A 115,343-nucleotide genomic window follows, 5' to 3' on the forward strand; every position below is an offset into this window, starting at 1 on the left:
GATGATTTGTGGGGGACGCCGAAGTATGCGGTGCCGCCGGTGTTGGGTGATGAGGGGGCGTTGTATGTGTTTGATGATGATGAGGATGACGACCCGAGGAGGGGCCGCTGATGTCTGACATCCGTGCTAATGGCAGTGCAGTGAACCCGTTTGAGCGCCCAGGCCCTCAAGGGGTGTCTACGGAAGCCGAAAAAGCCATGAAAGCGTTGAGTTTGGGTAGGGTCGGGGAGTTCAATTTCAACCCGCAAGACTTCGAAGCAACATATAAAAGACTATATGCGGTACACAAGAAGCTCCGTGATGAAATTTCAAAAATTAATAGTGATGCAATAAAATATGAAAAGACGAAAAAGGATTGTATGATTGTGGAAATTGAGCAATTCCGAACTGCTCTATTTGAAAAAAGAACAGAACTCGCTGCTGCATTAAATGCGCTGGACCGGAAGGTGTGCTCTTTTCTGAATGCAATGAATTCAGCCTATCAAAATTACATCAATGAAGAATCTGTTCAAAACTCGCGGTTTTTGAAGATGGATCCAAAATGAGGAATGAAAAAGAGTCAACAATGGCTTTACGTAAAATATCCTGCATCATATTTGCGGGCTTGGTTATGCTTGCTGCGTCGACGCCGTCTTCCCGTGCGGATCAAATACGGGATAGGCAGTGGTGGGTCGCTGGTATGGGAATTCAGAAAGCTCGCGAAATATCTAATGGGGATGGCGTTAAAGTTTGTATAATAGATAGTGGAATTGATGCGAAGCACCCAGATTTAGCTGAAGCTAAATTTATAGATGGGAAAGATTTATCAGGTGGGGGGCGGCCTGATGGACTAAAACCTTACGGTGACCACCGAGGGGACCATGGGACCGGCATGGCCGTGAACGTTGCGGGGTCTGGGCATGGTCCTGGTTTAGCTGATGGACTAGTTGGTGCAGCACCAAAATCAAGTATCATTAGCGTGTCATGGGGGCAAGAAGATGGCGGAGATAGCCCTATTGTTCGTGGTATTAGGTACTGTGCAGATGCGGGTGCAAAAGTAATAAATCTGTCAGTGACTGCTGGGTCAGCTAAAATTGGCGCCGCGGTTGCATATGCACAATCAAAAGATGTCGTTTTGGTCGCTGCAGCCGGAAATGATGGTGAGGAAATTGCAGCAAACTGGAGTGGAATGTTTGGAGTCATTCAAGTAGGTGGGGTTGATTCAAATTTTCAGAGAGATAGCTCATCTTCATGGGGTGGACCCCGAAAGAAACTTGGTGGAAAAATAACTTCAATGGGAATAGGCGTTTGCGGGCCCTTTGCGGAGTCATCAAACCCGCGTGTAAAAATTCCCCAAGCAACCATTAATGGAGCTTATAAAGAATCGATGGGAACGTCAGTTGCGGCATCTGTTGTTGCAGGAGCTGTGGCGACTGTAAGAGGAAAGTTTCCTGAATTAGATGCCCCGAATGTTATTAATCGAATCATTGAAACCGCAAAAACAACTGGTACGAAGGGGACTCCCAACGCTGACTGTGGGTGGGGTGTCGTGGATGTGTATGCGGCGTTGACAGCTATTGTACCTAAAGTTAATAATAATCCATTGGGACAAATGAGTGAAGGGTGCTACTCTGCCGACAGGGGAATTTTTAATGTGAAATCGATGGGGTTGTGGGATCCGTCGTATAAGCCTGATGCGCAGAGTCCGGCGAGGCCCAGTGGGTCGCCTGCAATGTCGGCTGAGCCTGCTGGTGGTGCCCCGGTGGGTCTGATTGTGGGTGTGGTGGGTGTGGGTAGCGCGCTTGTGGGTGGGGTGTATTGGTGGTTGCGGAGGCGGCGCGCGTGAATGTTGTGTCTCGGGTATGTCAGGGAGTGGTGGTCACGGGTGTTGTTTGGTCGGTGTCGGTGAGTCCGGTGTGGGCTGACAGTATCCGGGATCGGCAGTGGTGGGTGTCTGCGATGGGTATTGATAAGTCGCTTCAGATGTCGCAGGGGGAGGGGGTGAAGGTGTGTGTGGTGGATAGTGGTGTTGATCCGACGCATCCTGATTTGCGGGATGTGACGTTTGCGGGTGGGAAGGATATGTCTGGTGGTGGGGCGCCTGATGGGTTGAAGCCGTATAAGGATTATCGGGGGGCGCATGGGACGGGGATGGCGGCGTATATTTCAGGGACGGGCCATGGCCCAGGTAAGTCTGCAGGGATTATTGGGGCAGCTCCTAAGGCGACGATTATGAGTGTGTCGTGGGGTGATGGTCGGCATGATCCGATACCTGAGGCGGTGCAGTATTGTGCTGAGGCTGGGGCGAAGGTGATTAATTTGTCGATTGGGGGGAGTGGGGAGCAGTTAGCTTCCGCAGTGGCGTTGGCTGAATCTAAAGATGTTGTTTTAGTTGCCGCTGTCGGGAATGATGGGAAAAAGTTATTTGGGGGCTGGAGTGATATGTTTGGCACGATGATAGTAGGAGGTGTTAATCAGAATCTGCAACGACATGAGCTGTCGACCTGGGGTGGACCTAACCGTAATGAGTTGAAAGGGGTGTATTCGCAGGGTGTGGGGGTGTGTGGGCCGTTTGCGACGTCGTCTCGGCCGGAGGTGAAGGTGCCGCAGGCTGTTCCTGGTGGGGGGTATGAGGATGAGATGGGGACGTCGGTGGCGACGGCGGTGGTGACGGGTGTGGTTGCTGCGGTGCGTGCGAAGTATCCGGAGATGGATGCGGCGAATGTGATTAACAGGGTTATTAAGACGGCGAAGAAGAGTGGTAGTGGTCCTGTGCCGACCCCGGATTGTGGGTGGGGTGTGGTGGATGCTGCCGCGGCGTTGACGGCTGATGTTCCCAAAGTCGATTCGAACCCCTTGGGCCAACTGGATGATAAAGCAGAAAATTTAGAGAGAAATATTTTTAGGGTGAAGTCGATGGGGTTGTGGGATCCGTCGTATAAACCTGATGCGCAGAGTCAGGCGAAGCCCAGCGGGTCGCCTGCAATGTCGGCTGAGCCTGCTGGTGGTCCCCCGGTGGGCCTGATTGTGGGTGTGGTGGGTGTGGGTAGCGCGCTCGTGGGTGGGGTGTATTGGTGGTTGCGGAGGCGGCGCGCGTGAAAAATGACAGCGGAACGACTCACAAAATTAAGATTGATCGTCCAAGGCTGAGTTTCCTCCCTGCAAACCTAAAGCAAAGTCACTGCCGCCTTGACTGAGTCGTACCTTGAATTAAACGACCATCACCGTGTTGAGGGTGATACTGACACCGATGAGAGCCGCATAGTCAGGGCGTTATTCACGAGGCGTTAGTGACCCACCCCTTACTTAATCAAGTAAAGAGTCGGCTGAAGGCGCGTGGAACTGAAGGCGTAGCGGTAGCATGGGTGCATGGCCAACACTATGGTACACATTGGGACTGTCGTAGAAAATAGTCTGGGCTGGAGCCGAAGCATCTGGGATATCCCAGGGAAAGAGATATGGGAATTCGGCGATAGGGTACGCGAATGGGCGGCTGCGTTCGATTACGCAGACGTAATTCGCTCCCAGGCCACGTACTATGGGGGATGGCCCTCGGCTAATTTGGCGACGGTGGGCTGGGAAGGTGGTGTTGTCAGCAGCGCATTGCTATTCGAAGACCATATTTTGGGCAAGGACTCCATCAGTGATTGGTTCTCCGACGAGCAGTACCAACGAGAGAAACTACTGGTGGCGCGCATGGGTTGGCGTCGAGATGACAATCGGCCGGCTCTGAGTGAAACGCGAGCATTCCTTGCCGTGCAACTACCTAGGCTGCGTCGTTTGTTGCCGCTTCTTGACGCGGGTGTTATCAAACTAGCTCCCTCGGAGAAACTCTTGTGGCAGAGTCGCGATGACGTCAAGCGAGTCGCCAAACTGGTCTCAGGGGCCGCTCTCACCAATGCGCAGGAAATCACCAAGAAATTCGGCGCGCAGGAACTCCCGATAGACGACGATGTGCGCGGGTTATTTCAGTTTGCTGGAGGCGGAAATGATTGGGATATGGCTCGCCTCTACCTCAACCGCGCAGCGACTCATTTTGCTCGTGAGTACGTTCTAGCGTCATCCCTGAACGGCGTCTATTCATCGGTTTTCGATTTTGAAGAATACCTGCTTCGGTACGGACTTGGTGCGTCCGTGGCGTCCCAGATTCCCGTTGTCGAGGCGCTGCTTTCAAGCAGGATGCCTATGTTCAGCAATGTGAACCCGAAGTTGCTGGCCAGAATCCACGGTTCTGACGACTTCGAGGAATTTAGGGCCGACCTTGCGAAAATCTATGTGGGAATCCCTACCCGGGCCTCGAAAGCGGAAGTCCAGGCATACATTGACGACCGAGAGAAGACTCTTCTCAGGCCAATCGTCAAGCGGGCGGTGCAGGACGTGGATAGGGGGTTTCTCGGCAAGCTCGGCGTGGGGCTTAAGCCCACTATGTGGGGGCTCATTGGCGGCATAACAGGAGCTTTGGTCTCTGGTTCCGTCACCACCCTCGGGGCCCTGGCCGGAGCAGCGGTGCCACTTCTAGGGACTGCTATTGATTCAGCAATTAAAGAGCGCCCCCAAGGTTCTCGTCGCGTCTGGATGCGCTTGGTTCAACATAGTCGAAGTGTTGAACAGGAGATTCTCTATACATCACAACCACCGAGCGACCCCCCCGATGACACAACGGGTCGCCCATGGGGGCTTCCTCTCGCCAGCCCCTTATCACTCCAGGTGACCCCTGGACTGCTGCTGATGTGGCGCGAGCAGCCCTCAACCGGGGCAAACGCGGGTGGCTACTCGGGTGGTGCCTACGCACCCTGCCCCTGTGGAAGCACCCTCAAGTACAAGTTTTGTTGTTCGCGTGTCCCTGGCGCGACCGCACCCTAAGGCCCCTGCGTCACTTGCGGATTGGGGGATCGAGGAGACGTCTCCTGGGCGAGTGTCGGCCCGGGGCACACCAACGGCCCCTTTGACTACGCAGAAGAGATGGAGGAGACGCCTTCAATAAGGCCGGGAATTTCGGACTATCTCCGCATACGCGGGATAGATCAATGCTGGCCCGTATTCGGACGTGTGTCCTAAGGGCTACCCCCGCGTACGCGGGGAAAATACAGCTAGGACCTTGATGCCGCGCGGAGATTTGGGCGTACCCTCGCATATACGGGGAATTTATAGGCGGGGGCCTGGTATCGGTTTTTGTGGCGGTCGTACCCCCGCATACGCGGGAAATTCACTGGTGTCGCCGGAGACAATCTGGCTGGCATCGGTGTACCCCCGCATACGCGGGGAATTTCGAGGGTAAAACCGCAGGCCGGGAGCGGCTTTCGGCGTACCCCCGCATACGCGGGGAATTTTGACGGCGTGCAAATCGCACGCGCAATGGACATGGCGTACCCCCGCATACGCGGGGAATTTACGCGCCTTGACAGTCACTCCAGCAACGAGCACGGCGTACCCCCGCATACGCGGGGAATTTCCTCACGCGCGTCTCCTACGCCGCATGACCCGAGGCGTACCCCCGCATACGCGGGGAATTCCTGAGTCCGGTTGGAGTACCACAGTCGGACGAGGGCGTACCCCCGCATACGCGGGGAATTTCAGACGGGGCAGCGCCTCATCCACGTCACGATGGGCGTACCCCCGCATACGCGGGGAATTTTGTCACCCCCCGGGGGTGACACACAGTCACCCCGGCGTACCCCCGCATACGCGGGGAATTTAAAAGAGATGAATTCTTCTTCCTCCTCTTCCTCGGCGTACCCCCGCATACGCGGGGAATTTCATGCTGGGGTAGTCTACTCCAGGCTGCTCCAGGGCGTACCCCCGCATACGCGGGGAATTTACCGAGGCGTGGTGGTCATGGTCGTGGTCGTGCGGCGTACCCCCGCATACGCGGGGAATTTTATGACAGCTCAAGTGGTTATCAGCCTAGAGGAGGCGTACCCCCGCATACGCGGGGAATTTTTCCCCAGGATGTGCTGGCCTGTCACTCGACTTGGCGTACCCCCGCATACGCGGGGAATTTCACAATCCAGCTCGATGTACGAAACCGTAAAAAGGCGTACCCCCGCATACGCGGGGAATTTTGGATAGCTGTGACTGGCTCAACTAAATAATGTGGCGTACCCCCGCATACGCGGGGAATTTGTCGTCGCGCCCTGCAGGCCGCAGCCCGCGCGAGGCGTACCCCCGCATACGCGGGGAATTTGTGTGCGTGAGTCGTGGACGCGGTAACGCGGAGGGCGTACCCCCGCATACGCGGGGAATTTTTGCGCTTGATGCGGTGTGATCGTAGCGATGACGGCGTACCCCCGCATACGCGGGGAATTTGCCCGTCTCGCTGCTCACATGCCTGCCGCTGGCGGCGTACCCCCGCATACGCGGGGAATTTAGCCAGGTTGCTGTATCGTGTGACATGTTCACCGGCGTACCCCCGCATACGCGGGGAATTTTGGACCACGGGTGAGCACCGCAAACCCCCGCGTGGCGTACCCCCGCATACGCGGGGAATTTGAATCCTTGTTTGAATGCCCACGCGCCGAAAGCGGCGTACCCCCGCATACGCGGGGAATTTCAATGACCAGGGTTCCTCCGTTGGTGGCGTTGCGGCGTACCCCCGCATACGCGGGGAATTTTGACTTCTCGATGTAGCCTGAGCCTTTCATGCCGGCGTACCCCCGCATACGCGGGGAATTTGTCGCTCTCGTCATCCTGCCCGTAATCGGCGGGGGCGTACCCCCGCATACGCGGGGAATTTATCAAGTACTTGCCATCGTCCGCGATCAGGGCCGGCGTACCCCCGCATACGCGGGGAATTTCACGCTACAAGAGTGTTGGGGGAACACCATTTAGGCGTACCCCCGCATACGCGGGGAATTTGGTACATTTTCGTTCCGAGGAGATAATGAATAGGGCGTACCCCCGCATACGCGGGGAATTTCCCAGCGACAGTAGGAGGGTATAGCTTAGCATCGGCGTACCCCCGCATACGCGGGGAATTTTACGCCGCGAAGTTCGCCGTAATAACGTAAGACGGCGTACCCCCGCATACGCGGGGAATTTTCCCGGTCTTGCCTCTTGATGTCGACGCTCAGAGGCGTACCCCCGCATACGCGGGGAATTTAATAGCCTCGCAACCGTCAATGTTGAAGCGGTCGGCGTACCCCCGCATACGCGGGGAATTTGTTCTATGGGCGCGCCCGCGCGTATAGCAGGGCGGCGTACCCCCGCATACGCGGGGAATTTATTTTCATAATCTTGCATTCGATGGTGTGTTTAGGCGTACCCCCGCATACGCGGGGAATTTAAAGACACACAATGCGTTACGCAACAGTGTCATGGCGTACCCCCGCATACGCGGGGAATTTCGCCACCAACGCCGCCGACTCGACAGGCCACAAGGCGTACCCCCGCATACGCGGGGAATTTCGCACGGATCTCCGGCAAGGCGTATTACACTCTGGCGTACCCCCGCATACGCGGGGAATTTCCACCCCCAGTGTATAGGCCCGCCGTAGGGGTAGGCGTACCCCCGCATACGCGGGGAATTTACGGGCTTGGTGGTCCATTTAAAGCCGTAGATTGGCGTACCCCCGCATACGCGGGGAATTTGTCGTCGTCCTCGGCGCCGAATATTGGGCAAAGGGCGTACCCCCGCATACGCGGGGAATTTGGCCTCGGAGCTAGACAGTATGTGACACATGGCGGCGTACCCCCGCATACGCGGGGAATTTCAATTCTCGCTAAATCACAATATATGCTCAGTCGGCGTACCCCCGCATACGCGGGGAATTTCGGCCCGACCTGAGGGTCGGGCCGTTCTCTACGGGCGTACCCCCGCATACGCGGGGAATTTACAGTCGATACAGGTCTGAGTTGGTACTCATGAGGCGTACCCCCGCATACGCGGGGAATTTAGATCGATCGCCCGCCGCAGCCCATCGGCGGGCGGCGTACCCCCGCATACGCGGGGAATTTCAGAACATCTGTAAACTGCATTATTTACAGATAGGCGTACCCCCGCATACGCGGGGAATTTTCGGCGTGCTTGTGGCAGTAGCCAGCCGCCTATGGCGTACCCCCGCATACGCGGGGAATTTTGTTTGTAATAAAAGAGAAATAGCTTTTAGTAGGGCGTACCCCCGCATACGCGGGGAATTTCTGCGCTATATGATGCAAAACGTGAGTCGCCACGGCGTACCCCCGCATACGCGGGGAATTTATCATATCGGACGACCGTCCAACACGTGGCGTGGGCGTACCCCCGCATACGCGGGGAATTTACTGTCATTTTTTCATCTCCGTCGTAATGGTGGGGCGTACCCCCGCATACGCGGGGAATTTGTGCTCAGGATCTGCTTCTTGCTCCGGGCTTGAGGCGTACCCCCGCATACGCGGGGAATTTTCCAGCACAGCATTCAGTCTGTGGTGCCAACTAGGCGTACCCCCGCATACGCGGGGAATTTTATTGAGGTTCTTTCGTGGAACGGCGTTCTTGGTGGCGTACCCCCGCATACGCGGGGAATTTACCATACGGTCGAGCATGAGGCGTGCGACGTCCGGCGTACCCCCGCATACGCGGGGAATTTACCCGTGACAGTGGGGCCATCATCGTCAACTATGGCGTACCCCCGCATACGCGGGGAATTTTGTAAACTGCATTATTTACAGATGTTCCAACGAGGCGTACCCCCGCATACGCGGGGAATTTGCAGACCGACGACCAGCTGGAGCCGGGGCCTCCGGCGTACCCCCGCATACGCGGGGAATTTTCGATGAATCCCTGTATGATCTCGCATGGGAAAGGCGTACCCCCGCATACGCGGGGAATTTAGGGCGGCGGTGAGCGTTTCAGCAGAAATTGAGGGCGTACCCCCGCATACGCGGGGAATTTGACCCCAGGTGGTGGCGGTGTTCCTGTTCCTGCGGCGTACCCCCGCATACGCGGGGAATTTATCGGCGCACTGCTCGGGATGATCGGAAAAGACGGCGTACCCCCGCATACGCGGGGAATTTATCGTGATGTTTGCGGCCCTATGATGAGGTTTAGGCGTACCCCCGCATACGCGGGGAATTTGAGGTTTATTTCGTCGTAGGTGAATCCATGCGAGGCGTACCCCCGCATACGCGGGGAATTTACTTGCTGACCTGCGACGATGCTGACCAACTCGTTGGTTTTTCTTCACTTTGGCGTGGGCATCACCGGTGTCCACACCGACTCCTTGTCGAGTCGGGTGCGTTTGTAGCATTGCCAGGTGACTCTTTGACCTTGGGTGCGATGCGGTCCTAGACGCAGTAGCGCACCCAATGTCAGTACATCGCTGGGTTCTGCGGGACAGGGGAGGGTACAGGATTCCGTAGATGTGGTGCCGACCCCTGTGAGTGGGCCAGCTCCGAAAGCGCCCATTCCGAGCAGTGCGAGGGGTGAAAGGACTTGCCGGACCTGGCGTGCTTGATAGGGTTCGACGCCGCGGATCCCACCGTCGAGTGGTGGGCGGTCCATACCTCCGTCGCACTGTTGTTGTCGCCATCCGTGGAGGGGGTCAGTCAGTGCGTCCACGATTTCCTGGACTGTGGCAGCAAGATCACGTCGTGCCTCGTCTATGATCTCGAAAGCTCGGGCAGGGTAAGAGCTGTTGTTGGCAAAAGCGGGCACGACCAGTGGCAGATTGTCACCGTCCAACGGTGACGCATCCTGGGTGATAGCGCACACTGTTGATGCTCCCGCCCGGGCGGACTCGCGCACAATGCGTCGTACCGCCGTTGCTGGTCCAATTTTTTGATACTGCTCGGCGTAGCTTTGAGCGCTGGTCAACCATGCGCCATAAAAGTCGAATTCATCCCAGCGTGGCGAGCGCAATGCTGCTTCCACGGCGTCAGCCAGCGATAGGTTAGCGAACCACCGGGGTGCGCACAGGTCAGCTGGGTCGTCGCGCCAACACACGGCAGCTGGTTCATCGACGACCGACAGCAACCCGGCGACGGCGTACCAGCCGGTCATTGGACTGCTGACCAGTCCTTTCAGGAGTACACCGTCGCTGTTGGCGAGATCCGGCCCCAACGGGCGACTGCCTCGCGCTGCTGATGCCGCCTGCATCGGCGGCGATGACAGCGGCCCTTCGTGGGGGTGCGCCGAGGCGTACCAGTCAGAGAGACGCACCACCGATTCCAGATAGGCCAAGCCCCACGGCCCCCATTCCCGATTTAACCGGTCAAATACGGCGGCCCGACTGCCCTGCTCGTCTTGGGTGGGGTCCGAAGTGTGCGGGGTGCACGTCGATGCTAAGAATGGTCGGAACCGCCCATGATGGGCGCCGATTAAATGTTCGACCAGCTCATCGACACCGTCGCTGCGGGCTGCCGCCGCGCTGGCCCCTTCATGGCGCCATCCTGCCGGGTGGCCTACTGCCGCGGCGAACCGTCGGTCTGCCTGCGACCCGACATGTCCACGCAACGACTTAGCGACGGGCGATTCCAGGTCTGAATTGCCCAGATATCGTTGGAACGACGGATGAGCTTTTCCGTCGTCGTGTCGCCAGGTCGCAGCGGTGACCAGGTCAGCCACGCCCTTCGGCAACGAAGCTGCTGTGGCAGCGTCAGCGGCCACCGTCGCAGCTTGCGCCGCGTGGTCGTGCAGACTCTGCCGGGACGCCTGGACCCGAACCTGCTTTTCAACTGGGTTTTCCCAGGTCACGGTCACGATCTGGGTATCTGTGGCGTTGATTCGCCACTGCGAGGGCAGCCCCTGAGCGGTTACTTCGTCACTGAGTGTTTCGACGGTGACTTCGCTGTCAGCTAGCCGACCTGGAATCTGGTCCAGCCACGCCAGCACCTTTTTCTGCTTGTCCTTGTCGAAGCCGCGGCTGATCAGGAATGGTGTGAGTGTTGCTTTGGTGAGCGGCACCGTCACCGCCTGCCGGTAGATCCCGACCCGATGGTGCAGATCAGCTGCTATCACTGCCTGATCGGTCACCGGCACTGTCGATTCGGGGGCCCACCCCACTCCATCGATGTATCCGCCGCCCTGGCAGGTCAGCACGATGCTGTCACCCGGCTTTACATCCCGGGTGTGTGTGACCTGCACCCAGCCGGTGTCTCGACGTACCAGAGCGTGCGGCGACTGGATCTGACCCGAGTTGCCTTCCTCTCCGGGAACATTGACATCGGCGACCACGCTGTTCCGGCCTTTACCGACCAGGAAGTCACAGACTGAGGGGAGCGGCACCGCCACCTGTTCAGCAGGCAAGGGATCTAGCCCGGCGTGGACTGCCCCGAGGTCGGCGCGCCACGCGACTGACACGTCCAGGCTGCGCTGCTCGTCCGGTCCAGTGATGAACGCTGCCAGTGGCATGTCCCCGACCGGCGTCGGATACGTCGTGGTCATCGTCGGGGCGTACCCGGCGTGGAAGGTCGCCAGCCGTGGCGTGTCCGGCCAGCATTCGTGCGGCACGTGGTCCCGGCGGGCGAGTTGAGTTGCCAGATCCATCGGTACGACGGCGCCGCCACCGGCGAGCTTGTCGAGGTAGCGCTGAGTGGCGGCGACGCTCTCCGCGCCGTACACCTTCGCGGAGCCTGGCCGGACGACGACGGCCCCAGTGGTGGCGTTGACCGCGCCGACCAGGTGAGCCACCGGCATGATCGCAGTCGCATCGCGGTCGAGTCGCCCTAAACGTTGCACCAACACCGGGTACGGGCAGGCCTCCGTGACGAGGGTGTCGAAGGAGATGTCGACTCCCACTTCCAGGCATTGCGTCGCGACCACGGCAGTGGCATCACCCAGATTGAGCTGTGCCCGATCTGTGCCTCTCATCCTGGACGTCACCAACTGCCACGCCGGATCCGATTTCACGAGCGCCGCATGAACGGCTCGCGCTGTCGCGACCGTATTGACCATCACCCCGACAGAACCACCACCACTAGCCCGGGACCGTTTGGCGAGAGCGACGATCTCCTTGTCCACCAGGCGCGCCTCCACGGTGGTCAACTGCACCGGCTTGGCCCGGTGCAGCCTGGCAGCCACCGATCCGTCAGACAGGTCAGCCTGAGACAGGGAAAACACCTCCGACGGCGCCACCGGTGCCAGGTCAGTGTCCGCGACCACCCGGTCAGGGACCGTCGCGCCTACCAGGATCAGTCGACTCGCCGGGACCCCCACGTCTCGTGGCGCCTTGCTCTGCCATGACAACGCCGCAGACAGCGTGGCAATCGCCTGAGCGCTCAGATGCGGCTCGTCTAGAAGAAACAGCGTGTCGACACCGAGCAGGCCAGCATGCAGGGACCTGGTCCGTGGCGACACCCCGAACCCCCGGAACAGCAACCGACTCACCACCTGATGCGGTGTCGCCCCGACCACACAGCACCCTGTCGGACGCAACCAGTCGTAGCTGTCACCGACCTCCCCGTGGATCCGCTGCACCGCCAGCGGGACACGTCGCCACGGCCCTGCTAGCTTCCGCAACGCTTCAGCCACCGGCCGCAACACCGGATCAATATCAGGTCCGGTGAGTTGGGTAGCCAACATCGCCGCTGGGGCATGCACTTCATCCACGACTCGCCGTCGATCCACGACGTGCACTATCCGTTGCGGCATCGTCCGCGGCTTGCCCTGATCGACCTGGCGGGCCAAAGCCCACACCGCTATCAACACGGTGCTGCTCTTGCCCAGACCAGTCGGGACGTCCACAATCTTGGGGAAGTCGCCTTCCGCACATTGTTCAGCCAGTCGGGATTGCCATGGGTACGCCGCCCGTCCCGTCACTGCCTCATGAAATTGCGAATAGCTGGGAAATGCGCTCATCGTTTGTTCTCCTCCGGGACGAATAAGCCGAAGCCGCTGTCCCGAGACGCCCCCACCAATAACGGTCCCGCCACTTCATGGCTCAACGTCATCGACAGCCACCACAGGTCATTTCCATCACCGGGTTGACGGCAGCGATGCTGCCACCGCTCCACCGGAGATGAGGACACTGACCACGACTCCACGTCCGCGCCGTACGCCCCGACCCACCTGGGCAGGTGATAGGACAGGACCCGAATGTCGGGGAATGACCGCACTGGTGTCGCACTGACCCATCGTCGAGACGACTGACGCCACCTCGCCGTTTTCACCGCTCGCGCGGACGTCGGAGCCCCGGGATCCGCGAACAACGCTGGACTCCCGGCCCGAGCGCTCACCGCAGCCTCCACGGCCGCGCTGCTACCCACCAGTGGCGTGTCGACAAAGAATGCCAAGCCATGCCCCGACCCGTCACTGTGCTGAGATCCCGCGTTGACACAGGGAAATACCGACACCTCAGGCCACGATGCGGCGATCATCCGCCGTACCGCTCCTGCCGTAGCCATCGCACGCTGACCGGAACACCGCCGTGGAAACGGCACCACGACCAGGTCGTCACCGCCAACGCCAGCCACCTGGGTCGGGCTGTTTCGTGCGACATACCGCCACGCTGGCGCATATGCCGGAATAGGAGAGGGCACCGGGACCGTGGCTCCGCTGACCGTCAACTCATGTTTCAGGTCCATCCACGCCACAGACTGCGACGACCAACCCCGCGACGCCGGGCCCTCCCCAGCCGAGCCCTTTACCTGCCAGGTCACCTCGGGATATATCGGCTCCGTCGTGACGACAGACATGTCACACATGTCCTGGGAACGACCCAGATACGGCACCCGACGCGCAGCCCGATCCAGCGCCACCACATCAACACTGGATTGCGGATCGTCCACACTAAACACGATCCGTGGATCCGACAGATACACCGCATCCTGCGCTTTAGCAGTGCGATTATTCGTCGTTAAACCAACCATGGACAGGTCAACCCATCCGTTCAGATTCGCACGGGACGCGTGCCTAGAGCCAGGGGGGGAGCCCGTTTTCGACGTGTACGTCGCCGGTACGCCGCCACATACATCCCGCCCAGTGTGAATGCGTGGCGCAGGCAACGACACCAACGCTGTCAACGCCGCCACCGCATCCTCGTCCCGACCAGCGCCATGACAACCAGCCATCAACGCCTGCGCCAACCGCAATGGCGACGGCGGCCAGTCCGGGCTCCCATCCGACCTCAGACCGTGGAATGCGGGCTGCAACAGATCCACGACCACATGAACAGCACTCACGATGCGCTAGCCACAGTCTCGGTGGCATTTTTGAGGACCCGGTCGATAATCAAACCCACCTGAGCTGCGGAGAAGCCCACCGTCACCGGCTCCTGGAAGGCCAACCCCACCTGCTCCGCCGCCGCCACTGCCTGCTGCAACGCCTCGGCAAGCTCAGTCAGTGAAGGCACCGTCATATCCACTACCGTGCGGCTGCCATGACGCCGCCACCCCCACCGTTCGTCCACCGTCACGAGGTCACACCCTGACCTCAAAAAACCATCCTCGCCGCCCAACAGATGCCCCGCCATAGCCAGCAACACATACACCCGTTTCGCCGCAAAAGCCTTCGTGCCGTCCACATCATCGGGGTAACGAAACAGATCCAGTGCTCGCAGACTGATCGAGGCCTTACGCAGGATCAATTCACAGACAAAAGCGCGGTCTGTGACTGATGCCGGCACCTGTCCGAAACCGAGCTCTGCTGGTTTTTTGCCGCCTTTGTCCGTCAGGCCAATGCCGTCATCGCTGGTGGAGATGCTGCGAGCATCAGAGATCGTCCCGCCGGTGGGATCAAGTTTGGTGGCGCCACGTTGGAGTGAGACCGCTCCGTATCCGGTGATCTCGCAGGTGTAGGCGCGAGGGATAGCGTGTCGGCGGGCGGTGCCGGACGAGAGCCAAGCGCCATACACCGCCACATTAGGGGCGTACCCGTAAACCAGGTCGCCGCGTTCATGGGAGATGTTCAGCAGCACCTGTTTGATGTCGCTGTCATCGTCGGCCCAAATCTGTCGGCCATTGCCGCCGTCGGCGTATTGAAGCCATGAGTCAGCGGTGCGATGCGCGAGCGTCCACGAATTGACCTGATGAGCGAGGGATGCCTCAACATCAGCAACCCGTTGCGCAGTCAATTTTTTCTTCTCTTTTGTGGCAGCGACCGCTGACTCCACGGTGCCGGTAGCGGTGCCGGTGACGACGAAGGCAGGCAGGGTCAGGCCCAAGCGGTGTTGCTGCATGTAAGTGCCAGTTTCGTTGATGCCAGCACAGGCACCCACGGAGTTGACGACCACTCGACAGGCTCGGCGAGGAGTCTCCCTGCCGTCTCGGATCAGAAGGTGGTGCCATCCGGTGTCATCTGGGGCTGGGATAAACCCTGCTGCGGTGACAGCGAAGCGAGGGGATTTCTCACCGAGGGATTTGTCTGGGGCGTATGTCGGCGGGCAGATCGGTGTCCCTGCCCCGCTGGTGGGTTCCAGCTCGGATTCCATCACACAGGCCACGGTCTGCTCATCCTGTAATGCTGCGGTGATCTCGTCGTACAGAGGCATGGGGGCTCCTTCGGTGAGGGTGATTCAGTGGATGGCTGAGGCGACCCGGACGAGGCCTAGGCCGAAGTTTTTGCCTTTGCCGACGCCCTCAGCGACGGCCTTAGTGAAGGCGTCGGCGTCGGTGACCGTCCCGTCGCAGCTGATATCGACGTAAGGGATGGCGCCACCTCGACGACCCAAGTCAGCGGAGAGCACCGAGGACATGGTGAGCGACGCGGCGTCGACCTCGAATCCCCTAGCGGCGAGTTTGCCGATCAGCCAAGAGGTGCGGCGCTCTTCCGGGACAGTCACCCGACGTGACCGATAGCAGCGGCCACCACTTTTCACTACCTGACGCAGCTCCGGGGGGACATCTGCCGGCGGGGTGAATTGGCAGTCCAGCGAAAGATCAAGGTGAAGTCGGTCTCCAGCGCTGTAGGTAGGGGAGGTGTCGATCGACTGCGCCGACCCGAGGATCGACCAGTCCAGCGGCAGCGTGGAGCGGACCGTCAGCTGCCGGGTGGCTTCGTCGAGATGCCACAAGGCATTCGCGGCGGCCCGTGGTGAGGGGCCGATGTCGTCCGGCAGTGCTTTGGTGATCACAGCGTGCCCCACCTGCCGGTCCCGCATCGCATGAGCCAGCACCTCAGGCAACTCGATACTTCTGGTGACGACGTTCATGGCAGGCAACGTAGTCCGATGCGGCGCGGAGGTCAGGTGCAATAGCCCTCACAGTTTTGTTGTTTTTTTCACACCACGACCAACTTCACCAATGCCATGACCAGTGATAATGTCGTTTCAGCCTTGCTTCTTGCGGGGGTATGACATTGGTTGTGGTGTGAAAGAAGGCGCCATAATTTCCCCGCGTATGCGGGGGTACAGCGGTGGGCTGAGCACCGTCGATGCGCGCCCAGCCCACCCCCTTTTTTCCTTCAGGGCGTGTCTCCTCCGACTGATGCACCTGCGGGTCGACGCGACCCACAACGAAGTCCGTCACGGCGTGTGGGCATCATCACCTCTGAGCGCAGGCTGGCTGCGGCAGCAGTTGCGTAAGGTCACCTGCAGGGCGGGCACGCCGGTCGGCGTACAGCCATGAAGTGACGGATGACCTCCGGGGACGCCCGAGGTCGGTGGGACGGCGTAGCTCTGCCGGGCGAGGAAAGTAGGCCAGAGATGAAGATCATCGTCTGTGTGAAATACGTGCCGGACGCTCAAGGCGATCGGCAGTTCACCGATGACGCGACGACCGATCGCAGCTCCGGTGAGGGGATCCTCTCCGAGCTGGACGAGTATGCGGTGGAAGAGGCGTTGAAGCTCAAGGAGTCGGCCAGCGCCGAGGTGACCGTCCTGACGGTCGGGCCGGAGCGCGCTGCGGACGCGTTGAAGAAATCGTTGCAGATGGGTGCGGATGCGGCGGTGCACGTCCTGGATGACGCGATCGTCGGCTCGGATGCGCCAGGGACGTCATTGGTTTTGGCAGCAGCGATCCAGAAGATCGGTGTCCCCGACCTGGTGATGACCGGCATGGCCTCCACGGACGGCACGATGTCGGTGGTCCCGGCGATGCTGGCGGAGCGGTTGGGGATGGCCCAGGTCACCTTTGCTTCTGAGCTGACCGTGACGGGGGAGTCGTTGACGGCCAGACGGGACGGGGATGTGGCCACGGAGATGATCGCGGCGGCATTGCCGGCGCTGGTGTCGGTCACCGATCAGATCAATGAGCCCCGATATCCGTCGTTCAAAGGGATTATGGCCGCGAAGAAGAAACCAGTGCAGACGTGGTCGCTGGCTGACCTGGGTGTCGAGGCCGACCAGGTGGGTCTGTCAGGGGCGTGGACGAAAGTCGTGGAGGTGCGGCAGCGCCCTTCGCGAGAGCAAGGTCTCATCGTCACTGACGACGGGCAGGGCGGCGCGGTGCTCGCGCAGTTCCTGTCAGTGCACAAGTTCATCTGAATGGTCTGGTCGGCAGCGCAACAACGTGAGGGAGTGAATGACGGTGGCTGAGGTTCTCGTGTTGGTCGACCAGGTGGATGGGGTGGTGCGGCGTACGACGGCGGAGATGCTCACCTTCGCTGGCAAGGTGGGCGAGCCGTCGGCGGTCTTCGTCGGGGACGGTGCGCAGGAGGCGGCAGCTTCATTGGGGAAGTACGGCGCCGCGAAGGTGTATGCGGTGTCCGCGGAAGCCACGGAGTATCTGGTGGCACCGACCGCGGAAGTGTTGGCGCATTTGGTGGAGCAGGTCGCCCCGGCAGCGGTGCTGATCTGTAGTAATGCGCACGGCAAGGAGATTGCTGGGCGGTTGTCGATCAAGACGTCATCGGGGGTGATCACTGACGCGGTGGATGTGCGGGCCGGTGAGCAGGGTGTGCAGACCTCCCAGTCGGTGTTTGCGGGGGCCTACACCGTCGACGCCATGGTCACCCAGGGGACGCCCATCATCACCGTGAAGCCGAATTCGTGTGCGCCGCAAGAGTCGCCGGTGGATGCCGTCGTGGAGGTGGTGACGGTGGAGTTTTCTGAGCTGGCGAAGTCGGCGCGGATCACTGGACGTCAGGAGAAGAAGAGCTCGGGGCGTCCAGAGCTGGCCGAAGCGGCGATCGTGGTCTCTGGCGGTCGTGGCACTGGCGGCGATTTTGTGCCGGTGGAAACGATGGCCGATGCGTTGGGGGCGGCGGTGGGGGCATCCCGTGCTGCGGTCGATGCGGGCTGGTATCCCCACGCCAGCCAGGTAGGGCAGACCGGAAAGCAGGTGTCTCCACAGTTGTACGTCGCCTGCGGTATCTCCGGGGCGATCCAGCATCGAGCGGGCATGCAGACGTCGAAGACGATCGTGGCGGTGAACAAAGACGAGGAAGCACCGATCTTCGAGCTGGTCGATTTCGGTGTGGTGGGTGACTTGTTTGAGGTGTTGCCGCAGGCGCAGGACCACATCACCGAGATGCGTGGATAAGCTGGTCGTGATCTTCGGGCGGTGATGACATCGAGCCCCGACGGCTTCGGGGGGCAGCGTCGGGGCTCGATGGTCTGTGGGTGGGCCGTCAACCCAGGTCGGGGGCGGCGCCACGTGTAAGCCCGAGGCTACTGGACGCGCAGAAACGTGCACGCACGTTTACCTGCGGGTTTTGCGCAACAAATGGGGATGACAGGGCTGTGCACCCGGCCAGGCCACCTGCGACGGACGGCTCGTCCGCGCAGCCACGTAGGATCTCAGCTGTGAGCGCCTACCTGGACCATGCGGCGACATCGCCGATCCGCCCCGAGGTCGCCGACCTCCTCCGTGCGGCGATGGACGAGGTGGGCAACCCCAGTTCGTTGCATGCTCAAGGGCGAGCAGCGCGCCGCCGCGTCGAAGAAGCCCGCGAAGACCTCGCCGATGCCCTGGGGGCCCGACCATCGGAAGTGGTTTTCACCTCCGGTGGGACCGAATCAGACAACATCGCCGTCAAAGGGTTGTACCGGCACGCTCATGATGCCGACCCAGCTCGGCGCCGGATCGTGTGCTCGGCAGCAGAACATTCTGCTGTCCTGGACAGCGTGGGCAGCCTCGTCGCTCGAGAAGGGGCCGAGGTGACCTGGGTCGAGCCCGGACACGACGGGGTGGTCACCGCGCAGTCGTTCCGCGACGCCGTAGAAGACCCCGCTGCGGGCGGACCTGACACTGTCGCGGCGCTCTTCGCGATGTGGGCCAACAACGAGACGGGTGTCGTTCAACCAGTCTCAGAGATTGCGCAGGTCGCGGCTGATCACGCTCTGCCGTTGGCCACAGACGCTGTCCAAGCCGTCGGGAAGGTGCCGGTGCACTTCGCTGATTCCGGGGCCCGACTCATGGCTGCGACCGGCCACAAGGTCGGCGGCCCCGTCGGCGCTGGAGCGCTGCTCGTTGATCGGGCCGTGCAGGTCACAGCGATCTCTCATGGTGGCGGTCAAGAACGTCAACTGCGCAGCGGCACGCTGGCGATGCCGTTGATCGTGGCGATGGCCCGCGCGATCCGCTTGGCTGTGGACGGGCAAGAAGCCGAAGCCGCCCGTCTAGTCGTCCTGCGGGATCGATTGATTCAAGGCATCCTGCATGCCGTTCCCGGCGCGCAGGTCACCGGGAGATGGGAGCCGGGAGACACCATTGGCCGTACGGCGTCCCATGCTCACGTCCTCATCCCCGACTGCGAAGGGGATGCCCTGCTCTTCCTGCTGGACGCGGCCGGGGTGCTGTGTTCCACTGGGTCGGCCTGCCATGCCGGGGTGCCGCAGCCCAGTCATGTCCTGTTAGCGATGGGGTATGACGCGGCTCAAGCACGAGGTGCGTTGCGGTTGACCTTAGGCTGGTCCAGCACTGATGCTGACGTTGACGCCGTCCTGGCGGCCTTGCCCGACGCCGTGGAACGAGCCCAACGAGCGCACGCCGCGACCTGCGCTCGGGCTGCAGCCCGAGCAGGCCACGGTCAATCAACGGGGGTGTCCTGATGCGTATCGTCACCGCGATGAGTGGCGGAGTTGACTCTGCTGTGGCCGCCTCCCGGATGGTCGAAGCCGGCCATGAGGTCATCGGAGTGCATCTGGCGTTGGCCACCTCGCCGGCGACCTTGCGCACCTCCGCTCGGGGCTGCTGCACCGCCGAGGACTCTGGTGATGCCCGTCGCGTTGCTGACCGACTCGGGATCCCGTTCTATGTGTGGGATGCCTCGGCAGATTTCCGCCGCGATGTCGTCGATGATTTCGTCGCGGAGTACGCCGCGGGACGCACCCCTAACCCGTGTTTGCGATGCAATGAACGCATCAAGTTTGCGACCTTGCTGGATAAAGCCCTCGCCTTGGGTTTTGACGGGGTTGCCACCGGCCATTACGCCCAGATTTCCGTGCCTGGGGACGCGATGAACACCACCGGTCGACGAGAGCTGCATCGAGCGGTTGACCCCGCGAAAGACCAGTCGTATGTGCTGGGAGTGCTGGACGAGGAGCAGCTCGCCCGATCGTTTTTCCCGCTGGGAGATTCCACCAAGGCCCGTATCCGCGTCGAAGCCGCCGCGCGAGGATTCGGAGTGGCAGCCAAACCGGACAGCCACGACATCTGCTTCATCGCTGACGGAGATACTCGGGGATTCTTGGCACGTCACTTGGGGGAGCGCCCCGGGAAAATCGTAGACGAGACCGGGGTCGAGGTGGGTGACCATGAAGGGGCTTACGGCTTCACCGTGGGTCAACGTCGTGGCTTGGCATTACGTCGCCCAGCAGAAGACGGCCGACCGCGCTATGTGACCGGGGTCGATATCGCCGCGAACCAGGTGATTGTCGGCCCAGAAGAAATGCTCGGTATTGACGTGATCACTGGCGAGTCAGCCAGATGGTGCGGGCCGCCCCCGGTCGGGGAGCTGCGCTGCGGGGTGCAATTACGCGCTCACGGGCAGGAAATCCCCGCCACGGCGTCAGTCGATGCAGACGGCCAAGTCACGATCAGGTTGGCGCGTCGTACCCGTGGAGTGGCCACCGGTCAGGCTGCCGTGCTGTACGACGGGACCCGAGTAGTGGGGTCTACGACGATCACGGCCACCGCTCGAGGCTGATCGCGTCCCAGCTTTTCCGGGTGAGACCTGAGCCCAATGTGTGGTGACTTCACCGCGACCAGACTTTCGCCGTGCGGCCACGCGGGCTGGTGAAAATCTGTCGACACCTCCGGGACTCAGATTATTGTCCTTGATGAGGGGCGCGTCGTGGAGACTGGTACGTTTGAATCGTTATTGCGTGCCCGGGGGTGCTTCAGCGAGCTGTTTGCAGGACAAAGTGTTGAAGATTCATCTCTTAATGAGCCGATGCATGACGCTGATGCCTCGCCGACTCCAGGTCACTCGGGCGTTACGCTTGCTCTTCCTGGTCGCTGTACAGCCGCCGATAGATGACTCAAACAAAATGCAGCGTCACGACGTGAGGCGGCTAGAGGTCAAAACGCTTTTCAAAAGTCTGCACCTCTGCTTGATATCTGATGGGCTCGGGACCAATCCACTCCCTCCGTGGGGGCCCCTATGCTCGCAGCATGTCCGACTCTCTCGACGGCCTGACCCTCATCGGCGACCACGTGGTCTTGACTCCGCTGCGCCGAGATGATCACGACGGTCTCTGTGCTGCAGTCCGGGACGGGGAGCTCTGGCGGCTGCCGTACGCCACTGTCCCTTCCCCCGAGACCATGTCTGCCGATATCGACGCCAAACTGGCAGCGCAGGCGGCAGGCACTCTCCAGCCCTTCGTCGTACGGCGCGCCGATGGCGCCGACCCGACCTGCCATGCCAGCCCTATTGTTGGCTCAACTAGCTTTTATTCGATTGATGACACACACCGGAACGTCATGATCGGATACACCTGGTACGCCGCGTCGATGCACCGTACGGCGGTCAACACCGAGAGCAAGCTGCTGCTTCTCACCCATGCTTTCGAGGCGGAGCAGCGGGTGCGGGTAGAGTTTCGCACCCACTGGTTGAACCGCCAGTCCCGTGCCGCGATCGAACGGCTTGGCGCCACCCACGAAGGGGCGCTGCGGCAACATCAGCTGATGCCCGACGGGTCGTGGCGCAATACCTGCGTGTATGCGATTCTCGCCCACGAATGGCCCGCTGTTCGAGCCGAACTGCGCCGCCGTCTACAGGTGTCTACGCTGGGCAAGTGACTGCCGCTAGCGCCCTCGGATCGTGGCCTGGTAACGACAACGCCGCCTTGCGTGAGGCTGTTCATGTCGTCCGGGACGTGCTGACTGATGACTCGGTGACCGGTCGCCCCGGGGTGCCATATCTGCCCGAGATGCCGGGACGAGGCCCTGGGGCCGACATGATCGGACGTGCCGCCGGTCTGCTCGTGGAACTGCCGGTTGACGTGCAGCCTTCAGGGTGGCGTTTCGTTGATCGGCCTGGTCGTGACGTATCTCGGGCCCAGGCATTCTTGAATGCTGACCTCGACGAACTTGCTGAGGCGTACGACGGTTACGTGGGTCCCGTGAAATTCCAGGTCTGTGGCCCGTTGACCCTGGCGGCACAGGTGCGTCTCCACCGTGGCGAACGGGCGATTGTCGACCCGGGCGCGTGCCACGACATCGCGGCGTCCCTCGCCGAGGGGCTGCGGGGACATCTCCGCGACGTACGGCGACTCCTCCCCGGGGTGCATCCAATCATTCAACTGGATGAGCCGTCTCTCCCGGCTGCGCTGAGCGGTGAATTCGCTACCAGCAGCGGCTTTGGGCGGATTCGCGCAGTGGACGCTGGAGAGGTGGTGGCTCTTCTGGGCGTTGTCGTGGCGGCGGCACGTCAGCACACCCGTCCCGAGCCGTCAACTGACCAAGAGCAGGACGCCAATGGGGTGATCGTGCATTGCTGTGCCCCACGTCCACCGATCGCATTGCTGCGTGAGGCCGGCGTGGACGCGGTGAGTCTCGACGTGGGGTTATTAGGTCCTGGCGGATGGGAGTCGGTGGCGGTCGCGGTGGAAGCAGGGACTCAGGTGTGGGCTGGCCTGCTCGACGTGGGTGGCATCGGGGAGAGTCCCGCCCTGGTCGCGGCGCCGCTGCTGCGTGCATGGCGTGAGCTGGGACTTCACGCTGATCTGCTCAACCAGGTGGTAGTCACCCCGACCTGCGGCCTCGCGGCTGCATCACCAGCCGGTGCCGTGCAGGCCCATCAGGATCTGATGCGGGTTGCTGCGGAGGTGGCTGCCGCCGCGGGATGAGGAATGGGTGGCTACTTCCGGACGGCTCTCAATTCTCAGGAGGAACGATGGCCGCCTCTGCCCCAAAAATCCGTCCTGTTTGCCAGTGAATCAAGATTCATTCTCTTGACTTCACGCCACTTTTGTATCGGATGACCAGCATTATTATCATGTGAATCACTATTTGAATGTGATCTTTTTCTCTCGTGGCGGTCGTATTTTCTGCCGTAATCTCGGTGGTGCATCCTCATCGACCACTTGCGAAAGTCGACGAGTTGCACCATCCGTTGTGTCCTCCTGCCAGTGGGGACCCAGCGGGCGGAGAGTTTTCGGGGGCCGACATCAGCACATCACGCCGGTGGCGCATGCCATCGGAGAGGAGACTGATCATGAAGACGACATCCGCCGCCTCGATCGCCCTGACGCTCGCCTTCGGAATGCTCGGAGGTGGTGTTGCCACTGCCGTTGCCGATCCGGCACCGATGCCATCCCCCACGGCATCCACCACTGAGGTTTCTCCGCGCATTCCTGCAGACGCTGTCCCTGACGACCAGATCACCCAGCGTGGCGTGACAATCCGGTCTTACATTCACGCACCAAAACGAGCTTTTGGTGTGGTCTTCCAGGGCCTACGGTCCACCGACGAAGTCAAAGTGATGTGGACGACGATCCGCAACCCCCAAGGGGAGATGGCTACCAACATCTACCACGGCACCGATCCGACCAAAGGCTATGGGGAGTGGTACAGCGGCCATCAAGTCGGCTGGGTGTATGCGACTGGAGTGGTGATCCGAGACGGCCAAGTCATCGCCCAGTACACTTTCGCCAACAAAAACGCGGTCAAAGTGAAGGCGGTGCCGTCAAAGAACTCTTTTAACGTCACGATGTCCAATGTGATGCCGACTGACCGGATGCTCATTAAGTGGACATTCGCTGATGGATCTGTGAACTCGGTGAATGCGCCTGCCGGTAACTTCTCTAGTGGGAAACAGAAGGGCTGGAAAAACGCAACCATCACGGTCTACGAAGGGAACAGTATCGCAGCGCTCCTAGCGAACCCCGTCACGATTACCCCACCAGTCAGCCTCGACACCCCGTGAGCTGATCGGCGCGACAGCAGACTGGGCAGCTCGATTCGAGAGGGATGATGCCTCGCGGATCGGCCTGCCCAGCAACAAACCGGTAGAGGTGCTGTCGCCGGGAACTCCGGCGACAGCACCATCTCACGCTCCGAAGTACCGCTCGTGCCAGACCAAGAAGATAAAGACAGTCCAGATCAGACGGCTGTTGTCAGCGATTCCTGCGACGTGGTCGTCGAGCAACCGCTCAAGAATGGTGGCGTCGAAGTAGGTCCGGGCAGTTGTCGACCGGAAAGCCTGGCGGACCCGACCATTCCACGGCTGCTCTTTGAGCCACACTCGGATCGGTACTGGGAAGCCCAGCTTCGGACGGTCGTAGTATTCCCGGGGCAACTTATGGCGGGCCGCTGAGCGGAACGCCATCTTGGTCTGGGTGCCGTCCATCCGGAACTTCGTCGGCACCTTAGCTGCGACCTTCATCACTTCCTTGTCCAGGAAGGGCACGCGCACCTCAAGCGAGTTGGCCATCGACATCTTGTCTGCCTTCAGCAGGATGTCTCCGACCAGCCACATATGAATGTCCAAATGCTGCATCCGGGTCGGATCGTCCTGACCGATGGTGCGGGCATAGAACGGACCGGTCACATCGCCGGGGAGCAGCGGGTGAGACAGCTCGTGGTTCATCAGAGCAGCGACCTGGTCGGCGCGGAAGTGATACGCATTGCCGATGAAGCGTTCTTGCAGGTCCAGGGCGCCACGGTGCAGGTAGTTTTGGCCTTGGAACTTCGGCATCCGGTCGCTGAGCGTGCCCATTCCCCGCCGGATGGTGCGGGGGACAGCGCTCAGGTGCCGCAACCCGTGTGGCTCGTTGTAGATCTTGTACCCACCGAAAAGCTCATCGGCGCCCTCGCCAGACAGCACCACTTTGACGTGCTCCCGGGCCACTTTGGCCACGAAATAGAGCGGCACACAAGCGGGGTCGGCGAGAGGCTCGTCCATATGCCACTGAATGTCTGAGAGAGCGTCCCAATACTCGGTGGGGGTGATGACCTTGCTGTGGGACTCCACGCCGATGTCCTTGGCCAAGGCCACTGCAGCATCGATCTCGCTATACCCGGCGTTGGCAAAACCCACGGTGAACGTGCGCTGTCCACCAAAACTTGCCGCCACGAAACTGGAGTCGACGCCGGAAGACAGGAACGATCCCACTTCGACGTCGGCCGTCATGTGGGCCTTGACCGAGTCGTCCAGGACCGCTGACAGTTCCTCAACGTGGTCTTCGAAGGTGCGCCCCTCTTCGGGGTGGAATTCCGCGGCCCAATAGCGCTTGATCTCGTAGCGGCCATCCCGCCACCGAAGGAAGTGCGCTGGCGGCAGCTTGAAGATCCCGGTGAACATCGTCTCGTCCAACGGGTTGTACTGGAAGCTCAGGTAGCTGGCCAGGCCCTGCAGGTTCAGCTCTCGCTTCACCTGGGGGTTTTCCAGCAGGCACTTGATCTCACTCGCCCAGACGATGCCATTAGCTAAGGGAGCGTAATAGACCGGTTTGATACCGAAGAAGTCGCGCGCGAGGAAGAGCTCCCGCTTCACCGAGTCCCAGACCGCAAAGCCAAACATGCCGCGAATGTGGTCGAACATCCGGTCGCCATACTCGTCGTACGCGTGCAGCAGGACCTCAGTGTCCGAATTGGTACGGAAGAGGTGCCCGCGGCTAGCGAGATTCTCGCGCACCGACTTGTAGTTGTAGATCTCACCGTTAAAGGTGATGACCTTGGTGCGGTCCTCGTTGTAAAGGGGCTGGTGGCCCTCGGCCAGGTCGATGATCGACAACCGACGGAACCCCAGATGGGTGTCACCGTCGATATGGAAACCGTCGTCGTCCGGACCACGGTGCACGATCTGCCCAGCAGAGCTTCGGATCACCTGCTCCCGGTCGTACGACGTCGCAGGGTCGATGAATCCGCAGATGCCGCACATCGCTTCGTCTACACCTCAGTCCTAACTTGCGTCCGCAACCGGTTCACCCTATCGCTCTCCGAGGGACGGCTGAATCCACGCTGGACGATCCGGACACTCCGCTGGCCCCGACTCACCCCATCCTGGCAGGGCGGAGGCGTCAGCAAACAGCCGCTGACGGTCCCGTCCATACCGCGGGATGGTCCTTCCGCCGAGAGAACTGTCCCCACCCTCCAGGACCGCCTAGGGATGTCAGACACGTACGGCAGGATGTTCAGGTGAGCACGAACCAAGGATCCCCGTCCCGCGGCAGGGCCCGGGCCTCAGGTCACTCCTCGGCAGAGGGCCTGACTGTGTCCGAAGAGGGACACCTCGACCCCGGCGCCGACGTGGCTGCTGCCACCGATCAGGACCGACACGCCTGGACAGATCTGGTCGAGGAGATCCGAGGCCACCAGTTCGCTTATTACGTCAAGGACGCCCCCACCGTCAGTGACGGGGAGTACGACGCCTTGATGCGTCGGCTGTCTCAGATGGAAGAGGCGCACCCAGACCTGCGCACTCCAGACAGCCCCACCCAAACCGTTGGGGGCACCTTCTCGACCGAATTCACCGCGGTCGATCACCTCGAACGCATGATGAGCCTGGATAACGTCTTCAACGACGACGAACTCGGCGAATGGGCCGACCGGGTGCTTCGAGACACCGGCGGCGCCCCGGTCCACTGGCTGACTGAGCTGAAGATCGACGGACTGGCCATCAACCTCCTCTATGACCATGGCCGCCTGGTTCGCGCTCTCACCAGGGGAGACGGGCGCACAGGTGAAGACGTCACCATGAATGTGCGCACCATCGAGGGCATTCCGCATCAGCTCCGACCCGACCCGGCGTATCCCATCCCGGAACGGATCGAGATTCGCGGCGAAATCTTCTTCCCGGTGGCAGCCTTCGAGGAATTCAACGCCTCCCGAGTCGCAGCCGGTGAAGCTCCCTTCGCTAACCCCCGCAATGCCGCTGCCGGGTCACTGCGGCAGAAGGACCCCAAGGTCACCGCGTCCCGTCCGTTACGCATGCTCGTGCACGGCATCGGTGCCCGCACCGGATTCACCGTGACCCGTCAATCTGAGGCGTACGCGGCGTTGGCTGCCTGGGGACTGCCCACGAGCAGTCACACCCAGGTCCTCACCGACATCGCTGAGGTACGTCGACGTATCGCCTGGTTCGGTGAACACCGGCATTCGGTGGAGCATGAACTCGACGGGATCGTCGTCAAGGTCGACGAGATGTCGGTGCAACGCGCCCTGGGCTCGACATCCCGGGCCCCCCGGTGGGCGATCGCCTACAAATACCCCCCGGAGGAAGTCACCACCACCCTCCTCGACATCCGAGTCAACGTGGGGCGCACCGGGCGGGTCACGCCATACGGAGTGATGACGCCAGTACGGGTCGCTGGCTCCACGGTGGAAATGGCCACCTTGCACAACGCCTTCGAAGTGACACGTAAAGGGGTGTTGATCGGTGACACTGTGGTGCTGCGCAAAGCCGGAGATGTCATCCCCGAAATCGTGGGCCCAGTAGTCGACCTCCGCGACGGCACCGAAACAGCGTTTGTAATGCCCACGCAGTGCCCTGCGTGCGGCACTGCGCTCGCCTACGAGAAGGATGGCGACAAGGACATTCGCTGCCCCAACGCCCGAACCTGCCCGAGCCAGTTGCGGGAACGGTTGTTCTCGCTGGCTTCCCGTGGGGCCTTCGACATCGAAGCCCTCGGGTGGGAAGGGGCGATTGCGCTGCTGGAGGCGGGAGTGCTGGTCGACGAGTCTGGGTTGTTTGACCTGCAACCAGCCGATGTCGTGCAGGTGCCGCTTTACACCAGAGCCGCTAAAAAAGCTGAGCTGGTGGCGGCCGCAGAGGATCCGATGTCACTGCCGGCTCCGGGGGTGGTGGCAGGACGAGTGCTCTCTGCTAACGGACTCAAACTTCTGGACAATCTGGACCGGGCCAGGGATCAACCGTTGTGGCGGGTATTGGTCGCCTTATCGATCCGGCATGTGGGACCTACAGCTGCGCGGGCGTTGGCTACTGCGTTCCGGTCGATGGACGCCATCCGGGAAGCGTCCCAAGAGGAACTCGCTGCCGTCGAAGGGGTCGGACCGGTCATCGCCGAATCGGTCCGAGACTGGTTCACCATCGATTGGCATGACGAGATCATCCGGCGGTGGGCCGCCCGAGGGGTGCGGATGGTCGATGAGCAGGATGAGACGCTTCTTCCCACCTTGGCCGGGCTGACGGTGGTCGTCACGGGGTCGCTGACCGGGTTCAGCCGGGATTCGGCCAAGGAGGCCATCATCAGCCGGGGTGGCAAGGCGGCTGGGTCTGTCAGCAAGAAGACCGATTACGTTGTTGTGGGAGAGAATGCTGGTTCTAAAGCTGACAAAGCTGAACAGCTCAAACTGCCGGTGTTAACCGAGGAGCAGTTTCAGCTTTTACTTGAGCATGGACCCGAGGTCGTCGACGCGGTGCTGGCCGGTGCGACATACGTCGGTGTGGAGGAGACCCAAGGATGAACGCCCTACCTGAACCCGCGCGCACCTCCACGTTTCGCGGGTGGGCTGATCGCGTCATGTCGGCGATCGCTGTCCTGGCGTCAGCAGGATCCGGTCGTGTGGGGATGGTGCTAGGTGCCCTGACGTCCCTCGCCGTCATCGGCTGGTTCACCGTCCGAGGTATGCCGACCGACTTGGAGGTCTATCGTCGCGGCGTCCAGGCCGGGTTGAGCGGCGCCGATCAGATCTACCTCACCCGAGATGGCGATTTGCCGTTCACCTATCCGCCACTGGCGGTGTTGTTGTTCATTCCGGTCGGGGTGACCCCTGACCTGGTCGCCACAGTCATGATGCTGGTGCTTTCCTTGGCCGCATTGCTGCGGATCACGGTGTTAGTGCTCCGACGGTTGTTGCCGGGCAGCGTCTCAGCGTCTCTCGTGCTCTCCTTGGCCGCGCTGACCCTGCCGTTGGCCTGCGCTTATGAACCTATCTGGGCGACATTTTCCTTCGGCCAGGTCAACCTGCTGCTCGCCTGGGTGGTGACCGAGGACCTCCTGGGGCTGCAGAGCCCCCGTCAGCGGCGATGGCGAGGCGTGCTTACCGGTGTCGCCACCTGTTTCAAACTGACCCCAGGGATTTACGCCCTGATCTTCCTGACCCGCCGTGACTGGGCGTCGTTCGGCCGGATGGTGGCGTCCTTCCTCGTCTGCGTGGGGGTGGGATTCCTCGCTTTCCCCTCGTCCTCATGGGCGTACTGGACCAAGACGTTCTTTGACGCGAAACGAGTGGGAGGCGTGGCTTACGCCGGGAATCAGTCGCTCAATGCGGCGATCTGGCGCTGGACCGGCCCTGGCGGTGCACCGTTGGTATGGGTGATATTGAGTCTGCTGATCCTCGCTGCGACCGTGGGGATGCTTGTGGTGTTGGGCCGCCGAGCGGAGGACCTCTCTGCCCTCTTGGTGACGTCAATGTGCGGGTTGTTGATCTCCCCGGTGTCCTGGAGCCACCACTGGGTGTGGATCTGGCCGGTGTGTCTGTGGATTAGCGCGCAGCTGTACCGCCGCTCAGTGTCGGGCTGGACACACCTGTCCTGGGGGTGGGCGGTGGTTCTCGTGGCTTGGCTCGTCGCAGGTTATGGCCGAATCATCTGGATCTTCCCGAACACTCACGATCAGGAGTACGCCGTCTCAGCCATCGGCAAGCTGATCACTGACGGATATGTCCTCGCCGGGCTGGTCACTGTCGTCATCGCCGCCGGAAGCGTGCTGGTGACGCAGCTGAGACACCCGGCTACGTCTTAGATTGGGTAGGGCCACACCGTCATCATGTGCATCCCGACGTACATCCCGAAGACCACCCAAGCGCTGACTGCCACGACTCGTACACTGCGGGGCAGACGAGCGATGGTCAACGCCACCGGCAGATAGAGCGTGAACGCCGGAGTGAGCAGCCGAGGCCGAGATGCAGTGACCCCGTCAGAGAGCAGCACCGAGGCCACCACGGCAAGGCCATACACCGTCAGCGGCCATGGCACGGAGGACCTGACCGCATACAAGCACAACAGCACGGTCGCGACGATGATGAGCACCGCCAACTGGTACGTCGGATAGGTATCTGTGGTCAGGACGCGGCCGATGTCGCGCAGCGTGGCCTGGCCAAAATCAAAGGTGGAGTGCCACGCTCGGTTCTGCACCTCGAACCAGCTGTGATAGCGCACCAGGTGGTGCTGGACGTAGGCCAGATATCCCAGCCACCCCAACGGCGCGATGAAGGTCGCCACCCACACCCGCCATTGACGGTAGTTGGCCAGCGCACACAACCCCAAGGTGAGGAACAACGCGACAGCGTTCGGCCGGACCAACCCGGCGAGGAGCACGATCACCCCGGCAGTAAGCCAGCGACCACGCATCATATGGACCATAGCCGCGGCAGCCAGGACGCAGAACAGCGCCTCGGTGTAGGTCATGGTCAACACCACTGCCATGGGAGACCCGGCAAACAACGCCACCATGATCAAGCCCGCTTGGCGGGCTCGGCGTACCAAATCCGCAGTAAGCGGCAGAAGAGAGTCGTCATCCTCGGCAGTCGCCCGACGTGACCACACGGTCAGTGCGGTCAACGCGCCCATCTCAGCAACACAGATGGCGCACCCCAGAGACGCGAGAATGCTGACAGTCAGCGCGGCCGGGACGAAGCTCACTCCGGTGACCTGTTGGACCGCGGCGACCACTCCGGGATATCCAGGGAAGAACGCGAAGACCAGATCTACGGCGGCGCTGCCGCGCGCGTGGGGGTCATATCCCCCCGCAGCGATCTGCGCGAACCATTGGCCATCCCAGGCACTGAGGAGATCACCGAGAGAGGCGTACCGGGCGGGCACTCGCATCGCTATCCACAGCACCGCCGGAATGCGGACCGCCGCGAAGACGAGACACGCCCATCCAGCGAAGGACCAGGTAAACAGCGGTGGGAGCGGAGCACGCCAGGGCCTGCTGAGCGCGCTGAGAGTTCGGTGTAGCACCCCGGGTCCGTTCGTGCGGTGGGTGTCCTCTCGGGCGCGACGCCGGTGGTCGGCCCGACCGGGGTGCCCCGGCGCGGAGGTCGACGTTCATCCTAGGGGTGTCACCATCAGCTGCTGCACGGGTTCTCCTGATACGGGCGCACGTGCAGGTCCGCCACTCACCCCTAGACTGGACCTCATGTCCACGATCTCCCGCGACCAGGTGGCCCACTTGGCCATGCTGGCCCGGATCGAGCTGTCCGGGCAGGAGCTCGACACGATGGCCGGTGAGCTGCCGTTCATCCTTGATGCTTTTGCCACAGTGGGTGAGCTCTCCGAGGCCGATGTCCCCGGCATGTCACATCCGATGCCGCTGACCGACGTGTTCCGCGCCGACGAACCGGCTCCCGGTCTCAGCGCATCGGAAGCCCTCTCCGGTGCCCCGGAGGCACAGGACGACAGGTTCGCCGTACCCCGCATTCTCGGCGAGGACTGAGCCGCTGACGATCCGCGACTCCTGACTCGACCGGCAAGCATCCGGCAGCAGGGCGTCGCGGACACGCGAGCGCACGCACTGGTAGCTATCGACGACAGGGACCGAGTTGACCACATCCACCGATCTGACCAGGCAGTCGGCCGCTCGGCTAGCCGAGTTGCTCGCTGCGGGCGAGGTGTCCTCGCAGGAGGTGACGGCCGCCCACCTGGAGCGCATGCGCTCGGTCGACGGTGCCGTCCACGCCTACCTCCACCACAACGATGACCAGGCGATGGCGGTGGCCCGGGACGTGGATCAGGCGCGACGTCGAGGTGACGCTCTCCCGGTGCTTGCTGGCGTGCCCGTCGCAGTCAAAGATGTCGCTTGCACCATCGGGCAGCCGACCACCGCAGGGAGCAGGATCCTGCAGGGGTGGGAACCGCCGTACGACGCGACCATCGTGACCCGACTGCGGGCGGCAGGCATGCCGATTCTGGGCAAGACCAACATGGACGAGTTCGCCATGGGGTCCTCCACCGAACATTCGGGATATGGCCCCACCGGCAACCCGTGGGATCTTCGTCGGGTGCCCGGCGGTTCCGGTGGCGGCTCGGCAGCGGTGCTCGCCAGTTTCACTGCTCCGCTGGCTGTCGGCTCGGATACCGGTGGCTCGATTCGGCAACCGGCAGCGCTGACCGGCACCGTCGGTGCCAAACCGACGTACGGCGGGATCTCCCGATACGGGATCATCGCGTTGGCTAGCAGCTTGGACCAGATCGGCCCCTGCGGACGCACAGTGCTGGATACGGCACTGCTCCATGACGTCATGGCCGGACATGACCCGCGCGACTCCACCAGTATCGACGCGCCAGTCCCACCGGTCGTGGCGGCGGCTCGTCGCGGTGATGTAGCCGGCATGAAGGTCGGGGTGATCCGTCAGCTCAGCGGAGCGGGATATCAGCCGGGGGTGCGAGCCCGATTCGATGAGGCCGTGACCCTGCTCAGCGAGTTGGGTGCTCAGGTCATCGACGTTGACTGCCCTCACCTGGACTACGCCCTCGGCGCGTATTACCTGATCATGATGAGCGAAGCGAGCAGCAACCTCGCCCGATACGATGCGATGCGCTACGGCCTGCGAGTCGCACCTGATGGTGTTGCGGTGCCCAGTGCGGAGCAGGTCACCGCCGCCTCGCGCGGCGCTGGTTTCGGTGCTGAGGCCAAACGCCGAATCATTTTGGGAACGTATGCCCTCTCCTCTGGCTATTACGACGCTTACTACGGGCAAGCACAGAAGGTCAGGACGTTGATTGCCCGAGACTTCGCAGCTGCCTTTGCGCAGGTGGACGTGCTGATCAGTCCGACTGCTCCCACCACTGCGTGGGAGCTGGGGGCGAAGGTCGAAGATCCGATGGCGATGTACCTGGGCGACGTGGCCACCATCCCCAGCAACCTGGCTGGCATTCCGGGAATCTCAGTCCCAGTGGGTCTGGCAGACGAGGATGGCCTGCCGGTCGGATTGCAGGTCCTGGCGCCGGCCATGGCAGACGATCGGCTCTACAACGTGGCCGCAGCGGTGGAGAAAGCCCTGGTCGCTCAGTGGGGTGGGCCGTTGTCCGACCGCGTCCCTGACTTGACCGCGGCCGTGCCCACGGCCACCACCAGCACTGTGCAGGAGTCCTGAGCCATGAGCATGATCGACACCGAAGCCACGGTCGACTTCGCTGAGGCGCTTGCGGCGTACGACCCAGTGATGGGTTTGGAGGTGCACGTCGAGCTGTCGACTCGCACCAAGATGTTCTGTTCCTGCCCGACTGGTTTTGGGGCGGAACCCAACACCCAGGTGTGCCCGGTATGTCTGGGGTTGCCAGGAGCGTTGCCGGTGGTCAACGGCGCGGCGGTGGAGTCGGCGATCCGGATTGGGCTGGCGTTGAACTGCCAGATTGCGCCGCAGTGTCGGTTTGCGCGGAAAAATTACTTCTACCCGGACATGACTAAAAACTTCCAGACCAGCCAGTATGACGAACCGATCGCGTTCGATGGGTATCTGGATGTTGAGTTGGACGATGGCGTCGTTTACCGGGTGGAGATCGAGCGGGCCCACATGGAGGAAGACGCGGGCAAGCTCACCCACGTGGGTGGCTCGACGGGCCGTATTCATGGCGCGGAGTACTCCCTGATTGACTACAACCGGGCGGGGATTCCGCTCATTGAGATCGTGACCAAGCCGTTGGTGGGTGCCGGTGAGCGGGCTCCGGAGGTGGCGCGCGCGTACGTCGGGGCGCTGCGTGAGTTGATGCGGGCGTTGAAGGTGTCCGATGCCCGGATGGAGCAGGGCTCGATGCGCTGTGACGTGAATCTGTCATTACGTCCCAAGGCAGGTGACGACCCCCGTTCCCCAGAGCAGTTGGCGGTGCCTTTGGGGACTCGCACGGAGACCAAGAATGTCAACAGCCTGCGCAGCGTCGAGGCGGCGTGCCGTTATGAGATCCGCCGCCACGCCGCCGTGCTGTCTGCGGGCGGGGCCATCCTGCAGGAGACCAGGCACTGGCATGAGGACACCAACGGGACGACATCAGGGCGACCTAAGTCTGATGCCGATGACTACCGCTACTTCCCCGAGCCTGACTTGGTGCCGATCGTGTCTGAATCGGCGTGGGTGGAGCAGCTACGGGAGACCTTGCCGGAGCCACCTGCCCAGCGAGTGAAGCGGTTGCAGGGGGAGTGGGGCTTCACCGACCTGGAAATGCGAGATGTCCTGGGCAGCGGGGCTGTTGATGTGATCGAGGCGACGGTCGCGGCGGGTGCGGGGGCATCGGCTGCGAAGAAGTGGTGGCTGGGCGAGATTGCCCGCCGCGCCAATGCGGACGGGATGGATCTGGCATCGATGTCGATCGATGCAGCCCAAGTGGCGGCGTTGGATGCGTTGGTGAGCAGTGGACGGCTCAACGACACGATGGCCAAGCAGGTCCTGGACGGTGTGCTCGCGGGGGAGGGTGATCCCTTGGCGGTGGCTGATGCGCGCGGTTTGCAGTTGGTCTCGGATGACGGGGCGTTGCAGGACGCTGTCGATGCAGTGATTGCCCGAAACCCGGACGTAGCCGAGAAGATCCGCGCGGGCAAGGTGCAGGCAGCGGGAGCGTTGATCGGTCAGGTCATGAAACAGATGAAGGGTCAGGCTGACGCGGCGAAGGTTCGTCAGCTGGTGTTGGAGTCGTTGGGCGCGTCCTGAGCTGAGCCGTTAGCTGGGCTGGCCGGTGGCCGGTGTTGTTGCGCCGTCCAGCGGCCAGCTAGCAGGTTGCAGCGTTGGGGCGTGCGATCAGCTCTCGACGAGCACCGAGTCGATGAGCAGCGGGAGGAAGGTCCGTTCCAGCAGCCCGCGGGGGAGCGCGTCCGGTTCGAGGAGATGTTGATCCGCTGACCCGAGGGCGACGGCGATGCAGAGCCGGACGAGTTGGTCGCTGGGCACAGTCAGGCGGGACCCTGCGCGTTCGAGACGGGTCTCGATGGCCTGGCTGACCTGTTCGCGCATGCTGCGCTGGACGGCGGCGTAAGCGGCTCCAGCGTTGGCGTCCCGTAGGGCGTGCAGGCTGAACTCGGCGAGTAGGAGATGCCAGGCGGCTTCGTCGTGATGGTGGGCTTCCCAGCTGTCGATGATTTTGATGAGTAGCTCACCGGGATTGAGGTCGTCTCGTTCGGTGAGGGCGGCGATGTGGCTAGTGAATTCCTGGACTTGAATCTGGAGCAGTTCGAGGACGAGGTCGTCGCGGTTGGAGAAGTTGCTGTAGAACGCGCCTCGGGTGAAGCCGGCTCGTTCGCAGATGTCTTCCACGCTGGTGCCGTAGAAGCCGCGTTCACCGAAGGCTGAGATAGCCGCGGTCAGGAGACGTTGCCGTGTTGCTTCGCGCCGGGCGGTTCGCGTCAGGCGGGGTTGGTTGTCGCTCATGTGAGCTCCCTTGATGACTGGTGGTGCGCACCGGCGGGCGGTGTTCCTGCCCAGCCTACGTGATCCGACCCCCTTTTCAATACATGACCGTATCGGGATACACTCATGCATCAAGATACGGCCATGTATCCAGATTCAAGGTTGTATCCGTGAGGGCGGGTGTTCGTCACCGCCCCGGACCTGCAGTATTTCCTCGAAGGGAACACCGACTCGTATGTCCCTCATCGTCGACCGGCTCTCCATCGCCGGACCGCACGGCGCGCTCCTGCCACCCACCTCCTTCACCGCTCCGCCCGGACAAGTCACCCTGGTGGCTGGTGACCCTGGCCCCAGCGGGACCGCTTTAGCCCTGGCGATCGGCGGACGGATGAGCGGATGCACTGGAGTCGTCGCGCTCGACACCGACGCGCGACCGCGGATCCGCCGTAAAGCAGTGGCACTGGTCGACGTCCCTGACGTCACCGAACCCGAACCCTCCCTGTCCCTTCGCGTCGTCATTGGCGAAGAACTCGCACTGGCAGGCAAATCCGCCTCGCTCGCTGAGATCTATCGGTTCATCGGCAGCCATGTCGCAGACCTGCAAGAAGGGGGCGCCACCTCGCAACTGCACGCCACCCCGACCACCGAGGCCTCCGACATCGACCCGGAGGAGGAGCCCGCTGCCCGGCGCGCCAAGGAGAAGTTGCTCCGGGAACGCCACATTGCCTACGGCAAAGCTGTCGCCAGCCGGCGCTGGGACACGGTGCCTCCGGCAGCTCGGGTGGCGTGGCTCACGGGATTCGCTGAACAGCACCGGGGTGTCAAAGTCCTCGTCCTCACCCACCCAGACCGGTGGGGTGGAAATCCCCATGACTGGTATCGCACCGCCGCCCAAGCAGCAGCGGCCGGGAACATCGTCGTCGTCATCTGCACCCATGCGTCAGTGCGACTCCTGGGTCGTCCGCTGCGTCACGAATTAGGAGTGGCCGCATGAGGGCTCACCGACTTGCCATCGCTGAGCTACGTCGCCTCACCTCAGGTCCATTGCTGCGGTTGGCCGTCGTGGCGCTCCTGCTGATCCCAACCATGTACGCCGGGTTGTACTTGATGGCCAACAAAGACCCTTACAGCAACTTGCATGGAGTCCCCGCAGCGATTGTCGTTGAAGACAAAGGGGCCAAGCTGGCCGACGGATCCCACATCAACGAGGGCAACGGCGTCGCCAAACGGTTGAAGGAATCAGGTGCCTTCGAATGGCATCAGGTCGATCGGCAGGAAGCCTCCGACGGAGTCCGGCAAGAACGGTATGACTTCGCATTGGTCATCCCGGCGGGTTTCTCCGAAGATCTTCGTTCCACGGCAGGCAACGACCCGCGACCGGCCAAGATCGAGCAGATCTCCAACGATGCCAACGGATACCTGGCCCGGACCATCGCCAACACCCTGGTCTCGCAAACCAGTACGGCGATCGCGAAGAACGTCAGCAAAACGGCGGCATCGTCCATGCTCGATGGTTTTGCCACAGTGCGCACCAACTCGGGCAAGGCCGTCGATGGTTCCCAGAAACTGCACGAGGGACTGGACACTATCGAGAAGCGCTCTGGGGAGCTCAGCAAGGGACTCAACACTCTCGCGGATGGTTCGGCAACCCTGGCTACGGGCACGCAGAAAGTCGCCCAAGGTAACGAGAAGCTCAGCGCCGGGGCGACTCAGCTGGCCCAAGGTACCTCTCAGCTGGCGACCGGCGCCGCTCAGCTCGACAGCGGAGTGAAGCAGCTGTCTGAGAAGGCTCCGCAATTGGCTGACGGGGCCGCTCGGGCAGCAACCGGATTGCAACAAGCGGCGACCGGTTCGGCTCAACTGGCTCAAGGCACGCAGCGCTACCTCGACGGTATTGATCACACCGCTGGTGAAATTAAGGCGGGGATGCGCGAACTTGGACTCAGCGAGGCTCAAATCAACCTGCTTCTCCGACGATTCGCCCCGTTGCGGGATGGCGCGGCGCAGATCAACTCAGGGGCGACTGAACTCTCCGGGAAGCTCGGCGAGGGCGCTCGCCAGGCCGGAGCGCTCAAAGAAGGAGCTGCTCAGTTCGGTCCGGGCGTGCAGAAGCTGTCCAATGGGGCTTCCAGCATGGCGAACGCGTCGAAGCAACTTGATAATGGGGCTCAGCAGTTGTCGTCCTCATCGGTTCAACTGGCGAGCGGGGCGCGCCGGGCAGCGGATGGCGCGACGAATTTGGCTGATGGTGCCAAGAAGGCCGCGGATGGCGCGAAGGCTCTGCCCGGGGCGGTGGGGCAGGCGGCTAAAGGCGCTAGTGATTTGCATGATGGCCTGGCCAAAGGGGTGGAGTCGTTGCCGCGGTCCACTCCGGAGCAGCGGCAGGCCGCTGCGGAGGTCATCGGTAATCCGGTGACCATTGAGCGGTCCAACTTGGCCTCGGCGGCGACGTACGGCGAGGGAATGGCGCCGTTTTTCCTCTCGCTGGCGTTGTGGATTGGAGCGTATGTGCTCTTCCTGTTGGTGCGCCCGCTGTCACATCGCGCTTTGGCAGCTCAGCAGCCTGCGTGGCGGGTGGCTTTGTCTGGGTGGATGACTCCGGCGCTGTTGGGAGTGGGCCAGGCGGTGGCGGCGTACCTCATCGCGGTGCTCGGGCTCGGCTTCCATGTGACGCACCCGGTGCGGGTGATCCCGTTCCTGATTTTGGTGTCGGTGAGTTTTGTGGCGATCTTGCACGCGTTGGCGGCTCGGTTTGGCGCGGTGGGCAAGTTCGCTGGGTTGGTGCTGTTGGTGTTGCAGCTGGTCAGCGCCGGTGGGACATTCCCTTGGCAGACCTTGCCGGTCGGGTTGCGAGGGTTGCACCATGTGCTCCCGATGACGTATGCGATCGATGGGGTGCGACACCTGATGTATGGCGGTCCGATGGACATGTTGATCCCGGATGTGTTGGTGCTCTTGCTCTTCCTGGGCTTGGGTCTGGCGTCATCGATCTACGCGGCGGCTCGGGCGCGGGTGTGGACGCCGTCTCGGGTCACACCTGAACTGGTGCTCTGACCTTCTTCCCGGGCGAAGCAGAGAACGGGGAGGCGGGGAGTCGGTCAAGATGGGTTCATGACCGACTCCCCGCGCATGGTGGTGCTGGTGCGTCACGCCCAGGCCAAGAATCGTTCTGAGGGTGGCGACCGGGAGCGGGAGCTGACCCGGCATGGACGGGAGACTGCTCGCGCGGTGGGGGAGTGGATGGCCCAGCAGGGTGTCCGGGCGGATGTGATGGTGTGTTCTCCAGCGGTACGCACGGTGTCGACCTGTGATGAGCTGCAACGTGGTGGTCTTCAGGTGGGGCAGGTGTGGGCTGATCGCTGCTTGTACGACGCCGATCCTGATGAGGTGATCGCTTCGATCCGCGAGGTGCCTGATGAGGTACGGACGTTGGTCGTGGTGGGGCATGCGCCGGGGGTTCCGGGAGTGGTCGCTCAGGTGGCTGATCACACGGGACGTGGTGTCGGTGAGGTGCATGACGAGGTCATGGGATGGCCAACTGCGGGAGTAGGGGTGGTGGTCCATGAGGGGTCATGGGCTGTTTTTCCCGATGAAACGTCGGCGCTGGTGATGGTTCGGTTTCCCTAGCGCATCATCGCCGCCTTGAAAAGTGAGACCTTCATCACATCACTTTTCACTGAGACGTCTGTCTTGGTCGAGCTGTCAAAGGGATTGGGCATATCTTTCGGCATACCTATCGACAAGGCGTCCTGAACGTGTGACTTCAGTCCTGTCATCCTGCCCGCTGCCCCGCCGATCAATCCATCGGAACATGCGTCCTTGACGGTCGTACACGTTCTTTACCTGGACTGATGGACCCATGGATGGGGAAAGGGGCGCAGGATGCCACGCGGGAAAACACAGCATCACCTCGCCGTGATCGCGGCTGCTGCAGCGTTCGCAACCGGGATGATTGTCACCGATCAGGCCATGGCGGTCTCAGCGGTGGACCACAGCACGGTGACAGTGACCGGGGAATTGGTCACCGTCGCCGATACCGATAGGGATGCGACTGATACGGCGCGGATCCGGACCGCCCAGGGGGCATTTGTGCCGGTCGCCGAGAGTGCCGTTCGACAGGTCGCCCCAGGGTCGACGGTCACCGCCACGGTGCCTCGGGCGGCTCTCGATCGCCCGAGCGCCGATGAGGAACGCGTCGCCGGTGGGACAGCTTCGGCGGTCACCGTGGTTGATACCCCCGTGGCCAAAGCGTCGTATACCGCTGGAACGCAGCAGGTGACCGTGGCTGTGGTGGTGCCATCCGGGGTCAGCGGGACCTCAGCGACCGCTGAGCAGGTGCGGGTCCAGGTGGCAGCAGCGTCGGCGTATTGGTCGGATCAGTCTGCTGGTGGTGTGAAGTTTGCCTTGTCCTCCGTGAGTTCCCCGACGGCATTGTCCAGCGGATGCAAGGACTACTGGGGCATGTGGCAGGAGGCTGCGGCCAAGGTCGGTTGGCAAGCTGGTCCGGACAAGCATCTGGTGCTCTCGCTGCCTCGGAATGCGACCTCAGCTGGCTGTGGTTATGGCTTGGCCAGCGTTGGGTCAGGGGTCAATGCTGGTGGCTACGTGTACGTCGCCGACACGGCGTGGCCGGTGCTCGCCCATGAGTTGGGTCACAACTTGGGCTTGGGTCACGCGCAACGCCTGTCATGCTCCTCGTCCAGTGATGCTGCCTTGGCGTCACGGAGCTGCTCGGTCGTGGAGTACGGCGACCCCTGGGATGTGATGGCGGCTTCAGCGCCCAACAACGCCGGGTCGTTGTCCACTCCGCAGGCTTACCGCGTCGGATTGCTTCCTGCCTCGGCGGTGACCCAGGTGACCTCGGGCACGGTGTCTGCCACGTTGAGCCCGGTTTCCAGTTATGCCGGGATGCGGGCGGTGCGCGCAGTGGACCCGACTACTGGCGAGGTCTACTTCGTGGAGTACCGGACGCGGACCGGGCGCGACAACCTGCTTTACGCCAACATGACTCCTGGCGTCCGGGTGGTCCGGGAAAACTCCCAGGAGTCTGGCGCCACACCGTCAATGGCTTTGGATGCCACGCCCACCGGAAGCTCTTCGGACTACAACTGGGGTTTAGCGGCTGGGAATACGTTTACGTCGTTTGGTGGTGCCGTCACGGTCACGGTGAGCAGCATCTCAGCTGACGCTGCGGTGGTCTCGGTCACGGCTGGATCAACTCCGTCGGCTCCTCACCCGCAAGTGCCGCAGCCCCCTCAGGCTCCCACTGACGGGAGCACGCTCATTGACATCACGCCGCGCACGGGGACGGTCTCCCGGACGGGCAATGGCGGGTGGTATTTCGCGACTCATCCGGCGTACCTGTTTAAAACGGCCTTGGTGACCACGGCGTCCGGGGCGAGCTGGAGCACGGTGGTGACTGGTGGTCGCAAGATGGAGGTCATTGGGACGACATTGCCGTCAGGTGCTCGGGGTCGGATCCAGGTCGATGGCCGGAACTGGGCGGAATTTACGACGACGTCCGCCAAGACCCAGTACGGTGCGGTACTGCGGACGGTGGTCATCCCGGCTGGTCAGCACACGGTGCGGATCACCGCGGTGACCGGCGGTCGGCAGACCTTGGCCTTGGATGCCTTACGGCTGCGTTGAGTCACGCGTGACAGGGATGAGCGTGGCCGGGATGTCTTAGGACATTCCGGCCACGTGGTCGTTGTCAGCGTGGTCGTTGTCAGCGCCCCGAGGGGGATGCAATTGAGAATCATATTCGTTATAGTGGGCACATACGATCGATAATGCTGCAGGACAGGCATTCTCGGCGGCTGGCCTCGACGCGCAAATGAGCTTGCGGCGTGCTTCGTGAGGGATGTCATGACGCGTCAACGATGTCAGCCGGGCCGACCTGCATCATGTCGGTCGCGTGAGGTCGTCCACCGGGCGCGGGGCTCGGCGGACGACCTCACACCATGTCCGGCTGGTATCTCAGCAGCGATCAGACGATGAGACGCCCGTCCCATTTGCTGGATGCGGCGGACTAGCATCCGAACATGACGACCATGTCCTCGACCGACGGCCCTGACCTGAAGCCACGCAGCCGCGACGTCACCGACGGCATCGAATCCACCGCCAGCAGAGGGATGCTCAGAGCGGTCGGACTCGGCGACGAGGACTTCGCCAAGCCCCAGATCGGCGTCGCGAGCAGCTGGAACGAGATCACCCCGTGCAACCTCTCTCTGGACCGACTCGCCCGCGCCGTCAAAGAAGGAGTCCACGCTGCCGGGGGATACCCCCTCGAATTCGGCACCATCTCCGTTTCTGACGGGATCTCCATGGGGCATGAGGGAATGCATTTCTCCCTAGTCAGCCGAGAGATCATCGCCGACTCAGTGGAGACCGTCATGATGGCTGAGCGCCTCGACGGCTCAGTCCTGCTGGCAGGCTGCGATAAATCCCTCCCCGGCATGCTTATGGCTGCCGCTCGCCTCAACCTGGCCTCAGTCTTTTTGTACGCCGGATCAATCCTTCCCGGAGTCGCCGCACTCTCCGACGGCACCGAAAAACAGGTCACCATCATCGACGCCTTCGAAGCAGTGGGCGCCTGCGCTCGCGGCCTGATGTCGCGAGCGGACGTCGACGCGATCGAACGGGCGATCTGTCCCGGTGAGGGCGCCTGCGGCGGGATGTATACCGCGAACACCATGGCCAGCGTCGCCGAGGCCATCGGCATGTCGCTGCCCGGCAGTGCCGCTCCGCCCAGCGTCGACCGGCGCCGAGACATCGCGGCCCGCCGTTCCGGTGAGGCTGTCATCGGCCTGCTTCGGCAGGGCATTCGGGCGCGAGACATCATGACCAAAGAAGCCTTCGAGAACGCCATCAGTGTCGTGATGGCGTTCGGTGGCTCCACCAATGCGGTGCTGCACCTGCTGGCCATTGCGCATGAGGCAGACGTTGACCTGACCTTGGATGACTTCCGCAGGATCGGGACCCAGGTTCCACATCTGGCCGACGTCAAGCCCTTCGGTGCGCACGTGATGACGGACGTTGACCGGGTCGGGGGAGTGCCAGTCGTGATGAAAGCCTTGCTCGATGCAGGCCTGCTGCATGGCGACTGCCTGACCGTGACCGGTCGCACCGTCGCGCAAAACCTCGAGCACATCGCACCCCCGGACCCCGACGGGACTGTGGTGCGGGCCATGTCTCGCCCGATCCACCCCACCGGCGGTGTGACCGTCCTGACCGGCTCGCTCGCCCCAGAAGGTGCCGTGGTCAAGTCCGCGGGCTTTGACTCCGAGGTGTTTACGGGACGCGCTCGCGTCTTCAATGGTGAACGCGCGGCGATGGATGCTGTCGAGGACGGCACGTTGACCGCAGGCGATGTGGTGGTCATCCGCTACGAAGGACCCAAAGGTGGTCCAGGAATGCGGGAGATGCTGGCCGTGACAGGCGCGATCAAAGGCGCAGGCCTGGGCAAAGATGTGTTGTTGCTCACCGATGGACGATTCTCCGGAGGGACCACGGGACTCTGCGTAGGGCATGTCGCGCCGGAAGCCGTCGATGACGGACCGATCGCCTATGTCCGCGACGGCGACCAGATCAGGTTGGACGTGGCCACCGGCACCCTTGACCTACTCGTTGAAGACACTGAGTTGGCAGCTCGTCGCGCAGCCGGAGTCCAGGCGCCAGCGCCGAAATACACCCGAGGCGTCCTCGCAAAATATCGACGCCTGGTGCGTTCAGCCAGCGTCGGAGCAGTCTGCGACTGACCGCTCGCTGCCCACCACCGGTCACCCACCCACGTCAGCCGCTGCTCGCCACCCCTGCTTAGGCAGGCGTCGAGCCGCGGCCGAAGTGCGGTGGAGCATCAACCGGTAAAGCGCAGGTGTAGAAGACCACCCGCTTGGCTTGAGGATTGCCTGCCCCGACCCGGCGATATTTCTCCAACAGGTCGTCGATCTGAGTGCGCAGAGCAGCTAACTGTTCATCGGTGACCAACACGAGTCGGTCATCAAGGCCAGCGGCGTCCTGCCAGTGTGGCGGCCATTCGGAGGCATCGGAGATCCACGCCTGGGTGCGTTCTGCGAGGTGCTGCACATAATCCCTGGCCAACCATTCAGCGGCAGCCTCATCAGAATCGTCAGCATCATCGAAATCCACAGTGTGCTGATGGGAGCTGGCCACCCAGACGCGTTCACGGCCGCGGCCAGTGCCACTGTCCTCAATAAGACCAATCTCTGCTAAACGCCGCAGGTGGTAGCTGGTGACACCGGTGTTGGTATCGAGTCGACGGGCGAGGTCGGCGGCAGTGCCCGGTCCCAGGGTGCGCAATTCGGCGAGTAAGCGAGAGCGCCACGGGTGGGCCAACAGTCGAAGCGCAGCCCGGTCGACGGGATAAGCGCCGGAGTCCCCTGGGGGTGGATGGGGCGGATCTACGGTCATGAATCCCAGGGTATTGTGCATAAAATCTGTGCACAATACCGCTGCATCTAGGGGGCTGATGGCGGTGGTCGCGGATTTCTGTGCAGGTCACGCGCCGTACCTCGCGGATTGGGTGGGGGTGCCTCCAGCCCGGTATTCTGGTGATTCGTTGTGCATCGGCGACCGCTGGGTCGTCGCGGATGCGCCACCGATCATCGGTCGCAGCTCCTGCATGACCACTCCGCTGAGCAATCACGAGAGAAAGCAAGGCTCTTCCGTGCGTACCTACACCCCCAAGCCGGGCGACGTCCAGCGCGCGTGGCATGTTATTGATGCCACCGACGTGGTCCTGGGTCGTCTCGCCTCGCAGGCCGCCACCCTGCTGCGCGGCAAGCACAAGCCCACTTTCGCCCCGCACGTCGACACGGGCGACTTCGTCATCATCATCAACGCCGACAAGGTGGCCCTGACCGGCTCGAAGCTGGAGCAGAAGAAGGCCTACCGTCACTCGGGCTACCCGGGCGGTCTGCGCGCCACCAGCTACACCCAGCTCATGGCTTCCGCGCCGGAGAAGGCCGTCGAGAAGGCCATCCGCGGGATGCTTCCGAAGAACTCCCTGGCTCGCCAGCAGCTGAGCAAGCTCAAGGTGTACGCCGGCTCCACCCACCCCCACCAGGCCCAGAAGCCGGTGCCCTTCGAGATCTCGCAGGTCGCGCAGTAATCGGCCGCGCGCTGACCTGACGCCAAGCACACGAGGAGAACCGTGTCCGACATCACCACCGAGCTCGAGCTCGACGAGCCCGCGCTGACTGAATACACCACTGAGTCCGACGCTGACGCTGAGGCTCCCGCCCGTCGCGCGTCCGCTTCCGCCCCCGGCGCCGCCACCGGCCGCCGCAAGCAGGCCATCGCCCGCGTCCGGATCGTTCCGGGCACCGGCGAGTGGAAGATCAACGGGCGTAGCCTCGAAGAGTACTTCCCGAACAAGGTCCACCAGCAGATCGTCAACGAGCCGCTGAAGATCCTGGAACTGGACGGTGCCTACGACGTGCTCGTGCGCGTCCACGGCGGTGGCCCCTCCGGCCAGGCCGGTGCTGTCCGCCTGGGCGTGGCCCGCAGCCTCAACGGGGTCGACCCTGAGCTGAACCGCCCGGCGCTGAAGAAGGCTGGCTTCCTGACTCGGGACGCTCGCGTCCCCGAGCGCAAGAAGGCCGGTCTTAAGAAGGCCCGCAAGGCGCCTCAGTACTCCAAGCGCTGATCCCAGCGCCGGATCGACGCTACCTGCGTCGCCCCAGCGACGGCCCGTCGTGTCCTGCACCCAGGACACGACGGGCCGTCGACCTATGCCCGAGAAATCCCTCGGTACATTCAGAGCGTGGACGACGCATCACCCGTCCGCCACCGACTATGCCCGAGCGGGGCATCAGGTCATCAACGCCCACGGTGACTACCTTTACATCATCCTCACTGGTGAAGGCATCGGCACCGGGCCAACAAAGACTCCTGAGGCGGTCGCGACGAGGTGGACGCCTCACCGGCGATACCTGATCAGCCCGCGCCATCCGGGCAAACCCAGGTCACGAAACACTGCCCAGATCCCCGCGCTGAGCAGGAGACCCGCGAGATAGATCCAGCCGACCCAGGAAACGAGACTCAGCGCCAGCGCGACGCTCAAGCCGAGACATCCGTAAGAGAGCCACCACCACAACGCGGACCATTCCGGGGGTGAGGGCAACGGCTGTTGTCGCCAGACCACCAGCGCCAACTGGATGCTGCCTACTGTGAGGATCACCACCGGTGCGAGGACCACCCACGGGACCCGGTCTGCACCGACATTCGCACGGGCGGCAGCGACGAGCAGCGATGCCGCTGCGGCGGCGTACAGCGGGATGGACGCGAGTAACTTCTGCACGTCTGGGTTGTCGGTGTCCATGGATCTGTGGAGCGCCGCCAACGCCGAGCGCGGTAGGGCAGGACGTGGTGCGGTCATCAGTTGACTTCCTTGGAGTAGAGCGTCACCGGAGTGGAGTGTCACCGACGTACCTGATCCACGGTGAAGAAACCGTTGATCGTCGCCAACTCGTGGTCATAGTGCCTCAATGTGGGGTCACCATCGGTGACGAACCGTTGGCGACTCCATCCGCTGGCCATCCGTTGCTCCCGGGGCACTCCGGTGACCCAGGTTGCCGCCCCAGCAAACCCGTTGGTGACGGTGACCTGGTGTTGTTTCGCCCCGGTCGGGATGAGGACATATGACGTGGACCCGTCAGTGATGTCGAGGTCGGTGGTGAGGCGTTGCGCCTGAGGGGCACTGCCCCACGGTTCGGCCAGGGTCGACCCTTTCTTTGACCAGGTCGCCTCGACCTGACGGGTGGTAGGTGCCGCTTCACCGACACGTACCTGCACACTATGCGTGTCACTCCAGGTCGCGTCGAGGTCATCGCGAGTTTCTTTCGCGGTCCAGGTGTGCGTCGACCGGTGCGACAGGTCCCGTCGTACGGTCGTGGTGACCCGACCGGCAGCAGTGTCGACCCACCCGGTAGCTTCGAAATGGTTCTTCCCTTGCACTGTCACTGACCCGGGCTGATCCTTGGTGCCGGTCGCGGAGGTGTCGACGGTGGCGGTGCCATCCCTGGTGGAGGCCAACCCGGCGCGGGTCGGGGCCTGCGAGGCGCTCGTCCACAGGTGTAGCGCTGGCGCGAGAGTCCACCCCTCGCCATCGTGCGGGATCCCCGCCACCCGGATCCGCACCTCGTGGGCGACACCGTCGTTGAGGAGCCCCACGAAGGGGGTGAGGTCATAGCGCAGCGACGCGATGGAAAACGCTCGCGGCGCCGGAATCGCATACCACAGGAAGGGATTGGACCAGCCACCGGTGTAGATATACGGGTACGGCGCAGCCACCCCAGCTAGCCGTCCGTCGATGAGAATGTCCACCTCACGCCACGGGGACCCATCGGCGCAGGAATATCCCGTCGACGCGGGCGCCGACAGATCCCAGAACTCCTCGCATCCGCCACCGGAACCGGTCGCGTAGACCTCCGCTTCGACCCGTTCCAGGTTGCGGGGGAGCCCCGCCTTGCCCACCAGATCTGCGCCGTCCCGGCGGATCTGCGACAGTGGCGTCACCATCGACGCTGTCGATGCTGCCGGATGGGACTGATCAGCCTGATAGAAGTCCAGGGTCACTGTGATGTCGAAGACACCCGTGTAGGTGTCATTGACGGTATTGCCCAGATACATCGCGCTTTGACCGCGCTGTCGCAGTGCTGGCATCAGGGACGTGACGTCTTTTTCCACATGCCAACCGATTCCAGAAGGGCTGGGCTCCGGAGTGGACAAGGTCATCACCCGCACCCCGTTGACGTCGATCCACCCCAACCGGTCGTACTGGCGACCAGCTACCCGTCCGTCCAGACGCAAAACGACCTTGTGCCACCCGGTGCCACAGTCTGACGGTGGGCTGTAGTCGGCGCGGTGCACATCCCAGTCCCGGAACTGGTGGGACACCAGCTGGACTGAGCAGCGTTTCGTCTCAGGCGTCGGCACTGGCGGCTCGGCGGTACGAGGGTCATCGTGGACGGCAATGAAGGCCGCTGGTGGGTGCGTAGTGACTGGGCCGGAGCTGCCTGGGCTGCGGGTCGCTCGCACCGGTCGGTCAGCAGTGTCCGAGAGATCAGCGCTAGTGCGCTGGTCCTGATCGGCGCTCGCAGGTAAGGCTGAGGCGGAAGGTGTGGCCCCTATCAATGTCATGAGGAGGGCCGTGGTCACCAGGGGAAGGGAGGCCTTCATGGGGAAAAATCTAGCGAGGGAAAGAACGGCTGGGGGAGTGAGTAACAAGTGATGTATGTCGCGTCGGAGGCGACTGCTCATTCAGCCATGACGTTGTGGTCCAGGGCGATGCAGAAGCGGCTCGTGTGCCGATGTGGATGGCCACTGTAGTGATCTTGGCGTGGCAGGCTAAAAGTATCGCAGCAGCGCGAAATCGTTGGCCTGCCACGCTTTTCAGCGACAGATCAGGTGTGAGGGCACCAGGGATGATCTGGGGGAGCAATGGCTGACGTTCGCCCCGAGCAAAAAACGATCGCTGGAAAATAAAGCAGATAATTCCATGGCCGAAAAATGCAGGCCAGGGAGTGGTGCCCCGCCCGCGGCGGTGGCCTGGATCTCAGGAATGTCACATGCGGATTGTCTTGGCATCAGAATGGATAGGATCTTCTTGATAAACACAGATCTATGATGAACGCTGGACGAGAAGATTGGCGAACGATTTTTTGACCAGGGGATTCAGCAGTGGAAGTGGCGATCGCCGTCGCCATCGCCGTCGAGACCGATGGTCAGCGTCACCGGCTCGGGGAGGACTCGTAGGTCCGGTCGCAGCGGCGGACCAGGGCCGGTCAGGGGGGTCTTGATGGTCTCGGCGCGATTGCCGTTTTCCTGCGGACGGATGTACGGCGTTTGCAGGTCAGTCAGACACCGGCGATGTGGCGCATCTGATCAGCGTGTTGGCAAGGGTGTTTCGCCGGAGAGGCAGAGCATGAGTTATGCACGGATCATGGCTGCTGCCGTGGTGTGGGCTGTGGCGATGTGCACTCTGAGTGCTGTTTTAAGGCACTCAGAGTGCGATTCGCGAGGTGCGCACCGCCCGTTGCCCCGCACCTCGAGGAACAATCGATACACGCATGTCACCAACGGTGACATGAATACATCGGTCGCTGTGAGCTCATGGAATGAGACGACTCGCAACTCTCAGGAAAGCGGCCGGTGCGATACCACTCACGCAGCAGGACTCGACCCTGAGACAGCTCGGGGAGCTGACCGGTGGGGTTGTCGAGATTTTTTGCACGCGGGGGGCTGGACTCCTTCCGATCCTGGCTGACCTGACCGGCATCTCACAGCCCATGGCGGAGATGCGACCAAGGCCACCTCCTCATAAAAACACGGCTATCACTGTGTGAGTATCCAAGTTGCCTCAACCCTGGAAGGGAAACTCTTGGCGGTCTCGGCAACTTTGCCCGAATTGAGTTATGCCGACTTGATTGATAGCCCTGAACGTCACAGAAACCCGCGTGAATACTGCCTTCAGTATGGCGCGACCGCGTCGGGCCTGAAGGAGAAATAGGATACTCACGTCGCGTGAAGGTATTCTGGGCTGTCTTGTCGTATCAACTGTGCTTAGTTGAGATTAGCTGGGAGGCTCTTTGCCTCAGGCAACAACTTCCGGGGGTAAAAATGGGTGGATTCTTTGTGGATGCGGGGTTCGTGGTCAAGGCGGTGACGGAGGCTGAGGTTGGCGTGTTGGTGGAAGACCCTCGGCACCCATCAGCAATGGACTTCCTCCCATTGGGGTCGTTAATGGAGATACGGCCACAATGACTGTTCGCGTGCACGCCAACGATAGGTCTCACTTTCATCGCGGCCAGCATGGCATCGCCAGCAAAGCGGCTGACAATGCCAGCGGCCGGTTTCACGAACTTGGTGGGGCTCACTCCTGCAACACGCATGGGGTCGTTGAACGCACGGTCACGTGGAATATTCACGATCCAGCTCCGGCGGCGGTCAATATCAGCCCAGAGGCCGATCACCGTGGACGTGGGGACCGCGTCGACAGAGGGCCGTTGTGGCCGAATAACAGCCCTAGAAATCAGTATGAGACCGGGAAAGCAAGGTTGCCATGAATCGCGTTCGTACCATTGTCGCTGTGATGTCGAGTGTGATGGTGGGTTTGGCGCTTGCCGGGTGGGCGGTGGTTTCGTTGGGTCTACCTAGTGGGAGCGCGACAGGATCCCCCGCAGGATCGAAGTCACACCAGGGGAACTGAGGGCAGCACGAGTCAGCAGCGGTTGGTGCCGGAGCGTCCGGTGAGTCATGACTTGGCGGCGCTGCGGGGGATGTGGCCAAAGGCGCCGGATGCTACGGCGGTGCTGTGGACACACGGTGGTATCACGTGGGATAGCCGTGGGCCTGCGGTGCCAGGACCGACCAACTATGTCCTGCAAGCTGTGTTGACCCTGTCGGCCGACGATGCTGCCCACCTGCGCACCACGACGCTGAAGCCGATGGTCACGCTACCCAAGTCCCTGCCCTGGCTCACCGAAGAGGTGCGCGTTGCCGCTCCGGCCGGCGCCTACTCCGGTAGCAGCTTGCTTGACGCGTCATTGGAAGCGCCAAGCGCCTACGGCCCTGGGGCATGCCTTCATGACCAGTTGCCGATCCTCGTCGTGACCATGGTCAGCAGTCAGCCTTTCCCGGCCTGATTTTCCCCCGGGGGTTCGATCGCGTGCTGCCTGTATTCGCTGACGGTCAGGGTGATACTGACGACGTACGTCGGTCCCGGCTTGATCATGTACTCGTCAGCCAACGCCGACGCTAAGGACGAATTTCCCTGGTCGGCAGCGTGATCCGATGATTCAGTCAGACGATCGCTATACTCCGTGGGGTCGTACCGGCGGCGCATGTCGACAGACCGCGCTGGGGGCGATCAGACGAGCGTCGCTCGGGGGTATTCCACAAGACGGGAGACATGACGCATGGCATCAGCGCGTCTTTTCGGCACGGACGGTGTCCGCGGCCTGGCCAATAAGGACCTCACAGCGGAGCTGGCTCTGGACCTGTCGGTCGCGGCCGCACGGGCGTTGGGAGGCCGTGGCGCCTACGGAGGTCACCGCGCAGTGGCCGTCGTGGGGCGAGACACCCGCGCTTCCGGGGAGTTCCTCGGAGCGGCGGTCTGCGCAGGTTTCGCCTCCGCTGGCGTGGATGTCCTCGACGCCGGGGTGCTCCCGACGCCGGCGATCGCCTACCTCACCGCTCGGATGAGCGCGTCGATGGGCGCAGTGCTGTCGGCGTCGCACAACGCGATGCCGGACAACGGGATCAAGTTCCTCGGCAAGGGCGGTCACAAACTCAGTGACGCCACCGAAGACCTCATCAGTTCACACATGGGCGGACCGTGGAGTGAACGTCCACTGGGCGCTGGGGTGGGCCGTATCCGGCCATTCCCGCAAGGCCGCGACTTCTACATCGAGCATTTACTGGATTGCGTGCCCACCCGGTTGGACGGTTTACATGTCGTGGTCGATGCCGCGCACGGAGCTGCTAGCTGGGTCGGCCCGGAAGTGTTTGAACGGGCAGGCGCCACCGTCGACGTCATCGGCACCTCACCTGACGGGCTCAACATCAACGACGGTTACGGCTCCACCCACCTGGACAAGCTTCAAGAAGCCGTGGTCGCCCGCGGCGCTGACTTGGGCTTTGCCTGGGATGGCGACGCAGACCGCTGTCTCGCGGTGGATGCGGAGGGACGCATCGTTGACGGCGACCAGATCATGGCGATCATCGCGTTGTCCTTGCGAGACCAGGGCCGACTGCACGACGACACGTTAGTGGTCACCGTGATGAGCAACCTGGGTTTGTTGCAGGCGATGGAGCGTGAAGGCGTGGTGACCCGGCAGACCGCTGTGGGCGACCGCTATGTCCTTGAGGACATGCGCGCCGGTGGATATTCGCTCGGTGGAGAACAATCCGGCCACGTGATTATGTCGGAGTACGGCACCACCGGTGACGGAGTGCTGACCGCGTTGGCGATCGCTGCCCGAGTGGTGGAATCGGGGCGGGCACTCTCCGAGCTGTCAGCTGTGATGACCCGGCTGCCGCAGGTGTTGATCAATGTCAAGGGAGTCGACAAAGACCGGGTCGACGGTGACGAGGTCGTCCAAGAAACCGTTGCGGCGATCACCGCGGAATTTGGTGCTCAAGGACGGGTGCTGCTGCGCAAGTCCGGGACCGAACCGCTGGTACGGGTCATGGTTGAAGCCGACACTCAGGAGCGCGCCGAAGAAGCAGCGCAGCGCCTAGCTGATGTCGTCCGGGACCGTCTCGCCTTGTAACACGGCGACGTACGTCGTACGAACATTGGCCGGGCTCACCGCTGAGAGGTGAGCCCGGCCGATGCCACGCTTGGACACGCGCCGCTCCGCCCAGGGAGAAGCGCTGACTCAGGTCAGATCGCCAATGGATTCGACGATGCTGGCGCGCCCGTTGGCCAGGGCGTAGGTCAGGCCCACGATCGCGCATCGACCTTCCGCGACAGCGGTATTGATGACCTGGGATCGTTCGTGGATCAGGTGGATGGTCTGCCGCACATGTTCTGCTTCGACCTCGTCAGTGCTGCGGGCACCCGCTGCACGGGCAGCGATCACGCTGGGTGTGACCCGTTCGATGATGTCGCGGATATAGCCGCGAGGCATCGTGGCGTGTTGATAGTGCTGGATCGCTGCTTTGATCGCCCCACAGGAATCATGGCCGAGGACCACGATGAGCGGCACCGCCAAGACATCCGTGGCGAACTCCATAGATCCCAGGACGCCGTCACCGACGATGTGCCCGGCAGTGCGCACCACAAATAGGTCGCCTAAGCCTTGGTCGAAGACCACTTCAGCGGCCACCCGGGAATCAGCGCACCCAAAAAACGTCGTAAAGGGCGCTTGTCCAGAAGCCAGCTGATCGCGGCGAGAGGTGTCCTGATTGGGGTGAGCCGGGGTGCCGGCGACAAACCGGTCATTACCAGCTCGCAACTCGGCCCATGCTTGAGCCGGGGTGGTGGGACGCGGCCCACCGTGGATGGCGCTCGTGCTGCTCATGGGGGGTCATCCTTCCGGAGTCGGCACTGGGCGGCGGAAATCGTCACTGGATCGATGCCACGACTGCGGGTCCCGTCGGCCCGACCCGAGGAGAAGGATCGGGCCGACGGCGAGGGTCATTGAGGACCGGTGTTACTGGGTGGGGCGGGTGGTGATGGTCTGCTGGATGGCTTTGGGACCGACAGTAGCGAAGAAATCGTTGCCCTTGTCGTCGACGATGATGAACGCCGGGAAGTCCTTGACCTCAATCTTCCAGACGGCCTCCATACCAAGCTCGGGGTATTCCAACACCTCAACCTTGGTGATGCAGTCTTGCGCGAGCCGCGCCGCCGGGCCGCCAATCGAGCCGAGATAGAAACCACCGTGCGCGGCGCAGGCGTCCGTGACCTGCTTGCTGCGGTTGCCCTTAGCCAACATGATCTTGGAACCGCCCGCTGCCTGGAATGCGTCGACGTACGAATCCATCCGTCCCGCGGTCGTCGGTCCAAACGAGCCCGACGCCATACCTTCGGGGGTTTTGGCGGGGCCTGCGTAGTAGACCGGGTGGTCCTTCAAGTACTGCGGCATCTCCTCGCCGGCGTCGAGACGTTCCTTGATCTTCGCGTGGGCGATGTCACGCGCCACCACGAGAGTCCCCGTCAACGACACCCGGGTCTTGATCGGGTGCTGAGTCAGCTCAGCGAGGATGTCATCCATCGGCTGGGACAGATCAATCTGGACGACCTCAGCAGCCGCGTCCTGACTGCCGTGGTCACCGCCGAGGTCCTGGTGGCTGACCTCAGGGAGATACTGCGCCGGGTCGAACTCCAACTGCTCGATGAACACGCCTTCTGGGGTGATCTTGCCCAGGCATTGCCGGTCGGCCGAGCAGGACACGGCAATCGCCACCGGCAAGGAAGCACCATGCCGGGGCAGACGCACGACGCGCACGTCATGGCAGAAGTACTTGCCACCGAACTGCGCGCCGATGCCCAGCTTGCGGGTCAGCTCGTGGACTTTCTCTTCCATCTCCAGGTCACGGAAACCACGACCAGTGGCGCCATTACCGGTGGTGGGGAGACTGTCGAGATATTTCGCGCTCGCATACTTCGCGGTTTTCAGCGCAAATTCGGCGCTGGTCCCGCCGATGACAATCGACAGGTGGTACGGCGGGCACGCAGCCGTCCCCAGCGAGGCAATCTTCTCCTCCAGGAACGTCATCATGGAGGTCGGGTTCAAGATGGCTTTAGTTTCCTGGAACAGGTAGGACTTGTTGGCGCTGCCGCCGCCCTTAGCCATGAACAAAAACTTGTACGTCGTCTCGTGGCCCGGGAGAGTGTCGGCGTACAGCTCGATCTGCGCTGGCAGGTTGGACCCGGTGTTTTTTTCCTCAAACATGCTGACCGGCGCATTTTGGGAGTAGCGCAGGTTGAGCTTCGTGTAGGCGTTGTAGACGCCGCGGCTCAGCGGTTCCTCATCCACCCCGGCGGAGAGCACATGCTGTCCGCGCTTGCCCATGATGATCGCGGTGCCGGTGTCCTGACACATCGGCAACACGCCGCCCGCAGAGATGTTGGCATTCTTGAGCAGGTCGAGGGCGACGAACTTGTCGTTGTTGGACGCCTCAGGGTCATCGAGGATCTTCTTGAGTTGCCCCAGGTGGGCGGGGCGCAGGTAGTGGGCGATGTCGTGCATCGCGGTTTCCGCGAGCAGGGTCAACGCCTCGGGATCGACCTGCAGGAAGCTGCGGCCGTCCGGACCGTCGACCGTGCGGACACCGTCACTGGACAGCTTCCGGTACGGCGTGGGGTCCTCGCCGAGCGGCAGCAGGTCCTCGTATGCGAATTCGGCCATGAACTTCTCTCCTTAGCCCGTCAACCCTTGCCTGGCTCGTGCCCGGAGTCATCGGATCCCGCCGGGGCGGGGCCAGCGGCCGGGCACAGCTGACCGGCCGCGTCCTGGCCTGGTCGGGCCTCAAGGGGCAGCCGCATCGCCTCTCAGCGTAGGGCGGTCACGCGGTCAGGGCCACGGCCGTCGGTCCTGGAGAGGCGGATCGGTGCGAACAGGTGACCATGGTCACGGGTCACGTCGGGGAACCCGATGCACACCTGGACCGGGGCGGCCAGGTCAGGGATAGGTATGCTCAGAGATGCACCATCACAAGCTGGATATTCCTGCGCGGCAAGGTCGCTCGCATCGATGGCGACGGTTCTTCCGGTGCAGGGGGAGAGCTGAGGAACGATGGCGGGCACGAGAACGAGCACACGGGCATTCGCAGCGACCATGGTCGGGGCAGCTGCCCTGGGGATGCTGCCCAGTTGTGGGTCTCCCCAAGAAGATACGACCAGACCCACTCAGCTGACCTGGTATATCAACCCGGATAACGGTGGCAACGACCCCAGCAAATCCGGTCAAGCCCACCTCGCCCAGACCTGTTCACAGGCCTCCGGGGGGAGCTACACCATCACCACGCAGCTATTGCCTAACAGCGCCAGCGATCAACGCCAACAGTTGCTCCGGCGGCTGGCGGCCAGCGATGCCGGCGTGGACATCATGTCCCTCGACACGGTCTTCGTCGCTGAATTCGCGCAAGCTGACTTCCTGGACGCAGTCCCCGTCGATCGTCGTCAGGCATTCACCGATGATGTGGTCGCTCCCGCAGTGGAATCAGCGACCTGGAAAGACACGCTGTACGCCGCCCCGTTTTGGGCCAATACTCAGCTGCTCTGGTATCGCAAATCAGTCGCAGCACAGGCTGGTCTCGACATGACCAAGCCCGTCACCTGGGACCAGATCATTGACGCGGCCACCTCACAACGAAAAACGGTTGGCGTGCAAGCCAAGCCCTACGAGGGGTACACCGTGTGGATCAATGCCCTGACTGAATCCGCGGGCGGACACCTGGTGACCAATCCGGGTGCGTCAGCCGATGACCTCAACCTGGGCCTCACAGATCAGGCCGGTCGACGTGCCGCACACATCATCAACCGTATCGCCGACAGTGGAGTCGGCGGGCCAGCGTTGAGTTCCTCAGACGAGAACACCACCGTGGACCTGTTTGCAGGCGCGACGTCCGGATTCATGGTGCAGTGGCCTTATGTGTGGGCCGCGTTGCCGTTGAAGGGCGTCGATATGGCTGATGTTGGCTACGCCCGTTACCCGCAGATCGACCAAGGGCGTCAGTCCCGACCCCCCCTCGGTGGGATCCAGCTCGCTGTCAACTCGCGCAGCCGGGCAAAGGGGGCTGCCTGGGACGCCGTACGGTGCCTTACCGATGCCGCGCAACAGAAGACCTACATGCTCGGTGCGGGCAATCCCGCTGCTCGCAAATCGGTGTACGACGACGCGCAAGTCCGCGACGCTTTCCCGATGGCCCCACTCATCAAAGAGTCGCTCGACAGTGGCGCCGCGCGGCCATCCTCACAGTTCTACGGAGATATCTCCGGTGGGCTGTACAAGAGCTTTAGCCCACCTCACGACGTTGACCCCAGCACCACCCCGCAGGATGCCCAGCGATTCATCCGCTCAGTGGTCCGAGGGGAGGCGCTGCTATGAGCGCCACGATCGAAGCACCAGCACCCGCGCCGAACATGCCGACCGGGCTGTCCGCGCGAGCTCGAGGAGAGCGGAGACTGGGCTGGGCCTTGGCCGGACCAGCGTTTGCCGTGATGCTGCTGGTCACTGCCTACCCCATCGGGCAAGCCATCTGGAACGGATTTTTCAGCTACCGACTCACTGACCCCGGTGCCCGCGAGTTCGTGGGACTTGCCAACTACGCCACGATCCTCCTGGACAGCTTGTTCTGGCTCGCGGTGGGCAATACCGCCCTCATCACGGTGGTCACTGTCGTCGTCGAGCTATTCCTCGGTGGAGGAATAGCCATGCTGATGCAGCGTGTGGTCTGGCCTCGACACACCCTGCGCACTATCGTGCTCATCCCTTACTCGATCATCACAGTCGTCTCCGCCTTTGCCTGGTTCTACGGCTTCCACGTCAGTACCGGATTTGTCAACCACTGGTTTGGTCTCGGAGAGTTTGACTGGTTTGGGCAATGGTGGAGCTCCATGACCGTCATCAGCCTGTCCGAGATCTGGAAAACCACGCCATTCATGTCATTGCTGCTGCTCTCCGGCTTAGCTAATATCGACGGCTCCCTCGAAGAAGCCGCGATCGTCGACGGCGCGACTTTCTGGCAGCGACTCACCCGGGTCATCGTGCCCAACATGAAAGCTGCCGTGATGGTGGCCGTGTTGTTCCGCACCTTGGACGCCTTCCGGATCTTCGACAATGTCTTCGTGATGACCCAAGGCGGACAACACACCACGACGTTCTCCGTGCTGGCCTACGACCAGACCATCAACCGAGTCCAGATTGGCTTGGGCTCAGCGGTCTCGGTCCTGCTCTTCCTATCGGTCCTGGCGATCGCTGCGATCTTCGTCCGAGCGTTCAAGGTCGATCTCACCAGCGGAAGGAGCTGACCGGCAATGCCCCCCGCAACAACCTCGTCCACCCGAGTGTGGCTAGCCCTGACATCGCTCATCGTCATCATCGTGACGGTCATCCCTCTGCTGTGGATCTTCTCGCTGTCCGTGAAAAGCAAAGAAGCTCAAATCAACCCCGAATTGAACATGCTGGGTAATTTTCTACCCACCGCCGAAGGGTTCAGCTGGGACAACTACCGCCTCATCCTCACGGGGGGAGCCCATGATTTATTCATGCCCGCGCTGGTCAACTCACTGATCATCTGCCTCGGCGCCACCATCCTCGCTGTCGCGTTAGCCACCCTGTGCGCCTATGCCATCGCCCGGCTTGACTTCCCAGGCAAACGCGCCATCCTCGTGACCTCGCTAGCGGTGTCCTTCTTCCCAGCGATCTCCCTGGTGACACCCCTCTTTGAGGTCTGGACCCGAGTCGGTCTGTTCGACACTCGAATTGGACTGATGATCCCTTACCTCGCGCTCACCCTGCCCCTGGCCATCTGGATCCTGTCCGCCTTCTTCCAGCAGATCCCCTGGGAAATGGAGCAAGCAGCCCAAGTAGACGGTGCCACCAACTGGCAGGCCTTCCGCAAAGTCATCGTCCCCTTAGCCGCCCCCGGCGTCTTCACCACCGCCATCATCACTTTCTTCACCGCTTGGAATGACTTCGTCTTCGCGATCACCCTCAGCGGTGACCACGCCCGGACCGTCCCAGCGGCGCTGGCGTTCTTCACCGGCGCCTCACAGTTCGACCAACCCTTCGGAGCGATCGCTGCCGCAGCCGTCATCGTGACAATCCCGGTCGTCGTCCTCGTCTTGCTGTTCCAGAAGCGCATCGTCTCCGGACTCACCGCCGGAGCCGTCAAGGGCTGAAGCCCACCGTCACATCCTGTGCAAGGAAGGTCACCCCCATGTCCACGATCCAGCTGACCGACATCGTCAAGAGGTACGGCGACGGATACCTCGCCGTCGACCGGGTCGGACTGGACGTCCGGGACGGGGAATTCATGATCCTCGTCGGCCCCTCAGGCTGCGGCAAATCCACCCTGCTGCGGATGATCGTCGGCCTCGAAGACCTCACCTCCGGATCCATCCACATCGACGGACGACGTGTCGACTCGCTCGCCCCACGCGACCGCAACCTCGCCATGGTCTTCCAGAATTACGCGCTCTATCCGCACCTGACCGTGTTCGAAAACATCGCCTTCCCCCTGCGACTCACCAAAGGAAAGCACACCGAAGACGAGATCACCGCAAAAGTGCAGCACGCAGCTCGACTACTCGACCTCCACGACCACCTCAACCGGCGGCCCGCACAGCTCTCCGGCGGGCAACGCCAACGCGTCGCGATGGGTCGAGCCATCGTCCGAGACGCCCAAGCCTTCCTCTTTGACGAACCCCTCTCCAACCTCGACGCGAAACTCCGCGGCCAAATGCGCACCGAAATCGCCCGAATGCAACGCGCCATGGGCATGACCACCATCTACGTCACCCACGACCAGACCGAAGCAATGACCCTCGGTGACCGAGTCGCGGTCCTGCGTCGTGGCGTGCTCCAACAATGCGCCAGCCCCCGCGAACTCTACGAACAACCCCTCAACCTCTTCGTCGCCGGATTCATCGGCTCACCCCCGATGAATTTCCTCCCCGCCACCATCCACGGCGAAACCATGAAACTCCCCTTCGGTGATATCCCCCTCACCCCTGCCCAACAGGCCGCCCTCGAAGGCCGGAACACAGCCATCGTCGGCATCCGACCAGAACACCTCGAAGACGCAGCCCTCGCCGGACGCGGAACCACCGACCGGATCCCCCTGCGCGTCCCCGTCGACGTCACCGAATGGTTGGGCAGCGAACTCTATGCCTACGTCCCTTATGCCGCCGACCCCGACATCAAAGCCCAACTCGCCGAACTCGACCGAGACCTCGACGGAGAGACGATCCGCACCCAAATGGTCGTCAACCTCGACCCACGCAGTCGCATCCGAGCAGGCACCCACGCCGAACTGCTCCTAGACCCCACTACCCTCCACCTCTTTGATCCCGCAACCGGCCGCTGCCTCACCCGAGATGACGCCGCCGCCACCCGCATCGCCCAAGAAAGCGAAGCCGACCGACTCCACGCACTCCGCAGCGCCCAGCACGCCCAGCCGACCCCCACCACACCCACCGGAGAACACCCGCGACCATCCGCCCGCAGCGGCAGGCCATCCGCACACCGACGACGCACCAACACCCCCACCGCCGACCGCAATCCCGGCGCCGGACAAGGATGAATCAGACCCCCCTATCCCCGCTCAGCAACACACCCCCCGCTTACGATGGTCCGCGTGACCAGCCAGGATGAAACACCCACCCCCACTGCCGCCACCCGCCCACCCACCAGCACCCACGGCCGTGGCACCTGGCGGAGCCTGGTCATCCCCGCCCACCCACCAGCACCCACGGCCGTGGCACCTGGCGGAGCCTGGTCATCTCCATGATCGTCATGGCCGTCTTCGTGCTCGGCGTCGTCGCGCTCCTGCCCCGACCCGCCGCCCGCGAACGCGTCAGCGTCGACGTCGGCCGCACCGCACAACAGATCGCCGCCGACAAAGGATGGCCCTTGGCCACCGCAGACCTCGGCGACGCTTGGCACCCCACCTCAGTGTCCTTCGCGCCCGACAGCAACGGAGTGCCAACCTGGCTCATCGGATACCACCACCGACCAGGCGACGACCAATACGTCGTCCTCTCCCAGACCCGACCCGGTGACGGCCTCGACGCCGGGCGCCTGGCCACCTGGCTGGACCGCCAGACCCGCCAGGGACAACCCGACGGCGAGAGCACCATCGCAGGCACCCGCTGGCAGCGCCGCAGCGTCGACATCACCTCAGGCGGCACCGTCCACGCCCGCCGCAGCCTCGTCATCACTGACAACACAGCACCCGCCGGCCTCGCCACCGTCATCTCCGGCGACGTGGACTACCCCACCCTCGAACAGGTCGCCGCGGCCCTCCGCACCACCCCGGCTCAGCCCACCCCCTCCGCACCTGCGTCCCCCACCAGCGGCTCCGCTACCCCCTCACCGACATCGGCTCCCGGCACTGACTCACCCACCCCTTCAGGCCTCCGGTCGGCGTCAGCGTGGGCCACCCCCGCCGAACGCTGACCCCGCCCAGCCGCCAACCGCTGCTCCGCACCATCCAACCAGCGCTCGCAGTGGTCAGCTAGAGCTTCACCGCGTTCCCAGAGCCGCATGCTCTCCGCTAAGCCCAATTGGCCGCCTTCCAGCTGGGTCACGATCGAGACCAGCTCATCACGGGCCGCTTCATAGCTGAGATTGCCGACCGCACTGTTCGGGTCATCGGCAGGGATGCTCTGCTCAGGGTTCACGCTCGCCACCTTACGGCGGGTCAGCGGTCATCAGAGGACGCAGCGGGGGTGGGGCTCACCGATCCTCGACGATCTGGACCGTCATGGCCCCTTCGGCAAACCGGATTCGCAGGAGGTCACCGATGCCGACGTGGTCTGTGCTCGAGACGAGATGTCCGTCGGAGCGCTCCACCACCGCGTATCCGCGTTGCATCGTGGACAGCGGGCTGAGGGCGCGGACCCGGGCCCGTAGATGACCAATCTCTGACCGTGCCTGTCCCAGGCGGGCGGTCATCCGCCGGTGGTTCGTCTCGCGGGTGGTCAATACCGCCGTACGGTGCGGGGCAAGCATGGAAACCGGATGCCGCAACGCTGGTCGGGAACGCACTGACGCGAGTAGCCGACGTTGCTCGCTGATCCGTCCGGTCATCGCCAGGTCGAGCCGATGACGAGCGGCTCGGGCACCAGCTCGTTCGTGACTGACATCCGGCACGATCCGTTTGGCGGCGTCGGTGGGGGTGGAGGCGCGCAGGTCTGCGACGAAGTCCAACAGGGGCGTGTCGATTTCGTGCCCGATGGCGCTGACCACGGGAGTCCTGGCAGCGGCGACTTCGCGCAGGAGGCCTTCGGAGGAAAACGGCAGGAGGTCTTCGAAGGATCCGCCGCCGCGGGCGATGACGATGACGTCCACCTGGGGGAGCGCATCGAGTTCCCGAAGAGCGCCAGCGACTGAGCGAGCTGCGTCATGGCCTTGGACGGGGACCTCGCGGATCTCGAAGCGGGCGCTTGGCCATCGCCGACGGGCGTTGTCCACCACGTCGCGTTGGGCGGCGCTATTGCGGCCGCTGATCAGGCCGATGGTGTCTGGCAGGAACGGGAGTGGACGACGACGCCGGGGGTCGCATAACCCTTCGGCGGTGAGGGATTGCCGGAGTGCTTCGATCCGAGCGAGGAGCTCGCCTTCACCGATAGGACGGATCGTGCGTGCCTCCAGTTGGAGGGTGCCCCGGCGACGCCAGTACGTCGGTTTGGCATGGACGACGACGCGTTGGCCGTTGCGCAGGGGGAGCGGCATCGCGTCGAGGACTCGTCCGGGCAAGGACACCGTCAATGACAGATCTTCGTCGGTGTCCCGCAGGGTGATGAAGCAGCGACTGCCTGACCTCCGAGAGAGTTGGACGACTTGCCCTTCCACCCATAGCCGGGACATCCGGTCGACGTACTCTTCTATCCTTGTGGCCAGAAGCCTTATGGGCCAAGGGTTTTCGGCGGTGGTGAGGGCGGCTTTCGGTGCGAGCGTTGGTGACGTCGATGAGATCGTGCCGCCGAGGGGAGTCGGATCGGCCTGGGACATGGACACAGCCCCAGGGTAGAGCTGTCCCGGCTCGTACCATGGACAGGTGAGTCAGACCCCCACCAAACGTGTCCTCCTCGCTGCGCCGCGCGGCTACTGCGCCGGCGTCGACCGCGCGGTGGTGACCGTCGAGAAAGCCTTGGAGCTCTACGGCCCCCCGGTGTATGTCCGCAAAGAGATCGTGCACAACAAACACGTCGTGGAAACCCTCGCCGGGCGCGGGGCGGTCTTCGTCGACGAGACCGATCAGGTCCCGGAGGGGGCTACCGTGGTGTTTTCTGCCCACGGGGTGTCCCCGATCGTTCACGAGGAAGCCGCCGTCCGGTCCTTGAAAACCATCGACGCGACCTGTCCTTTGGTGACCAAGGTGCATCGGGAGGCTCGGCGGTTCGCTGGCACCGACTATGACATCCTCCTCATCGGCCATGAAGGTCACGAGGAAGTCGTCGGCACCTCTGGAGAAGCCCCCGAACACATCACCATCGTTGATGGCCCCGATGATGTGGACAATGTTGAGGTCCGTGACCCGCACAAGGTGGTGTGGTTGTCGCAGACGACGCTGTCAGTTGACGAGACGATGGAGACCGTACGGCGGCTGCGGGAACGTTTTCCCCACATGATCGACCCGCCCAGCGATGACATCTGTTATGCCACCCAAAATCGGCAACTCGCGGTGAAGAAGATGGCTCGCGATTGTGACTTGATGATCGTGGTTGGTTCGCGAAACTCGTCGAACTCAGTGCGCCTGGTGGAAGTCGCCGTGGAGCATGGCGCTACCGCCGGGCATCTCGTGGACTATGCCGCTGAGATCCACGACGACTGGTTTGACGGAGTTGACACCATCGGGGTGACCTCCGGGGCGTCCGTCCCGGAGATCTTGGTCCGTGATGTCCTCGCTGCGCTGGCAGCACGGGGATATACCGACGTCGAGCAGGTCACCTCCGCTGAGGAAAGCTTGCTGTTCGCGTTGCCGAACGAGTTACGCCGTGATCTCAAAGCTCGCGGGCACACTGAGGCGATCACCCGATCTGACATCGGCGGTCATCTGCACTGACCCGGCCAACCCGGTGGGTGGGACGGGCCCCGTGCCCTCCCACCCACCGGATCAGCAGCTACGTCGTCGACGCATCCGGGCGACAGCTTCGCCGTACAACTCGGTCAGTTGGGCCGAGACCACTTCTGGTGAGTGGTGACGTACGGCGTACTCGCGGATCTGCTCGCGGTCCCAGGACCGGGTCAGCCCCGCCTGTAATCCAGCTGCGATATCGGCGATCTCATGGCCGGTGAGGACGCCGGTGTGCTCGGTGACGAAGCCTTCGGGGCCGCCGGATCGGGTGCTGACCACAGGGAGCCCTGCGGCCATCGCCTCGATGAGGACCACCCCGAAAGTCTCTTCACGGGAAGCCAACACGAACAGGTCTGAACGGGCGAATTCCGCGGCGATCTGCGGATGAGACAGCCCGCCTTCAAACCGGACTCGATCGGCTAGTCCCAGACGTCGCGCCAGGTCACGCAGCTCGCCTTCCTGCGGGCCGTGGCCGATCACGACGAGTTCGGCTGCCGCCACCGGACTGTGCGGGTCTTCCTGGCTGACCCGGGCGATGGCCTCCAAGAGTGCATCGACACGTTTGCGGGGGATCAGGTTGCCCACCGTCACCACCCGGGGGCGGTCGTGCGGGATGGGCTCGACTGACGCGAATGTCTTCGCATCCACCAAGTTCGGCACGTATACCGCGCGATATCCGGTGAGCTCGGCGATACGGGCTTGGAGGCCCGGGCTGACCGCGATGAGCACGTCGGCACCGGCATAGGCGATGGCGATGCCGCGCAACATGTCTGCTGGCGGGTCAGGCGACATCAGCCGGGAGGTGTGCTCGGTCACCACCAACGGGTAATGGTGACGTCGTCGACCGCGGGCTGCCGCCGCAGACCATCCGACGAAGTGGCTGTGCACCACGTCAGGACGGCCGTGCTTCGTGACACAGGCGAGGTAGAGCACCTCCCACATGGCGTGCACGAACCGATAACCCAGGCGGTATTGCAATCGGCCTAGGGGCAAGCTCAGTTCGACGACATGGACCCCGTCGACGTCCTTATGGCGGACCCCCCACGGTCGTCGATGTTGCAGGAAACGGATGTCGAGCGCGCCATAAACAACCTGGTGACCGGCAGCAGCTAACGCACGAGCTTGTTGGAATTCGAAGATGCCGAGGAGGGGTTGCCCCGGGCCTGGAAGGCCTCGGCCTAGAACGAGGACTCTCACGATCGTCGATCAGCGACCTTGACGCCCGGACAGCGCTTTATAGAACCGCTGTCTGACCGACCACAGCGGCGCTGCGGTCATCGCGGCCAAAGATCCGCGCTCCGCTGAAGTCAGTCCAGGCTGGCGCAACACCCCAATCAGATCGCCTCGGCGGCGGGCTTGTTCGGCGGCGTACATCGCGCGGAGGTGAACTCGCACCTGCGGAGGGAGGGTAAACCGTTCTTGCTCTAGGAGCAGCCGCCATGCCTCGTGGCGGGCACCGATCGATCTCGACATGGCCGCGAAGTCTTGGCCACGAGGATTGGAGTTTCCCGGGTGGATCCGGTATTCGAGCACCACCACCGGATGTTTGATGTAGCGGCCAGCCAGGGCGGGACCGGCCTGGCCCAGCCAGATGTCCTCGCTGGGCAGTTCCTCAGGGATCGGGAAGACAATCTCGGCGAGTTCTCGGGTGAAGGTCAACACGCCGCCAGAGGCGCTAGTCGCGTCCCCGCGGGGTAATTCCATCCCGTCGAATTGGGGGTCTTCGCTGAAGGAACGGAGTTTGTACCCGGCGAGGCCGCGCTCTCCAGGCTCACAGCTGGACAGGTCTGCCGCCCGGATCGCCAACGAATCCGGGGGGATCCGGTCGTCCCCAGCGAGCAGGACGATGCCCTCACCGGTGGACGCCGCGAACGCATGGTTGAATGCGGCGGCTTTGCCGAACTTGCGGCCGTGACCGACCAGCCGGATCCGAGGATCTCGTTCCGCGGCAGCGCGGATCAGGTCGGCGGTGCCGTCGGTCGAACCGTCGTCGACGAAACACACCTCCCAGTTCGTATGGCTCTGTGCCCGTAGCGAGTCCATCATCTCGGGAAGATGTTGTTCCTCGTTATAGACGGGGGAGAGGATGGAGATCTTCACGACCAGGTCACCTTCCTGAAACGGTCGCCGGTACGCCGTCCGCCGGCCCGCCGTCGGCGAGCTGGGCGCGCAGATCAGCGCGAGCGGCGTCCTGATAGTTCCACGCCAAGGCGGCAGCATAGGCGTAGAACAGCCAGAACATCGGACTGCCTATCGACGACGAGGTGATCACACTGGTCACGAGGAGCGCAAGCAGAACCCCCAATCCTTCAAGCACCACCGGGTCCGGCCACAGCCGCAGGAAGGTGCGAGGGCGCAAAAATCGCATCAGCGCCCAGAGCGGCACCGCCAGGATGGGCAGCAGACCGATCAACCCGTAATTGACACCGATCTCAAGGAAAGTGTTGTGCAGGTTGATCACTCGGCGTTGGCCATTCGCCGAGGTGGCGGGGTACAGCGGGTCGTGGGCGACCCACGTGATTGATGACCCGGCACCATGCCCTTGGAGTGGCTTCTCAGCCATGGCGCGCAACCCCGACTTGGTGAGTTCCGCCCGGGCCGCGTCGGCCTTGGCGACGTCCACGGCTTTCTGGTCGTCCGAGACATTGTCCTGGTAGTGGCCACTTCCACGGCCTTCATGCGCAGCCCGCTGCGCGACTGCGGCAGGCCGGACCAAACGCAGGTCGCTTTGCTGCACCACCGGGATCACCGCGGCGAGCGCCACCAGAGCGATCGGCACCACGAGGAGCCGTCGTCCCCGGAAACACCAGGCTGCAGTCATGAGGGTGAGTAGCAGTTGCGACATGGCTCCGGCGCGGCTGCCGGTCATGTAGACGGTGTAGGCGCACAGGGCCATCGCGACGTACAAGACGATGATGCGGCGAGCTGAGCCGCGCACTCCCAAACCGATCCGTTGACTGATGGATCCACACACCGTGCTGGGCACCAGGGCGCTGGTGGGGGTGGTGGCTTCATTTTCGAAGGCTTCCGCGGCGGCCCGGGTGGCGCGGCGGGACCCGACCTCGCGGACCATTTGGGCGCAGAGCACCGCGAAGATCGCGACGTTGAAGTTTGACAGTCCGTTGGGATTGGTGTCTAGACCGGCGACTGAGTACGCCGAGAAATACCAGGGTTGGACACCGGTGACGAGGTCGAGGTGGTTACCGGTGCAGAACTCCCAGGAGACGATGGCCGTGTTCACGGCGAACGCGACCATCCATCCCCATCGCAGGTAGCGCAGGCTGGCTGAGCTGCCCCGGGTGAGCACCACAACGACGAAAGCGCCCGCCATGGCCATCGCGCCCGCCATGATCTCGGTGCGACCCACTCCTGGGGCGGGGGTCCATAGCCAGGTGATGGGCGCCCAGATGAGCCACCACGCCAGGACACCGGCGTACAGCTTGGGCAGGCTGTGGCGGCGGCTCTCCCACCAAAACAGGGGGACGGCGACGGCAAGGCATAAGAACCAGACGATCCGGTAGAAGTAAGGGAAACCGGCTGCTCCGGGGCGGATCGAGGCAAATGGGCCGGCTACTGCCAGCACCGGAAGAATGAGAAGGGCCTTCTGGGCCAGCGGGTATCGGGTCAACAGGCCGGCGAGCCGTCCTGCCGGGGCAGGAGGATGCTCATCAGTGCTTGTCATGGGTGGTGCAGCTCCGATGTCTCGGTCGACGCGCAGGAGCGCGGGATTCATTCGGTAGCCTACCGAGCAGGTACGGGAACTCCGCAGCTTGTCGTGCCGATGTCAGGAGGAAAGTCGTGAGCCAGGAATCGCATTTGCCCTTCGCCTTGCCCGATATCGGTGAGGAGGAGATCGAGGCGGTCGTGGAGGCGATGCGTTCGGGGTGGCTCACCACCGGACCTCGCGCTGCCGCCTTCGAGAAGGAGTTTGCCGAGTTCCTCGGCGGTGGGAGGACCGCGATCGCCGTCAATTCCGCCACCGCTGGCCTCCATCTGGCGTTGGATGCGTGTGGTGTGGGGCCCGGGGACGAGGTGATCGTCCCGGATTGGACGTTCACCTCCACTGCGGAAGTGGTCCGCTACTTGGGAGCTGACCCGGTGGTCGTAGACGTAGACCCGGCCACGCTGTGCCTGGATTACGCCGCTGCTGACCGCGCAGTGACCTCGCGCACCAAGGCGGTGATGCCGGTGCATTTTGCTGGCTATCCCGTGGACCGTCAGTTGACGGAAAGTTTCGCTGCGGCACATGGCGTGAAGGTCGTGGAGGATGCCGCGCACGCTTTGCCCACGTCAACGCGGGGCCAGCTGATCGGGGCCACGTCCAGTGATGCCACCGTTTTCAGCTTCTACGCCACCAAGACGATGACCACGGGTGAGGGTGGCATGGTGGTGGTCACCGACCCGGCGATGGCCACCCGGATCCGCACGATGCGGCTGCACGGCATCAATCGAGACGTGTTTGACCGGTACCGCAGCACCGCGCCCAGCTGGTTCTACGAGGTCGTCGAGGCGGGCTACAAGTACAACCTGACTGACCCGGCAGCAGCGATGGGGCGGGTGCAGTTGCGGCGCCAACCTCAGATGGCAGCGGCCCGGGCATCGATCGCCCACCGCTATCTGGAAGCGTTTGCCGATCTGCCGCTTGACGTGCCGATCGAGCCGGATGTCCCGGACAGCACCCATGCCTGGCATCTATTTGTGATCCGTTTGCGGGCAGACGCCCCGGTGGACCGAGATGGATTCATCGCAGCGATGGCGCAGGCCGGGGTGGGCACCAGCGTGCACTTCATCCCGTTGCACAAGCAGCCGTACTATCGCGACCGCTACCATTTGAGCCCCGAGCAGTTCCCGGTCGCTGAGGCGGAGTTCGCCCGAGTCGTCAGCTTGCCGATCTTCTCCGCCATGACACAGGCCGATCAGGGCAAGGTCGTTACGGCGGTGCGGGGGATCCTGGCGTGAACGTCGACATCATCGACAACCGGGTCGTCAACGCGTTACGTCGGTCCACGAAGGTCCGGGTGGCGCGCCACACGGTGTCGCGGGTGTGCACCACGTTAAACATCCCCGGTCCGCGTCGGGTGGTGAACTCACGCAAAGCCAAGCGGGCGTTTGACGTGACCATTGCCACCGCCGGTCTGGTCGTGACCTCTCCGGTGTTGGCGGCGGTCGCGGTGGCGGTCGCGGCTGAAAGCCCCGGTGGGGTGCTGTTCCGTCAGGAACGGGTAGGTCTGGACGGCCGGACCTTCCACATCCACAAGTTCCGCACGATGAAGGCCGTGCATGACGGGTCGTTAGTGTCCGCGACTGGCGACTCGCGGGTGACTCGGGTCGGGCGGATGCTGCGGGCCAGCAAATTGGACGAACTTCCGCAGTTATTTGATGTCCTCACCGGTGACATGAGCCTGGTTGGTCCCCGCCCGGAGGTGCCGGTGTACGTCGAACAGTGGCCGGACGGTTTACGGCCAGTGATCCTCTCGGTCCGGCCAGGAATCACCGACCCGGGCAGCATCGTTTTCCGCAACGAGTCCGATGAACTCGCGGCGGCTCCCGATCCGGAACGGCATTACGTCGAGTCGATCTTGCCGCGCAAGGCCGATATTTATGCGACGTACGTGCGTGATCGTAGTTTTGCCGGTGACTTGCGGATCCTGAAGGACACCGTGCGCGCCGTTCTTGATCGGTGATCAGCGACTTGTGAACGGGATGGACATGGACAAGGGCGACCAGGTGGCCGCTGAGAACGATTCCGCTGCACCAGGTCGTCGGGCCCGCCTGATGGCCTTGACCAGGCTGGGTCAGGGTGGCGCTGGGCGTCACGTCGCCCAGCTGGGCGGCGGCACCGCTGTGGTCATGGTGATCCAGTTCGCCGCGCAGGTGGTGCTGGGTGCCTGGTATTCACCTGCCGATTACGGCGTCTTCGGCAACTTGGTGTCCTTTGCGACGGTCGCGGCGATGATTGCGACCTTACGGCTGGAAATGGCGATCCCGCTGGCCGGGGATGAGGCTGAAGCGGATGACATCGCCCGATTTTCGATCCGGGTGGCCAGCCTAGTGTCATTGGTCCTGGTGCCGGTCTGTGTAGTAATGGCGGTGCGTGCTGACCTGGTGCCTGCCGATTATCAGGTGTCCGTGCTGATTGCCCCGTTTGTGGTGTGGGCGAGTGCCTGTTTTGCGGTGTTGCGTTCTTATCAGTCCCGTCGTCAACAGTTCCGGCAGATGAGTGACGCCAATGTGGCGGGCACGCTAGCCACTGCCGGGATGCAACTGGGCATGGGTAAAGCTGGCCTGGTCAGTGCAGGTTTGGGCGTGGGCTATGGCGTAGGCCGGTTGTTGTCTACGACGATGATGATCACCAGGAGCGGGTTGGACCTGCGTGGTCGCGTCGCGCCCGGATTGGTGCGGCGATGGTCGCAATTCCCGACCTGGATTCTGTTTCCCGCAGTGGTCAACGCGCTGACCGTGGGTGCGGTGGCACCGCTGGTCACAGCGTTGTATGGGCAGGAATTTGCGGGCCATTTCAGTTTCACTCAGCGGATGCTCAGCGCGCCGATCGCGCTGCTCGGGCAAGCGGTCGCCAGCGTCTTCTATGTCCGGTTCGCGGCGATGCACCGTGATGATAAAGACACGTCCGGTCACATGGTGCGGCTGGCGACAGTGTTATTGGGCTTAGGCCTGGTCATCTTCGTGCCCATCACGCTGCTGTGTCGTGAAGTGTTCATTCTGATCTGGGCAGACAACAAATGGGAGGTCGCCGGGCATATCTCGGCGTTCCTGGCGCCGTGGCTGATGATGAACTTCACGTCCAACCCGTTGGCGGGCTATGCGACGGTGAAGAACGCCGTCAAACGACTGTGTCTGTTGTCCTGTCTCGAGGGCGGAGTGCGGGTGCCGGCATTGGCGTTGGGCTTGTGGGTGGGCGGTCCGATGGCCGGGGTGCAGGCCTATTCGTTCGCCGGTTTGGTGATCTGTTTGTACTGGACGATCTGGGTGATGCGTCTTTCTGGGGCGACCCGGGCCACAGCGTGGCGGATCGTGGCGATGCCGTTGGTAGTCATCATGGCGGCGTGGGCTTTCGCCCAAGTGGGGCGCGGCCTCACCGGGGAGACGACGTACGTCGTCCTTGCGCTCGTGTTCTCCGCCGTAGCGGCTGGAATCGGTGGGAGGATGACCCTCCGGGCGCTGCGTTCCTGAACCTTGCGGATATGACGGCGAATTGTGGTGATGCGCCGACTGATTGACCGACGTGGTGGGTGGGTGCGGTCCATGCGTCCTGGCACGGGATCGGTCTGTCTCAGCGCGGCTCGGGCACCGACGTCGGCCCAGTCGCCGTGGCAAGCTGCTTCTCGCAGAGGCGTCGGTGATGAGGAGGATGTCGTGAAGGTCTGGGTCGTCGCGGGGGAGTACCCGTCGGTGGAGCATCCGGGTCGGGGGCCTTTCGTGGCGGATCAGGTCACCGCTCTGCTAGAGGCCGGACACCAGGTGCGGGTGATTTCCTGCGTGCCGCCGTCGTTGCGTCCAGTGGCCAACACCGTGCTGCGTCCGGCCGCGCATACGCTGGTCTCCACGGTCCGTCCGACAGTGCAGGGGTTATTGGGTCTGGCAGGTGGCCCGAAAGAGACGAGGCGCGCAGCTGCCCCGGAGAAGCCGGTGCCACCAGCCTCGACGACCACAGAGGCATCCGCTGGTGGCCGTTCATCAGTGCGCCACATGGCGGGAGTGGCGGTGCATGCGGTCCGAGGGACTGCTCGGGTGGTGCACGATGCCGCCGGGACGACCATGGCGGTACGTCGGATGGTTCAGGAGATGGAGCAGCTCGCCGAGCAGGAGGGACTTCCGGACGTCATCCACGCCCACAATGTTTTTCCGGCGGGCATTGCGGCTGGCCAGTTCGCGGTTGCTCAGAAGCTTCCGTATGTCGTGACGGAGCACATGTCGGCGTACATGCGGGGTCAGTATTCTGCGGTGGAGTTGGCGGCGGCGATTCGGGTATTGGATCGGGCTGCGGCAGTGATCGCGGTGAGTTCGATCCAGGCGGAGGCGTTGCCGATTCCCACGGATCGGGTGCGGGTCGTCCCGAACGTGGTGATGGTCGATCGGTTCCGTCAACGCAGCCCGCAGGCTGCGACGTCAGGTGCGGTCGTAGCGATTGGGACGTTGACGCCGCGTAAACGCCTCGACTCGGTCGTGCAGGCCTATGCGGCGTTGCCGGAAGAACTCCGTCAAGCTCACCCGTTGCGGGTGCTCGGCCGGGGGCCGGAGCAGGGGGCATTGCGGGAGCTGGCAGTGTCTTTGGGCTTGTCTGCGGACGTGGTTGAGGGTGGAGCCTCCCGGGAGGCAGTGGCACAGGCGTTGAGCAATGCTGCGGTGGTGGTGTCAGCGAGCATGGCTGAGACCTTTGGCGTGGTGCTCATTGAAGCGTTGTCCTGTGGGGTGCCTTTTGTGGCGGTGGACAGCGGTGGGCCCCGGGACATTTGGGCGCCGGGGATGGGTCGTCTGGTGGGTCGCCGGGTCGATCCAGCACTGCCTGACGTGGAGGTGTTTTTTGTGGTGGAAGCGCCGGAGGATGTGGCGTTGCTCCCTGACGTCGTTGTCGACGGTCCCGGCCGACGCGGCGGGGCTGCACCGGAGAGCGTGGCGGCGTTGAGTGAAGCGCTGGCCACCACGTTGACCGAAGGCTCCGATGCGGCGCAAGACAAGGTACGGCGGCAGTCCGCAATCGACCGGTTTGGCCCGAACGCGGTAGCGACCGCGCTGGAGCACATTTACCGGGAGGTCGCCTCAGCACGCTGACCGTCGATCGCCGCGACGTGGAGCCCCGGCTCCTCTGGGTGGAGCAGTTCGACGGCAGTCAACGGACGGGGTGTGGCCTCTAACGGGGTCGGTGACACTAATTCCCCAGAGGCCAGGCCCAACTCGTGGAGTTTGCGAGCTGAGACCAGGACGCGACTCTCTAGCGATCCGACCATCAGGTTGTAGGACTCTACTGAGCGGCGCAGCGATGTTCCCATCTTTGTGACATGGCCGCCGAGGCTGCCCAGCCGGTCGTGCAGTTCGGCGCCGAGGCGCAACAACTCGCGGGCGTTCGTGGATAAGGCATCTTGGCGCCAGGCAAAAGCGATGCTGCGCAACATCGCCAACAGGGTCGCCGGGCTGGCCAGGACCACCTTGCGAGTTTGGGCAGCGTCGTACAGGCCGGGGTCAGCGGACAAGGCAGCCGCGAGGACTGCATCCGCTGGTACGAAACAGATCACCATCTCCGGGGCTGCCGGAAATGCTGACCAGTAGCGTTTAGCCGCTAAGGCGTCGACATGTCCGCGCAGCGCCTTGGCATGTGCTGCGAGGAGCTCGTGACGGCGAGCGGCATCCACATCGTCGGCTTGCGCGGACAGGAACGCACTCATCGGCGCTTTCGCGTCGATGACGAGGTAACGGTCGCCGGGAAGACGCACCACCACATCGGGGCGGACCTGCTCGTCGTGGTCGCTGACAGCCCGGACCTGCTCGTCAAAATCGCATTGCGGGAGCATCCCGGCGTGTTCACACAGCCGCCGTAACTGGGCCTCACCCCACGCCCCCCGCACTGACGAAGCGTTGAGCGCCCCGGTCAGATCAGCGGTTTGGCGACGTAACGCCCCGGTCTGCGCACTGACCTCGGCGAGCCGTTCCGCGAGCTGACCATAGTGTTCGAGCCGATCCCGCTCTAAGAGACCTACCTGCCGCTCCACCCGAGTCATCGTCTCCCGCAACGGACTCAACGCGTGTGCCACCTGAGCCTGCTCGTCAGCTAAGGCTCGCGCTTCGTGCAACTGATCGGCATACAGGTGGCTCTGCTCACGCAACATCGCCCGCTCTGTTTCCGACGCCGCCAACTGGGCGGCGTACCGGCCTTGAAGGACAACCCACATGAAGGCAGCACCGATCACTGCACCCACCACCAGCACGACAAGCACACCACCGAGCGAGGACACCATGGACACAGCCTGACACGCGCCTGCGACAACGCTCCGAACAGGGCACACGACACGTCAGGTAGGGCACCTGGGACGCACTGACGGTACGGGCCCGGTCAGCTCGGCCGGTAGACTCACCGCCCGTGGCCCTCACCATCGGAATCGTCGGACTGCCCAACGTCGGCAAGAGCACCATGTTCAACGCACTCACGAAGAACAACGTGCTCGCCGCCAACTACCCCTTCGCGACTATCGAACCCAACGTGGGTGTCGTGCCGCTGCCCGACCCGCGCTTGAAGCAACTCGCTACGGTCTTCGGCAGCGAACGCATCATCCCCGCAACAGTCTCGTTCGTCGACATCGCCGGGATCGTCCGCGGCGCCAGCGAAGGCGAAGGCCTGGGCAACAAGTTCCTGGCAAATATCCGCGAAGCCGACGCGATCTGCCAGGTCATCCGCACTTTTGTCGACGATGACGTCACGCACGTCGACGGCAAAGTCGACCCGAAGAGCGACATCGAGACAATCAACACCGAACTGATCCTCGCTGACTTGCAGACCCTCGAAAAGGCCGTCCCCCGCCTGGAGAAGGACGTCAAAGGCAAGAAGGCCGACAAGGCTGTGTACGACGCGGCGGTGGCCGCGCAAACCATCTTGGAAGCCGGTGACACGCTCTTCAGCAAACGGGATCAGCTCGACCTCACCCTCATCCGAGAACTCGGTCTGATGACCACCAAACCGTTCTTGTATGTCTTCAACGTCGACGAAGATCAACTCGTCGACGACGCTGAGAAAGCCCGCCTGCAGGCGTTGGTCGCGCCCGTCGAAGCGGTCTTCCTCAACGCCAAACTGGAGATGGAACTCGCTGAACTCGAACCTGAAGAAGCCGCTGAACTCCTCGAATCCGTCGGTGTCGACGAGCCCGGCCTGGACAAACTCGCCCACACCGGTTTCCGCACCCTTGGCTTGCAGACCTACCTGACCGCTGGGCCCAAAGAAGCCCGCGCCTGGACCATCCGGCAAGGCTGGACCGCCCCACAAGCCGCCGGAGTGATCCACACCGACTTCCAGCGTGGCTTCATCAAAGCTGAAATCGTGTCCTTTGAGGACCTCCTCGCCGCCGGTTCGATGGCTGACGCCAAAGCCGCCGGCAAGGTCCGCATGGAAGGTAAGGACTATGTGATGGTCGACGGCGACGTAGTGGAGTTCCGGTTTAACGTCTAACGTTATTGGCGCATCGCGTTATGCGTGTCACTCTTGACGGCTGATCAGATCGTTTGGTGACCGCGACGCCGAACGAGTCTGGTTACGCGAGACAGCACCCACGTTGGACCCGCGGATCCACAGGGCGGCCAACAGGAAACTTCACATGCTGGACGCCGCTACGACGCTTAACGCACTCATGGTGCCTCCTGGTAACCCCTTGGAAGCGCTCGAGGGGAACCGGGCGGGCCAGCAAGCATCAGGATCAACGAACAGTGGCGTATCTGCTTCGTCTGGACCGACGCGGGGCCCGAGAATGTGATCGTCGAGGACTATCACTGAGGTGCATCATGACTGAGAAGCTCTACCCTTCCATCCATCCAGGCGAGATCCTCCAGGAGGATTTCCTGGAGGGGTTCGGCATCACCCAGCACAAGCTGGCTGTGTCCATCGGCGTATCGCCTCGTCGAATCAACGAGATCGTGCATGGAAAGCGGGCCATCACTGCCAACACTGCCCTACGCCTGGGGAGATACTTCGGCGTCGACGCGCAGTTCTGGCTCAACCTCCAGTCCAGGTATGAAATTGAACTGGCCGAGGACCGCTCCGCCGACCAGATCGCGGCCATTCAACCTCTCGCCACGGCATCGTAAGTCTCATCGGAGGTTGGAATCGGCGGCGAGAGGGAGGTGGTACTGGCATTACTCGCTGAGTATGGACTCCTCCTGCGCCAGATCGTTTGGATTCACCTGGGTACATCGTTTCAGACGGCCATATCCGACGGAACTTGGTGGAGTTTTGATTCAACGTCTGACGACTTGCTGGTAGAACCGGTAAACGGTCACGACATTGACGCGACAGTGCCGGGTTTCGGGCGGATGCAGCTGAAGTCGCCGGTGGTCAAGAAGTTTTGACGTTAGTGTGGTCGCCACGACTCGGGCCCTTGAGGGTGCGACCCGTGGTGTGCCAAGCGGTCCGACAATCAAGGCTTGATCGACGGCAAGGAGTGCATCTTGCAGGAGGGTGACTCGATTGCGTTCTGGTTTCTAACGTGTCTATGGCTCGTCTGACGTTGCCTGCTCGGTGAGTGCGGCGGAGTAGTTGCGCATTGAGCGCTGATGACGCGGCAGCGTGTCGATCTGAGTGTTCGGGGCTACCTGCAAGGCTTCGTCTTTGCGCCCGGCGCTGTGCAGGGCGAGGGCAAGAACGAGTTGTGGTGCACAGCCTGTCGTCACATGTGTGGGAGCGGTTTGAAGGACACTGATCGCTTCGTCGAGTCGGCCGAGGTTCCGCAGGGTTGAACCGTACTGGACGGCAAGTTGGGCATGTCGATCCTCGGTTAGCACTAGTGCGAGAGCGCGTTCGTATTCGGCGCCGGCCTCGGCTTCAAATCCTATGGAGTCATACATCCCGGCGAGCTCGAACGCAGCTCTGCCATCCGAGGCCGGGCATGACCCCACCAACTGGCGCATGCCGCCTAGTCTGTCAGGTCACGGGAGGAGTGCCGAGGCTCGCTGGCACCGTGTGCATCAAAGTCGACGATGCCTGAGGTCGATCCGATTTCGGCCTCATGGCAACTCCTGTTCGGCGAGCGCTCTTGAGCAGTGCTTAATGGATCAAATGAAGTCGTCTTTTCAACGCAGCATGCATACCCACTCGGCAGTCAACAGTTGGGCAATGTTAGGTTCCCTTGAGGATCTCATGGGCTTCGAGGCCATCGGTGACCATTCATCGCACACCTTCTGGTGTGCCGAATTATGCCGCCAATCTTTGGAACTCCTAACCCACAATAATGGACACGTTTTCGGAGGCAGAAAATGGCTTAGCCAAAAGCTGACCCAGCTCGGCCTCGATGGGAACATCGAAGCATACTGTCGAGACGCAGGGACCAGCCGCTTACAAACACTCTATGCCTCGTGAATAACGCCTTTTTTGTCCACCTGCAGCGTTTACGGATACCAGGACTCTGCCGCTGGAGAGGATGCCGTCCCTCGGCCAATTCCTCTATGCAAAGACAAAGTTGGCGGCCGAGCGTGAGATCGAGCGGGTTTTTGCCGACAGCGTCGTCGTCTCTCGCGCCGAGGCTAACTGCTCCGACCTTCTGACGCCGGGACTTGCTGACAGTATCGATCAAATCGCCGCTGTGTCCGCAGCGGGGGGATGTGGCGACATCGCAGATGTTCGATACAACAATCTCGCAGGCCTCCAGCGGGTTCTGCGGGAGGGCCGTCTGCAGGTCATGCACAATGAAGACATGCGTCGCATGGAGCAGACATGGGATATGGTTTATTGCCGTTCTTAACATGATGACAACGTAGGTACCGCGGGGAAAGCGTGCCAAGCAGAGGCCGAACGTCAATAGCTGAGCATTATCGTGGGCCGCGAGAGCCGGACTCGCAGGCGCGGAGCAGATCTCACCCAAGGAAGCATGGTGTTTGAAGTGATCGTACCGTGGAACCGTCCAGACATGGAACAGAACGAAACCGCGCGCGTTGTTGAGGTGTTGGAGTCAGGATGGATCACGACATGACCCGTTATTGCTGAACTGGAGGATGCCATCCGCGCCCTATGCGACGCTGAGGCGGCTTTTCCACCTCCTCAGCGACCATGGCCCTCTGGACCGCCATAAAGGCGATAGACATCGGGCCGGGGGGTGAGGTAATCACTCCAAGCCTGACCTTCACGAGTGTGCCCAGTGTGATTCGGGCTCTTGGCGCGAAGCCGGTATTTGTGGACGTAGAACATTCAAGCCGCAATGTGGACATCTACCAGTTGGCGGGTCACGTTACCTAGCGCACCAAGGCCTTGATCCCCGTGCATTTCGCAGGATTCCCGTTCCGTGCGGAGGACGCTCGGAAGGTACTGCCGTCACGCGTCAAAGTCATTGCTGACTGCGCCCACGCTCTGGGCTCACTCAGAGACGGTCTACAAGCCGGCCGCGAAGCAGATCTGTCGGTATTCTCGTTCTACGCAAACAAAAACCTGACGTTAGCTGAAGGTGGCATGGTCGTGGGCAGCGATGAACTGGTGCGAGAGTGTCGCACTTGGGGGCGTCTTGGCATCACATCCTCGGCGTGGGACAGGTCCGAAAATCGAGGTCTTTCACTGTATGACGCTGATCGTGGTGCATTGAAGTGCAACCTTAGTGACGTGCATGCAGCAATAGCGCTAGGGCAGTTGAACAGGTTCAGGAGCATGCCAGCACGACGTCGCGAAATCGGGGACCACTATCTCGACACGTTAGTTGGACGGTTTGAGTTACCAGTGGAGCCGAACAATGGCGACGAGCACTCCTGGCACTTCTTCCAGTTGCTCTTCAAAAACGAGACAGAGCGGAATGCCGGGTCGCGAGCGCTGCGCGATGCCTGGGTGAGAAGCCAGCTCCACTTTCTCCCGGCGCATAAATTCCAGGCGTTTAGGGACAGCGATAATGGGAACCTGAGAATCACTGAATCGCTGGGTGAACGCTTGATGTCCATTCCCTGCTTTTCGTCTATGACAGACGCCGAGGTTGAACACATGGCTCAAACAGTGGGTGACCTCTTGTGATGCACCTGGCCGAGCGCGTTGGCGTTCTTCTCAGCCGGGGGCGCATATTTCGATCCTCCGGTGACCTCAGAATGACCCGCCTGCTCTACGCGGAGCAGATAGTTGGAGAGATCGGCAAGCAGCTAGCCATGATTGCATTGCCCGTTATAGCCGTGCAATTCCTTCATGCAGGCGTGGGGCAGGTAGCATGCATTTCTTTATTGAATGCGGTATCGGCAATGTTAGGCTCCATGCTGCTCGGTAGACTCAGTTACCGTCTGGCATCAAGACGAATCCCGGTAGGGGGAAGCTTCCTTTGGGCCGTGGGTTTAGGGACGATTTGCCTCCTCGGCATTTTGGGGGTCCTATCACTTGCCACTTTCGCTGTTCTCTATGCGGCGCTGAATGCATGCGGCAGTTATTACAGGATGGGCGTGGTCGGAGTCGTTCGGACTATCGTAGACGACGATCAGCGGATGGTGCTTAATGCCCGGCTCAATCTATATCAGTCTGTGGTGTCTGTTGGAATGCCCACGGCTGCTGGCGCCTTGGTATCTATCGTTTCGCCATATTGGGTTCTTGGCTTGACGGCCAGTGCCTGCCTGTTCAGTGGATTTGTCTTTAAACTACTCTTGCCGGGAAGCGGAACTAATGAGCGAGAACGCGCAGCGACAACCAGCTCTCAGATTACCTCTCCACTGACTGCCGGACTGAAGCACGGGAAACCTCGAACGCCGCCAGCGGCTTGGCTGGGGGTAGCCATCGAGGGCGTGCTGGCGTTCGACCGTGCCTTCATCTTGACGGTTCTTCCTGTCCTCGCGCTTACGTTCTTCGGCCTGGGGTCCGAGGGGCTCGGACTGATTTTCACGGTTGGAGGGCTGGGATTTCTCGGCGGCGCCCTCGTGGGTCGGTTTACCGCGCGCGTGTTCAGCCTGGCGAACGCCAGCAGGTTGAGCGCAGCCATGGCTGTGTTGGCTGGGGCGGGTCTCTTCGTGCCCACTGTAATCGGGCACGCACATCTGATTGGGCTGTCTGCATTTGCAGCTTTTTCCGCTGCAGCGTCTCTGCAGTTTGACCTGGCCGTGTCCAGTTGGAGACAGTCAGCGCTTACCGCTGAAGCACTAAGCGCTGTTACTGGTTTTGCCGATTCTTCAGCGACAGCAGCACGCCTCCTAGCCTCTGTGGCGGCGGGAGCAGTTGGAACGTCGCTCGGAGGCGTAGGCATTTGCGTAGTCGGCGCATGCATGGCCTTCACGAGTGCCGTCGCTTTACTGGCCGTGAGTGCGACTATGCGTGAGGGGCGTGCCGCTTGATTTCTCAAAGTTCCGTCACACTTATCTTTGTTGCACATCCGGTTAGAAGCGCGATAGGCAGCTGGAGTATTTTTGAGAAGACGGTGGTTCCCGGACGAGAGCGATTCCGGGCGCACCGGGTGTCATTTCCGCCGGAGACCCGGCGCTCGGGGGAGTGCTGCCCGAGTGGATGCCGCGCATTCTGCATTGCCCTGACTGATACGCTTCACGACTGAGGGCGTTATTCACGAGGCGTTAGCGGCCCATGTCCCGCACCCCGGGAAACAATCGATACACACCTGTCACCATACGCATATATAAAAACATCGGCCGCTTTGAGATCATTGGGTTAGACGACTCACATCTCTCAGGGAAGCGACCGATGCGGTACCAGTCGCGCAGCAGGACTCGATCACGATGCACTCGATGAACTCGTCAGGCGGGTCATCGACATTTTTCACTCCCGGGGAGTCGACTTGAGTAGACACCGGTTGCCCGTCAAAGAACACGTCATCCTTACCCTGGAACGTCTACGGAACAATCTGACACAGATGTTCCTTGCTGATCTGCTAGATATGTCACCATCCACCTCTTCACGCATCTATCGCAGGATGCTCCCGATCATCAATGAAGCACTCCTCTGGACAGGTATCCCCATAGAGCAAGCAGCCAGTGATGGCCGAGCCATCCTCATCGACGGCACATACGCCCCGACGGGCAACCGCCCAGCTCAAGGACAAGATGTCACCAAAGCCACCTACTCCGGTCAACGCCGTTGCCAGTGTGTCAGCATCCAGGTCGCCTCCACCCTGACCGGACACCTCCTCGCCACGTCTACACCCATTCCTGGAGCTCGACACGACTCTGCTGCTCTCGACCTCACCGGCTGGTCACAGATCCTCGCAGAAAACCACACGCCATGGATAGCCGACACCGCTTACATCGTCCATGGAGCACGAACGCCTCTCACAAAGAAGAAAGGACAAGAGCGAACCGACAACGAAAAACACGACAACACAGAAATATCCCGTATTCGCACCCATGTCGAACACGCCATCGGACACCTTAAACAATGGAAAATCCTCGCCACCGGCTATCGAGGCAGACTCCCCGATATCGTTGCCGTCATTACCCGACTCGAGCTCTATCGACTTGGCTGGTAGCCAAGAATGACCTGAAAATGCCTCGTGAATAACGCCCTCAAGGTGGTTACCACGGAATTTCTGACATCTGCGGACTGCGTGGCGCTGGCCGATGAGGTGGTCATGGACTTCTTTGCGAATAGTGGCGAGCCCGGCGAGCGTGTGAGCCTCTCTGGGGCTTACTGGCGGTCGTTGGGCAGTTCGAAACTGACGGTAGGTCAGTGGATCTACCTATGCTGTTGGATGAGAGGTCGCGGCATGGTCGTCCTGCCGCCGGACTTCGGCTGGATTTCTCACCTGATCGGCTTCCCTCCAAGTGGGCTTGACTTGACGCAGAAGCAATGGGGTAGCGAGATGAGCAGTCGACATCAGCCAGGAATCCATATCGGTTCAAATTCCGGAAACATCAATATCGGCGACACGCAGCTGAACTTCTCGGGGAGGGACCTCACCCCTCAGGACTACCGGACCCTGGCTTCCGCTTTGCGGCAGGACGCGCAGTCCCTCTCTGAACTGGGAGCGGAGAGCGGGATGGAGGCCGCGGCGGTGCTGGAGGGCGCGGCGGAAGGCACGGCGGATCCGCACGACGTCAAGAGCACCATGAAGTGGATACAGAGGCGGGGAGGCGAAGCAGTGGGTGCAGCCTCAGGCGCAGCCCTCTACGCCACCAATCGGGTACGACGCAAACCCCGCGTCGCGTGGACTAAGCGCGACGCGGGCTGCTGGAAGCGGAGGAAAGGAGTGAAACTCCGCACGCGGGCCGTCCACGCGTGTCCCGTCCGCGTCGGTGGTTGTACCAGTCGCGTGTCGGCGTCCGGGGCGTGTGTCGCTGAGGCCGATTATCGGGTTCCGCGTTGAGGCCCGGAGCATCCGACCATGAGCGACCGCGCCGTGTTTGACCTGCACTGGTGGAATCCGCACCCTCGAAGTAACACGGCAGGTCCGCTTCTCGCGATGAGACGCGGGCCTGTTTTCTTTATACCCCCGGTGTCGGGGACGCCAGGACGATGCGCACGTGACGACCCCAAACAGCACCTACACCAAGCCGTTCCTCACGGTCCCTGAGCAGATCCGCCGACTGCGCGGGCGGGGTATGGACTGCGGCGACGACGCCTACGCGACCGCCGTCCTGCAGCGATACGGCTACTACCGACTGTCGGGCTACTGGCACCTCTACCGCGATCGGCCCGTGCCTCCCGCTCCCCGGTTTAATGAAGAAGGCCGCGAGATCCGCCTGGATACGTTTGCGCCCGAGGCCGGCCTCGCGCACGTGGTGGCCCTGTGCGAGTTCGACCACCAGCTCCGCATGCGCCTCAGCGACGTCCTCAGCACCACTGGCTGAACGACCTCAGGAACGTCCGAAACATTTGCGCGCACTACGGCCGCCTGTGGAACCGCGCGTTCGACGTGGCCATCGCCGCGCCGGGGAAGGCGAAGAAGAACGCCGACGATCCGCTCGCGCCACTCGCGGACGACGGGACAAACAACAGGCTCTACGGCGCGCTGCTCGTCATGCGCCACCTTCTGCTGAGCATCGCGCCGGAGAAGGACGACGTTGTGGACCTGGCCGACTTTATCGAGGACCGGTCCCGCGCCGTTGTGATCGAGATCAAGCTCGGAGAGACGAAGTTCTACCCGGCCTTCCAGTTCCGCTACGGGAAGATCGTCGACGCGCTTGCCGAGATCAACCAAGCCTCGCCCGATCCTGCGGCGACTCGGACCTGACCGACGTCGCCAGGGCGCTCCTGGACTGGTGGCAGACGCCGCACCCGGACCTGCCGCAGGACGCGGACGGCTCGGACCGTTCGCCCCTCGACTTGTTGTGTGCGATCACCGAGGAGGATTTCACCGCGGTGATCGACGAGGCAGATGCCATGCGCAGCTTCGTCGTGCCTCGGGACGTTGACCAGGGCAAGGCGTTCGAGTCCCCCTCCGTGTCGAAGCGCCCCGGCACGAAGAATGCATCCGCGATCTGACTCGGGTTGAGATGGGGGAAGGCGCTGGTCGAGATCAAGGGCAGCCGTACGGCGATGGCGAGGCCATCGGCGACGACCCCGCGCCCAAGGGTGCGTGGATGGCACATCCAGGTGGGAGATGTGACCCGCAACGTCGTTTAGCGGGATTTCGCAGCATCGAATGGCGGGACGCTATAGGGGGGATGTGCAATGACGCCGTCCGAGAGCGGGACGTAGTACGGTCCGGTGAGTCCCAGCGGCCGGTGACGTTCATGTCGTGCTTTGTCGATTCCCGCGATAAGGTGCTGGGGTTCGTTGACGAGGCAGATGGGAGGTTGGGTTGATGACCGTGCTTGATGCTGCCTGCGATCAGAGGCCGTCATCGCCCGACGCGGCAGCCTGAGTCCGCCTATCAATTCCACGCTCCCGGCGATAGCTCCGGCCGGGCGTGCGTTAACGAACAGGGTTCAACATGAACGACCACCCACAGTGGTTCACTCGGCCAGAGAGGCCGGCTGACATTCCTGCCATTCGTGCGATTAATATCGCGGCGTTCGAGACTGCTGATGAAGCAGACCTCGTGGATGCTCTGCGCGATGACCCCGCATGGATCGACGGGCTATCCATAGTCACCACCAACAACAACGGGACGGTGGTGGGACATGCGCTGCTGACGCGTTGTCACATCGGCGAAATCCCCGCTTTGTGCTTGGCTCCCTGTGCGGTCCTCCCGGACCTTCAGCGAGCCGGTGCTGGATCGGCAGCGATCCGTGCAGCAATGAAGGCCGCCCAGGAATGTGGGGAGGACTTCGTCGTGGTGCTGGGCCACCCGGAGTATTACCCACGATTCGGGTTCGAGCGCGCTTCGCGACATGGCATCAGGCTGAGTGTCGAGGTTCCCGACGACGCTCTGCTGGCACTCTCACTGGGCAGAACTAAACCCCTTCCGGCCGGCACGGTGCGCTACGCAGCCCCGTTCGGAATTTAGGCCCCAGCTGAGCTCCGTTGCGGGTGATGAGATAGGCATCATCGTGCGCAACCGGATAGGCCGCTAGCAGCCAAGATGCCCTTGCCCTCAATTGAAGGCAAGGGCGCTGCCGTCTACGGCATCTGTAGCCGCTGGTCCCGACGTGCATCCAGTGATCTACACGTTGTGTCCCCAACGATCGATGAGGTGTCAATCGCGCTGGGTGTCAGAGAAGCCGCATCGTCTTGCCGGATTAGCGACTATCAAGGTTGGCACTTACGGACTCACGTCCGCAGGTCCTAGGCGAGGGTTGTCCCGACATATATGGTGGCGGCACTAGGTGTACACGCTCGGTGCTGGAGGATGCCATGAAGAAGAGGCTGGTTTTAGCTGTTCCCTGCGCTGTGCTTACTTTCATGGCTGCCATGCAGGCAGCGGGAGCACTCGGATTCGTGAGTGGCACGCAACAGCGTGACTATCAACAGCAGCGGGCTAGGGGATGGTCAAAGGAAGAGATTGCCAAGCAAGAGGCTTTGAAGAGTTGGACGGACGTGAAGACCCTTCACATCGTGGAGGAGCACGAGGGGGACTTCACCTCCAAGTAAATGGAGCGCATCATGCAAATCAACAAGCTCAACACCATCACCGACGATGTCGTCGAAGCCGCCCGCTCCGCCCTCGTCATCGGCATCACCTGACCCCGCCAAACAAACCTGCGAGAACCCGCCAAACGAAGCTGCGAGTCACCGGTGGGAGGTTTGAGATGTTTGCTAGTCGTGGCGACGTGGTGGAGTTCCGGTTCAACGTGTGATTCCACTGCGCCTGCAGGGCGAGGCCTGATCATCAAATGGCTGCTGAGCTCTCCAACTCAGACGATTTTCGCGCAGTTCAATCACCTGGGCGTGCTGGATTGAGTCTATGATCCTGCTGAAGTTCACGGTGCGTAACCATCGAAGCATCCGCGATGAGGTTAGTGTTGACCTCTCTCGTCCATGTCTGCGCACCTTGACACCGAAGGATGGCGACTGGCTGTCCGCTACCTACCGCGTCGCGGGCATTTTCGGGGGCAACGGCACGGGCAAGTCAGCGGTTGTTGACGCGCTCAACTTCGCGCTACGGGCCGTTGCGGAATCCTCGACTTCCTGGCAGGCGTTGCTCTCGATGCAGAGGGTGCAGTTCCGTCTCGACGCCGCGAGCCGTGACGACAGCAGTACGTACGAACTGGAGTTCGTCGCCGACGGCAGAAGGCACGTGTATGGGTTTGAGATTGATGCTTGCGGGGTGAAGCGTGAGTGGCTGCGGGATGTGCCGAGCAGTCGGTGGCGCACACTGCTTGACCGGGATCGTGATGCAAGGACACTTAAGCCATCTGTTGAAGTGACTGATCGCGAGCTTGTATTGAGTCGCGCGCTTCAGTTGCCGAAGTCACTTTTCCATGGGGTGGCCGTCGAGTTGACAGCTCACTTTGACGTCGTGTTGGTGCACCACGCTCACCGTGAGGCACGGCTCGCGGCGATCGCCAACATGCTCGCTGATGGATCCATCACATTTGTGGATCTGCAGTCCCTTCTCCAGGTCGCCGACATTGGTGTAGCCAACGTGTCGCTAGAAGAGCGAGACCTGCCGGAGCATCTGCGCGTTGCTATTGGAAACTTCATGCGAGCGATGAACGTGGGTGAGGGCTCACGGGAGGAGGTCCAGCGGGAACCTCTCGAAGGGCCAGACGTTCGGGATCAGCCCTTGCTCGAATCGGTCGTTCGGCGACTCTTGTTTACTCACTGTGGCGCTGATGATGGTTGCACCCCGTTTTCGATTCATGACGAGAGCGATGGGACGGTGGCATGGCTAGCCATTGCTGTCCCTGCCTTGGAGGCGCTCCGGACCGGGGGACTCATCCTCGTCGACGAGATCGACGCTAGTCTGCATCCGCACTTGCTAGATCTGCTCCTGGGCGCATTCGCAGACCGTGAAGTCAATGTGTTGGGGGCTCAGATCATCTTTACGAGTCACGAGTCTTACGTCCTCTCGCCGCTGAGCGAGGTGTCCCTTCAACCGGAACAAGTGTGGTTCACCGACAGGAGCGTCGAAGGCGTCACTGAGTTGACGAGCTTGGCGGACTTCCCTCGCCATGCTGACGCCAACGTGGCCAAGCGGTATCTGACTGGGAGGTATGGCGGTACGCCGCGTCTGTCGCCAAGCCTTTTCGGGGCGCTCGTGGACACGGGCGCGGAGTAGGCGATGGGTCGACAGAAGGGGTCGAGGCGTCGGGTTGTCAAGTCTCTCCGTCAGTTGGTGTCGCGACTCCTTGTTGTTGCCGAGGGTAAGCAGACGGAGCCGCAGTACGTCGAACAGCTCGCTGCTCGTCTGCGTAGTCGGGGAACTACGACCTTTGACGAAATTCATCGCCGTAAAGGCTGGATAAGACTGCTGTCGTCGTCATAGGTGAGAGGATCACGTCGGATGGCGGGCTACCGGATTGACGAGCAGATGAACGTGTTCGGCGAGCACATTCGAGGCTGGCGTATGGTGCTTGGGCTTACCGCTCAGCAGGTCTCCGAGCGTGCCGGCATTACCCGTGACACTCTGCGGAAGATCGAGACCGGAGATCCAGGAGTGGGATTCGGAAATATTGCCCAGGTGTTGCGTGCCTTGGGCGTCCTCGAACAGGCCGTTGACGCTATTGACCCGCTGAACAGCGACATTGGCCGATTGAGGGCGGGCCACCTTGCGAAGAAGCGTGTTCGATGACCGCCGTCGATGTTTTCGTCGATCGCGCTGGCGTTCCGCTCTTAGTTGGCCGAGCGCACTTCACCCGGCAGAGAGGCAGGATCTTGACCACGTTCCTGTACGACGTGGACTACCTGGCGGGCGATGGTACGAGCATTGATCCGACGCTGCCGCTGGTCTCCGGCGCGCGTTCCTCAGATGATCTCGCTTCCCGAGCTCCTCCATGCAGCTGACCAGTTCGCCTCGGAGCCGGATCCCATTACAGCGGTGAAACAGCTCCTCAATACGGGTACGACATAGGACTCGGCGGTGCCCGGCCCAAAGCCTCCGTGCAACTCAAAGAAGGCGCGTTGGCGATCGCGAAGTTTCCGCATTCCAATGATCAGTGGGATGTCATGGCCTGGGAAGCCACCGTGCTGGATCTGTTACAGGCGGCAGGCATGAAGACTCCACAGCGTGTGCTGACGCAGGTGGGGGAGCGCAACGTGCTTGTCTTGCGCCGGTTCGACCGCACGGACCACAAGCACAGAGTCGGCTACATCAGTGCTATGACGGCACTGGGAGCCAGCGACGGAGACCACCGAGATGACGCCGACATTGCAGGGGCCATCCGCGACCTCTCGCGCTCTCCGAAAATGGATCATCACGAGCTGTTTGACCGGGTAGTTGCCAGCGTCGCACGTGGTAACACAGATGACCATCTGCGCAACCACGGCTTCCTCGCCGATCGCGGCTCGTGGACACTGTGCCCAGCATTTGACGTCAATCCGACCCCTGACCCTTGGCGAGCACGCGCAACATCGATCATGGGGGCTGAAGCGATGCCAGATGAGGTTGAAGCTTTGCTCGTGTTGGCCGACGAGTGCAGCCTCAGCCGTGAGCAAGCCTGCAGCAGGATCCAACGCATGGCGAGTGTTTTTGCTGACTGGCGAGTAGCTGCGCGCAGGAACCAGATCCGTTGATGTGGTGGGAATCACCCTGTCAGCTCGGCGCATTGCGCGGAGTGGCGTCGCTTCCGCGCCAGGGCCCCGGAGGACACTGCGACTGTGCATGAGGCACCACTGATTCGGGGGGCGCGTCCGAGCGGTGATGCTCTGGGTGGTCGCATCCATCCCCTGTGACCACTCGGGGAGCGCACCTTCATAGGGACAGCGGGTCGGTGATCATCCCTGTCGCTCTGGAGGAACTTCGTGAAACATCTCACCACCAGAATGCGCACCGTCGCAGTTGCTGCGGTGCTCACCACTGCAGCTTCTGGGGCGGTCGCAGCCCCATCATTCGCCGTCGTACCAACCCCGCTCCCACGTCCAGAGCGTCTTTCCGAGATGCCTTCGGCTCCGGACGAGGGCAGCGACCCGCGTCTGGAGTGGGGAGTGAATCCGGCGCCCGGGCAGGACTGCCCGACTGGGTCGACGAAGCTCGCTCAGACCTTAGCCACCGAGAAATTCGATGGCACCGGGAAAACCTGGTTGGGCACAGGCAGCACCGTACAGACTGATGCGCAGGGCGGTTGGGCGCATCATGTCGGCCCGGGCGCCACCGGCGGCACCAAGATCTTGCAAACCCCGACGGTCATCACCCCTGGCAAGGCCCGCATGTATGTCAAGTTCGATGTGCGCGGCGACTTCGGCGAAAAAGACCTGTCAGTTTCGTCCAATAACGGAGCTGGTGGCTGGTTCGTCAAACCAGCTGACAAGGCGACCCCCGCCGTACCAACCACGCAGTGGCGCACCGAACGGATTGACCTGACTGACGGCGCGAATGAGGGCACCTGGAAAAACGATCTGCTGGTCCAGTGGTTCCGTGATGGGAAAGACGCCACCACCGTCGACCTGGACAACATTGAGATCTACCAGTGCACCCCTAAACCGGTCGGAGAGCGAGGCGATTTCAACGGTGACGGTTTCGCTGATGCGAAGTTCGTGATGAACGATGGGCAGCTGGTCTTCGTGGCAGGCACCCCCACCAAACCAGTGTCGATCTGGCGTGGCGGGACCGGCTGGACTGCGACGAACTGGATCGGCTCTGTCGGGGACACGGACGGCGACGGATTCACCGATCTGATGGCCCGCGGCAAGGACGGCACGATGCGGGTGTACCGCGGTGACGGGGTGCGAGGCTTCAGTAACGCCATGAAGGTCGGGTATGGCTGGAACGGAATGGACATCATCATCCCGGTCGGTGACGTCAACGGGGACACACATCCTGACCTGATCGCGCGGGACGCCAAGGGCAACATGCGTCTATACACCTATCTTCCGGACGGCACGATGACGGGCGGCACGATCGTCGGAAACGGCTGGCAGGGATATCGTCAAATCGTCGGGATCATCACCCGCAACGGGTCAAAGGCTCCCACGCGCCTGTACGGCGTCCTGCCAGGCGGAGAAATGAAGTCGTTCACGGTGACCTCCACTGGACGGATGACCGGTTGGGGTAAGAGCGTGGGCACCGGATGGAAGTTCAGCCAGATCGTCAGCTCTGGTGACTTCGACGGAGACGGACTGGACGACGTCTTAGCTACCGACACCGCTGGCAATGCCTTCGTGTTCCCCACTAATGGGGACGGGGTGTGGAAAGGCCGTCTGAAGATCCCCGGCACGTATTGGAATGCAGCGACGCTGATCGGCTGAAACGCCAAGGGATGAGCGAGTCGGGCCCCGAGAGAGGATTGCGGGGCCCGACCCCGGCCGACGTGGGAGTACGTCGACGGCGAGATGTCGCCCAGCTGAGGCGTCTAAGCTGCGAGAATGTCTGTCAACGTGCCCGATTGGGATGACTATTTCTTGGGGATCGCCACTGCGGTATCGGCGCGAGCGAAATGCCGTCGGCGCCGAGTGGGGGCAGTGGTGGTCATCGATCGGCGAATCATCGCGACTGGCTACAACGGTGCCGCTCCAGGGGAAGCGGACTGTATAGATGGGGCCTGTCCGCGAGGGATGCTCGGATACGACGTGGTGCCGGAGCTGGGTGATTACGACCGGCCGGGGACGCCAGGTTTCTGCATCGCCATTCATGCCGAGGTCAATGCGTTGCTCTTCGCGACCCGCGATACCAAAGGGGCGACCGCTTATATTACTGATCCGCCATGTCCGGGATGTCGCAAAGCGTTGGCTGCGGCAGGGATCGTCCGGGCGGTCTGGCCGCACGGAGAATACGATCGCGCAGGGTTGACGTCCTGGTCTAGCTGATTTTTCCGTGAGTGATGTCCTGTTTTTCCGTTTCGGGAAGGGTGGCGTTCTGGGAATTCAGAGGAGTGGTCTGGTCGTCCGGCTCGACACGGGACTTTAGTCACCCCGCGGCTTGAGGGGCGGTCGTAGCCTGGCGTGGTCGTAACAGCACGGTCCCGGCCGCGTGGCGACCGTGACTCTTCACTCCTGGGGTAGGCCAATGACGACTACCGACTCGCACCCGACCGGCACCCCGGCCACGGCGACTGCGGATCCATTTGCGGAACAGATGTTCCTGCTCGAGAAGAAGATGAGGGTCGACCCGGAGCCTTTCCGTGATGTCGCCCACATCCCTGGTTGCGAACGACTGGTGTTCGCCTTCCAAGACAATGAGCTGAGCGCAGAGATCACCCATCGCCTCTGGGAGATCCTCCTCGTAGACGACGCGGACGGGCGCGCATTGATGCGCTTTTTGTGGCTGCTCACTACTCGCTTCAAGAAGCGTTTTGTCGCTGCTCTCGATGCGCACCTGTCACAGCGCTACCCCATGTTTGATGGGCTGTCAGAAGGCTGGCCAGCCGGGAACTCGATCCCGCCGTACATCCGTGACGCGCAGGAGCGCTCGCAGGACTTTGGCCTGGTCAACCAGGGTTATCTGGGGTATATGAACCTGGGATACAGCGAACGTGAGATCGAGCTGTTTGTCTGGTTGGAGACTTTGCGGGACAAGCAGTGCAAGGACAAGCCCTGCGAGATCGGGGTGCATCTGGCTGATCGCAAAGAGCCGAAGGGAGGCTGCCCGGTCAAGATCCACATCCCGCAGATCATGGAATTAGTCGGATCGGGCCGTTTCCATGACGCTCTAGAGTTGATCGAGTCGGCGAACCCTCTGCCCGACGTGACAGGGCGGGTGTGTCCGCAAGAGCTGCAATGCCAAGGTGTCTGCCTGCAGACGCGGCAGCCGTTGGCCGTGGGGCAGTTGGAATGGTTCCTTCCGGAACGGGAGAAATTGGTCGACCCGGAAAGTGCGGTCCGACGTTTTGCTGGTCGGACCAATCCCTGGGAAGCAGCGACTAAGCCGCCAGTGGCGATCGTGGGTTCTGGGCCGTCAGGGTTGATCAACGCCTATTTGTTGGCTGCCGAGGGTTTCCCAGTGACGATTTTTGAGGCGTTCCATGCGCTCGGGGGAGTTTTGCGTTATGGCATCCCCGAGTTCCGGTTACCCAACGAGTTGATCGATGACGTCGTCGCGAAAATCAAACTTCTCGGCGGGCGTTTTGTCCCGAACTTCATTGTCGGCAAGACTGCGACCTTGCAAGATTTGCGCGAGGCTGGTTTCTGGCGGATCTTTGTTGGCTCAGGTGCGGGACTGCCACGATTCATGAACGTCCCGGGCGAACATCTCCTCGGGGTGATGAGTGCCAACGAGTTCCTGACCCGGGTCAATCTGATGCAGGGGTTGCGGGAAGACTACGAAACTCCGCTACCGCAGGTGCGTGACCGCAGGGTGCTGGTCATCGGGGGCGGCAACACCGCGATGGATGCGGCTCGGACGGCGCGCCGGTTGGGCGGCCACGTGACGATCGTGTATCGGCGTACCCGGGAGGAAATGCCCGCTCGCGTTGAGGAACTCGAACATGCCCTGGAGGAGGGTATCGAGCTGACGGTGTTGCGGAGTCCCTGTGAGTTCTTCGGCAGCGACGAGACCCACGCGGTGACTGCCGCGCACGTGGACGTGATGGAACTCGGTGAGCCAGATGCTTCCGGGCGCCGCTCCCCGAAGCCCACCGGGGAACGGGAAACCATCCCCGCAGACGTGGTCATCATGGCGTTGGGCAACTCGGCGAACCCGATCATCAAGGACGCTACCCCGCAGATGCGCACGAGCAAGTGGGGCACGATCGACTTGGAGCAGGAAGGTTCGCAGCTGACCTCGATCCCTGGGGTCTATACCGGCGGTGACGCGGCCCGAGGTGGGTCCACGGCGATCCGTGCCGCTGGTGACGGTCAAGCCGCGGCGCGAGAAATCGTCGGCGTGATTGATGTCGATCCGCGACAGGTGCCGACGATGGTCGCCAAGGCCCGCGAATACACCGATCTGGGCACGATCTCGCAACAGATCATCGCCAAGCGAGAATTGAGCCCTGGGATTTGCGAGTTCGTCATCAACGCACCACTGGTGGCTCGGGCCGCACGGGCGGGCCAGTTCGTGCGGTGCCTGGGGTGGCCCGATGGTGAGTTGATCCCGTTGACCTTGGCCGACTGGGATGCCGAGGCGGGCACGATCACCTTGGTGGTGCAGGGGGTGGGCACCTCCAGCATCGAGATGAACCGAATGCACGTCGGGGACCGGTTCGAGGGCATCGCCGGGCCGCTGGGACAGCCCAGCGAGATCGAGCGGTACGACGGCGCGACGGTGGTTTTCACTGCCGGTGGCCTAGGGCTGCCGCCGGTGTATCCGATCGTGCGGGAACATCTGCGTGCCGGGAACCATGTCACTCTCATTGCGGGTTTCCGGACCGAGGAGTTGATGTTCTGGACCGGTCCGGGGGAGCGGATCCCCCAGCTGCAGGAGGAGTTCCCCGACCTGCTGGAGGTGGTCTTCACCACGGATGACGGTTCGTACGGCGTGCCCGGTTTCGTGACCACCCCGCTGCAAGAGATGCTCGACGGCGGCTCGTCGCGGCCGCTGGGACAGATCGTGACGATCGGCCCACCACGAATGATGCGCGCAGTGGCGGAGCAGTCCGCGCCGTACGGCGTGCCGACGGTGGCGAGCCTGAACTCGATCATGGTGGATGCGACTGGCATGTGTGGTGCCTGCATGGTGCCGGTGATCATCGACGGGAAGATGGTGCGCAAACATGCGTGCATCGACGGCCCGGAAATCGACGCGCACATCATCGACTGGGACAAGTTCCTGCCGCGGTTCGGTCAATTCCGTGAGCAAGAGCAGGACAGTAGGCGACGGCGCGGTCTGTGACCGCAGCCGGACCGACAGCAGGCCGCCACCGGAGTGACATCCGGTGGCGGCCTCGTTCGTTCAGGGTGTGGCCGGACCGGGTGGGTGGGGTCCGGCCACACGGCGTGGGCCCGCTGCTCAACGGCGGGGGACCGCTCCTCCTGAGCTGACCTGAGGTGGGGGAGCCAGGGGGATCACAGCTCGGACGCCGGGGTGCGCTGGCCCGAGACGGGTGGTCCGGTAGAACGCATGCGCGACAGGACGCCATGTCGTGACGAGGGCTTCGTCAGCGTGGGCAACTTGAGAGGCGACATCGCTGGGCGAGAGACTCTCTGGGCCGTCGTCGGGGCTGGCAACGAGGTTGGTGCCCCAGCGGCCAACGATCTCAGCGTCAACTTCGGGGTGGCCTTGAATCCCCCAGGCGTTTTCGGCGAATCGGACCAGAACCGGGTCGCCGTGGGCGTCGTGGACCACGACGGAGGTTGTCGGCGGAACGTGGCGGACGATGTCGCTGTGCCAGAAGGTCAGCGGGCTGGTCGGGGCGAGCCCACCGAAGATCGGGTCGTCCTGAAGCCCGCTGGGTTCCCCGAGGGTGTAGATGCCACGGCGGGGATGGGCGCGCCGGGCCACCCGACCGCCGAGGGCTGCTGCAGCGAGTTGGTGGCCTAAGCAGATCCCCAGGAAAGGTGTGGGGTGAATGACTGCTTGAATAATGAGCGCCTTCGTAGCGGTCAGCCAAGGGTATGCAGCGTCGTCGTAAGCTCCCATGGGGCCGCCGAGAACGATCATCCCGCTGTGGTGGTCCAAGGTGTCGGGGAGCGGCTCCCCGAGGTCGCACCGTCGGACGTCAAGAGGCGTGTCAACCTCTTCCGCCCATGTCGAGAAGTGCCCTGGGGGACAGTCCTCCTCGTGCTGGACTACCAGTACCGGGCGGTATGCCATACCGAGCAGAGTAGGGACTGACCGGCCCGCCACGGGAGCGTCTTTGACGAACCGGGGCGAATCAGTGATTCACTCAGCGCCGCATCTGTTAACGCGTCATGCCGTCGGCAACATGGTCATCCCTGGTGACAGGCCCGGCCGACGCAACTGTGACGCCGCCGGGCCAGCCCTGCACCAAGGTCTTCCCCGATCAGTGCTGCTGCCGGTAGGTCCCCAGGAACCGCTCGAAACGGTGCATGGCCTCGGCGAGATCTTCCACATGCGGCAGAGTCACGATCCGCAAATGGTCATGGGTCGGGAAGTTGAACCCGGTGCCCTGGACGACCAGCATCTTCTCAGCGCGCAGCAACTCCAGCACAAAACGCTCGTCATCGTCGATCTGATAGACGGCCGGATCGAGCCGGGGAAAGGCGTAGAGCGCCCCCTTAGGCTTGGTGCACGACACGCCAGGGATGGCGTTGAGCATCTCATGCGCCAAGTCACGTTGCGCCAGTAGGCGCCCGCCCGGCCGGATCAGGTCCTCAATGCTCTGCGGACCGCTCAGCGCTGCCACCACAGCCCGCTGCGCAGGATGATTCGCGCACAACCGCATGTTCGACAGAATGGACAAGCCCTCGATGTAATCCCGGGCGTGCTCCTTGGGGCCGGACAAGACCATCCAGCCGCAGCGGAAACCCGGCACCCGGTAGGCCTTAGACAGCCCGTTAAAGGTTAAGCACAGCAGATCAGGGGCGAGCGAGGCGGTGCTGACGTGCTCGGCATCGTCGTACACGATCTTGTCGTAGATCTCATCGGAGAAGATCAACAGCTGATGCCGTCGAGCGATCTCAACGATCCCCTCGAGCACCTCCCGGGGATACACCGCACCAGTGGGGTTGTTGGGGTTGATGACGACGATGGCGGTCGTGCGGTCAGTGATCTTCGCTTCGATATCGTCCAGATCCGGGGCCCAGTCAGCCTGCTCATCGCAGACATAGTGGACCGGAGTCCCTCCGGCCAGAGCGACCGATGCGGTGTACAGCGGATAGTCGGGCGCAGGCAACAGCACCTCGTCCCCGGTATCCAACAAGGCCTGCAGCGACATCGTGATCAGCTCACTGACCCCATTGCCGAGGAAAATATCGTCTAAGTCCAGGCCGGACAGTCCTTTGCCCGCGTGATAGTGGGCGATAGCCCGACGAGCCGAGACGATGCCATTGGCGTCGCAGTAACCCGCCGAGTCCGGGAGCTCGCGGATCATGTCGATCAACAAGGCATCCGGTGCCGTGAACCCAAAGGGGGCGGTGTTGCCGATATTCAGCTTCAGGATGTGATGGCCTTCGTCCTCCATCTGCCGAGCTGCCTGCATCACCGGGCCGCGGATGTCGTAGCAAACGTTCTGAAGTTTCGCGGACTGGGTGAACTGACGCATGGCGCCCATGATGTCAGCCCCGACGCCTTCCCCGGCGCACTGGGCCATCTCCGGCGTACCAGCAGGACACTGGCCTGCCCGGCACCGGCGAGGAATCGCTCACCAAAATTCTTGTGAAGGAGGACTCATCGTCGATAAGGAGGGCGGAACGTGGCGGGCGGCGGAGGAGGGGCCGCCGCCCGCCACGGACCGCTCCAGAGCGCCCCGACAGTTGGGATATCCCTGATCGGTTGAGCGCTCGCCCACCGCAGCTCACTGCTGGATGTACGACGCCAAGTGGTCGGCTTCGTGCTCGAGCTGGCTGATCCGGTGCTTGACGACGTCACCGATGCTGACCAGACCCACCATCCGGCCGTCCCGCACCACCGGGACATGGCGGATCCGACGTTGGGTCATGTCCAGTGACAGGTCGGCCACGGTGGTCTCTGGGGAGCAGGTGTGCACCCGCACCGTCATGATGTCGCGCACACAGGTGCGCAGCGAGTCAGGGGCCACGGCCAGTCGGCGGACGATGTCTCGTTCGCTGACGATTCCGGCGATGGTGTCCCCGCCGTCCTCACTGACCACTGCCGCACCGATTCCGTGCGTGGCCAGCAGAGCGAGAAGTTCGGTGACATCGGCGTCCGGGGCGATCGTGGCCACGTGCGAATGTCCTTTTGAATTGAGCACATCGGCGATACGCATGCTGGCACGGTAAGGACCTTGGTCCCAGATGCGGAAGAGCTATTCCGGTGCGTGGACAGCGCCGCACGGCCCGTCCGAAAATCACCGGAACGGGCCGTGCGATGAGTGGGGCAGATATTCGCTGAGATGTCAGGGTTCTGCGATCGTCGGTGTCGATGCTGAGGCCATCCCCGATTCGCCGTCCAGCATCGATTGCGCCTGACTTCCCGCGCCGATCCGCATCCCGTAGAACGACCGATATACGAAATAGGCTGAGATGACGAAGAAGGCCGCCGCCAAGCAACGGGTCAGGGTGGATGATCCGGCCTGCTCAGTGAGCTGCACCGCCAACTCCACGGCTAACAAGCCGAACAAGGTGGTGAACTTGATCACCGGGTTCAACGCCACCGAGCTGGTGTCTTTGTAGGGGTCACCCACGGTGTCACCGACGATGGTGGCGTCATGCAACGCCGTACCCTTCGCGTGCAGATCGACCTCGACGATCTTCTTGGCGTTGTCCCAAGCGCCACCTGCATTGGCCATGAAAATCGCCTGGTACAGACCAAACAAAGCGATCGAGATGAGGTAGCCGATGAAGAAGAACGGCTCGTAAAACGCGAAAGCCAATGTCGAGAAGAACACCCCGAGGAACATGTTCAACATGCCCTTCTGGGCATACTGTGTGCAGATCTCCACCACTTTGCGAGAATCCTCCACGCTAGCTTTCGTGGCGCCCTCTAGCTTGATATTTTCCTTGATGAACTCGACCGCACGGTAGGCCCCGGTGGTGACAGCTTGGATCGATGCGCCGGTGAACCAGTAGATGATGGCCCCGCCAGTGATCAAACCCAACAGGAACGGGGGGTGCAGCAATGACAAGTTCTGCACATCATGTTTCATGCCACCGGTCAACGCCATGATGATCGAGAAGATCATGGTGGTGGCGCCGACCACCGCCGTACCGATGAGGACAGGCTTGGCAGTTGCTTTGAAGGTATTCCCGGCGCCATCGTTGTCCTCCAACAGCAACTTGGCGCGATCCCAGACGACATCAAAGCCGTAATTCCGCTTCAGCTCCTCGTCGATCCCCTCGATTTCCTCAATAACGCTCAATTCGAAGACGGACTGTGCGTTATCGGTCACCGGTCCGTAGGAGTCAACAGCAATGGTCACTGGGCCCATTCCCAAGAACCCAAAAGCCACCAGTCCGAAAGCAAACACGGCTGGCGCGACCATCACCATGTCCAAGCCCATCGAACTCATGGCATACGCCCCGCCCATCAGCGCGATGATGGCGATTCCCAACCAGTATGCCGAGAAGTTGCCCGCCACCAAGCCCGAGAGGATGTCCAAGGATGCGCCGCCCTGACGGGACGAGATGACCACCTCACGGACGTGCCGGGAATGGGTGGAGGTGAACACTTTCACCAACTCCGGGATCAGTGCGCCGGCGAGAGTCCCACACGAGATGATCACGGACAACTTCCACCACAAGGTGCCATCGCCCAAGTCGCTGATCAGTGCCGCGGAGGTCAAGAAGGTCATCACGATGCAAATCACAGAGGTGAGCCAGACCAGTGCTGACAGCGGCACCTCGAAGTTCATTTTGTCGAGATGGTCGTACCGGCGACGAGCCATGAATTCATTGCCCACGTAGGACAGTCCGGAAGCGATGACCATGACCGCGCGGATGACGAAGATCCATACCAGCAGCTGCACCTGGATTTTCGGGTCGTGCACCGCGAGCAAGATGAACGTGATCAAGGCTACGCCAGTCACGCCGTACGTCTCAAAACCATCTGCGGAGGGGCCGACCGAGTCGCCAGCATTGTCACCGGTGCAGTCGGCGATCACGCCGGGATTACGGGCGTCGTCCTCTTTAATCTTGAAGACGATCTTCATCAGGTCCGAACCGATGTCCGCGATCTTAGTGAAGATCCCGCCCGCAATGCGCAGTGCTGACGCACCGAGTGATTCACCAATCGCAAACCCGATGAAGCAGGAACCCGCGATCTCCCCGGGGAGAAACAGCATGATGACCAGCATCATCATCAGTTCGATGGAGATCAGCACCATGCCGATGCTCATGCCTGACTTCATCGGGATCTCGTAGACCGGGAATGGTTTGCCCGGCAGGGCGGCAAACGCCGTACGGCTATTGGCAAAGGTATTGACTCGGATCCCAAACCAGGCGACCGCGTAGGAACCGCCCATGCCGATCAGGCTGAACAGCAGCACGATCGCAACTCGACCAGGGGAGAAGTGCATCAACACGCCGAAGTACACCGCGATCACCGCGGCGATGAAGGTCCACAGGATGAGCAGGAATTTTCCCTGCTGGATCAGATATGCCTTGCAAGTCTCGTAGATCAGCTCAGAGATCTCCCGCATCGACGGGTGGACCGGCATGCGTTGTAACTGGCGGTAGGTGAGGAAACCGAAAGCCAACCCGAACAGACACACGATCAGGCCGAGGGACAGCAGGGCACGTCCGCCCATGCTCCCGGAGAAGAAAGAGACGAGATTCAGATCGGGGAGAACCAGATCAGCCTCACTGGAGGCGGGCAGACTGGCAGGTACGCCGAAAACGGACATTTCCGTCACGGCAGGAATAAGGGGCAACTGAGACATGACGGTCCGTTCTCGCACCGTTGCGTGTGTCGGATGTAATTGTCAGCGCCGAACGAGGCGCGGTTCTATTCCAGTCCTTGGCACAATTCCCCTGAAGGGACCTAGGTCCCCGCCTGGGGGCCGGTGCGCGGGCCACGCGGAACCCCTGGCAGAATATGCCTGTGACCAGCACTTCTTCCCCAGGCCTGCCGGGATGTCGACCGTATGATGATGACACTGTTGGCGTGGTTGGTATCGCTCTGGTCGACTGTCTCGACCATCCGACCAGATTGCTTGGTGGGCGCCGAACACGTCCCGCAGAAATAGCCGGCGGATGGGAACTTCCGGGGGGTAAAGTCGAGCCGGGCGAGACATGGCTTGAAGCGGCACGCAGAGAACTCCACGAAGAACTCGGGGTGGATATCAGGATCGGTGATTTCCTGCCCGGTCCAGAAGAAGGCTCACTGTGGCGATTGGGGCCTCGGCATGTGATGGGGGTGTGGTGGGCCGAGGTGACCCACGGAGTGGCCCGTCCTCTTCAGGACCATGACCTTCTTCGATGGCTGCCGCTTCCAGAGCTGTACGACGTGCCTTGGCTGGGCGGAGATCTCCCTGTCGTGCGCGCGATCGGTGCGCTGATGGGCGCAGAGTCTCGACGCTGACGGTCCTCGACGCCACAGATCGGCCCATCAGCACCTGGCTGTGTCTCAGGCACACCTTGAGGGCTGAGACAATAGGGCATATGGCCTCACAGACCCGCGCAGACATCCGCAATGTCGCCATCGTCGCTCACGTCGACCACGGCAAGACGACCCTCGTTGACAAGATGCTCTGGCAGGGAGGAGCCTTCGGCGAGCACGATCACGTGGCCGAACGGGCGATGGACTCCGGTGACCTGGAGCGGGAAAAGGGCATCACGATCCTCGCGAAGAACACCGCGATCCACTACAACGGCCCTTCCGCACGGGCTGCAGGCTGCGCCGATGGCGTGACCATCAACATCATCGACACCCCAGGGCACGCTGACTTCGGCGGTGAGGTCGAGCGAGGGCTGTCTATGGTCGATGGGGTTGTCCTGCTGGTCGACGCCAGTGAAGGCCCACTGCCGCAAACCCGTTTCGTGCTGCGGAAGGCGCTGTCGGCGAAGCTGCCCGTCGTGCTGTGCATCAACAAGGTGGACCGCCCGGACAGCCGGATCGCTGAGGTCGAGGACGAGGTCTACGAGTTGTTCATGGACCTCATCGAGGACGCTGACCACCACGCGGACCAACTGGAATTCCCGATCGTCTACGCCTCAGCGAAGGCGGGCAAGGCATCCGTCGAGCGTCCCGCTGATGGCGGGGTGCCGGACAGCCCCGACTTGGAGCCACTGTTCCGGACGATCATGGAGACCATTCCTGCGCCGACGTACGACGATGAAGCTCCGCTGCAAGCGCACGTCACCAACCTGGACTCGTCGAACTTCCTCGGTCGTCTGGCGCTGTTGCGCGTGTTTAACGGGGAGATTCGTAAGGGTCAGCAGGTCGCGTGGATGAAGCACGACCGCAGCGTGGAGCGCGTCAAAGTCAGCGAACTGCTCATCACTGAGGGCTTGGAGCGCAAGCCGTTGGAGAGTGGTGCGGCGCGCCCCGGTGACATCATCGCGATCGCTGGAATCCCGGAGATCATGATCGGTGACACCATCGCCGACCCGGAGGATCCCCGTCAGCTGCCGCTGATCAAGGTCGACGAACCCGCGATCTCCATGACGATCGGCACCAACACCTCCCCGCTCGCGGGGCGGGTCCGCGGCGCCAAGGTCACGGCACGCTTGGTGAAGGACCGCCTCGACCGTGAGCTTGTCGGCAATGTGTCATTGCGCGTGCTGCCCACTGAGCGTCCCGACGCCTGGGAGGTGCAGGGCCGTGGAGAGCTGGCCCTGGCGATCCTGGTGGAGCAAATGCGCCGGGAGGGATATGAGCTGACTGTCGGCAAGCCGCAGGTGGTCACGCGCGAGGTGGATGGGAAGGTCCATGAGCCCGTCGAGCGACTGACCATCGACACCCCGGAGGAGTTCTTGGGGGCGGTGACGCAGTTGATGGCTGCCCGTAAGGGGCGCATGGAGCAAATGGTCAACCACGGCACGGGCTGGGTGCGTATGGAATTCCTGGTGCCGAGCCGCGGCATGATCGGCTTCCGCACCGAATTCCTCACCGAGACTCGGGGTACGGGGATCGCTCACCACGTCTTCGAGGGCTACGAGCCGTGGTTCGGGCCGATTGTCACCCGTCTGACCGGGTCGCTGGTGGCCGACCGGACCGGGGCTGCGACGACGTACGCGATGTTCAACTTGCAGGAGCGCGGCACGATGTTCCTCGAGCCGACCACTGAGGTCTACGAGGGCATGATCGTCGGGGAAAACTCCCGCACCGAGGACATGGACGTCAACATCACCAAAGAGAAGAAGCTCACTAACGTGCGCTCTTCCACCGCGGACGTGTTGGAACGGTTGATCCCGCCGCGCAAGTTGTCGTTGGAACAGTGCTTGGAGTTCTGTCGGGAAGACGAGTGCGTCGAGGTCACACCGGAGGCGGTGCGCATCCGCAAGGTCGTGCTGGACCAGACCGAACGGGCTCGGGCGGCGGCTCGGGCGCGCAGCGAGGCTAAACGCGACAACTGACCTTTTGCCGATGAGGGATGCCCCTGACCTGGGAGACCAGGTCAGGGGCATCCCTTGTGGCCGTGGAGATCTGCTGATGAGCGGACAGCGAGTCGGACGTCAGTGTCTACTGGTGAATGACACCATTTGTCCAGCTTCTGTGAGGTTCCTGCATGCGCACCATGGCCGCCGCTCGGCTCAACCTGACCAGCCATACCCTGACGGTCGAGGAGGTGCCGGTGCCTACCCCGGGACCGGGAGAAGTGCTGATTCAGGTCAAATCGGCTGGGGTGTGCCTGTCCGATGTCCACCTTGTTGAAGGGGTGATCCGGCCGCAGTTCCTCGACGGTGATGTTGTCACCCTTGGCCACGAAGTCGCCGGTGTCATTGACGCTTGTGGGCCGGGCATTGAGGCACCTGACCACCTAGAGACCGGCATGCGGGTCCTCCTTCAGGCTGGTCATCGCACTCCCGCCGGTCGGATTCTCACTCGTGGGGTCGATTACGACGGCGGGTACGCCGAATATGCGCTAGCCCGTGCTGAAACGGTTGTGCCCATCCCTGATTCTTTGTCTTTTGATCAGGCCGCGATCATCCCGGATGCAGTCTCCACCCCGTGGGCGGCGGTCAGTGCTACCGCCCATGTGCACGCTGGCGAAGCCATCGGGGTGTGGGGCCTCGGCGGGCTTGGCGCGCACGCCGTTCAACTCTTGCGGATGAGTGGGGCAGCCCCGATCATCGGGATCGACCCACTCCCCGCAGCCCGAGACCGGGCGTTGTGTCTGGGTGCCGACGTGGTGGCCCACCCTGACGAAGCAGCGGAGGTCATTGCCGGGATCGCTCCGGACGGCGTGGATGCCGCGTTCGACTTTGCTGGGGTCGCTGCGGTACGCACCCAGGCGTTACAGGTCCTGGCCCGTCATGGGCGACTGGTCGTTGTCGGGCTCGCTGGGCACGGCCTGGAGATCGAATCCGACATGGCGTTTGCTTTCAAAGGTCAGTCCGTGATCGGGAATTACGGCAGCGAAGCGGGTCATGTCAGAGAACTCGTCCATCTTCTCCAACATGGCCGACTGGACTTTTCAACATCGATCACGGACACCTTCCCCTTGTCAGAGGCACCTGCGGTGATTGAACGCCTCGAACGCAAAGAAGGAAATCCGATCCGTTTCGTCTTGCATCCCTGACGGTCGAGGTGGTGCGCCAGGGGCGCTGACAGGTTTGCCTCGCCCAGCGTTGGCGCTGGAAGGATCTACCCCCGATCATGGACGTGTTTGTCTGCCAGGGGATCTGGGGACGAAGATCGGAGAGGGGATCACATGGCGTACGACAGGCGTCTCGCCGAACGCATCAGAGCTGCCATCGTCGGAGATCACGTCGTCAAGGAGGTCGTGATGCTCGGCGGGTTGACTTTCATGGTCAATGAGCGGATGGCCATGACAGTCGGATCGCAGGGACAACTGATGGTGCGATGCGACCCGGCCGACACCGCCCACCTGCTCAGCAGGATCGGCACTGATCGGCCTCAAGGGTGGGGCCGCTCGATACGGCACGGTTGGATCGCTGTCAATGCCGATGTCATCGGCGATGATGCTGCACTGCGCTTCTGGGTCGAAGAGTCCCTGCGATACGTCACCTCCGAGGGGTGACCCCGCCAAGGGCTGGCCCGGCGTCGTCGTGGCGCGGCATCACGGCGACACGACGTACGTCGGGCCAGGCCTATGGCACGTTCATGACGGCCAGGGTGGCCTGCGGCCAGGCTGTGAGCGCTCCAGCTGTGCGGCCAGTGGCAACAGAGCTGTTTCGTCGCCGCCTGGGGAATACAACTGCACGCCTACTGGTAATCCGTCGACGATCCCACCAGGCACTGACATCGCGGCATGTCCGGTGACATTGGCTAATGACGTGAATGCCACCAATGGCATCGACCGTCGTAACGTGCGGGCCGCCCCAGCGCCGGCCACCCTCCCCACCAGTGGCGGCACCACCGCCATCGTGGGGGAAAGCAGCACGTCATACGCCCCGAACCGCTCCCGGACGCCCCGCGCGATCCGGGCCGCTTCCCGGATCGCGGCGAGCCGCACCAGCGGACGCACCCACGCCCCCGACCGCAGCATGGCCTTGGTACGCCGCTCGCACCGTCGCACGTTCTCCACTCGGCGGCTCTCCTCACGGATTGCTGCATAAAACAGCGGCACCAACGCTGACTGCGCGTCCGGCCACCGACAGGTCAGTTCGCTGACGTCGTGCCCGGCCTGACTGCATCGACCCGCCACGTCGAGTACCACCGCTCGCACGCGTGGGTCCACTGTCACTCCCGGCCAGGGACTCCGCGCTATCACCGCGATCCGTAACCGGCCTGGGTCACGCCCAGCGGCCTCGGTAAAAGTCATTGATGGTGCTGGGGCGGCATACCGGTCAACTCGTGTCGCGCCTCGAAGGACGTCATAGGTCACTGCCGTGTCCTGGACCGTTCGGGACAGTGGGCCAAGCGTGCCCAGCGGTCCCCACAGGTTGCTATACGGCGCCGTACTGACCCGCCCTCGGACGGGCTTGAGACCCACCAACCCAGTGCATGATGCTGGGATTCGCAGCGAGCCGCCACCGTCACTCCCCAACCCGAGCGGCACCCACCCGGCAGCGACTGCCACCGCAGAGCCACCGCTGCTGCCACCAGGAGAGCGGCGCAAATCCCAGGGGTTGCGGGTTTCTCCCCAGTCACCTTCGGTGAACGGGAACTGGCCGAATTCGGGCATCCGAGTCGTGGCAACGGGCACCGCTCCCGCTGCCCGCAGGCGACGAACCACCTCGGAATCCTCGAGCGAAGGAAGGGAATGGGCCCGTCCACCGAACGTCGTCACCACTCCGGCGAGGTCGAGTTCTGCTTTGACCACCACCGGCACACCCGCCAACGGGCCAGGATCCCCACCGGCGTGAATGATGGCGTCGACCTGCTGCGCCGCATTCAGCGCGGCCTCATCGCACACGGTCTCCACTGCGTGTAACTGATCGTCACCGGCAGCGATCTGCGCGAGCGCCGACTCGACCGCCGACACCGCCGTACGTCGTCCCGCATGCACCTGCGCCGCGAGAGACACCGCAGTCTCGTCCCACCTGTCCCGCGGGTCACCGTTCATGAGCTTCATCATGCCGGAGCGTGACCACCGGGCGGACAACCTGCCCGATGCAGCTCACCGGGGTGGGGCCGGCATTGCCGTGCTCGGTAGCGTAACCTCAACAGCTCGTCCGTCCGTCCCTCTCGGAGGCCCTTCATGTCCGCACAGGTCGACGTCCAGGCGCTTGCCGCCGCCGCCCCGGAAGCTCAACGCCGGTACGCCGAGTTCCTCACTGCTGGAATGAAGCTGGACTTGACTCGTGGCAAACCGTGCCTGGCCCAACTGAATCTGTCCGAGGCGATGCTAGCCCTGCCCGGCGACGGGGAACATGCCACCAGCGAAGAAGGCGACCTGCGCAACTACGGTGGGGCGCCCAAAGGGCTGCACCAGCTGCGCGACATGTTTGCGCCACTCCTGGATGTCCCGGTCGATCAACTCGTTGCCCGCGACAATGCCTCCTTGGCGTTGATGCACCTCTGCGTGGCCAGTTCGTTCTTCCACACTGTGCCTGGCGGCACCGCGCCATGGCGTCCCGGTGAGGTCACCTTCCTCGCGCCCAGCCCCGGATATGACCGTCACTTTGCTATCTGTGACGAACTGGGAGTGCGCCTGCGGACGGTCGCAATGACCGAAGACGGACCCGACATGGACGAGGTCGAGGCGCTGGTGGCAGACGACCCCACGATCAAAGGCATCTGGTGCGTGCCGAAGTACAGCAATCCCACCGGGGTCACCTACTCCGACGAGACCGTACGTCGGCTCGCGACCATGCCCACCGCCGCCGCCGATTTCCGGATCTACTGGGACAACGCCTACGCCGTGCACCACCTTGAGGACCAGCACGACGACCTGTTGGCCATCCTGCCCGAGTGTGAAGCTGCTGGCCATCGCGACCGGGTGTTCATGTTTGCCTCCACGTCAAAGATCACCTTCCCCGGCGCAGGCGTCTCTTTCTTCGCGTCATCTCCCGCCAATGTTGCGTGGTTCCTGGCCCGCGATGTCGCCCGCTCTATCGGACCTGACAAGCTCAACCAGCTCCGTCATCTGCGCTTTTTCACTGACACTGCCGGGGTCAGCTCGCACATGGACGCGCACCGGATGCTCATCGCCCCGAAATTCACCGCCACGATCGACGCCTTAGACACCGATCTCGGCGCCCTCGGCGTGGCCTCATGGACCCGCCCGCGAGGCGGGTACTTCATCAGTCTCGACGTGGTGCCTGGCACAGCACGACGCGTGGTCGAACTCGCCAAGGCCGCCGGAGTCGCACTCACCCCCGCCGGGGCGACGTACCCCGGTGGCGTAGACCCGCACGACGCGAATATCCGTATCGCCCCGACCTTCCCCACCACTGCGGATCTGCAGCAAGCGATGGCCGTTCTCACCACCTGCGTGATCATCGCAGCTGCAGAACAGCTCCTCTAATCGGCCACGAATCCGCTCCGCCGCGGTGGGTGATCCGCCGTCCACCGCGGCGGACCGGTCATCGGCTTTTCCCGACCGCCTGTCGACGACCCTGACCAGATCCAGCGATCCACAGCGACAACCCCCTCGCTGCCCGCCCTGCGACGGCGCTACCCTCCAGACCTTCAACGAGGAAGGGAGGGCCGATGCCGTCCGCAACCATCACCCAAGCGGAACCGACACTCAGCGCCGGAAGCATGACGATCGTCCTGCTCGTAGGCCTGATCGCGCTCGCTGCGCTCGGCGTCGGAGCCGTTTTCAGACACCAAGTCCTCATTGCGGACTCCGGCACCGCCCGCATGATCGAGATCGCCGCTGCCGTCCAGGAAGGGGCCGCGGCTTACCTGCGTCGTCAGATGCGCACCCTCGCTCTCTTTGTCGCTCTCGTTTTTGGGCTACTTTTCCTGCTGCCCGCTGATGACTGGACTATCCGCACCGGTCGCAGCGTGTTCTTCGTCATCGGCGCGACCTTTTCCGCCGCTATCGGTTATCTCGGCATGACTCTCGCCGTCCAAGCGAACGTCCGGGTCGCTGCTGCTGCCCGCTGTGGTCTGCGAGCACCTGGTTTTCGGCTGGCTGTGCGCACTGGTGGCGCCGTCGGCATGGCGACTGTTGGCCTGGGGCTTCTCGGCGCAGCACTTGTCGTGGCGCTCTTCCGTGAACAAGCACCTGCTGTCCTCGAAGGATTTGGATTTGGGGCTGCCCTGTTGGCGATGTTCATGCGGGTCGGCGGTGGCATCTTCACTAAAGCGGCCGATGTCGGCGCTGACCTTGTCGGCAAAGTCGAACACGGCATCCCCGAGGATGATCCACGCAATGCAGCGACCATCGCTGACAACGTCGGTGACAACGTCGGTGATTGCGCGGGCATGGCCGCCGACCTCTTCGAAAGTTACGCCGTGACCTTGGTGGCCGCGCTCATCCTGGGCAAAGCAGCTTTCGGCGAGCACGGCATGGTTTTCCCGCTGATTGTTCCCGCCATCGGGGCCATCACCGCTGTCCTCGGGGTGATGACCACCCGGCTACGCGGGCAGGAAAACGGATTGGCCGCCATCAACCGTGGCTTCCTCGTCGCCGCATTCGTCTCCGCGGTCAGCTGTGCGGTCGCCGCCTATCTTGCGCTCCCCGACAGTTTTGCTGCGCTCCATGGCGCCTCCCCGCAGGTGGCAACCCTAGATCGAGACCCCCGGATGGTGTCCTTCCTCGCGGTCCTCCTGGGTATCGCGCTGGCGGCGGTCATCCTCACCATCACCGGACATTTCACCGGCACCGAAGGTGAACCCACCCGCAACGTCGCGCGCACCTCCGTGACCGGTCCTGCCACTGTCGTCCTCGCTGGGATCGGCGTCGGCTTGGAATCTGCGGTCTATACCGCAGCCATCATCGGCATCGCCGTCTACGCCGCCTATCTCCTGGGTGGTGGATCAATCATCGTCTCCCTCTTCCTGATTGCACTTGCCGGTTGTGGTCTGCTCACCACTGTCGGAGTCATCGTCGCCATGGACACCTTCGGCCCGGTCAGCGACAACGCTCAAGGCATCGCCGAGATGTCCGGAGACATCGATGAGGCTGGCGCCCAGGTGCTCACCGAACTCGACGCCGTCGGCAACACCACCAAAGCCATAACCAAGGGCATCGCCATCGCTACTGCGGTGCTCGCGGCGACCGCCCTGTTCGGCTCGTACAACGATGCCGTCACTGCAGCCCTGACCACAGCTGGACAGGCCACCGCGTCGGCCGCTTCGTCGTACTCGATCGTGGAACCACCAACCCTCGTCGGCTTGATTGCTGGCGCTGCGGTGGTCTTCTTGTTTTCTGGATTGGCCATTGACGCGGTCACTCGCGCCGCAGGTGCGATCGTGCTGGAGGTACGACGACAGTTCCGAGACCACCCGGGCATCATGGCTGGCACCGAGCGACCCGAATATGGACGCGTGGTGGACATCTGCACCCGTGACTCGTTGCGGGAACTCGCTACTCCGGGGTTGTTGGCGGCGTTCTCCCCCGTTGTCATCGGTTTTGGCCTGGGATTTGGGGCATTGGCGGGATTTCTCGCTGGTGCCATCGGCGCCGGAGTTCTGATGGCGGTTTTCCTCGCTAACTCTGGTGGCGCGTGGGATAACGCGAAGAAAATCGTCGAAGACGGCGCGCACGGTGGCAAAGGATCCCAAGCGCATGCTGCCACCGTGATCGGGGACACCGTCGGAGACCCGTTCAAGGACACTGCGGGTCCGGCGATCAACCCGTTGCTGAAGGTGATGAACCTGGTGGCAGTGCTGATTGCGCCCGCCGTGGTGCACATGTCTATTGGTCCTGATGCCAGTCTCTGGTGGCGGCTACTCATCGCCGCAGCAGCAGCTGGGGTGGTGGTCTTGGCCGTTGACCGGTCCCGTTTCCGCGCCACTCAGAAGCTGCCCGAAGTGGAATCTGCTGTCGATGAGGTCGGACCCAACGTGCCCTTCCTGCATGCCGTCCCGGACTATCCGTTATTGCAACCGCGGGTGCCGCATTTGCGTCATCTCCCGCACGAGAACGGGGCCGCCACCCTGCTCTCCGGGGCCGGTGCACTCACATCCACCAGGTCACAGCACAGCGCGAGCAGCACCATGATCGAAGGGCCAGGAGGACCAACACCTTTCCCGGACCCGCCTGCCCACGATGTCGGGTCGCATTTCACTGACCGTGAACGCCGAGGCGACCGGCCCTGACCGATCAGCTGACAGTAGCCAAGCAGGAGGGTGGTCCCAGCGTCGACGCTGGGACCACCCTTCCGGATGCCAGCTCGGGTGTGCAGCCTCGCTGGGGCAGTTACCGTGGAAGGCATCATGAGTGAATCTGCCCGACGCACGCTGTTGTTCGTGCACGCCCATCCAGACGACGAGACCTTGGCGACCGGGGTGACGCTAGCGCAACGGGTCCTCGACGGTGACGACGTGCACGTGCTCACCATGACCCTCGGAGACGAAGGGGAGATCATCCCAGCTGATCTGGCCCACCACGCCGCTGATCAACAGGACACGCTCGGTTCCTACCGACGCGGCGAGCTTGCCGCTGCGATGACAGCGATCGGCGCAACTAGTCATGTCCTCGGCGAGACCGACACCGGGACAGCGACGTACCGTGACTCAGGCATGGCTGGCACCCCCTCCATGGAGCACCCGCGAGCGCTGTGCGGCGCGCCCTTAGCTCAGGTCGGAGCCGCCATCGGAGCTGTGCTCGCTGAACTCGCCCCTGATGTCGTGGTCACCTATGACCCTCGAGGTGGCTACGATCATCCTGACCATCTGCGTACCCACCAGGCGACCTGTGTCGCCGTCGCTGCCCTTCCTCCTGACCGCCGTCCCGCGTTGTGGGCGGTGGTCGTCGATCAGGACCAAGCTCGACAAGACCGGGCCTGGCTCAGCGAACACGCTCCTAGCGATCGTGACCTCATCCTGCTGGCTCAAGACGATCCCTATCCACCGGGAGTCGTCCCCAGCGCGATGATCAGCTGGAAAGTCACCGGATCGCCGCAGGCCCTGGACCGCCGAGATGCCGCGCTGCGCGCTCACGCTACTCAAGTCCAGCTCGGGGCGGGCTGGCATGCGCTGTCTAATCACATCGCTGCCCGATCCGGGGACACTGAGTGCTATGTCCGCCTTGACCCAGACACCACCGAACTCGTCCCGGCCGTCCCTGGGGAGGAGATCAACCCATGTCTGGCACCGTGACCGGACATCGTGACATTGAGGGTGGCTCTCTGCGCGATGTCCAACCGCCCATTGAGGGTGGACTCGGCCCCTCCGGAGTGGATACAGCCCTTTTTCGACGGGTGTTTGGTCGGTTTGCCACCGGCGTGACTGTGATGACCACCAGGGTCGGTGATCACGATGTCGCGATGACCGCGAATTCCGTCACCTCAGTGTCGATCGAACCGCTGCAGGTCTTGGCGTGTGTCCATGTCGACGCGCGATTCCACGACGCCGTCCTGGACAGCGGAGTCTGGGGGGTCAGCATCCTTACAGCAGATGCACGAAGCACCGCTGACCTGCTTGCCGTGCGCGGACGCCCCCTCCTCGGGCAGCTCGATCTGATTGCCCACCGACAGGGACCAGCCACCGGCGTGGCGCTCCTCGACGGGGCACTCGCCCACCTGGAATGCCGCACCACTGCCGTGTATCCCGCTGGTGACCATGACATCGTGGTCGGGGAGGTCCTCGCCCTGGACGCGCCTGATCGCCCCGGCGATGCGCTGATCTTTTATCGCGGGGAATATCGGAGCTTGCCATGAGGGTGCCGCTGCCGAGGTGGCGCCGACCCGGCCCGGAATCTGGAGTGCCTCCGCCGACAGATCTGGACTCCGAGGAGACCGGTGTGCGGCAGACTCACCGGTTTTTCAGGAGGCGAGGTGCTGCATCGGCGGCGCCACCGGAGGCGGGACCGGTGGCTGAGGACGCAGCAGGGGAGGAGGGCACATCGGGGGTGGGGGGCGGGGGAGACGTCGAGCCAACACCGTCTAAGACGGGCCACAGCAGCCAGGACACCGCATCACGCCCGCGGTGGCGCCGCACCGTCATGATCGCTCTGAGCGCGATAGCGCTCGTCATGACCGCATACCTCGCAGTGGCCTGGTATGCCTGCTCCCGTATCCCTGACCGAGCGACTGCCGGAGGGATTTCCATTGGCGGCATGGATCTTCCGGCAGCACGACAGCAGTTGATCTCCCACGCGCCGCAGATCGAAGCACGCCCCATGACAGTCGACTTCGATGGCACCGGCATCGACATCATCCCGGGGCGTAGCGGTCTACATCTGGACCCCGATGACACCGTGGCGGCGGCCACCCGTTTCACTGTGGCGCCCTGGGATGTGGTGCGTCGTCTCCGTGGGGTCCTTGACATCCCGTGGGAGACCGACCTGGACCGACCCACTGTGGCTGCGGCCATCCGTGCTGCAGGCTCCGGTCAGGAGTGGGAGGTCCGTGAAGGTGCCATCGGTTTTCCCGACGGCAGCGTCATCTCTGAACGACCTCGGGCCGGTCGGCGTATCGACATTGAGGCGACGTTAGATGCGATCAAGGCGGCCTGGCCAGCGTCTGTGGTCCATGGTCGGATCCGCACTGTCGAGCCGCAGATCAACCCCACTGATTTTGACAGTGCGCTCAACGACGTCGCCCGGAAAGCTGTCGCTGGTCCGCTGCGAATCACCGTGGAGAACAGGTCGGCCCAGGTGGCTCCGGCCCAGCTGGCTCCGGCATTGTCGATGGTCGCGGATGGGGGGACTCTCACCTTGTCTGTCGATCCTGACCCGCTCGCTGACGCCATCGTGAAGGCCCTTCCTCAGGTCGAACGAGCCGCCGTACCAGCTCGTTTCCGTATTGATAACGGCAGTCCGGTGATAGTGCGGGATGTGCCTGGTCGCGTGGTGGATCGTACGGCGGCAGCTGCTGCGGTGCTCAAAGCCCTGACCACCGGCTCCCGTGAGGCGAACGTGCCGTTGACGGAGCGTGCGGCTGCCGTGACCGCCGATACCTTGAGGGGGTATCGGATCACCCACGAATTGGCACGAGCGCAGGCCACGCTGAGCAGCGATACGCCTTCCGCGATGATGGCCAATGCGGCCCGGGCGGCGACACTGATCGATGGCCGGGTCATCGCCCCCGGCGACCGGTTCTCCTTCAACGATGTCGTCGGGGAACGCAGCGCCGCCCGGGGCTTCCAGGTCGTCAATAACCCCCCACCTGGTGCCGGGGATGATGACGCTGGCGTCGCACGCACCGCCTCCGCGCTCTTTGAAGCGGCATTCCGTGGGGGTCTGGAGCTGGGGCCGCGCCGAGGTCATGGCGCCTATCTGCCAGGACTCACCGCTGGTCTGGACGCTGTTGCTGCCACAGGAGGTTCAGACGTCACGTTCACCGCTGACGCCTCCGGTGGGGTCCTCCTCACCACCACTGTCAACGGTGCCACTATCGAAGTTGTCCTGTGGGGACGGTCTGGGATCGCCACCGAGGTCACCGCTACCACCAGCAACACCAGTCGTCCGTCACCTGTCACGGCCAGGGGTGGTGGTTGCGTCGCACGTCCGACATTGCCTGGCTTTGACATCGAGGTACGTCGTACCGTCACCGCAGACGGGGCTGTGCCGCGCCGCGACTCTGTGACCACCCGTTACGCCGCGGTCCCGGGGGTTGCCTGCCCGTCCTGACGGTTCCAGAGACTCCCCAGCGAGCCCTCCGACCGATCAGGCTCACCGGTCAACCGACGAACAGCCCGTGGAGTTCGTGCCGACGCGGTACTGTGTCTGGCGTCAGACCAGCCCAGGAGGACCGATCCCATGACGTACGTCATCGCCCAGCCTTGCGTCGATGTGAAGGACAAGGCCTGCATCGAGGAGTGCCCGGTCGACTGCATCTACGAAGGCGAGCGCTCCCTCTACATCCACCCCGACGAGTGCGTTGACTGTGGCGCCTGCGAGCCGGTGTGCCCCACCGAGGCCATCTTCTACGAAGACGACGTGCCGGGTCAGTGGAGTGACTACACCGCGGCCAATGCCGAATTCTTCGACGACCTCGGCAGCCCTGGTGGCGCGGCCAAGCTCGGCAAGATCGGCAAGGATCACGCGTTGATCACCGCGCTGCCCCCGCAGGGAGAGTGAGCAGTTTAACCAGGTCAGCGGGTGGATCGCGTCCCGGCGCGAATCCACCCGCTGATCCTTTCGGGCTGCCTGATTTTCCGTGGGACACGATCGCGCCGTACCGTGCCCGCGCTCAGGAGCATCCGGAGGGGATCGTTGACCTGTCCGTGGGAACCCCGGTCGATCCGACTCCGCTGGTGATCCAGCAGGCGTTGGTCGCGGCTGCTGACGCCCCTGCGTATCCGCAGACATATGGCACTGCGGCACTTCGAGAAGCAGTGGTGCACTGGTTTGCTCGTCGTCGAGGCGTCCCTGATCTGGATCCGGCGGGTGTGCTTCCTACGATCGGCAGCAAGGAACTCGTGGCCTGGTTGCCTCTGCTGCTGGGGATTGGTCGCGGTCAGTCGGTGGCTTTCCCCGCAGTTGCTTATCCGACGTACGACGTAGGCGCCCGTCTGGCCGGTGCGACTCCGGTGCCATTCCACGGGTTGACCGAATTGGGGCCAGCGGGTACGGCGACCGCACCGGCACTGGTCTGGGTGAATAGTCCTGGCAACCCCACCGGAAAGGTGCTCGGGGTGGAGCATCTGCGCAAGGTGGTCAGCTGGGCGAGACACCGTGGCGCGATGGTCGTCAGCGATGAATGTTATGCCGAGCTGGATTGGCGCGAAGAAGTCCCGGACGGCACGGTTGGCATCCCTGGGGCGGTGCCCAGTCTTCTCGATCCCAGGGTGTGCGACGGCGATCACCGCGGGCTATTGGTCAGCTATTCACTGAGCAAACAGTCCAACCTTGCGGGATACCGGGCCGCCTTCTTGGCGGGCGATCCTGCAGTGGTGGCGCGGCTTCTGGAAGTGCGGAAGCACGCTGGGATGATGATGCCGACTCCGGTGCAGGCGGCGATGCGGGCGGCCTTGATGGACGACCAGCATGTGGCTGAACAGCGGGATCGCTATGCGGCTCGCCGGTCGGTGCTCCTCCCCGCTGTGCTCGACGCAGGTTTTGAGCTGCACGACTCGGAAGCGGGTCTGTATCTGTGGGTGACTCGGGGTGAGGACTGTCTGCAGACTCTGGGTTGGCTGGCTGACCGAGGCATCCTCGCAGCGCCGGGGACGTTTTATGGCACGAGATCGGCGGAGTTCGTCCGGATCGCGTTGACCGCGCCAGATGAGCGGATCGCGGCAGCGGCGGCCAGGCTGACCGCGAAGTGATCTGTTGTGGTGGTGGGTCCGGCCTCGATGAGGACCGGACCCACCACCGGGGGCTAGCTTCGCGGTGCCAGCACGATCCGTACCGAGGTGGCGGCGGAGGTGTCGCCACTTTCTGACCAGCGGGCAGAGTCCTCGTCAGCGCCTCGACGCCAGATCGATGCACCGAGTTTGACCTCGGCCACGCCCATGCTGGCGGCGCTGGCCACCGCCCAGGCCGCGGCAGTCGCGGCGGGACGTTGGTTCTGTGCGGTGACGACCAGAGTGTTGTCGGTGATCTCGGCGGCCAGGCCGGTTTCGCGTTCGAGGATCGACTTCACCTGGGTGGGGCTTGGGCCGCCGACCGGGTCCTTCAATCGACAGCCGATGCCTTGAGGGCGTTCGCCGTCGAGGGCGTCGGCGTAGAGGGTGGCTTCGGTCTCATGTTGGGCGTAAGCCTCTGGGAAGCCGCTGCGTTGCACTTTTTGGGCGGCTTTGGTGAGAGGGATTTCCTGCCAGTCGGGCACTTTGGCCAGCTCGTCGTAGAAACGGGTGCTGGCGTAGACAGGGTCGCGAATCTGATCGGCGTTGCCCCACCCCTGGCTGGGGCGTTGTTGGAAGAGACCGAGCGAGTCCCGGTCCCCGCCGGAGAGATTGCGCAGTTTCGACTCCTGCATAGCGGTAGCGATTCCGATGACGGCGGCTCGCGTGGGCATACCCCGGCGGGTAGCGACCGCAGCGATCGTTGCGGCGTTACGCGCCTGATCGGGGGTGAGCTCGAAGGTCGTCCCGTGCGCGTCCGTGAAAATGCAGCGCTCTGGGCCGTTGAGGCCCGGGTCCAGCAGTTTGCTGACGAAGGTTGCTGCGATGCCGAGGATCGCCAACACGCTGAGCAGTGCGACGGCGCGGGTCACCCCTTGCCGGGTCCTCCGGAGGTGGGGCTGCGGCCCGAGTGGTTGTCCCTGGGGTCGTGTCGGTTGCTCCCGAGTACTCATCCTGTTGTAACCGGCTCCTTGGTCTGTGCTGGATGTCGACGGGGTAGGCGGGTGACGCCATCGTCCCGTGATGTGCTCGTCAGATGACGACGCGGGACCGGCTCCGGGGGTTCCGGAAGACACGCTGCCGGAGCCGGCTCGCCGTCAATCGTTGGCGTGGAGCTGGGAGTTCAGCTGAATCCCGTGACCGTCCCGGGCGCGGGCTTCGACGGTTCCGGTGACCGAGTTGCGGATGAAAAGCAGGTTGTCCTGACCGGAGAGCTCACGGGCTTTGATGACCCGTCCGTCGGTGAGGGTGACCTTGGTGCCTGCGGTGACATAGAGTCCGGCTTCGACGACGCAGTCGTCGCCCAGGGCGATTCCCAAACCGGATTCCGCGCCCAGCAGACATCGCCGACCGATACGGACTCGCTCGGTGCCGCCGCCAGACAGGGTGCCCATCGTGGAGGCGCCACCGCCGATGTCAGAGCCGTCTTCGACAAGAACGCCTTGGCTGATGCGGCCCTCAACCATGGAAGCGCCGAGCGTGCCAGCGTTGAAGTTGACAAAACCTTCATGCATCACGGTGGTGCCTTCGGCGAGGTGGGCGCCGAGCCGCACGCGGTCGGCGTCAGCGATGCGCACCCCGGTGGGCAGAACGTAGTCGACCATTCGGGGGAACTTGTCGACGCCGTACACGGCGAGCGGGCCATCGACGCGCAGCCGGGCCCGGACGGTCTCGAAACCTTCAGGAGAGCATGGCCCAGCAGAGGTCCACACCACGTTGGGGAGCGCGGCGAAGATGCCGTCGAGGTTGATGGTGTTAGGAGCGACGAAGCGGTGGCTGAGCAGATGCAGACGCAGATATGCGTCGGCGGTGTCCTTGGGGGAATGGTCCAGGTCAATGGTGGTCAGGACAACGCTGGTGCGGACACCTCGGCGGGGGTCGCTGCCTTCCAACGCGATGAGTTCTGGGGGCGCCACCTCGGTGGCGTCCGTGGGTGCGGCGCCGAGCTCGGGCGCCGGGTACCAGGTGTCGAGAACGGTCCCGGACTCGGTGGTCGTGGTGAGGCCCCAGCCCCACGCGGTGCGCTGCATGTTCATGGGCACCAAGCCTAGGGGTAACGCAGCGTGCTTCCCTTGCCGGTCGAAGTGAGGGCTAGGGTCGATGACATGCCTGGATTAGATCTTGACTCCGACATTGTTGACCTGACCGCAGCGATCTGTGATGTGGAATCCGTCAGCGGTCACGAACAGGCTTTAGCTGATGCGGTCGAAATGGCTCTGCTGCCGTATGCGCATCTGCAGGTCGACCGGGTGGGCAACGTCGTCGTGGCTCGGACCGGCCTCGGCCGACCAGAGCGGGTGATCCTGGCTGGGCATCTGGACACTGTGCCGTTGACAGATCCGCCTAACCTGCCGACACGCAGGCAGGACGGCCCGCTGGGCGAGGAATTGTGGGGGCGGGGCACGGTCGACATGAAGGGTGGCGTGGCGGTCCAGCTGCGGTTGGCGGCACGGCTGACCGCACCGACCCGCGATGTGACCTATGTCTTCTACGACTGTGAAGAAGTGGAATCGGTCCGTAATGGTTTGGGGCGGGTGATCGCATCACATCCCCAGCTGATGGACGCTGACTTTGCCGTCTTATTGGAACCCACCCGTGCCGAGGTGGAGGGGGGATGTAAAGGCACGCTGCGGGTGCGGTTGAGCGCCCGTGGGATAGCTGCCCATTCGGGGCGTCCATGGCTGGGAGAGAACGCCATTCATAAATTGTCCCCGGCGCTGTCGGTGTTGGCGTCGTACCAGGCGCGTGACGTTGACGTGGATGGTCTGTCATTCCGGGAGGGATTGTCTGCGGTGGGGATCGAAGGGGGAGCGGGCAACAATGTGATCCCGGACCGGGCGTCGCTGCTGGTGAATTATCGGTTTGCGCCGGATCTGACCGGCGAGCAGGCGGTGGCCCAGATGCGGGAGCTCTTTGCGGGGTATGACCTGGAAGTGGTGGACCTGGCGGAGGGGGCTCGTCCTG

The 115,343-nt window shown here is 62.7% G+C and carries 92 protein-coding genes, 2 pseudogenes and 1 CRISPR repeat array (1 of these 95 only partly in view); of the genes and pseudogenes, 66 read left to right on the forward strand and 28 right to left on the reverse strand.

Annotated elements, in window-relative coordinates; all coding sequences use genetic code 11:
- The first annotated feature begins 110 nt into the window (after positions 1 to 110).
- The 4 genes from KEM60_RS09850 to KEM60_RS09865 all read left to right on the forward strand — a co-directional run bounded on the left by KEM60_RS09850 (position 111) and on the right by KEM60_RS09865 (position 4,842).
- Complete coding sequence (locus KEM60_RS09850; RefSeq protein ID WP_219107334.1) at positions 111 to 545, forward strand: hypothetical protein; 435 nt, start codon at positions 111 to 113, stop codon at positions 543 to 545.
- 20 nt (positions 546 to 565) lie between these two features.
- The gene (locus KEM60_RS09855; RefSeq protein WP_219107336.1) at positions 566 to 1,825 is read left to right on the forward strand and encodes a S8 family serine peptidase; all 1,260 of its coding nucleotides are present in this window, start codon (positions 566 to 568) and stop codon (positions 1,823 to 1,825) included.
- On the forward strand, positions 1,822 to 3,078 hold the full coding sequence (locus tag KEM60_RS09860) for a S8 family serine peptidase (RefSeq protein WP_219107338.1): 1,257 nt from the start codon (positions 1,822 to 1,824) through the stop codon (positions 3,076 to 3,078). The genes KEM60_RS09855 and KEM60_RS09860 overlap by 4 nt, the downstream gene beginning before the upstream one ends.
- Positions 3,079 to 3,348: 270 nt before the next feature.
- Positions 3,349 to 4,842, forward strand: a complete 1,494-nt coding sequence (locus KEM60_RS09865) for a YecA family protein (protein WP_219107339.1) — start codon at positions 3,349 to 3,351, stop codon at positions 4,840 to 4,842.
- 134 nt (positions 4,843 to 4,976) lie between these two features.
- A CRISPR array of direct repeats spans positions 4,977 to 9,092; the repeat unit is 28 nt; unit sequence GGCGTACCCCCGCATACGCGGGGAATTT.
- A 44-nt stretch (positions 9,093 to 9,136) separates the two neighbouring features.
- On the opposite strand, the gene cas3u is transcribed toward KEM60_RS09865, so the two are convergent.
- From cas3u to KEM60_RS09885, 4 genes are read right to left on the reverse strand one after another with little or no spacing between them, the layout of a single operon-like run.
- Positions 9,137 to 12,751 carry a type I-U CRISPR-associated helicase/endonuclease Cas3 gene (cas3u, locus tag KEM60_RS09870; RefSeq protein WP_219107341.1) on the reverse strand — a complete coding sequence of 1,205 codons (3,615 nt, stop codon included), beginning with the start codon at positions 12,749 to 12,751 and terminating at the stop codon, positions 9,137 to 9,139.
- Entirely contained in the window at positions 12,748 to 14,073 is a 1,326-nt protein-coding gene (gene csb2, locus KEM60_RS09875) for a type I-U CRISPR-associated protein Csb2 (protein WP_219107342.1), read from the reverse strand. Before csb2 ends, cas3u begins: the two co-directional genes overlap by 4 nt.
- The gene (locus tag KEM60_RS09880; RefSeq protein ID WP_219107344.1) at positions 14,070 to 15,380 is read right to left on the reverse strand and encodes a type I-U CRISPR-associated protein Cas7; all 1,311 of its coding nucleotides are present in this window, start codon (positions 15,378 to 15,380) and stop codon (positions 14,070 to 14,072) included. Before KEM60_RS09880 ends, csb2 begins: the two co-directional genes overlap by 4 nt.
- A gap of 24 nt (positions 15,381 to 15,404) precedes the next feature.
- Positions 15,405 to 16,040 carry a type I-E CRISPR-associated protein Cas6/Cse3/CasE gene (locus KEM60_RS09885; protein ID WP_219107345.1) on the reverse strand — a complete coding sequence of 212 codons (636 nt, stop codon included), beginning with the start codon at positions 16,038 to 16,040 and terminating at the stop codon, positions 15,405 to 15,407.
- A gap of 492 nt (positions 16,041 to 16,532) precedes the next feature.
- On the opposite strand from KEM60_RS09885, the gene KEM60_RS09890 reads away from it, so the two are divergent.
- The 7 genes from KEM60_RS09890 (at position 16,533) to KEM60_RS09920 (ending at position 24,139) form a co-directional block, all read left to right on the forward strand.
- Positions 16,533 to 17,312, forward strand: a complete 780-nt coding sequence (locus tag KEM60_RS09890; RefSeq protein ID WP_219107581.1) for an electron transfer flavoprotein subunit beta/FixA family protein — start codon at positions 16,533 to 16,535, stop codon at positions 17,310 to 17,312.
- Between the two features lie 43 nt (positions 17,313 to 17,355).
- Positions 17,356 to 18,309 (forward strand): electron transfer flavoprotein subunit alpha/FixB family protein, encoded by a 954-nt coding sequence (locus KEM60_RS09895; RefSeq protein ID WP_219107347.1) that lies wholly within the window; start codon positions 17,356 to 17,358, stop codon positions 18,307 to 18,309.
- A 263-nt stretch (positions 18,310 to 18,572) separates the two neighbouring features.
- A complete protein-coding gene (locus KEM60_RS09900; protein WP_219107348.1) occupies positions 18,573 to 19,820 on the forward strand; it encodes a cysteine desulfurase family protein in 1,248 nt (415 codons plus the stop codon).
- The gene (gene mnmA / locus KEM60_RS09905; RefSeq protein ID WP_219107349.1) at positions 19,820 to 20,917 is read left to right on the forward strand and encodes a tRNA 2-thiouridine(34) synthase MnmA; all 1,098 of its coding nucleotides are present in this window, start codon (positions 19,820 to 19,822) and stop codon (positions 20,915 to 20,917) included. The genes KEM60_RS09900 and mnmA overlap by 1 nt, the downstream gene beginning before the upstream one ends.
- A gap of 467 nt (positions 20,918 to 21,384) precedes the next feature.
- Complete coding sequence (locus tag KEM60_RS09910) at positions 21,385 to 22,011, forward strand: GNAT family N-acetyltransferase (RefSeq protein WP_219107350.1); 627 nt, start codon at positions 21,385 to 21,387, stop codon at positions 22,009 to 22,011.
- A complete protein-coding gene (locus KEM60_RS09915) occupies positions 22,008 to 23,060 on the forward strand; it encodes a methionine synthase (RefSeq protein ID WP_219107352.1) in 1,053 nt (350 codons plus the stop codon). Before KEM60_RS09910 ends, KEM60_RS09915 begins: the two co-directional genes overlap by 4 nt.
- Positions 23,061 to 23,428: 368 nt before the next feature.
- Positions 23,429 to 24,139: a hypothetical protein gene (locus KEM60_RS09920; protein ID WP_219107353.1), complete on the forward strand. Its 711-nt coding sequence runs from the start codon at positions 23,429 to 23,431 to the stop codon at positions 24,137 to 24,139.
- Positions 24,140 to 24,262: 123 nt separating this feature from the next.
- Here the strand turns inward: KEM60_RS09920 and asnB are convergent, their stop codons facing one another.
- A complete protein-coding gene (gene asnB / locus KEM60_RS09925; protein WP_219107355.1) occupies positions 24,263 to 26,095 on the reverse strand; it encodes an asparagine synthase (glutamine-hydrolyzing) in 1,833 nt (610 codons plus the stop codon).
- Positions 26,096 to 26,463: 368 nt separating this feature from the next.
- Here asnB and ligA point away from each other — a divergent pair, with 368 nt between their 5' ends.
- Complete coding sequence (ligA, locus tag KEM60_RS09930; protein ID WP_255574509.1) at positions 26,464 to 28,641, forward strand: NAD-dependent DNA ligase LigA; 2,178 nt, start codon at positions 26,464 to 26,466, stop codon at positions 28,639 to 28,641.
- Entirely contained in the window at positions 28,638 to 29,921 is a 1,284-nt protein-coding gene (locus KEM60_RS09935; RefSeq protein ID WP_219107356.1) for a glycosyltransferase 87 family protein, read from the forward strand. The genes ligA and KEM60_RS09935 overlap by 4 nt, the downstream gene beginning before the upstream one ends.
- Here KEM60_RS09935 and KEM60_RS09940 read toward each other — a convergent pair.
- Positions 29,918 to 31,141 carry a mannosyltransferase family protein gene (locus tag KEM60_RS09940; RefSeq protein WP_219107357.1) on the reverse strand — a complete coding sequence of 408 codons (1,224 nt, stop codon included), beginning with the start codon at positions 31,139 to 31,141 and terminating at the stop codon, positions 29,918 to 29,920. The two genes, KEM60_RS09935 and KEM60_RS09940, sit on opposite strands and share 4 nt — an antisense overlap.
- A 178-nt stretch (positions 31,142 to 31,319) precedes the next feature.
- Here KEM60_RS09940 and gatC point away from each other — a divergent pair, with 178 nt between their 5' ends.
- From gatC to gatB, 3 genes are all read left to right on the forward strand, one after another.
- Positions 31,320 to 31,616 (forward strand): Asp-tRNA(Asn)/Glu-tRNA(Gln) amidotransferase subunit GatC, encoded by a 297-nt coding sequence (gene gatC / locus KEM60_RS09945; RefSeq protein WP_219107359.1) that lies wholly within the window; start codon positions 31,320 to 31,322, stop codon positions 31,614 to 31,616.
- A 106-nt stretch (positions 31,617 to 31,722) separates the two neighbouring features.
- Entirely contained in the window at positions 31,723 to 33,276 is a 1,554-nt protein-coding gene (gene gatA, locus KEM60_RS09950) for an Asp-tRNA(Asn)/Glu-tRNA(Gln) amidotransferase subunit GatA (protein WP_219107361.1), read from the forward strand.
- A gap of 3 nt (positions 33,277 to 33,279) precedes the next feature.
- A complete protein-coding gene (gatB, locus tag KEM60_RS09955) occupies positions 33,280 to 34,824 on the forward strand; it encodes an Asp-tRNA(Asn)/Glu-tRNA(Gln) amidotransferase subunit GatB (RefSeq protein ID WP_219107362.1) in 1,545 nt (514 codons plus the stop codon).
- A gap of 87 nt (positions 34,825 to 34,911) precedes the next feature.
- On the opposite strand, the gene KEM60_RS09960 is transcribed toward gatB, so the two are convergent.
- Positions 34,912 to 35,538, reverse strand: coding sequence for a TetR/AcrR family transcriptional regulator (locus KEM60_RS09960; RefSeq protein WP_219107364.1), 627 nt, complete (start codon positions 35,536 to 35,538; stop codon positions 34,912 to 34,914).
- Between the two features lie 214 nt (positions 35,539 to 35,752).
- Between KEM60_RS09960 and KEM60_RS09965 the strand changes: the two genes are divergently transcribed.
- The 5 genes from KEM60_RS09965 (at position 35,753) to ilvD (ending at position 43,277) form a co-directional block, all read left to right on the forward strand.
- A complete protein-coding gene (locus KEM60_RS09965) occupies positions 35,753 to 36,511 on the forward strand; it encodes a hypothetical protein (protein ID WP_219107366.1) in 759 nt (252 codons plus the stop codon).
- Entirely contained in the window at positions 36,508 to 38,571 is a 2,064-nt protein-coding gene (locus KEM60_RS09970; RefSeq protein ID WP_219107368.1) for a YhgE/Pip domain-containing protein, read from the forward strand. Before KEM60_RS09965 ends, KEM60_RS09970 begins: the two co-directional genes overlap by 4 nt.
- 57 nt (positions 38,572 to 38,628) lie before the next feature.
- Positions 38,629 to 39,144, forward strand: a complete 516-nt coding sequence (locus KEM60_RS09975; RefSeq protein WP_219107370.1) for a histidine phosphatase family protein — start codon at positions 38,629 to 38,631, stop codon at positions 39,142 to 39,144.
- A gap of 255 nt (positions 39,145 to 39,399) precedes the next feature.
- Complete coding sequence (locus KEM60_RS09980; RefSeq protein WP_219107372.1) at positions 39,400 to 41,166, forward strand: M12 family metallo-peptidase; 1,767 nt, start codon at positions 39,400 to 39,402, stop codon at positions 41,164 to 41,166.
- Positions 41,167 to 41,561: 395 nt separating this feature from the next.
- The gene (ilvD, locus tag KEM60_RS09985) at positions 41,562 to 43,277 is read left to right on the forward strand and encodes a dihydroxy-acid dehydratase (RefSeq protein ID WP_219107373.1); all 1,716 of its coding nucleotides are present in this window, start codon (positions 41,562 to 41,564) and stop codon (positions 43,275 to 43,277) included.
- Positions 43,278 to 43,335: 58 nt separating this feature from the next.
- Here ilvD and KEM60_RS09990 read toward each other — a convergent pair whose 3' ends face one another.
- Together KEM60_RS09990 and KEM60_RS16555 are read right to left on the reverse strand one after the other, a co-directional pair.
- Positions 43,336 to 43,950: a helix-turn-helix domain-containing protein gene (locus tag KEM60_RS09990; protein ID WP_219107375.1), complete on the reverse strand. Its 615-nt coding sequence runs from the start codon at positions 43,948 to 43,950 to the stop codon at positions 43,336 to 43,338.
- A gap of 87 nt (positions 43,951 to 44,037) precedes the next feature.
- On the reverse strand, positions 44,038 to 44,163 hold the full coding sequence (locus KEM60_RS16555; RefSeq protein ID WP_255574475.1) for a hypothetical protein: 126 nt from the start codon (positions 44,161 to 44,163) through the stop codon (positions 44,038 to 44,040).
- A 43-nt stretch (positions 44,164 to 44,206) separates the two neighbouring features.
- Here KEM60_RS16555 and rplM point away from each other — a divergent pair, with 43 nt between their 5' ends.
- Together rplM and rpsI are read left to right on the forward strand one after the other, a co-directional pair.
- Positions 44,207 to 44,650: a 50S ribosomal protein L13 gene (gene rplM / locus KEM60_RS09995; protein ID WP_219107376.1), complete on the forward strand. Its 444-nt coding sequence runs from the start codon at positions 44,207 to 44,209 to the stop codon at positions 44,648 to 44,650.
- A 42-nt stretch (positions 44,651 to 44,692) separates the two neighbouring features.
- Complete coding sequence (gene rpsI, locus KEM60_RS10000; protein WP_219107377.1) at positions 44,693 to 45,187, forward strand: 30S ribosomal protein S9; 495 nt, start codon at positions 44,693 to 44,695, stop codon at positions 45,185 to 45,187.
- A gap of 273 nt (positions 45,188 to 45,460) precedes the next feature.
- On the opposite strand, the gene KEM60_RS10005 is transcribed toward rpsI, so the two are convergent.
- Together KEM60_RS10005 and KEM60_RS10010 are read right to left on the reverse strand one after the other, a co-directional pair.
- Entirely contained in the window at positions 45,461 to 45,919 is a 459-nt protein-coding gene (locus KEM60_RS10005; RefSeq protein ID WP_219107379.1) for a hypothetical protein, read from the reverse strand.
- Between the two features lie 41 nt (positions 45,920 to 45,960).
- Positions 45,961 to 47,721, reverse strand: coding sequence for a peptide-N4-asparagine amidase (locus KEM60_RS10010; RefSeq protein ID WP_219107380.1), 1,761 nt, complete (start codon positions 47,719 to 47,721; stop codon positions 45,961 to 45,963).
- Positions 47,722 to 49,790: 2,069 nt separating this feature from the next.
- Here KEM60_RS10010 and KEM60_RS10020 point away from each other — a divergent pair.
- On the forward strand, positions 49,791 to 50,186 hold the full coding sequence (locus KEM60_RS10020) for a hypothetical protein (RefSeq protein ID WP_219107382.1): 396 nt from the start codon (positions 49,791 to 49,793) through the stop codon (positions 50,184 to 50,186).
- Positions 50,187 to 50,459: 273 nt separating this feature from the next.
- Entirely contained in the window at positions 50,460 to 51,815 is a 1,356-nt protein-coding gene (glmM, locus tag KEM60_RS10025; protein WP_219107384.1) for a phosphoglucosamine mutase, read from the forward strand.
- A 108-nt stretch (positions 51,816 to 51,923) separates the two neighbouring features.
- Here glmM and KEM60_RS10030 read toward each other — a convergent pair whose 3' ends face one another.
- Together KEM60_RS10030 and KEM60_RS10035 are read right to left on the reverse strand one after the other, a co-directional pair.
- Complete coding sequence (locus KEM60_RS10030; RefSeq protein ID WP_219107386.1) at positions 51,924 to 52,568, reverse strand: carbonic anhydrase; 645 nt, start codon at positions 52,566 to 52,568, stop codon at positions 51,924 to 51,926.
- A 132-nt stretch (positions 52,569 to 52,700) separates the two neighbouring features.
- Positions 52,701 to 54,401, reverse strand: coding sequence for a fumarate hydratase (locus KEM60_RS10035; RefSeq protein ID WP_219107388.1), 1,701 nt, complete (start codon positions 54,399 to 54,401; stop codon positions 52,701 to 52,703).
- 387 nt (positions 54,402 to 54,788) lie between these two features.
- Here KEM60_RS10035 and KEM60_RS10040 point away from each other — a divergent pair, with 387 nt between their 5' ends.
- Genes KEM60_RS10040 through KEM60_RS16560 form a run of 6 tightly spaced genes read left to right on the forward strand, consistent with a single transcriptional unit; the run spans position 54,789 to position 60,176 of the window.
- Positions 54,789 to 56,102 carry an extracellular solute-binding protein gene (locus tag KEM60_RS10040; protein WP_255574476.1) on the forward strand — a complete coding sequence of 438 codons (1,314 nt, stop codon included), beginning with the start codon at positions 54,789 to 54,791 and terminating at the stop codon, positions 56,100 to 56,102.
- The gene (locus KEM60_RS10045) at positions 56,099 to 57,025 is read left to right on the forward strand and encodes a carbohydrate ABC transporter permease (protein WP_219107389.1); all 927 of its coding nucleotides are present in this window, start codon (positions 56,099 to 56,101) and stop codon (positions 57,023 to 57,025) included. The genes KEM60_RS10040 and KEM60_RS10045 overlap by 4 nt, the downstream gene beginning before the upstream one ends.
- Before the next feature lie 6 nt (positions 57,026 to 57,031).
- Positions 57,032 to 57,898, forward strand: a complete 867-nt coding sequence (locus KEM60_RS10050) for a carbohydrate ABC transporter permease (RefSeq protein ID WP_219107391.1) — start codon at positions 57,032 to 57,034, stop codon at positions 57,896 to 57,898.
- A 38-nt stretch (positions 57,899 to 57,936) separates the two neighbouring features.
- Entirely contained in the window at positions 57,937 to 59,301 is a 1,365-nt protein-coding gene (locus KEM60_RS10055; protein WP_219107393.1) for an ABC transporter ATP-binding protein, read from the forward strand.
- 54 nt (positions 59,302 to 59,355) lie between these two features.
- Positions 59,356 to 59,508, forward strand: a complete 153-nt coding sequence (locus tag KEM60_RS10060) for a hypothetical protein (RefSeq protein WP_219107395.1) — start codon at positions 59,356 to 59,358, stop codon at positions 59,506 to 59,508.
- Positions 59,509 to 59,513: 5 nt separating this feature from the next.
- Positions 59,514 to 60,176, forward strand: coding sequence for a DUF4245 family protein (locus KEM60_RS16560; protein ID WP_255574477.1), 663 nt, complete (start codon positions 59,514 to 59,516; stop codon positions 60,174 to 60,176).
- A gap of 23 nt (positions 60,177 to 60,199) precedes the next feature.
- Here KEM60_RS16560 and KEM60_RS16565 read toward each other — a convergent pair.
- A pseudogene (locus tag KEM60_RS16565) lies at positions 60,200 to 60,409 on the reverse strand (exodeoxyribonuclease VII small subunit); the annotation flags it as partial.
- Positions 60,410 to 60,455: 46 nt separating this feature from the next.
- A complete protein-coding gene (xseA, locus tag KEM60_RS10070; protein ID WP_219107585.1) occupies positions 60,456 to 61,733 on the reverse strand; it encodes an exodeoxyribonuclease VII large subunit in 1,278 nt (425 codons plus the stop codon).
- Between the two features lie 46 nt (positions 61,734 to 61,779).
- Here xseA and KEM60_RS10075 point away from each other — a divergent pair, with 46 nt between their 5' ends.
- The gene (locus tag KEM60_RS10075) at positions 61,780 to 62,787 is read left to right on the forward strand and encodes a 4-hydroxy-3-methylbut-2-enyl diphosphate reductase (RefSeq protein WP_219107398.1); all 1,008 of its coding nucleotides are present in this window, start codon (positions 61,780 to 61,782) and stop codon (positions 62,785 to 62,787) included.
- Positions 62,788 to 62,838: 51 nt separating this feature from the next.
- Here KEM60_RS10075 and KEM60_RS10080 read toward each other — a convergent pair whose 3' ends face one another.
- Genes KEM60_RS10080 through KEM60_RS10090 form a run of 3 tightly spaced genes read right to left on the reverse strand, consistent with a single transcriptional unit; the run spans position 62,839 to position 66,532 of the window.
- A complete protein-coding gene (locus KEM60_RS10080) occupies positions 62,839 to 63,996 on the reverse strand; it encodes a glycosyltransferase (protein WP_219107399.1) in 1,158 nt (385 codons plus the stop codon).
- Positions 63,997 to 64,005: 9 nt separating this feature from the next.
- Complete coding sequence (locus tag KEM60_RS10085) at positions 64,006 to 64,899, reverse strand: glycosyltransferase family 2 protein (protein WP_219107401.1); 894 nt, start codon at positions 64,897 to 64,899, stop codon at positions 64,006 to 64,008.
- A 7-nt stretch (positions 64,900 to 64,906) separates the two neighbouring features.
- Entirely contained in the window at positions 64,907 to 66,532 is a 1,626-nt protein-coding gene (locus tag KEM60_RS10090) for an O-antigen ligase (RefSeq protein ID WP_219107403.1), read from the reverse strand.
- Positions 66,533 to 66,597: 65 nt separating this feature from the next.
- Between KEM60_RS10090 and KEM60_RS10095 the strand changes: the two genes are divergently transcribed.
- From KEM60_RS10095 to KEM60_RS10110, 4 genes are all read left to right on the forward strand, one after another.
- Complete coding sequence (locus KEM60_RS10095) at positions 66,598 to 67,758, forward strand: DegT/DnrJ/EryC1/StrS aminotransferase family protein (protein ID WP_219107405.1); 1,161 nt, start codon at positions 66,598 to 66,600, stop codon at positions 67,756 to 67,758.
- The gene (locus tag KEM60_RS10100) at positions 67,755 to 68,483 is read left to right on the forward strand and encodes a sugar transferase (protein ID WP_255574479.1); all 729 of its coding nucleotides are present in this window, start codon (positions 67,755 to 67,757) and stop codon (positions 68,481 to 68,483) included. Before KEM60_RS10095 ends, KEM60_RS10100 begins: the two co-directional genes overlap by 4 nt.
- Before the next feature lie 25 nt (positions 68,484 to 68,508).
- The gene (locus KEM60_RS10105; RefSeq protein WP_219107406.1) at positions 68,509 to 69,990 is read left to right on the forward strand and encodes a lipopolysaccharide biosynthesis protein; all 1,482 of its coding nucleotides are present in this window, start codon (positions 68,509 to 68,511) and stop codon (positions 69,988 to 69,990) included.
- 183 nt (positions 69,991 to 70,173) lie between these two features.
- Positions 70,174 to 71,589 carry a glycosyltransferase gene (locus KEM60_RS10110; protein WP_219107408.1) on the forward strand — a complete coding sequence of 472 codons (1,416 nt, stop codon included), beginning with the start codon at positions 70,174 to 70,176 and terminating at the stop codon, positions 71,587 to 71,589.
- On the opposite strand, the gene KEM60_RS10115 is transcribed toward KEM60_RS10110, so the two are convergent.
- Positions 71,562 to 72,770 (reverse strand): DNA recombination protein RmuC, encoded by a 1,209-nt coding sequence (locus KEM60_RS10115; RefSeq protein WP_219107410.1) that lies wholly within the window; start codon positions 72,768 to 72,770, stop codon positions 71,562 to 71,564. The genes KEM60_RS10110 and KEM60_RS10115 overlap by 28 nt on opposite strands.
- Positions 72,771 to 72,892: 122 nt before the next feature.
- Here KEM60_RS10115 and ychF point away from each other — a divergent pair, with 122 nt between their 5' ends.
- Entirely contained in the window at positions 72,893 to 73,972 is a 1,080-nt protein-coding gene (ychF, locus tag KEM60_RS10120) for a redox-regulated ATPase YchF (RefSeq protein WP_219107412.1), read from the forward strand.
- A 329-nt stretch (positions 73,973 to 74,301) separates the two neighbouring features.
- Positions 74,302 to 74,604: a HigA family addiction module antitoxin gene (locus tag KEM60_RS10125; protein WP_219107415.1), complete on the forward strand. Its 303-nt coding sequence runs from the start codon at positions 74,302 to 74,304 to the stop codon at positions 74,602 to 74,604.
- 402 nt (positions 74,605 to 75,006) lie between these two features.
- Here KEM60_RS10125 and KEM60_RS10130 read toward each other — a convergent pair whose 3' ends face one another.
- Positions 75,007 to 75,423 carry a tetratricopeptide repeat protein gene (locus KEM60_RS10130; protein ID WP_219107417.1) on the reverse strand — a complete coding sequence of 139 codons (417 nt, stop codon included), beginning with the start codon at positions 75,421 to 75,423 and terminating at the stop codon, positions 75,007 to 75,009.
- A 509-nt stretch (positions 75,424 to 75,932) separates the two neighbouring features.
- Here KEM60_RS10130 and KEM60_RS10135 point away from each other — a divergent pair.
- The 16 genes and pseudogenes from KEM60_RS10135 (at position 75,933) to KEM60_RS10210 (ending at position 91,715) form a co-directional block, all read left to right on the forward strand.
- A complete protein-coding gene (locus tag KEM60_RS10135; protein WP_219107419.1) occupies positions 75,933 to 76,253 on the forward strand; it encodes a hypothetical protein in 321 nt (106 codons plus the stop codon).
- Positions 76,254 to 76,552: 299 nt separating this feature from the next.
- Positions 76,553 to 77,500 (forward strand): annotated as a pseudogene (locus KEM60_RS10145) (DegT/DnrJ/EryC1/StrS family aminotransferase); the annotation flags it as partial.
- A 71-nt stretch (positions 77,501 to 77,571) separates the two neighbouring features.
- The gene (locus tag KEM60_RS10150) at positions 77,572 to 78,792 is read left to right on the forward strand and encodes an MFS transporter (protein ID WP_219107425.1); all 1,221 of its coding nucleotides are present in this window, start codon (positions 77,572 to 77,574) and stop codon (positions 78,790 to 78,792) included.
- A gap of 455 nt (positions 78,793 to 79,247) precedes the next feature.
- Positions 79,248 to 79,934, forward strand: a complete 687-nt coding sequence (locus tag KEM60_RS10155; RefSeq protein WP_219107427.1) for a transposase family protein — start codon at positions 79,248 to 79,250, stop codon at positions 79,932 to 79,934.
- 24 nt (positions 79,935 to 79,958) lie between these two features.
- Positions 79,959 to 80,771: a hypothetical protein gene (locus KEM60_RS10160; RefSeq protein ID WP_219107429.1), complete on the forward strand. Its 813-nt coding sequence runs from the start codon at positions 79,959 to 79,961 to the stop codon at positions 80,769 to 80,771.
- Positions 80,772 to 80,928: 157 nt separating this feature from the next.
- Positions 80,929 to 81,255, forward strand: a complete 327-nt coding sequence (locus tag KEM60_RS16575; RefSeq protein ID WP_255574481.1) for an Abi family protein — start codon at positions 80,929 to 80,931, stop codon at positions 81,253 to 81,255.
- A 65-nt stretch (positions 81,256 to 81,320) separates the two neighbouring features.
- A complete protein-coding gene (locus KEM60_RS16580; RefSeq protein WP_255574482.1) occupies positions 81,321 to 81,638 on the forward strand; it encodes a hypothetical protein in 318 nt (105 codons plus the stop codon).
- A gap of 95 nt (positions 81,639 to 81,733) precedes the next feature.
- Entirely contained in the window at positions 81,734 to 81,889 is a 156-nt protein-coding gene (locus tag KEM60_RS16585; RefSeq protein WP_255574484.1) for a hypothetical protein, read from the forward strand.
- A 451-nt stretch (positions 81,890 to 82,340) separates the two neighbouring features.
- The gene (locus tag KEM60_RS10170; protein ID WP_219107431.1) at positions 82,341 to 82,856 is read left to right on the forward strand and encodes a GNAT family N-acetyltransferase; all 516 of its coding nucleotides are present in this window, start codon (positions 82,341 to 82,343) and stop codon (positions 82,854 to 82,856) included.
- Between the two features lie 332 nt (positions 82,857 to 83,188).
- Positions 83,189 to 83,440: a hypothetical protein gene (locus KEM60_RS10175; RefSeq protein ID WP_219107433.1), complete on the forward strand. Its 252-nt coding sequence runs from the start codon at positions 83,189 to 83,191 to the stop codon at positions 83,438 to 83,440.
- Positions 83,441 to 83,753: 313 nt separating this feature from the next.
- On the forward strand, positions 83,754 to 85,070 hold the full coding sequence (locus tag KEM60_RS10185; RefSeq protein ID WP_219107435.1) for an ATP/GTP-binding protein: 1,317 nt from the start codon (positions 83,754 to 83,756) through the stop codon (positions 85,068 to 85,070).
- Positions 85,071 to 85,358: 288 nt separating this feature from the next.
- Entirely contained in the window at positions 85,359 to 85,583 is a 225-nt protein-coding gene (locus KEM60_RS10190; protein ID WP_370626353.1) for a helix-turn-helix domain-containing protein, read from the forward strand.
- 275 nt (positions 85,584 to 85,858) lie between these two features.
- Positions 85,859 to 86,524: a HipA domain-containing protein gene (locus tag KEM60_RS10195; RefSeq protein WP_370626354.1), complete on the forward strand. Its 666-nt coding sequence runs from the start codon at positions 85,859 to 85,861 to the stop codon at positions 86,522 to 86,524.
- A gap of 228 nt (positions 86,525 to 86,752) precedes the next feature.
- Positions 86,753 to 88,195 (forward strand): VCBS repeat-containing protein, encoded by a 1,443-nt coding sequence (locus tag KEM60_RS10200; RefSeq protein ID WP_219107439.1) that lies wholly within the window; start codon positions 86,753 to 86,755, stop codon positions 88,193 to 88,195.
- Between the two features lie 117 nt (positions 88,196 to 88,312).
- Complete coding sequence (locus KEM60_RS10205) at positions 88,313 to 88,753, forward strand: deaminase (RefSeq protein ID WP_219107441.1); 441 nt, start codon at positions 88,313 to 88,315, stop codon at positions 88,751 to 88,753.
- Positions 88,754 to 88,952: 199 nt separating this feature from the next.
- On the forward strand, positions 88,953 to 91,715 hold the full coding sequence (locus KEM60_RS10210; protein ID WP_219107443.1) for a sulfide/dihydroorotate dehydrogenase-like FAD/NAD-binding protein: 2,763 nt from the start codon (positions 88,953 to 88,955) through the stop codon (positions 91,713 to 91,715).
- 117 nt (positions 91,716 to 91,832) lie between these two features.
- Here the strand turns inward: KEM60_RS10210 and KEM60_RS10215 are convergent, their stop codons facing one another.
- From KEM60_RS10215 to KEM60_RS10230, 4 genes are all read right to left on the reverse strand, one after another.
- Positions 91,833 to 92,636, reverse strand: a complete 804-nt coding sequence (locus KEM60_RS10215; protein WP_219107445.1) for a type 1 glutamine amidotransferase — start codon at positions 92,634 to 92,636, stop codon at positions 91,833 to 91,835.
- Positions 92,637 to 92,826: 190 nt separating this feature from the next.
- Positions 92,827 to 94,047, reverse strand: coding sequence for a pyridoxal phosphate-dependent aminotransferase (locus tag KEM60_RS10220; protein WP_219107447.1), 1,221 nt, complete (start codon positions 94,045 to 94,047; stop codon positions 92,827 to 92,829).
- 252 nt (positions 94,048 to 94,299) lie between these two features.
- Positions 94,300 to 94,731: a CBS domain-containing protein gene (locus KEM60_RS10225; RefSeq protein ID WP_219107449.1), complete on the reverse strand. Its 432-nt coding sequence runs from the start codon at positions 94,729 to 94,731 to the stop codon at positions 94,300 to 94,302.
- Between the two features lie 129 nt (positions 94,732 to 94,860).
- Positions 94,861 to 97,341 (reverse strand): sodium-translocating pyrophosphatase, encoded by a 2,481-nt coding sequence (locus KEM60_RS10230; RefSeq protein ID WP_219107451.1) that lies wholly within the window; start codon positions 97,339 to 97,341, stop codon positions 94,861 to 94,863.
- A 155-nt stretch (positions 97,342 to 97,496) separates the two neighbouring features.
- Here KEM60_RS10230 and KEM60_RS10235 point away from each other — a divergent pair, with 155 nt between their 5' ends.
- The 4 genes from KEM60_RS10235 (at position 97,497) to KEM60_RS10250 (ending at position 101,607) form a co-directional block, all read left to right on the forward strand.
- Complete coding sequence (locus KEM60_RS10235; protein WP_219107453.1) at positions 97,497 to 97,982, forward strand: NUDIX domain-containing protein; 486 nt, start codon at positions 97,497 to 97,499, stop codon at positions 97,980 to 97,982.
- 80 nt (positions 97,983 to 98,062) lie between these two features.
- Positions 98,063 to 99,979, forward strand: coding sequence for a translational GTPase TypA (gene typA / locus KEM60_RS10240; protein ID WP_219107455.1), 1,917 nt, complete (start codon positions 98,063 to 98,065; stop codon positions 99,977 to 99,979).
- Positions 99,980 to 100,131: 152 nt separating this feature from the next.
- Positions 100,132 to 101,145 carry a zinc-binding dehydrogenase gene (locus KEM60_RS10245; RefSeq protein ID WP_219107456.1) on the forward strand — a complete coding sequence of 338 codons (1,014 nt, stop codon included), beginning with the start codon at positions 100,132 to 100,134 and terminating at the stop codon, positions 101,143 to 101,145.
- A gap of 132 nt (positions 101,146 to 101,277) precedes the next feature.
- A complete protein-coding gene (locus KEM60_RS10250; RefSeq protein WP_219107459.1) occupies positions 101,278 to 101,607 on the forward strand; it encodes a TfoX/Sxy family protein in 330 nt (109 codons plus the stop codon).
- Positions 101,608 to 101,688: 81 nt separating this feature from the next.
- Here the strand turns inward: KEM60_RS10250 and KEM60_RS10255 are convergent, their stop codons facing one another.
- Entirely contained in the window at positions 101,689 to 103,095 is a 1,407-nt protein-coding gene (locus KEM60_RS10255) for an amidase family protein (protein WP_219107460.1), read from the reverse strand.
- 135 nt (positions 103,096 to 103,230) lie between these two features.
- On the opposite strand from KEM60_RS10255, the gene KEM60_RS10260 reads away from it, so the two are divergent.
- From KEM60_RS10260 to KEM60_RS10275, 4 genes are all read left to right on the forward strand, one after another.
- Positions 103,231 to 104,499: an aminotransferase class I/II-fold pyridoxal phosphate-dependent enzyme gene (locus tag KEM60_RS10260; RefSeq protein WP_219107462.1), complete on the forward strand. Its 1,269-nt coding sequence runs from the start codon at positions 103,231 to 103,233 to the stop codon at positions 104,497 to 104,499.
- 185 nt (positions 104,500 to 104,684) lie between these two features.
- Complete coding sequence (locus KEM60_RS10265) at positions 104,685 to 107,246, forward strand: sodium-translocating pyrophosphatase (protein ID WP_219107464.1); 2,562 nt, start codon at positions 104,685 to 104,687, stop codon at positions 107,244 to 107,246.
- Between the two features lie 117 nt (positions 107,247 to 107,363).
- Positions 107,364 to 108,248, forward strand: coding sequence for a PIG-L family deacetylase (locus tag KEM60_RS10270; RefSeq protein ID WP_219107466.1), 885 nt, complete (start codon positions 107,364 to 107,366; stop codon positions 108,246 to 108,248).
- On the forward strand, positions 108,233 to 108,808 hold the full coding sequence (locus KEM60_RS10275; protein ID WP_219107468.1) for a flavin reductase family protein: 576 nt from the start codon (positions 108,233 to 108,235) through the stop codon (positions 108,806 to 108,808). Before KEM60_RS10270 ends, KEM60_RS10275 begins: the two co-directional genes overlap by 16 nt.
- A gap of 94 nt (positions 108,809 to 108,902) precedes the next feature.
- Here KEM60_RS10275 and KEM60_RS10280 read toward each other — a convergent pair whose 3' ends face one another.
- Complete coding sequence (locus tag KEM60_RS10280; RefSeq protein ID WP_219107470.1) at positions 108,903 to 109,124, reverse strand: hypothetical protein; 222 nt, start codon at positions 109,122 to 109,124, stop codon at positions 108,903 to 108,905.
- Between KEM60_RS10280 and KEM60_RS10285 the strand changes: the two genes are divergently transcribed.
- The 3 genes from KEM60_RS10285 (at position 109,123) to dapC (ending at position 112,361) form a co-directional block, all read left to right on the forward strand.
- Complete coding sequence (locus KEM60_RS10285) at positions 109,123 to 110,721, forward strand: VanW family protein (RefSeq protein ID WP_219107472.1); 1,599 nt, start codon at positions 109,123 to 109,125, stop codon at positions 110,719 to 110,721. The two genes, KEM60_RS10280 and KEM60_RS10285, sit on opposite strands and share 2 nt — an antisense overlap.
- 129 nt (positions 110,722 to 110,850) lie before the next feature.
- The gene (fdxA, locus tag KEM60_RS10290) at positions 110,851 to 111,171 is read left to right on the forward strand and encodes a ferredoxin (protein WP_219107474.1); all 321 of its coding nucleotides are present in this window, start codon (positions 110,851 to 110,853) and stop codon (positions 111,169 to 111,171) included.
- A 65-nt stretch (positions 111,172 to 111,236) separates the two neighbouring features.
- A complete protein-coding gene (dapC, locus tag KEM60_RS10295; protein ID WP_255574512.1) occupies positions 111,237 to 112,361 on the forward strand; it encodes a succinyldiaminopimelate transaminase in 1,125 nt (374 codons plus the stop codon).
- A gap of 53 nt (positions 112,362 to 112,414) precedes the next feature.
- On the opposite strand, the gene KEM60_RS10300 is transcribed toward dapC, so the two are convergent.
- Together KEM60_RS10300 and dapD are read right to left on the reverse strand one after the other, a co-directional pair.
- Positions 112,415 to 113,251, reverse strand: a complete 837-nt coding sequence (locus KEM60_RS10300) for a hypothetical protein (RefSeq protein WP_219107477.1) — start codon at positions 113,249 to 113,251, stop codon at positions 112,415 to 112,417.
- Positions 113,252 to 113,476: 225 nt separating this feature from the next.
- Positions 113,477 to 114,409, reverse strand: a complete 933-nt coding sequence (dapD, locus tag KEM60_RS10305; RefSeq protein ID WP_219107587.1) for a 2,3,4,5-tetrahydropyridine-2,6-dicarboxylate N-succinyltransferase — start codon at positions 114,407 to 114,409, stop codon at positions 113,477 to 113,479.
- A 75-nt stretch (positions 114,410 to 114,484) separates the two neighbouring features.
- Here dapD and dapE point away from each other — a divergent pair, with 75 nt between their 5' ends.
- Positions 114,485 to 115,343, forward strand: the 5' portion of a protein-coding gene (dapE, locus tag KEM60_RS10310; RefSeq protein WP_219107479.1) for a succinyl-diaminopimelate desuccinylase. Its footprint extends 218 nt past the window's final position; 859 of the gene's 1,077 nt are visible here — the first part of the coding sequence; its start codon is at positions 114,485 to 114,487; the stop codon falls past the right edge of the window.

Origin of the sequence: Austwickia sp. TVS 96-490-7B, assembly GCF_019331795.1 — a bacterium.
In the GTDB taxonomy this organism is placed as follows: Bacteria; Actinomycetota; Actinomycetes; order Actinomycetales; family Dermatophilaceae; genus Austwickia.

Excerpts from the sequence above, each read along its gene's own strand:
- KEM60_RS09850 (WP_219107334.1), top strand. The coding sequence starts at position 111 with ATGTCTGACATCCGTGCTAATGGCAGTGCAGTGAACCCGTTTGAGCGC.
- KEM60_RS09855 (WP_219107336.1), top strand. The coding sequence starts at position 566 with ATGGCTTTACGTAAAATATCCTGCATCATATTTGCGGGCTTGGTTATG.
- KEM60_RS09865 (WP_219107339.1), top strand. The coding sequence starts at position 3,349 with ATGGCCAACACTATGGTACACATTGGGACTGTCGTAGAAAATAGTCTG.
- cas3u (WP_219107341.1), bottom strand. The coding sequence starts at position 12,751 with ATGAGCGCATTTCCCAGCTATTCGCAATTTCATGAGGCAGTGACGGGA.
- KEM60_RS09880 (WP_219107344.1), bottom strand. The coding sequence starts at position 15,380 with ATGCCTCTGTACGACGAGATCACCGCAGCATTACAGGATGAGCAGACC.
- KEM60_RS09885 (WP_219107345.1), bottom strand. The coding sequence starts at position 16,040 with ATGAACGTCGTCACCAGAAGTATCGAGTTGCCTGAGGTGCTGGCTCAT.
- KEM60_RS09890 (WP_219107581.1), top strand. The coding sequence starts at position 16,533 with ATGAAGATCATCGTCTGTGTGAAATACGTGCCGGACGCTCAAGGCGAT.
- mnmA (WP_219107349.1), top strand. The coding sequence starts at position 19,820 with ATGCGTATCGTCACCGCGATGAGTGGCGGAGTTGACTCTGCTGTGGCC.
- KEM60_RS09910 (WP_219107350.1), top strand. The coding sequence starts at position 21,385 with ATGTCCGACTCTCTCGACGGCCTGACCCTCATCGGCGACCACGTGGTC.
- KEM60_RS09920 (WP_219107353.1), top strand. The coding sequence starts at position 23,429 with ATGAAGACGACATCCGCCGCCTCGATCGCCCTGACGCTCGCCTTCGGA.
- asnB (WP_219107355.1), bottom strand. The coding sequence starts at position 26,095 with ATGTGCGGCATCTGCGGATTCATCGACCCTGCGACGTCGTACGACCGG.
- KEM60_RS09935 (WP_219107356.1), top strand. The coding sequence starts at position 28,638 with ATGAACGCCCTACCTGAACCCGCGCGCACCTCCACGTTTCGCGGGTGG.
- gatC (WP_219107359.1), top strand. The coding sequence starts at position 31,320 with ATGTCCACGATCTCCCGCGACCAGGTGGCCCACTTGGCCATGCTGGCC.
- gatB (WP_219107362.1), top strand. The coding sequence starts at position 33,280 with ATGAGCATGATCGACACCGAAGCCACGGTCGACTTCGCTGAGGCGCTT.
- KEM60_RS09960 (WP_219107364.1), bottom strand. The coding sequence starts at position 35,538 with ATGAGCGACAACCAACCCCGCCTGACGCGAACCGCCCGGCGCGAAGCA.
- KEM60_RS09965 (WP_219107366.1), top strand. The coding sequence starts at position 35,753 with ATGTCCCTCATCGTCGACCGGCTCTCCATCGCCGGACCGCACGGCGCG.
- KEM60_RS09970 (WP_219107368.1), top strand. The coding sequence starts at position 36,508 with ATGAGGGCTCACCGACTTGCCATCGCTGAGCTACGTCGCCTCACCTCA.
- KEM60_RS09975 (WP_219107370.1), top strand. The coding sequence starts at position 38,629 with ATGACCGACTCCCCGCGCATGGTGGTGCTGGTGCGTCACGCCCAGGCC.
- KEM60_RS09980 (WP_219107372.1), top strand. The coding sequence starts at position 39,400 with ATGCCACGCGGGAAAACACAGCATCACCTCGCCGTGATCGCGGCTGCT.
- ilvD (WP_219107373.1), top strand. The coding sequence starts at position 41,562 with ATGACGACCATGTCCTCGACCGACGGCCCTGACCTGAAGCCACGCAGC.
- KEM60_RS09990 (WP_219107375.1), bottom strand. The coding sequence starts at position 43,950 with ATGACCGTAGATCCGCCCCATCCACCCCCAGGGGACTCCGGCGCTTAT.
- KEM60_RS16555 (WP_255574475.1), bottom strand. The coding sequence starts at position 44,163 with ATGCAGGAGCTGCGACCGATGATCGGTGGCGCATCCGCGACGACCCAG.
- KEM60_RS10005 (WP_219107379.1), bottom strand. The coding sequence starts at position 45,919 with ATGACCGCACCACGTCCTGCCCTACCGCGCTCGGCGTTGGCGGCGCTC.
- KEM60_RS10010 (WP_219107380.1), bottom strand. The coding sequence starts at position 47,721 with ATGAAGGCCTCCCTTCCCCTGGTGACCACGGCCCTCCTCATGACATTG.
- glmM (WP_219107384.1), top strand. The coding sequence starts at position 50,460 with ATGGCATCAGCGCGTCTTTTCGGCACGGACGGTGTCCGCGGCCTGGCC.
- KEM60_RS10030 (WP_219107386.1), bottom strand. The coding sequence starts at position 52,568 with ATGAGCAGCACGAGCGCCATCCACGGTGGGCCGCGTCCCACCACCCCG.
- KEM60_RS10035 (WP_219107388.1), bottom strand. The coding sequence starts at position 54,401 with ATGGCCGAATTCGCATACGAGGACCTGCTGCCGCTCGGCGAGGACCCC.
- KEM60_RS10040 (WP_255574476.1), top strand. The coding sequence starts at position 54,789 with ATGGCGGGCACGAGAACGAGCACACGGGCATTCGCAGCGACCATGGTC.
- KEM60_RS10045 (WP_219107389.1), top strand. The coding sequence starts at position 56,099 with ATGAGCGCCACGATCGAAGCACCAGCACCCGCGCCGAACATGCCGACC.
- KEM60_RS10050 (WP_219107391.1), top strand. The coding sequence starts at position 57,032 with ATGCCCCCCGCAACAACCTCGTCCACCCGAGTGTGGCTAGCCCTGACA.
- KEM60_RS10055 (WP_219107393.1), top strand. The coding sequence starts at position 57,937 with ATGTCCACGATCCAGCTGACCGACATCGTCAAGAGGTACGGCGACGGA.
- KEM60_RS16560 (WP_255574477.1), top strand. The coding sequence starts at position 59,514 with ATGGCCGTCTTCGTGCTCGGCGTCGTCGCGCTCCTGCCCCGACCCGCC.
- xseA (WP_219107585.1), bottom strand. The coding sequence starts at position 61,733 with ATGTCCCAGGCCGATCCGACTCCCCTCGGCGGCACGATCTCATCGACG.
- KEM60_RS10090 (WP_219107403.1), bottom strand. The coding sequence starts at position 66,532 with ATGAATCCCGCGCTCCTGCGCGTCGACCGAGACATCGGAGCTGCACCA.
- KEM60_RS10105 (WP_219107406.1), top strand. The coding sequence starts at position 68,509 with ATGGACAAGGGCGACCAGGTGGCCGCTGAGAACGATTCCGCTGCACCA.
- KEM60_RS10115 (WP_219107410.1), bottom strand. The coding sequence starts at position 72,770 with ATGGTGTCCTCGCTCGGTGGTGTGCTTGTCGTGCTGGTGGTGGGTGCA.
- KEM60_RS10125 (WP_219107415.1), top strand. The coding sequence starts at position 74,302 with ATGACTGAGAAGCTCTACCCTTCCATCCATCCAGGCGAGATCCTCCAG.
- KEM60_RS10130 (WP_219107417.1), bottom strand. The coding sequence starts at position 75,423 with ATGCGCCAGTTGGTGGGGTCATGCCCGGCCTCGGATGGCAGAGCTGCG.
- KEM60_RS10135 (WP_219107419.1), top strand. The coding sequence starts at position 75,933 with ATGCCGTCCCTCGGCCAATTCCTCTATGCAAAGACAAAGTTGGCGGCC.
- KEM60_RS10150 (WP_219107425.1), top strand. The coding sequence starts at position 77,572 with ATGACCCGCCTGCTCTACGCGGAGCAGATAGTTGGAGAGATCGGCAAG.
- KEM60_RS10170 (WP_219107431.1), top strand. The coding sequence starts at position 82,341 with ATGAACGACCACCCACAGTGGTTCACTCGGCCAGAGAGGCCGGCTGAC.
- KEM60_RS10185 (WP_219107435.1), top strand. The coding sequence starts at position 83,754 with ATGATCCTGCTGAAGTTCACGGTGCGTAACCATCGAAGCATCCGCGAT.
- KEM60_RS10190 (WP_370626353.1), top strand. The coding sequence starts at position 85,359 with ATGGTGCTTGGGCTTACCGCTCAGCAGGTCTCCGAGCGTGCCGGCATT.
- KEM60_RS10205 (WP_219107441.1), top strand. The coding sequence starts at position 88,313 with ATGTCTGTCAACGTGCCCGATTGGGATGACTATTTCTTGGGGATCGCC.
- KEM60_RS10210 (WP_219107443.1), top strand. The coding sequence starts at position 88,953 with ATGACGACTACCGACTCGCACCCGACCGGCACCCCGGCCACGGCGACT.
- KEM60_RS10215 (WP_219107445.1), bottom strand. The coding sequence starts at position 92,636 with ATGGCATACCGCCCGGTACTGGTAGTCCAGCACGAGGAGGACTGTCCC.
- KEM60_RS10220 (WP_219107447.1), bottom strand. The coding sequence starts at position 94,047 with ATGCGTCAGTTCACCCAGTCCGCGAAACTTCAGAACGTTTGCTACGAC.
- KEM60_RS10225 (WP_219107449.1), bottom strand. The coding sequence starts at position 94,731 with ATGCGTATCGCCGATGTGCTCAATTCAAAAGGACATTCGCACGTGGCC.
- KEM60_RS10230 (WP_219107451.1), bottom strand. The coding sequence starts at position 97,341 with ATGTCTCAGTTGCCCCTTATTCCTGCCGTGACGGAAATGTCCGTTTTC.
- KEM60_RS10235 (WP_219107453.1), top strand. The coding sequence starts at position 97,497 with ATGCCTGTGACCAGCACTTCTTCCCCAGGCCTGCCGGGATGTCGACCG.
- typA (WP_219107455.1), top strand. The coding sequence starts at position 98,063 with ATGGCCTCACAGACCCGCGCAGACATCCGCAATGTCGCCATCGTCGCT.
- KEM60_RS10245 (WP_219107456.1), top strand. The coding sequence starts at position 100,132 with ATGCGCACCATGGCCGCCGCTCGGCTCAACCTGACCAGCCATACCCTG.
- KEM60_RS10250 (WP_219107459.1), top strand. The coding sequence starts at position 101,278 with ATGGCGTACGACAGGCGTCTCGCCGAACGCATCAGAGCTGCCATCGTC.
- KEM60_RS10255 (WP_219107460.1), bottom strand. The coding sequence starts at position 103,095 with ATGAACGGTGACCCGCGGGACAGGTGGGACGAGACTGCGGTGTCTCTC.
- KEM60_RS10260 (WP_219107462.1), top strand. The coding sequence starts at position 103,231 with ATGTCCGCACAGGTCGACGTCCAGGCGCTTGCCGCCGCCGCCCCGGAA.
- KEM60_RS10265 (WP_219107464.1), top strand. The coding sequence starts at position 104,685 with ATGCCGTCCGCAACCATCACCCAAGCGGAACCGACACTCAGCGCCGGA.
- KEM60_RS10270 (WP_219107466.1), top strand. The coding sequence starts at position 107,364 with ATGAGTGAATCTGCCCGACGCACGCTGTTGTTCGTGCACGCCCATCCA.
- KEM60_RS10275 (WP_219107468.1), top strand. The coding sequence starts at position 108,233 with ATGTCTGGCACCGTGACCGGACATCGTGACATTGAGGGTGGCTCTCTG.
- KEM60_RS10285 (WP_219107472.1), top strand. The coding sequence starts at position 109,123 with ATGACCGCATACCTCGCAGTGGCCTGGTATGCCTGCTCCCGTATCCCT.
- KEM60_RS10280 (WP_219107470.1), bottom strand. The coding sequence starts at position 109,124 with ATGACGAGCGCTATCGCGCTCAGAGCGATCATGACGGTGCGGCGCCAC.
- fdxA (WP_219107474.1), top strand. The coding sequence starts at position 110,851 with ATGACGTACGTCATCGCCCAGCCTTGCGTCGATGTGAAGGACAAGGCC.
- dapD (WP_219107587.1), bottom strand. The coding sequence starts at position 114,409 with ATGCAGCGCACCGCGTGGGGCTGGGGCCTCACCACGACCACCGAGTCC.